91 protein-coding genes and 2 pseudogenes are annotated in these 93,229 nt (G+C 44.0%); 40 read left to right on the forward strand and 53 right to left on the reverse strand.

Annotated features, from left to right (window positions below; genetic code table 11):
- The coding region (locus RH89_RS27215; protein ID WP_004408957.1) for an ATP-dependent nuclease at positions 1–762 on the forward strand (762 nt) is incomplete at its 5' end.
- Here RH89_RS27215 and RH89_RS27220 read toward each other — a convergent pair.
- Together RH89_RS27220 and RH89_RS27225 are read right to left on the reverse strand one after the other, a co-directional pair.
- Positions 759–1,229 (reverse strand): DUF1097 domain-containing protein, encoded by a 471-nt coding sequence (locus tag RH89_RS27220; RefSeq protein WP_004408960.1) that lies wholly within the window; start codon positions 1,227–1,229, stop codon positions 759–761. The genes RH89_RS27215 and RH89_RS27220 overlap by 4 nt on opposite strands.
- Positions 1,230–1,426: 197 nt before the next feature.
- A complete protein-coding gene (locus tag RH89_RS27225) occupies positions 1,427–2,332 on the reverse strand; it encodes a LysR substrate-binding domain-containing protein (protein ID WP_004408961.1) in 906 nt (301 codons plus the stop codon).
- 471 nt (positions 2,333–2,803) lie between these two features.
- Between RH89_RS27225 and focA the strand changes: the two genes are divergently transcribed.
- Complete coding sequence (focA, locus tag RH89_RS27230; protein ID WP_004408962.1) at positions 2,804–4,252, forward strand: formate transporter FocA; 1,449 nt, start codon at positions 2,804–2,806, stop codon at positions 4,250–4,252.
- A 66-nt stretch (positions 4,253–4,318) separates the two neighbouring features.
- Here the strand turns inward: focA and RH89_RS27235 are convergent, their stop codons facing one another.
- From RH89_RS27235 to RH89_RS27245, 3 genes are all read right to left on the reverse strand, one after another.
- Positions 4,319–4,888 (reverse strand): YceI family protein, encoded by a 570-nt coding sequence (locus RH89_RS27235; protein ID WP_004408965.1) that lies wholly within the window; start codon positions 4,886–4,888, stop codon positions 4,319–4,321.
- A complete protein-coding gene (locus tag RH89_RS27240) occupies positions 4,885–5,424 on the reverse strand; it encodes a cytochrome b (protein ID WP_004408967.1) in 540 nt (179 codons plus the stop codon). The genes RH89_RS27235 and RH89_RS27240 overlap by 4 nt, the downstream gene beginning before the upstream one ends.
- 210 nt (positions 5,425–5,634) lie before the next feature.
- Positions 5,635–5,871 carry a DUF2164 domain-containing protein gene (locus tag RH89_RS27245; protein WP_004408969.1) on the reverse strand — a complete coding sequence of 79 codons (237 nt, stop codon included), beginning with the start codon at positions 5,869–5,871 and terminating at the stop codon, positions 5,635–5,637.
- A 105-nt stretch (positions 5,872–5,976) separates the two neighbouring features.
- Between RH89_RS27245 and msrP the strand changes: the two genes are divergently transcribed.
- From msrP to RH89_RS27280, 7 genes are all read left to right on the forward strand, one after another.
- Positions 5,977–6,993 carry a protein-methionine-sulfoxide reductase catalytic subunit MsrP gene (msrP, locus tag RH89_RS27250; RefSeq protein ID WP_004408971.1) on the forward strand — a complete coding sequence of 339 codons (1,017 nt, stop codon included), beginning with the start codon at positions 5,977–5,979 and terminating at the stop codon, positions 6,991–6,993.
- Positions 6,993–7,592 (forward strand): protein-methionine-sulfoxide reductase heme-binding subunit MsrQ, encoded by a 600-nt coding sequence (msrQ, locus tag RH89_RS27255; protein ID WP_004408972.1) that lies wholly within the window; start codon positions 6,993–6,995, stop codon positions 7,590–7,592. Before msrP ends, msrQ begins: the two co-directional genes overlap by 1 nt.
- A 38-nt stretch (positions 7,593–7,630) precedes the next feature.
- A complete protein-coding gene (locus RH89_RS27260; RefSeq protein ID WP_004408974.1) occupies positions 7,631–8,269 on the forward strand; it encodes a hypothetical protein in 639 nt (212 codons plus the stop codon).
- Between the two features lie 60 nt (positions 8,270–8,329).
- A complete protein-coding gene (locus tag RH89_RS27265) occupies positions 8,330–9,121 on the forward strand; it encodes a lipase family protein (protein WP_004408976.1) in 792 nt (263 codons plus the stop codon).
- 458 nt (positions 9,122–9,579) lie between these two features.
- The gene (locus tag RH89_RS27270) at positions 9,580–10,356 is read left to right on the forward strand and encodes an EAL domain-containing protein (RefSeq protein ID WP_004408977.1); all 777 of its coding nucleotides are present in this window, start codon (positions 9,580–9,582) and stop codon (positions 10,354–10,356) included.
- Positions 10,357–10,442: 86 nt separating this feature from the next.
- Complete coding sequence (ylqF, locus tag RH89_RS27275) at positions 10,443–11,378, forward strand: ribosome biogenesis GTPase YlqF (RefSeq protein WP_004408979.1); 936 nt, start codon at positions 10,443–10,445, stop codon at positions 11,376–11,378.
- A 399-nt stretch (positions 11,379–11,777) separates the two neighbouring features.
- Positions 11,778–12,569 (forward strand): EAL domain-containing protein, encoded by a 792-nt coding sequence (locus RH89_RS27280; RefSeq protein WP_004408980.1) that lies wholly within the window; start codon positions 11,778–11,780, stop codon positions 12,567–12,569.
- Positions 12,570–12,595: 26 nt separating this feature from the next.
- Here RH89_RS27280 and RH89_RS27285 read toward each other — a convergent pair whose 3' ends face one another.
- Positions 12,596–13,588, reverse strand: a complete 993-nt coding sequence (locus tag RH89_RS27285) for a CobW family GTP-binding protein (RefSeq protein WP_004408982.1) — start codon at positions 13,586–13,588, stop codon at positions 12,596–12,598.
- A gap of 443 nt (positions 13,589–14,031) precedes the next feature.
- Between RH89_RS27285 and RH89_RS27290 the strand changes: the two genes are divergently transcribed.
- Together RH89_RS27290 and cqsA are read left to right on the forward strand one after the other, a co-directional pair.
- Positions 14,032–15,003, forward strand: a complete 972-nt coding sequence (locus tag RH89_RS27290; protein WP_080564084.1) for a TDT family transporter — start codon at positions 14,032–14,034, stop codon at positions 15,001–15,003.
- Positions 15,004–15,225: 222 nt separating this feature from the next.
- Positions 15,226–16,398, forward strand: a complete 1,173-nt coding sequence (cqsA, locus tag RH89_RS27295) for an alpha-hydroxyketone-type quorum-sensing autoinducer synthase (RefSeq protein WP_004408985.1) — start codon at positions 15,226–15,228, stop codon at positions 16,396–16,398.
- Positions 16,399–16,571: 173 nt separating this feature from the next.
- Here the strand turns inward: cqsA and RH89_RS27300 are convergent, their stop codons facing one another.
- The gene (locus RH89_RS27300; RefSeq protein WP_004408986.1) at positions 16,572–18,623 is read right to left on the reverse strand and encodes an ATP-binding response regulator; all 2,052 of its coding nucleotides are present in this window, start codon (positions 18,621–18,623) and stop codon (positions 16,572–16,574) included.
- Positions 18,624–19,115: 492 nt separating this feature from the next.
- On the reverse strand, positions 19,116–19,886 hold the full coding sequence (locus tag RH89_RS27305; RefSeq protein ID WP_004408987.1) for a helix-turn-helix domain-containing protein: 771 nt from the start codon (positions 19,884–19,886) through the stop codon (positions 19,116–19,118).
- A 133-nt stretch (positions 19,887–20,019) separates the two neighbouring features.
- On the opposite strand from RH89_RS27305, the gene RH89_RS27310 reads away from it, so the two are divergent.
- Entirely contained in the window at positions 20,020–21,267 is a 1,248-nt protein-coding gene (locus tag RH89_RS27310; RefSeq protein ID WP_004408988.1) for an MFS transporter, read from the forward strand.
- Between the two features lie 85 nt (positions 21,268–21,352).
- Here RH89_RS27310 and RH89_RS27315 read toward each other — a convergent pair whose 3' ends face one another.
- Positions 21,353–22,510 carry an alpha/beta hydrolase gene (locus RH89_RS27315; RefSeq protein ID WP_004408993.1) on the reverse strand — a complete coding sequence of 386 codons (1,158 nt, stop codon included), beginning with the start codon at positions 22,508–22,510 and terminating at the stop codon, positions 21,353–21,355.
- Positions 22,511–22,806: 296 nt separating this feature from the next.
- Here RH89_RS27315 and RH89_RS27320 point away from each other — a divergent pair, with 296 nt between their 5' ends.
- Together RH89_RS27320 and RH89_RS27325 are read left to right on the forward strand one after the other, a co-directional pair.
- Positions 22,807–23,736 (forward strand): alpha/beta hydrolase, encoded by a 930-nt coding sequence (locus tag RH89_RS27320; protein ID WP_004408995.1) that lies wholly within the window; start codon positions 22,807–22,809, stop codon positions 23,734–23,736.
- 61 nt (positions 23,737–23,797) lie between these two features.
- Positions 23,798–24,715: a helix-turn-helix domain-containing protein gene (locus RH89_RS27325; RefSeq protein WP_004409000.1), complete on the forward strand. Its 918-nt coding sequence runs from the start codon at positions 23,798–23,800 to the stop codon at positions 24,713–24,715.
- Between the two features lie 65 nt (positions 24,716–24,780).
- Here the strand turns inward: RH89_RS27325 and RH89_RS27330 are convergent, their stop codons facing one another.
- The gene (locus RH89_RS27330) at positions 24,781–25,974 is read right to left on the reverse strand and encodes an acetate/propionate family kinase (protein WP_004409006.1); all 1,194 of its coding nucleotides are present in this window, start codon (positions 25,972–25,974) and stop codon (positions 24,781–24,783) included.
- A gap of 357 nt (positions 25,975–26,331) precedes the next feature.
- Here RH89_RS27330 and RH89_RS27335 point away from each other — a divergent pair, with 357 nt between their 5' ends.
- Positions 26,332–27,921 carry a putative bifunctional diguanylate cyclase/phosphodiesterase gene (locus RH89_RS27335; protein WP_022561490.1) on the forward strand — a complete coding sequence of 530 codons (1,590 nt, stop codon included), beginning with the start codon at positions 26,332–26,334 and terminating at the stop codon, positions 27,919–27,921.
- A 37-nt stretch (positions 27,922–27,958) separates the two neighbouring features.
- Here RH89_RS27335 and RH89_RS27340 read toward each other — a convergent pair whose 3' ends face one another.
- Complete coding sequence (locus RH89_RS27340; RefSeq protein WP_004409012.1) at positions 27,959–28,585, reverse strand: outer membrane beta-barrel protein; 627 nt, start codon at positions 28,583–28,585, stop codon at positions 27,959–27,961.
- Between the two features lie 363 nt (positions 28,586–28,948).
- On the opposite strand from RH89_RS27340, the gene phhA reads away from it, so the two are divergent.
- The 5 genes from phhA to RH89_RS27365 all read left to right on the forward strand — a co-directional run bounded on the left by phhA (position 28,949) and on the right by RH89_RS27365 (position 32,620).
- A complete protein-coding gene (gene phhA, locus RH89_RS27345; protein ID WP_004409014.1) occupies positions 28,949–29,734 on the forward strand; it encodes a phenylalanine 4-monooxygenase in 786 nt (261 codons plus the stop codon).
- Positions 29,735–29,745: 11 nt separating this feature from the next.
- A complete protein-coding gene (locus tag RH89_RS27350; protein WP_004409016.1) occupies positions 29,746–30,084 on the forward strand; it encodes a 4a-hydroxytetrahydrobiopterin dehydratase in 339 nt (112 codons plus the stop codon).
- Between the two features lie 313 nt (positions 30,085–30,397).
- Positions 30,398–30,937: a diaminobutyrate acetyltransferase gene (gene ectA / locus RH89_RS27355; RefSeq protein ID WP_004409017.1), complete on the forward strand. Its 540-nt coding sequence runs from the start codon at positions 30,398–30,400 to the stop codon at positions 30,935–30,937.
- A gap of 23 nt (positions 30,938–30,960) precedes the next feature.
- Complete coding sequence (ectB, locus tag RH89_RS27360; protein ID WP_004409018.1) at positions 30,961–32,223, forward strand: diaminobutyrate--2-oxoglutarate transaminase; 1,263 nt, start codon at positions 30,961–30,963, stop codon at positions 32,221–32,223.
- 10 nt (positions 32,224–32,233) lie between these two features.
- Positions 32,234–32,620, forward strand: coding sequence for an ectoine synthase (locus tag RH89_RS27365; RefSeq protein WP_004409019.1), 387 nt, complete (start codon positions 32,234–32,236; stop codon positions 32,618–32,620).
- Positions 32,621–32,711: 91 nt separating this feature from the next.
- On the opposite strand, the gene RH89_RS27370 is transcribed toward RH89_RS27365, so the two are convergent.
- Positions 32,712–33,284: a tetratricopeptide repeat protein gene (locus RH89_RS27370; protein ID WP_004409020.1), complete on the reverse strand. Its 573-nt coding sequence runs from the start codon at positions 33,282–33,284 to the stop codon at positions 32,712–32,714.
- 410 nt (positions 33,285–33,694) lie between these two features.
- Between RH89_RS27370 and RH89_RS27375 the strand changes: the two genes are divergently transcribed.
- Complete coding sequence (locus RH89_RS27375; RefSeq protein WP_004409022.1) at positions 33,695–33,955, forward strand: hypothetical protein; 261 nt, start codon at positions 33,695–33,697, stop codon at positions 33,953–33,955.
- Positions 33,956–34,012: 57 nt separating this feature from the next.
- On the opposite strand, the gene RH89_RS27380 is transcribed toward RH89_RS27375, so the two are convergent.
- The gene (locus tag RH89_RS27380) at positions 34,013–35,161 is read right to left on the reverse strand and encodes an Acg family FMN-binding oxidoreductase (protein ID WP_004409024.1); all 1,149 of its coding nucleotides are present in this window, start codon (positions 35,159–35,161) and stop codon (positions 34,013–34,015) included.
- Between the two features lie 126 nt (positions 35,162–35,287).
- Between RH89_RS27380 and RH89_RS27385 the strand changes: the two genes are divergently transcribed.
- The gene (locus tag RH89_RS27385; RefSeq protein ID WP_244410444.1) at positions 35,288–35,707 is read left to right on the forward strand and encodes a MarR family winged helix-turn-helix transcriptional regulator; all 420 of its coding nucleotides are present in this window, start codon (positions 35,288–35,290) and stop codon (positions 35,705–35,707) included.
- Positions 35,708–35,754: 47 nt separating this feature from the next.
- Here the strand turns inward: RH89_RS27385 and RH89_RS27390 are convergent, their stop codons facing one another.
- Entirely contained in the window at positions 35,755–36,243 is a 489-nt protein-coding gene (locus RH89_RS27390) for a GNAT family N-acetyltransferase (RefSeq protein ID WP_004409027.1), read from the reverse strand.
- Between the two features lie 54 nt (positions 36,244–36,297).
- Positions 36,298–37,101: a Cof-type HAD-IIB family hydrolase gene (locus tag RH89_RS27395; RefSeq protein WP_004409028.1), complete on the reverse strand. Its 804-nt coding sequence runs from the start codon at positions 37,099–37,101 to the stop codon at positions 36,298–36,300.
- Between the two features lie 397 nt (positions 37,102–37,498).
- Here RH89_RS27395 and RH89_RS27400 point away from each other — a divergent pair, with 397 nt between their 5' ends.
- Positions 37,499–37,951 (forward strand): hypothetical protein, encoded by a 453-nt coding sequence (locus RH89_RS27400; RefSeq protein ID WP_004409029.1) that lies wholly within the window; start codon positions 37,499–37,501, stop codon positions 37,949–37,951.
- A 111-nt stretch (positions 37,952–38,062) separates the two neighbouring features.
- Here RH89_RS27400 and RH89_RS27405 read toward each other — a convergent pair whose 3' ends face one another.
- The gene (locus tag RH89_RS27405) at positions 38,063–38,881 is read right to left on the reverse strand and encodes an alpha/beta fold hydrolase (RefSeq protein WP_038147593.1); all 819 of its coding nucleotides are present in this window, start codon (positions 38,879–38,881) and stop codon (positions 38,063–38,065) included.
- 248 nt (positions 38,882–39,129) lie between these two features.
- Between RH89_RS27405 and RH89_RS27410 the strand changes: the two genes are divergently transcribed.
- Entirely contained in the window at positions 39,130–40,002 is an 873-nt protein-coding gene (locus RH89_RS27410; protein ID WP_004409032.1) for an aspartoacylase, read from the forward strand.
- Between the two features lie 66 nt (positions 40,003–40,068).
- Here the strand turns inward: RH89_RS27410 and RH89_RS27415 are convergent, their stop codons facing one another.
- The 3 genes from RH89_RS27415 to RH89_RS27425 form a co-directional block, all read right to left on the reverse strand.
- Positions 40,069–41,070, reverse strand: a complete 1,002-nt coding sequence (locus RH89_RS27415) for a CobW family GTP-binding protein (protein WP_004409033.1) — start codon at positions 41,068–41,070, stop codon at positions 40,069–40,071.
- 102 nt (positions 41,071–41,172) lie between these two features.
- Positions 41,173–42,507 (reverse strand): dihydroorotase, encoded by a 1,335-nt coding sequence (locus tag RH89_RS27420; protein WP_004409035.1) that lies wholly within the window; start codon positions 42,505–42,507, stop codon positions 41,173–41,175.
- A 90-nt stretch (positions 42,508–42,597) separates the two neighbouring features.
- On the reverse strand, positions 42,598–43,056 hold the full coding sequence (locus tag RH89_RS27425) for a Fur family transcriptional regulator (RefSeq protein ID WP_004409037.1): 459 nt from the start codon (positions 43,054–43,056) through the stop codon (positions 42,598–42,600).
- Between the two features lie 319 nt (positions 43,057–43,375).
- On the opposite strand from RH89_RS27425, the gene RH89_RS27430 reads away from it, so the two are divergent.
- Positions 43,376–43,882, forward strand: a complete 507-nt coding sequence (locus RH89_RS27430; RefSeq protein WP_004409039.1) for a hypothetical protein — start codon at positions 43,376–43,378, stop codon at positions 43,880–43,882.
- Positions 43,883–43,952: 70 nt separating this feature from the next.
- Here RH89_RS27430 and RH89_RS27435 read toward each other — a convergent pair whose 3' ends face one another.
- Entirely contained in the window at positions 43,953–44,996 is a 1,044-nt protein-coding gene (locus RH89_RS27435; protein WP_004409040.1) for a GMP reductase, read from the reverse strand.
- 486 nt (positions 44,997–45,482) lie between these two features.
- On the opposite strand from RH89_RS27435, the gene RH89_RS27440 reads away from it, so the two are divergent.
- Positions 45,483–46,478 carry a 2-hydroxyacid dehydrogenase gene (locus RH89_RS27440; protein ID WP_004409042.1) on the forward strand — a complete coding sequence of 332 codons (996 nt, stop codon included), beginning with the start codon at positions 45,483–45,485 and terminating at the stop codon, positions 46,476–46,478.
- A gap of 62 nt (positions 46,479–46,540) precedes the next feature.
- On the opposite strand, the gene RH89_RS27445 is transcribed toward RH89_RS27440, so the two are convergent.
- The 3 genes from RH89_RS27445 to RH89_RS27455 form a co-directional block, all read right to left on the reverse strand.
- Positions 46,541–46,984 carry a PAS domain-containing protein gene (locus tag RH89_RS27445; protein ID WP_004409044.1) on the reverse strand — a complete coding sequence of 148 codons (444 nt, stop codon included), beginning with the start codon at positions 46,982–46,984 and terminating at the stop codon, positions 46,541–46,543.
- A complete protein-coding gene (locus RH89_RS27450) occupies positions 46,984–47,988 on the reverse strand; it encodes a response regulator (protein ID WP_004409046.1) in 1,005 nt (334 codons plus the stop codon). Before RH89_RS27450 ends, RH89_RS27445 begins: the two co-directional genes overlap by 1 nt.
- A 381-nt stretch (positions 47,989–48,369) precedes the next feature.
- Positions 48,370–48,732, reverse strand: coding sequence for a hypothetical protein (locus RH89_RS27455; protein ID WP_004409047.1), 363 nt, complete (start codon positions 48,730–48,732; stop codon positions 48,370–48,372).
- A 359-nt stretch (positions 48,733–49,091) separates the two neighbouring features.
- Here RH89_RS27455 and RH89_RS27460 point away from each other — a divergent pair, with 359 nt between their 5' ends.
- The 4 genes from RH89_RS27460 (at position 49,092) to RH89_RS27475 (ending at position 53,848) form a co-directional block, all read left to right on the forward strand.
- On the forward strand, positions 49,092–50,306 hold the full coding sequence (locus RH89_RS27460; protein WP_004409048.1) for a sensor domain-containing diguanylate cyclase: 1,215 nt from the start codon (positions 49,092–49,094) through the stop codon (positions 50,304–50,306).
- Between the two features lie 215 nt (positions 50,307–50,521).
- Complete coding sequence (locus RH89_RS27465) at positions 50,522–51,757, forward strand: L-lactate MFS transporter (RefSeq protein ID WP_004409049.1); 1,236 nt, start codon at positions 50,522–50,524, stop codon at positions 51,755–51,757.
- Positions 51,758–51,824: 67 nt separating this feature from the next.
- Positions 51,825–53,447, forward strand: coding sequence for a VRR-NUC domain-containing protein (locus tag RH89_RS27470; RefSeq protein ID WP_004409052.1), 1,623 nt, complete (start codon positions 51,825–51,827; stop codon positions 53,445–53,447).
- 221 nt (positions 53,448–53,668) lie between these two features.
- Positions 53,669–53,848, forward strand: coding sequence for a hypothetical protein (locus tag RH89_RS27475; protein WP_004409054.1), 180 nt, complete (start codon positions 53,669–53,671; stop codon positions 53,846–53,848).
- A gap of 111 nt (positions 53,849–53,959) precedes the next feature.
- On the opposite strand, the gene torS is transcribed toward RH89_RS27475, so the two are convergent.
- The gene (gene torS, locus RH89_RS27480) at positions 53,960–56,896 is read right to left on the reverse strand and encodes a TMAO reductase system sensor histidine kinase/response regulator TorS (RefSeq protein ID WP_004409055.1); all 2,937 of its coding nucleotides are present in this window, start codon (positions 56,894–56,896) and stop codon (positions 53,960–53,962) included.
- 119 nt (positions 56,897–57,015) lie between these two features.
- On the opposite strand from torS, the gene torT reads away from it, so the two are divergent.
- Both torT and RH89_RS27490 read left to right on the forward strand, forming a co-directional pair.
- Positions 57,016–58,044, forward strand: a complete 1,029-nt coding sequence (gene torT / locus RH89_RS27485) for a TMAO reductase system periplasmic protein TorT (RefSeq protein ID WP_004409056.1) — start codon at positions 57,016–57,018, stop codon at positions 58,042–58,044.
- A gap of 385 nt (positions 58,045–58,429) precedes the next feature.
- Entirely contained in the window at positions 58,430–58,885 is a 456-nt protein-coding gene (locus tag RH89_RS27490; protein WP_004409058.1) for a methylglyoxal synthase, read from the forward strand.
- 117 nt (positions 58,886–59,002) lie between these two features.
- Here RH89_RS27490 and RH89_RS27495 read toward each other — a convergent pair whose 3' ends face one another.
- The 4 genes from RH89_RS27495 to helD all read right to left on the reverse strand — a co-directional run bounded on the left by RH89_RS27495 (position 59,003) and on the right by helD (position 62,791).
- Positions 59,003–59,587 carry a YceI family protein gene (locus RH89_RS27495; protein ID WP_004409060.1) on the reverse strand — a complete coding sequence of 195 codons (585 nt, stop codon included), beginning with the start codon at positions 59,585–59,587 and terminating at the stop codon, positions 59,003–59,005.
- A 174-nt stretch (positions 59,588–59,761) separates the two neighbouring features.
- A complete protein-coding gene (locus RH89_RS27500) occupies positions 59,762–60,127 on the reverse strand; it encodes a VOC family protein (protein WP_004409061.1) in 366 nt (121 codons plus the stop codon).
- Positions 60,111–60,710, reverse strand: coding sequence for a DJ-1/PfpI family protein (locus RH89_RS27505; protein ID WP_004409063.1), 600 nt, complete (start codon positions 60,708–60,710; stop codon positions 60,111–60,113). Before RH89_RS27505 ends, RH89_RS27500 begins: the two co-directional genes overlap by 17 nt.
- A gap of 14 nt (positions 60,711–60,724) precedes the next feature.
- Entirely contained in the window at positions 60,725–62,791 is a 2,067-nt protein-coding gene (gene helD / locus RH89_RS27510) for a DNA helicase IV (RefSeq protein WP_004409064.1), read from the reverse strand.
- Positions 62,792–62,986: 195 nt separating this feature from the next.
- Between helD and yccS the strand changes: the two genes are divergently transcribed.
- The 3 genes from yccS (at position 62,987) to RH89_RS27520 (ending at position 66,048) form a co-directional block, all read left to right on the forward strand.
- On the forward strand, positions 62,987–65,143 hold the full coding sequence (gene yccS / locus RH89_RS27515) for a YccS family putative transporter (RefSeq protein WP_004409066.1): 2,157 nt from the start codon (positions 62,987–62,989) through the stop codon (positions 65,141–65,143).
- Between the two features lie 221 nt (positions 65,144–65,364).
- Complete coding sequence (locus RH89_RS30040; RefSeq protein WP_004409068.1) at positions 65,365–65,532, forward strand: hypothetical protein; 168 nt, start codon at positions 65,365–65,367, stop codon at positions 65,530–65,532.
- Between the two features lie 69 nt (positions 65,533–65,601).
- Positions 65,602–66,048, forward strand: coding sequence for a hypothetical protein (locus RH89_RS27520; protein WP_022591849.1), 447 nt, complete (start codon positions 65,602–65,604; stop codon positions 66,046–66,048).
- Here RH89_RS27520 and RH89_RS27525 read toward each other — a convergent pair.
- Both RH89_RS27525 and RH89_RS27530 read right to left on the reverse strand, forming a co-directional pair.
- The gene (locus RH89_RS27525; protein ID WP_004409070.1) at positions 66,045–67,004 is read right to left on the reverse strand and encodes a TerC/Alx family metal homeostasis membrane protein; all 960 of its coding nucleotides are present in this window, start codon (positions 67,002–67,004) and stop codon (positions 66,045–66,047) included. The genes RH89_RS27520 and RH89_RS27525 overlap by 4 nt on opposite strands.
- A 277-nt stretch (positions 67,005–67,281) precedes the next feature.
- Positions 67,282–67,845 (reverse strand): NnrU family protein, encoded by a 564-nt coding sequence (locus tag RH89_RS27530; RefSeq protein WP_004409071.1) that lies wholly within the window; start codon positions 67,843–67,845, stop codon positions 67,282–67,284.
- Positions 67,846–68,090: 245 nt separating this feature from the next.
- Between RH89_RS27530 and RH89_RS27535 the strand changes: the two genes are divergently transcribed.
- The 3 genes from RH89_RS27535 to RH89_RS27545 are packed head-to-tail and all read left to right on the forward strand — an operon-like array spanning position 68,091 to position 72,341.
- On the forward strand, positions 68,091–68,765 hold the full coding sequence (locus RH89_RS27535; protein WP_004409072.1) for an ABC transporter ATP-binding protein: 675 nt from the start codon (positions 68,091–68,093) through the stop codon (positions 68,763–68,765).
- On the forward strand, positions 68,752–71,256 hold the full coding sequence (locus RH89_RS27540) for an ABC transporter permease (protein WP_004409073.1): 2,505 nt from the start codon (positions 68,752–68,754) through the stop codon (positions 71,254–71,256). The genes RH89_RS27535 and RH89_RS27540 overlap by 14 nt, the downstream gene beginning before the upstream one ends.
- Positions 71,256–72,341 carry a lipocalin-like domain-containing protein gene (locus RH89_RS27545; RefSeq protein ID WP_004409076.1) on the forward strand — a complete coding sequence of 362 codons (1,086 nt, stop codon included), beginning with the start codon at positions 71,256–71,258 and terminating at the stop codon, positions 72,339–72,341. The genes RH89_RS27540 and RH89_RS27545 overlap by 1 nt, the downstream gene beginning before the upstream one ends.
- Here RH89_RS27545 and RH89_RS27550 read toward each other — a convergent pair.
- The 11 genes and pseudogenes from RH89_RS27550 to RH89_RS27600 form a co-directional block, all read right to left on the reverse strand.
- Positions 72,338–73,114, reverse strand: a complete 777-nt coding sequence (locus RH89_RS27550; protein WP_004409078.1) for a methyltransferase domain-containing protein — start codon at positions 73,112–73,114, stop codon at positions 72,338–72,340. The two genes, RH89_RS27545 and RH89_RS27550, sit on opposite strands and share 4 nt — an antisense overlap.
- Positions 73,115–73,156: 42 nt before the next feature.
- Positions 73,157–73,549 (reverse strand): GFA family protein, encoded by a 393-nt coding sequence (locus RH89_RS27555; protein ID WP_200873184.1) that lies wholly within the window; start codon positions 73,547–73,549, stop codon positions 73,157–73,159.
- 24 nt (positions 73,550–73,573) lie between these two features.
- Complete coding sequence (locus RH89_RS27560; RefSeq protein WP_004409081.1) at positions 73,574–74,311, reverse strand: SDR family NAD(P)-dependent oxidoreductase; 738 nt, start codon at positions 74,309–74,311, stop codon at positions 73,574–73,576.
- A 171-nt stretch (positions 74,312–74,482) separates the two neighbouring features.
- Positions 74,483–74,851, reverse strand: a complete 369-nt coding sequence (locus RH89_RS27565) for a DUF6559 family protein (protein ID WP_004409082.1) — start codon at positions 74,849–74,851, stop codon at positions 74,483–74,485.
- Between the two features lie 104 nt (positions 74,852–74,955).
- A pseudogene (locus RH89_RS27570) lies at positions 74,956–75,627 on the reverse strand (TSUP family transporter); the annotation flags it as partial.
- 58 nt (positions 75,628–75,685) lie between these two features.
- Positions 75,686–76,306 (reverse strand): HAD family hydrolase, encoded by a 621-nt coding sequence (locus RH89_RS27575; protein ID WP_004409086.1) that lies wholly within the window; start codon positions 76,304–76,306, stop codon positions 75,686–75,688.
- A gap of 158 nt (positions 76,307–76,464) precedes the next feature.
- Complete coding sequence (locus tag RH89_RS27580; protein WP_004409087.1) at positions 76,465–76,932, reverse strand: GNAT family N-acetyltransferase; 468 nt, start codon at positions 76,930–76,932, stop codon at positions 76,465–76,467.
- A gap of 123 nt (positions 76,933–77,055) precedes the next feature.
- Positions 77,056–77,397 carry a hypothetical protein gene (locus tag RH89_RS27585; protein ID WP_004409090.1) on the reverse strand — a complete coding sequence of 114 codons (342 nt, stop codon included), beginning with the start codon at positions 77,395–77,397 and terminating at the stop codon, positions 77,056–77,058.
- 35 nt (positions 77,398–77,432) lie between these two features.
- Positions 77,433–77,768, reverse strand: a complete 336-nt coding sequence (locus RH89_RS27590; RefSeq protein ID WP_004409092.1) for a zinc ribbon domain-containing protein YjdM — start codon at positions 77,766–77,768, stop codon at positions 77,433–77,435.
- A 136-nt stretch (positions 77,769–77,904) separates the two neighbouring features.
- Complete coding sequence (gene tdh, locus RH89_RS27595; RefSeq protein WP_004409093.1) at positions 77,905–78,936, reverse strand: L-threonine 3-dehydrogenase; 1,032 nt, start codon at positions 78,934–78,936, stop codon at positions 77,905–77,907.
- Positions 78,936–80,132 carry a glycine C-acetyltransferase gene (locus RH89_RS27600; RefSeq protein WP_004409094.1) on the reverse strand — a complete coding sequence of 399 codons (1,197 nt, stop codon included), beginning with the start codon at positions 80,130–80,132 and terminating at the stop codon, positions 78,936–78,938. The genes tdh and RH89_RS27600 overlap by 1 nt, the downstream gene beginning before the upstream one ends.
- Positions 80,133–80,272: 140 nt before the next feature.
- Between RH89_RS27600 and RH89_RS27605 the strand changes: the two genes are divergently transcribed.
- The gene (locus tag RH89_RS27605) at positions 80,273–81,181 is read left to right on the forward strand and encodes a LysR family transcriptional regulator (RefSeq protein WP_004409097.1); all 909 of its coding nucleotides are present in this window, start codon (positions 80,273–80,275) and stop codon (positions 81,179–81,181) included.
- Between the two features lie 3 nt (positions 81,182–81,184).
- Here RH89_RS27605 and RH89_RS27610 read toward each other — a convergent pair whose 3' ends face one another.
- Together RH89_RS27610 and RH89_RS27615 are read right to left on the reverse strand one after the other, a co-directional pair.
- A complete protein-coding gene (locus tag RH89_RS27610; RefSeq protein ID WP_004409099.1) occupies positions 81,185–82,582 on the reverse strand; it encodes an MATE family efflux transporter in 1,398 nt (465 codons plus the stop codon).
- Between the two features lie 54 nt (positions 82,583–82,636).
- Positions 82,637–83,164 (reverse strand): NADPH-dependent FMN reductase, encoded by a 528-nt coding sequence (locus RH89_RS27615; protein ID WP_004409100.1) that lies wholly within the window; start codon positions 83,162–83,164, stop codon positions 82,637–82,639.
- A 189-nt stretch (positions 83,165–83,353) separates the two neighbouring features.
- On the opposite strand from RH89_RS27615, the gene RH89_RS27620 reads away from it, so the two are divergent.
- The gene (locus RH89_RS27620) at positions 83,354–84,268 is read left to right on the forward strand and encodes a LysR family transcriptional regulator (protein ID WP_004409103.1); all 915 of its coding nucleotides are present in this window, start codon (positions 83,354–83,356) and stop codon (positions 84,266–84,268) included.
- A 52-nt stretch (positions 84,269–84,320) separates the two neighbouring features.
- On the opposite strand, the gene RH89_RS27625 is transcribed toward RH89_RS27620, so the two are convergent.
- The 10 genes and pseudogenes from RH89_RS27625 to RH89_RS30455 all read right to left on the reverse strand — a co-directional run.
- Entirely contained in the window at positions 84,321–84,755 is a 435-nt protein-coding gene (locus RH89_RS27625; RefSeq protein WP_004409104.1) for a GNAT family N-acetyltransferase, read from the reverse strand.
- A 109-nt stretch (positions 84,756–84,864) separates the two neighbouring features.
- Positions 84,865–85,209, reverse strand: coding sequence for a VOC family protein (locus RH89_RS27630; protein WP_004409105.1), 345 nt, complete (start codon positions 85,207–85,209; stop codon positions 84,865–84,867).
- A gap of 11 nt (positions 85,210–85,220) precedes the next feature.
- A complete protein-coding gene (locus tag RH89_RS27635; protein ID WP_004409106.1) occupies positions 85,221–85,547 on the reverse strand; it encodes a DUF5992 family protein in 327 nt (108 codons plus the stop codon).
- An 80-nt stretch (positions 85,548–85,627) separates the two neighbouring features.
- Positions 85,628–86,140 (reverse strand): hypothetical protein, encoded by a 513-nt coding sequence (locus tag RH89_RS27640; protein WP_004409108.1) that lies wholly within the window; start codon positions 86,138–86,140, stop codon positions 85,628–85,630.
- Positions 86,141–86,551: 411 nt separating this feature from the next.
- A complete protein-coding gene (locus RH89_RS27645; protein ID WP_004409110.1) occupies positions 86,552–87,583 on the reverse strand; it encodes a methionine synthase in 1,032 nt (343 codons plus the stop codon).
- Between the two features lie 22 nt (positions 87,584–87,605).
- A complete protein-coding gene (locus RH89_RS27650; RefSeq protein ID WP_004409113.1) occupies positions 87,606–88,580 on the reverse strand; it encodes a DUF1852 domain-containing protein in 975 nt (324 codons plus the stop codon).
- Between the two features lie 505 nt (positions 88,581–89,085).
- A complete protein-coding gene (locus RH89_RS27655) occupies positions 89,086–90,510 on the reverse strand; it encodes a PepSY-associated TM helix domain-containing protein (RefSeq protein ID WP_004409117.1) in 1,425 nt (474 codons plus the stop codon).
- 97 nt (positions 90,511–90,607) lie between these two features.
- Positions 90,608–90,964, reverse strand: a complete 357-nt coding sequence (locus RH89_RS27660) for a hypothetical protein (protein WP_004409119.1) — start codon at positions 90,962–90,964, stop codon at positions 90,608–90,610.
- A gap of 90 nt (positions 90,965–91,054) precedes the next feature.
- Entirely contained in the window at positions 91,055–92,998 is a 1,944-nt protein-coding gene (locus tag RH89_RS27665) for a putative bifunctional diguanylate cyclase/phosphodiesterase (protein ID WP_004409120.1), read from the reverse strand.
- Positions 92,999–93,091: 93 nt separating this feature from the next.
- Positions 93,092–93,229, reverse strand: a pseudogene (locus RH89_RS30455) (phosphatase); the annotation flags it as partial.

Below are 93,229 nucleotides of genomic sequence, written 5' to 3' on the forward strand. Positions count from 1 at the left end.
GGACGCCTGCACCCAACGCACTTAATACGTGCCTGGAGTATTTTTCAGCTTCTGCCGATGCAGAAAATCATTACAACAAACAGTGCCGAATTGCTTGGAGCCGTTCCGCTTTCCTCGATTCGTCGCTTGTCCCGACATTCTGACCGCACCGTTGCGCACGCTATTTCGCTAAAAAGACTTTCAGCTGACGAACTTCGAAAGATTGGATTCCACATTCGTTTTCATCGTTCAAGTGCACTCTTTGCGCGTTGCTGGCTACTGGTAGAAGGGGAAACGGAAGTATGGCTATTTAACGAGCTTGCCCGATTACTTGATTACAACTTGGCAGCCGAGGGGGTTCAGATTATTGAGTTTGCTCAGTCTGGGCTTAAATCACTCGTGAAGGTCGCGCAGTCGTTCAATATAGACTGGCATGTGATTACCGACGGTGATGCCGCTGGTAAAAAGTACGCGGCTTCGGTAAGGAGCTTGCTCGATCACGAACAGGAGCGACACCGGTTAACAGAGCTACCCGACAGAGACATAGAGCATTTTCTTTATGCCAACGGGTTTGAACCTTTCTTTAAAGAGTTGGTTAAAATCCCTTTGGATCACCCTATTCCTCCTAAAAAGGTCATCGCCCGGGCACTCAAAAAGTACGCCAAACCAGACCTGGCACTCGCGATTGTGAGTTACTGCGAAGATAACGGCACCGAGCTGGTGCCTATATTGATTCGCTGGACGCTTAAACGTGTCGTTAGCCTTGCTAATGGCAATCGTTAAGAAGTGGGTTGGGCTTCACGCTTAAGGTGAGTGTGAAGCCACTGTCCACTGGCTTTCATGGAATAACCAAACACTCCACCTAAAATCAGTGATGGGATAACGATGCCCCAATCCCCGTTTGCTGCAAACGTTGCGCAGCATCCAATAAAGGTTCCAGGTATATAACCCAGCCAGCTTTTCTTAGCCTGAATACACATGATGAATGCTACAATTGCAGTGACAACGTAACCTAAAATTTCGACACTCAGTAAATCAGAAAACGTGATGATAACCATTGCCCAGAAGACGCCAGAGAGATTGGTTAGAATTGAGGCTCCAAGCCCTTTCAATCCGTCTTGAGGAGAAGCGAAGTAGCTTGTACAACCCAGAAAGCCAGCCCAGCTGATTAAGCCGAGAGTAACCGATAACCAGCCCCAGATACCCGAGAGAATGCCTGTTGTGATAGCAATGGCAAAAAGTACGCTCATTGTAAAACCTGTATTGCAGTCAAAAAGCGATGTTATATAAACCAATCACCGCTTCAAACGACTTACATCACATTTATATATTACTCAGTTGGGGTTATTGCATCATTCTGTTAAGGCAATCGAATACATCAATTCTTTTGATACAAAAAAGAGCAGCAATTCAATGCTGCTCGGTTTTGTTACTTAAACATTCGAAACTACAAAAGCGCTGGTTTGTTTTTCATCATTCTCAAACCTTCGCGCTTGATGCAATCGATAAGTGGGTTATCAACCATGTCTGCTCGCCATATAAACGACAATGTACGCTCCATTTTAAGTTCTGGCACATTCAAAGCGACCAGCTGCCCCGATTCGATAAACCTTTCTACATCTAGGTATGGCAAACAGGTTAAGTAAGAACCATTGGCAACCATGCTCCGCAATACAGGGACGTGCTCATACTCGCGCCATACATCCAGATCGGCAATTAAATTATGAATGTTGCTATCAAAAACTTTGCGCGTACCGGACCCGTGTTCTCGAAGCACCCATTTCGCCTGCTCCAATTGAGCAAGGCTCACCTTTTCTCTTTTAGCAAATGGGTGATGCGCCGCCGCTACTACCGTCAGGTGATCGCGACACCAAACCTCTTGGTTGATTCGATTGTCGTCACAGCGCCCCTCTATGATTCCAAGGTCGAATTTATAGTCAAGCACACCCTCTATTACACTGCGTGTACTTTTCACTTTCAGCGAAATACGCATCTCTGGAAAGTCGTTATCAATAATACTGATAAGGTCGGGAACAAGGTGTTCTGCAGGCGTCTGACTTGCGCACAACCTCACTTCTCCACTCAGCAAATGCTGGTCGAAAAAGCCCAACTCTATCTGCTGCGCGTCTTGTAATAGCTTTTTAGCTTTAGGGCGAAGCCATGTACCCCAATGGGTGAGCATCATCCTTTTACCTTGCCTTTCGAACAAGGGGCGACCGAGCATTTTTTCGAGTTGAGCGAGAGACATGCTAGTGGCGGATTGGGTTAAGGCAAGGTTATCAGCAGCCTGGCTAACACTACCTGTGTCTGCCACCGCATCAAAAACAGCCAACTGTTTGAGTGAGTATCTCATAGGTTTCCTTTGAAGAACTTTGTTTTTCTTATACCCAAACCACCTCAAAATGCTGAGTTCAGAGCTTCATCTTCTTTTTCAGTTCAAGGAGAAGAACGCAGTGGAATGACCAGTCCTTTCCAAGTTCTTAGACGATGAAATGGAAGAGAAGATGAGCTCCCAAGGGCGAGTTTGCTTGGCTTTCATACTTCGGTATCGATTTTTGATTTAGACCCACTAGACCTTCAAATCGATTTCTTGTCTGAAAACCAAGCAATTCTCGCTGAACCAGTATCTTGAGGTGGTTTGGGTATATCTTTTTTTGGCTATTTTACATGCATCCAAACGCTTATCAATAAAACTGATGTGGATCCTGAAAATTATCAATTTTTATCGAGTTACGCTTCGCCCTATTCTGGTGTTGAGCCGTGCAGATAAGTGCACAGATTCATAAAGGAGAACACGTCATGAATACGAGTATAAGGAGCAAATATGTCTGCACCTGACTCTCATTTGAAGTTAATGAATACCCCACCTGAAATGATGGGGGAAGCAGAGAAATACGCAGTCAATAAGACAGCTAAGTCCACAAGTACCACTATTTACCTTGCCATGATGGCGGGCGCATTTATCGGTCTGGCTTTTCTCTTCTATATCACTGTGACAACAGGAAGTGAAAATTCGTCCTGGGGACTCAGTCGCCTGGCTGGCGGCATCGCATTCAGTTTGGGTCTTATTTTAATAGTTATTGGTGGCGGTGAGTTGTTTACCAGTTCTGTTTTGTCCGCGATAGCGCTGGCAAATCGCCAGATTTCAGCCAAAAAGATGCTGGCTACCTGGGGCAAGGTGTACATAGGCAACTTCTTCGGAGCAATGCTTCTTCTGGCGTTAGTTACCGCTGCTGGTTTGTACCAACTTGACCATGGGCAATGGGGACTGAACGCCCTGAACATCGCCCAGCACAAGGTACACCACACTCCGTTACAGGCTTTTGCCCTTGGTGTGCTTTGTAACCTGCTGGTTTGTCTGGCTATCTGGTTGTCTTTCTGCGCCACCAATGCAGCAACGAAAGCCGCCATGTTGATATTGCCTGTCGCCATGTTTGTCAGTAGCGGCTTTGAACACAGCGTTGCGAATATGTTCATGGTCCCGCTTGGAATGAGCATTCAGACTTTTGCTCCAGCGGAATTCTGGACACAGGTTGGAACGTCTCCCGCTCAGTATGCGGATTTGAACTGGGTACAGTTTGTTACCGCAAACCTCATCCCTGTGACGCTTGGCAACATTGTGGGCGGAGCAGTCCTGGTCGGGCTTGCAAACTGGTCTATTTACAGCCGTCCAAAACTCAAAGCCGCCCAGATTCACCCAATTACAACAACACTAACAACGTCTTCGCTTAAGGAAACCACTATGAACACTAACGTCACCATCAAGGAACTCATTACTCTTCCTGCTTTTTCTCTATCAGCAGAAACACCAACTGCACAAGCTATTGATACGTTGATTGAATCAGGGTTACAAGGTGCGGCAGTAACCGATAAAAACGATCGCCTTGTTGGTTTCTTCTCAATCCATGATGTACTGGTTGATCTTTGGTGTCAGGACTACATTCCACCAAAAGGGCAAAAAGTCGTCGACCTGATGAGCCGAGATGTGGTCGCGTTAGATGCTTCAGATTCTCTTCTCAACATTGCTGAGTATGTGTGTATAGACAAAAACCAGCTTTACCCAACAACCGATATGGGCATCGCGACCAGCTTTAGCACCCTATCACTGGAAGAAAGAGCAAAAAGCATGAAAACACATAAGCCGAAGTGCTACCCGGTTCTGGAGGGTGAAAAATACATTGGAATGGTGACAAGAATGGATGTTATCCAGGCACTACGCCCCATCTATGGTGAAAAGAAGGACGCCGAGAAAGCTAATTTAGAAATCGCTTAGCATTGTTAATTAAAAAAGCCCCCATTTCTGGGGGCTTCATTCATACACGAAGGGATGTGATATGAATTACTTACGGATGCCTTCTACATGCAGTTCCATGTCTACGTAGCTTGATGCACCCATGACAGCAATGTTGAAGTCTTTAAGCTCTAGACGAGTTGTTCCAACAAAACCAGCACGGTAACCACCCCACGGGTCTTTACCTTCACCGATGAAATCAGCGTCGATAGTGATTGGGCTTGTTACACCATGAAGAGTAAGATCACCTTCGATAGCTAGTTTGCCATTACCTTTATCAGTTACTTTCGTACTCTTGAAAGTCGCCTGAGAAAACTTACCTGTATTGATGAAGTCAGAGCTACGCAAGTGCTTATCACGCTCTGAGTGGTTTGAATCAAGGCTAGTTGTATCAATAACAACGTTAACTTTAGATGCCGCAACATTGTTTGCATCGTAAGAGAAGTCGCCGCTAAACGTGTTGAAACGACCTTTAATAAAGCTGTAACCAAGGTGCGGAACTTTAAAGTTCACTGATGCGTGTGCACCTTTAGTATCAATGGCGTAATCCGCTGCGCTTGCTCCGAATGGCAGTGCCATTGCCAAAGCTAATCCTGTTGCGAAAATCGATTTTTTCATTTTGAAACTCCTATCATTTTGCGTAGCGTGTCATCTTTATCGATGAAGTGATGTTTAAGTGCAGCAGCAGCGTGAATAACCACCAATCCGATTAAAGCGAAAGCCGCGTAATAATGGATTGCCCCTGCTATGTCTGGTTGATTGGCAAACAACTCGCCCATAGAAGGCACTACAAACCAATCAAATACTTCGATTCCACGACCATCGGCCGTTGAAATTAGATATCCTGATGCAAACAAGGTAAACAGTAACAAGTACATCGCTATATGAGCCAATTTAGCCGCAAGTACTTCAAACGCTTTCCCTTCAATAGAAGGCTGAGCGCTGACATGCTTCCATACCAAACGAAACAAGGTTACAACCGCGAGGATCAAACCGACAGATTTGTGCCAGTATGGGGCTGTCTTGTACCACTCGCTGTAGTAGGTCAGATCAACCATCCAGAGACCCACACCAAACAGCCCTATGACTGACAGTGCAGAGACCCAGTGTATGATCCTTGCAGTAAGCGAATAATTTTTTGGTTTGTTGCTCATTTTGCTACTCGTTATTATTTATGTTTGTCACATGTTAGCTAACCTGTGTCAGCTGCAACAAAGTATTTACCAAAATTTACTTACCAAAAAGTAGTACAAACTGATTGACTCATTCGAAAAATTTGAACGAAATTTGATGAACTATTGCAAATGATGAAGGTCGATACAGAATTTACAGTGTAAAAATTGGATGGGAATCAAACTTAATCTTCATTTTTCAATACCATACAGTTCATCATCAATGTCAACCACTTTTCGTTCAATTACAGCTCTTGCGTCCATTAAAGCCTGGTTATAGATTGCAGGACCTGCCTTTTCTACAAAAAAGTCTAGAAGAAATTCTGCTTCAAACTGACCTACTTCTGTATCCAGTTCATCGATCAGATACCGTTGAAGTTCTTCTACTAATTCATTTTTCTTGTCGCGTTCGATCTTAATATCGGTCATTGCCGTATTCTCCTATGAGTACTAGGGTCTGTTGACCTAATGAAAGTTTTTCTAATACCTTCAGGTCTATAATTGAAAGCATTGTATCAATACCAGGAGCCCACTATGCTAATCCGGATCGCAAAATCTTGGCAGCTGAGAGACAACGATATTACTTCCGAGTCAGTTTATAATGAACGCCGGAATATATTGAAAAAGATGGGTATTCTTGCTGCGACAGCTCCTATAGCAGGAACCGCAAACGCTGGGATTTTCGATGTATTTAAATCAAAAGAGCCGGAACCAACCATTGATCCTCGTAAGCCTCTTAAATCCGTTCCATCTAAGTACACCAATCGCACCCTGACTCTGACCCCAGAAGAAAAAATTCTTACCTATAACAACTTTTACGAGTTTGGCACCGCCAAACATCAGCCAGCAGAAAATGCGAAGGGGTTTAAAACAGACCCATGGCAAGTGGAAATAGGTGGTGAAGTGCATGAACCTTATACCATCGATTTTGCTGATATTCTGAATCAATTCGCGGTAGAGGACAGATACTACCGTTTCCGGTGCGTAGAAGCGTGGTCGATGAACGTACCTTGGTTGGGTTTCCCCATCAGTAAATTGATAGAAAAAGCAAAACCCAAGGGCAACGCCAAGTTTGTAGCGTTTCAAACCCTTTACGATCCTGAAAGAATGCCCGGTCAGAAATCCCGCAGTATTGGCGGAGGCATCGATTACCCATACGTTGAAGGGTTGACCATTCAAGAAGCAATGCACCCGTTAGCGATCATGTCTGTTGGGCTTTACGGGAAAACACTTGCTCCTCAAAACGGCGCTCCGCTAAGGCTTATGGTTCCTTGGAAGTATGGGTTTAAAAGCATCAAATCCATAGTCAAAATTGTCCTGACTGAACATCAACCGCCCACAACCTGGAGTCAGCTTGTGCCGCATGAATACGGATTTTACGCGAACGTTAACCCCAATGTGGATCACCCTAGATGGAGTCAGGCGTCGGAACGCTTTATCGGAGAAGGGAAAATATTCAGTTCAACAAGACAGGATACGCTGATGTTTAACGGCTACGAAGACGAAGTCGCGAACTTGTACACTGGACTTGATCTGAACAGGAACTATTAATGACGCTGAGTAATGCCCACATATTGATCGTCAAAACCCTGATTCATGCTGTTCAATGGTTTTCTCTAGTGTGGCTTTTCATGGCTGCGTTGAATGGTCACCTTGGTGCGGAACCCGTGGACGAACTCATTCATTTTACTGGGAAAGCGGCGTTAAACTCCTTGATTGCAACCATGCTGGTGACTCCTATTGTTCGCTGGCTTAAAGCTGGTCAGCTGATTCGAACACGTAGACTACTTGGCGTATTTACCTTTATGTGGGCTGCCCTCCACTTAATCACTTACATATCCCTTGATCTGGCTTATGAATGGGCGCTAATTTTTGATGAGATTATCAGCAGACCATATCTGATTGTCGGGGCGATTAGCTGGATTATTCTTTTAGTTCTTACAGTTACATCAACGCAACAAGCACAAAGAAAACTCAAAAAACGCTGGCAAGCTTTACATAATTGGGTCTATATCGCAGTCTTGTTGATTCCGATCCATTATCTTTGGTCTGTTAAATCAACAGGAATTGAACCTGTTTTGTATCTAACTTCTTCATTTTTACTACTATTATTTAGAAAAGATAAAGTAAAACGTTGGTTAGTTAAGTAAGGAGAGCGTCAATTCTCCTTACTCTGGGAGAATTTTGCTTGTTAAAAGACCTAGTCATTCAAGGACTGATTGATTTTCAGGAAGACTGCCTGAAACTGTGTGAGAGCCACTACCCTACTGTACATAACCGAGGCATGAGCGAGCATCATCTCGGTCTTGCATTCGCCCGTAGAATGGCGAGTAAGTTCACAGAATACGACCACCCAAATTACTTTGAATCCATAGAAAGCTTGCCAGTACCAGACCAACCTTTCCACTTCAGGGTGTCGTCAGACATTGGTACCGTTTGGGTACACAGCCACCATTTGATCAGTGCAAGTAAAAGCTGCCGTGAAAAACTGATGCGAGATATCCATCAATGGCAGGCAGAATACGGATACGCCATTCAACCGAACGATCTTCTGGTTGTGATCGCTGATCATTGGTTTACTAAAAGTAAGTGGAGCCGAGAAATATTCAGCTGGTGGAACACGGAATTGCCTGAAGATACAGACCGTTATAAACAGCAGGGTGTTATGCTCTGGGAATCGGAACAATCCATTTACAAAGAGCTGGAAAAACGTTTCTCCATTAGCCCCTGTTATATGAACTTTGCTCATCCACTACGAAGACCTAACAACCAAGACCCTATCCTCAAATACATCCATTTATACTCAATTCTCGAATGGCATAGGTAGACGATGTCATAAAGCTTTAATGAAACGCGTTCAAGCTAAAACAAAAACCTTGAAACGGTTGTGAAAAAACTTAAACGCTACCAGTACGAACGCTATGCCGTCCTATGCGAGCTTGCATATCCAAGGACATTCAAACAAACCCGCTACGGATTTGACCCTAACGGACAACGAGTCGTCAATAATCGATTTGGCAAAGTTCTGATGAGGATACTTTGGAGCCGGGAGCGAGATGAAGTCATTATCGTCATTAAAGGCTCTCATAATCTATGGGACTGGCTTCTCAACAGTGTCATGTGGCTAAAGTCTTGTAAAAACTGGGGGCTCAATTACTCCATTCACGCCGGTTTCCACTACCTACTTGAACAGGAAAGTACTCCCGCCCACAAAAAAGATACCCTTGGTCTCTCCGTTATGGAGAGAATTGAAGCCATAGTTAAACCCCTTATAGAAAACGACAAAAAGCGTATAACTATAACCGGACACTCATCTGGTGGTGCGATTGGAAATGTAATTGCGGATTACTTGGAACAGCGCTATCCACACTGTATAAAGCGGGTTGTGACATTTGGGCAACCTGCAGTTGGTAGCTTTAAGTTTCGAAAAAACTACCAACTTTCCAGGAGAACATATCGAATCTGTTGCGACCTGGATATTGTAACATTTATGCCTCCTCTCCCATTTGTTTACTGGCATGTTGGCAAGTTGCTCTGGCTTTACAACGGGAAAATCTATGAAAATACGCCTACAGGGATCCGATTTGTAAGATCTATCGTCAGCTGGTTGATCCGACCTTTCTCATACCATTTAATGAGGAAATACATAAGAAATAAAGATTTCTTCGATGAACGTTAATATTCGAAGATCTAAATAAAGATCCAGTATAGATCTTTCTAACAGATTATTTATTATTCTGGATCTAAATCGTAAATATGATCATTTAATAATATTAGAAAGGTAATGTTACAAATTTAATGCGACCAATATCTAATTATATGTGAGCTTCGTTTAATATTTAATACTTTTAAATATTTATAAATATTGTGATGAATACTGTATTTTCCACAAAAGCTTTAAACAAAACGGGGATATTTTATAATTATATTAGCAAATACTTTATGCATTAAAACTTATGTATAACAGTCAATTAGAAGGTTATCTAATGTGAATAACAGGTATCATTAATTAGGTTATACATACGAAATAAATAGGCTTGACAATATTTAGTTTAGGACCAGAATAGTGAATAGTATTTAGGTAAATCCAAAGTTTAACTGTTTGCTCGCCGTTATATCGTGAGCTTGTATGAAAGTATGATCTTATCCAATTCAGAGAATTTTACGCTGTGTCTTAAACAGGATGAGTCCGGCGAACATTACGCGGAATACGAGGATTTCGTATTAAAAAGCGTATTCCAGCCTATTTTCAATGCAGGTAAAGACATTATTGGATTTGAAGCTTTGGTTCGGATTTCAAACCAACAAGGCGAAACCATAAGACCGGATTTATTTTTCCATACGAACACATTCAGTATTGAAACGCGCATTGATGTTGAAGCTCTCAGCCGCGCCATCCACATATTGAATTTTGCACAGTCAAAACATCGCAAGAAACAACTCTTTCTCAACGCCCTACCCGATCCTGAACACAATATGTTCCATGATCTGAGCAGCGCTTTACTTGTTAGCCACCTAGACGAATTAAAAATTCGTACACGTCAAATAGTGATCGAGTTTGTGGAACTTAAGGTAAACGATAACAGCATGTTATCCAGAGTAACCTCTCTACTCACCCAAAGCGGTTTTGGTATTGCGGTCGACGACTACGGTCAACAAGCTTCAACTAAAGACAGAGTGAAGTTACTTAACCCTTCGATTGTTAAGATTGATAAGAGCCTGATGGATGACTTCATGCGTGGTATCGCCTCACCACTACTGTCAGCCCTAAGCGTTGCGACTGAAGTTGGTGCAAAAACGGTAATTGAAGGTATTGAGTCTAACGAGCAGTTTGAAAACATGGTCTCATTAAACATCGACATGTTTCAGGGTTATCACCTAGCTCACCCTCAGCCGCTCTACTCAGTACGTTAACCAAACACCTGAATCAATACTTCCTTTACTCTCGCGGTTTTGCCTTTACAATGACCGCAAATTCAATATTTCTCTAGGTTCTCACTATGTCTATCCAATGGTTTCCGGGTCACATGCACAAAGCCCGCAAAGAGATCGAAGAAGTCATTCCACAAGTTGACGTGATCATCGAGGTTTTGGATGCCCGAATTCCTTTCAGCTCTGAAAACCCTATGATCTCTGCTTTACGCAAAGACAAACCATGCGTGAAAGTGCTTAACAAACGTGACTTGTCAGACCCTGAAATGACGGAGAAATGGATAGAGCATTTTGAGCAGGAAAAAGGGGTGAAAGCCATGGCGATCACCACCACTAACCCTCAAGAAGTTCATAAGATCATGGAACTTTGCCGTAAGCTAGCGCCACACCGTGAACAGATGGGTAAGAACATTCGCACTATGATCATGGGGATTCCCAACGTAGGAAAATCCACCATCATTAACACCCTTGCAGGCAGAACCATTGCGGTAACAGGTAACCAGCCAGCAGTGACCCGTCGCCAGCAACGCATTAACTTGCAAAACGGTATCGTGCTTTCCGATACGCCGGGAATTTTGTGGCCAAAAGTGGAAAACCCTCACAGTGGATTCCGCCTCGCTGCGACCGGAGCAGTAAAAGATACCGCGATGGAATACGACGAAGTGGCGTTTTACACCGTCGAGTACCTTGCAGAGCAATACCCAAACCTTCTCAGAGAGCGCTACCAGTTAGACGAGTTACCTGAGTCAGACGTAGAGCTGATGGAAGAGATCGGTCGTAAACGTGGAGCACTGCGCTCTGGTGGTCGTGTCGATTTACACAAAGCTTCTGAAATCCTTCTTCATGAATTGCGCAGTGGAACCATTGGTAAAATTACTCTTGAGCGCCCAGAAATGATCACTCAAGAGCTGATTGAAGTAGAGAAAGAAGCAGAACGCAAAGCGGAAGAAAAAGCCAAGAAGAAAGAAGAAAGACGCAAGCGCTACCTCAAAAATAAGCGTTAAGGCGTTATTGGAACAAGCAAAAGGCAGCCACGAGCTGCCTTTTTTCGCACTTTTTATAGGTACGCCACACCATTAAAAACAAACTTAAGTGCCACATTCACCTCAAGTTTACTCCAACAAAACCTCGCAATTTACGCGAATAGTGCCATGCTTAACTAGAGTTACATTCACTAATGCAATCGGATATATGTAATCGATATCAATATTGAGACACCTCAGCGAGATACCGCTCAAACCTCAGTTAAGTATCAGTATCAAGTTGCTATTAATTTGATATAGTACTTAAGCTTATGGGAGAAAACTTTTCGCTGAGCTTTCGCTCCATGATGTAAAGCATGATCTACAAATGCAGGTCGCTTATTGGTTGTTGTTTAACCTTTAGTATTCGCCAGGTTGCCTATGATTTTAAATAGCCGGGAAGACTTTAACGCCCATTGTTTCATCGACAATGACGGCTTGCATTATGCCAAATATGACAACCTGCTTATAACCAGCGTTTACCAACCCATTATGAGTCCAGACCTGAAACCTTTCGCGTTTGAGGCGTTGGCGCGGTTTAAGTCGGAAGAAACTGGGGAAGCAATTCGCCCTGACTCCCTGTTCAATTCCGATCAGGTTTCTATCGCTAAGAAAATCAACATAGATCGCCTTAGCCGTGCCATACATGTACGTAATTTCGCACAGTCCAACGTTACCCACCTCAAACTCTTTCTGAACGTACTACCCGTCTCTGGTGAGTACAATGCCTTCATGGCGATTAAAGCCAGTTTGCTTGAAAAGCGAATCATTGAACTGGGAATGAAAACCGAACAGGTGGTTATGGAGATCGTCGAAAGTGCCGCTTTCGACAACCAATTGCTTGTCGACGCCACCGTTGCGATGCAACAGAGCGGATTTCAGGTAGCGATGGATGACTTTGGCGTGCAGTCTTCAGACTTTAATCGGCTAAAAATGTTGAAGCCTGAAATCGTGAAAATCGACCGCTCTCTTCTTCTGAACTATATGAAGGGCGAGCAGTCCGATTTGCTGGATATTGTTCGGGTTTCCAAGTTCATAGGTTCGAAAACCGTAATCGAAGGCGTGGAAGAGCCGGAACAGTACAACGCGATGAAAGCTCTGGGTCTCGATTTCTACCAAGGGTATCTGTTTGCGAAACCAGAGCCTTTACCTTGCGCCGTCAGGGTAAGATAACCCTATCGACAGGCTCTTTTAACAAGCTATTTGTAATTTTCCATTCCAGCAATTTTTAACAGAACCACTTCCAGTTGATCCCATGGCATTAACTGAGAATCGATCACTTCAATCCGCGTCTCAAATCCTTCCAGGCTCAGTTCGTTATAGGACATAACACCATTTGCATTGTTAACAGCAAAACAACCTTTACTGGTGTTGATTACGCCCTTTACGCGCTCAGCGGTCAGATCGCTTAGCATGCTCATCAGCATATCGAAGTCGAATAGGTGCTCGGCACCAAATATCCATCCACAGCTGTAGTAACCCTGTCCTTTGTTTTCTTTTCTTATAAACGCCTGCCCAGGTTCAAGAATGAACTCTGGTTCGTCTATAGCGTGGTGATGAGAATGTGAATGGGAGTTGGATTGCTTAGGTTCTACTGGCTGAGTTGGTTGCTTATCGGTATCCAGTGCAGACAGGTTAATCTTGCCCAGAGAAGTAACAATGTAGTCAGAAAGCGCTTCTCTTTCTTTAGCCCAAGCTTCAAAGTGCTTGATGACATCTTCACTGCACTCGTCTGCCTTGTTGGCAACTATGATATCTGCGCTGTCTAGCTGGTCGACAAAATTCTGATTGCTCGTGTATTTTTCATCAAGAAGATTTCTAGGATCAACCAACGCAATCGTGGCTTTAAGATCGATATGATCTTTGTATTGGTCAGAAGTCAGCGTAGACACCACCTGCTTTGGATGACCTAACCCAGTGGGTTCAATAATCAGTCGATCCGGCTTTTGTCTAAGTAAAGCAGTAATGCCCACAGACATAGGAACCCCCGCGGTGCAACACATACAGCCACCGGGTACTTCCTTAATCAATGCTCCCTGATCGGTCAGTAAAGCACCATCGATACCCACTTCACCAAATTCATTGACCAGTACGGCCCAGGATTCTCCTTCTGGCTTGTGTTTGAGCAGGTTCAAAATCGCGGTAGTTTTTCCTACACCAAGAAAACCTGTGATGATATTGGTAGGGACCATTGTTTCTCCTTGAGGGGCAATACAAAGCGGTAAGCAAACCCAAGATTATACCCAAATTGTTATATTGTTACACTTATCAAATTACCAACGTTCTGGCGCAACTCCACTTTGGCTCAAACTAAAAAGGCGCATCACTTACGTGATACGCCTCAGACCTCGTTCTCAATCGTGAGTTTGCGAATTAGCTACCAGTCGGGTACTAACAACTTACGAGGATTTCCTAATGTTTTTATGTTTCCTACCAAATTTTATGTAGGACTGAAGTTCTCCTTCATGGAATTGGTCACGCGAGCCCTACTCCTTAAGTATTAACCAAATTCACACTTTTGCAAACGATTTCCTGAAAAAGATTCTGGAAAGATGTTTTTTCGATTATTTCACTTCCCTCAAAAAGCCTGATTGGGTTTAATACGTCAGTCTTACAACATCTTGCAGTATAAGGAATGACTTCATTGGACTGGAAACGCTTTATCTACTTCCACCACGTCCCAACCGCTCAAGCTTCACTCGCACTTGGTTTTATTGGTCTCGGTCAGGCATGGGCTCTCTACCTGCCTTCCTTTGGTGAATTTATCCGCCCTTTCTGCTCTGTTGTTGGCTCTTTGCTTCTTGCCCCGGTTTTGATGAGATACATCAGTGCTCCCCGGATTTTCCTGCAAGATATCAAACACCCGCTCCGGGGAAGCCTAATGGCGCCCATGAGCATGGCTTTACTGGTGCTGTGTGATTACCTGGCCATACTGTTTCCCAAGATAGCTAACCCTCTGTGGTTTGCTGCTTTAACACTGCACATCACCATGATGGTGCTGTTCTTCGCCTTTCAAATCAGCAATTTCAAGTTCACCAACATTGTACCGAGCTGGTTTCTTTATCCGGTAGGCGTTATCAGCTCTACGCTGGCAGGTAGTGCGCTTGGGCATACGGTGTTTTCTCAGAACATGGCAATGGTGTGCATTGCAATCTACTTCGTCATGCTCCCTTTGGTGTTGTATCGACTGGTATTTGCAGGAAAGCTACCCAGAGTTGCACGACCAACACTGGCAATCATGGCAGCCCCGGTTAACCTGTCACTTGCCGCTTATCTGGTGAACTTTCCCAACCCTGACCCCATTCTGGCAGGCGCGCTGTCGGGTATCGCCATTACCATGACGTTGCTGATTTATTTGTGTTACATCAAGCTGATGAAGCTTAAATTCCAACCTTCCATCGCTGCCGTTACCTTTCCTTCCGTAATCAGTGCAATCGCTATGCAAAGATTAACCACCTGGTTTGCCGAAGAACACCCGAATTGGGTCTGGCTACATTGGTTTGGTTTTTTCGAAATCACGATCGCGACAATATTGGTTGTCTGGGTTTCCGCCAATTACCTCAAAATGTACTGGCCTGAGCTACCCTTTAAATTACGCAAATCTTAAAAGGCTTTTCTGAAACTAATGGAATAAGCTCATTAAATTTTTTCAATTTTATTAAGTATCTACCCCCGAAAGGGTATTTTAGAAAATAAATAGATAAATAAAGGATAGCTATTTTTGCCACAAGCACCAAAAACATAAATATTGCATAATGACGACTGAGTTTCTCCGGATATTAATAAAAGGGTCAGCTGACCTCACAAATATCCACATAAGAGAAATATCATGAGTAACTTAACAGCTAAACCGCTGCCGAATTTTATTGAGAATAAACTTGAGAACTACCTCGAGAAGAACATTTACTCACGAAATAACGGCAAACACATCGTCCAGGGCTTGCTGCCAAACGATGATTCGATAGTACTTCGTAGTAACGACTACTTGGCAATCTGTAATCACGATTATATTAAGGAGAGACAAATCAGTGCGCTTACCCATGCTAAGCGCGAGCCGATCATGTCGGCGGTATTTCAGGACCAAACCATCGAAGAAGGTTCTTTCGAGCAGAAATTTGCTGATTTTCTAGGTTTTGACCACTGCATTATCACTCAGTCAGGCTGGGCAGCAAACGTAGGGCTTCTTCAGACCATTGCCGATGAAAACACTCACATTTACATCGACTTTTTCGCTCATATGTCCTTGTGGCATGGTGCACAAAACGCGAACAGTAAGATCCACCCCTTCCTACACAATCGTCCTAAGAACTTACTGAAGCAGATAAAGAAATACGGGCCCGGTATTGTGGTTATAGACTCGGTATACAGTACTCACGGAACGGTCGCACCGTTGAAAGAATTTGTCGAAGTCGCAAATGAGCAAGGCTGCGCGATCATTGTCGACGAATCTCATTCTATTGGTACACACGGACCACATGGAGCCGGTTTGCTGGCTGAGCTAGGGTTAACGGATAAAGTTGATTTTGTTACCACCAGCCTGGCAAAAACGTTTTCTTATCGAGCTGGCGCTATTTTGTGCCATCACAAAGTGCACGAATGTCTGCCCTTTATCTCACTTCCTGCCATCTTCAGTTCGGGCATCATTCCTTACGAAATGGAGGCACTCAAAGCAACGCTGGAATTGATTAAGGGAAGCGACGAAAGACGCGAGGATTTATTCAATAAATCTCATAGACTGATTGCTGGTTTGAAGTCTTTAGATATTAGTACAGACAGCGACTCTCAGATTGTTGCTATAGAAACGGGAACAGAGGAAAACACAGAAAAGGTCAGAGACTTTTTCGAACTTAATGGCATTTTCGGTGCGGTTTTTTGTAGCCCGGCAACGCCAAAAAATAAGAGTGTTATTCGCCTGTCTGTAAATAGCGATGTCAGTGATTCTGAGTTAGACAAAGTGCTTACTGTGTGTAGCTTGGCGAAAGAAAAAGGACTCTTACAATAGACAGATTTTTAAATAACGAAATCCAAAAATAAGCGATTTGAATTTTAAAATTCAGGCAGTTTAAAAGAATTTAAATTGCAAAATATAGTAATCAGAGTGATATGCAAAAATATTTATATTGAAGTTTAAATATAATTAACACACGCATTCACTCTGATTTATTTTCAGGCTCACTACACCCAGGTCGACACCTTCTGGATCAGAACATCTTTGGACGCCGGCTTCAGAATGTAGTCGTTCATACCGCTTTCAGAGATGGACTTCAGGGTTTTTTCACATTTCTCACCAGTAAAGCAGATGATTGGAATGTCTTTCCCTTTGTACTGGTATTTTTTGTCTCTGATCGCAAGCGTTGTTTCAATGCCGTCCATTTCTGGCATTTCTAAGTCCATCAGAATCAAATGAACTTCGTTAGAGTTAAGCAGTTGCAGTGCCTCTCTGCCATTTTCAGCTTGCAGTACTTTATACCCCTGTCTTTCTAGCAACGTCGAGGAATAAAGCCTTAGGGACGCATTGTCGTCCACAATTAGCAATGTCGTGTTGCCCTTGTAATTGGATGATCTTGTGACCTCACCACTCTTCGAGACTTTTTCGAAAAACAGTTTATCCAGCTTCACAGCCAGCCCTTTCACAAAGGCATTCACTTCTAACGTTTCGTAAGACAAAATGCGATTAAGGGTCAGGTAATTTAAGATATTGCCTTCGTACAGGTAGACAATCTTTCCTTCAAAGCTACACAGCTTCTTCTCTAAAGAAATGAAGCGCTTTTGGTCTTCCCTGTAACTGGCCAGATCCACCAAAATCACGTCTTGTATCAACTTAGTATCCGTGATTTCCAGCGTTGCGGGTTCACTGTGAGTCAGCTCGTATCCCGTGAAGAACGCATGTGACTGGAGCGCATTCAATGTTTCACCAACACTACCGACATACAGAAGTGACTTCTCTTTGATGACACCGTCTTTCAGGTTAAACACACGTTCTGAATCGTACTTGGGAAAACGCAGCTCAAATTGCGTACCTTGGTTCACTTCACTTTCACATTGAATCGTACCGTTGAACGCTTTCATTACCTTACGGCAGAAAGGCAAACCTAGTCCAAAGCCACCTTTCTTCCCAGAGGTGTAAAAGTCGCTAAATATCTGATCGATGTTTTCGCTGTCGATTCCCGGACCGTTGTCCCCGACAAAAATGGAGTTGTACTCATCACCGATATGAAGCTGAATGTCTATTCGAAACCCTACTCGGTGCTTGTAGTAGAGTGCATTTTTCAGCAAGTTGAAAATAACGTAGCGAAGCAGGACGTCGCTACCGAAAAAGTCTTCCGACTTATCATAAGTCAGGCGAATCAAGCTTCGGTCGGATGCATTACTAAAATGAAAACCATCGATAGAGCTCTCCAGAGTTTCACCAAGCGAATGGCGACGGAAAGTTGAAGTAGACAAGCGATGCTCATCAATTGAAGTCAGCAGCAGATTGATTGTTTCATTGCCTCGGTCAATCACGTCCAGAGAATCATCAAGAATCCCGTTAATCTCATCAAGGCTCTTCGCATCTAAAGGGTAAAAATCCGAAAGCTGCTGCGCATTTCTTTCAGGGAGGAGGTGTTTCACTACTTCAATGGAACTGTAAACCGCACTGAGCGGATTACGCATTTCATGGGCAATCCCTGCACCAAACGATTTTGCCAGAGACACTCTAGATTCGTTTTCAGTGAAATTTCGGTAGTAGAAAAGAGTGCCAAATGCATAAGTGAAAAAGAACACTGGCATCAGCGTCCATTCAAAATACGTGACCTGGTCACCTCCGATAAAGATCGCAAGATAGGCTGCGGCGTAGCCACCCACGCTTTGGAGGAAAACTATTCGAGTATCGTAAATCAGTAATATCTGGAGGAATATGCCAGACATCAGAGACATGCTCCAAACCATTGACCAGTCATTTTTAAGGAGCATGTACATAAAAAAGAAAGGAATACATACACCTAGTGAAATAACGTAATAAATATGGAGATAACGTTTTAAATATATGGGGAGCTTATTTCTCAGTAAAATCGGGACTAACAACAAGCCGCAAATAACACGAAAGCCTAGGTTTTCATAACTGTCTGGAACAAGCCAAGTCCAGACAAAATAGTAAGCGGGAAAACCAATAATTCCCATTAAAGCGACAATTGTTAAGTTAGGCTCAGCATATTCATAAATCTTTTTTGCACGTTCAAACTGCATCAGTTTCCCTAGCCTACGCATATTTTTCTAATTGATTTTTGACCGTTAAGTTATAGCACAGAACAGACCTCGTTTCATTGAAACTGGATGATTTATGATCTATGCCATAGATTTGTTACAAATTCAGTAACTCACTGTTCAAGCTAAAGAAAATCTACTGTTCAAAAATGAAAAAGCAAAAGATCAAACCACAGATCTTCGGATTTTCTCAGCAATGTAACCGTTATCACGTTTCATGAATTCAAAGCTTAGAGCCTAAGAAAAACTGATTTATTGATATTTTTATAAAACTACAGAATAAAGCTCACATTTTGTTTAGATACTTATGAAGGAAACTCAAGATTTTCAAATAAAAAACACGCCATATGTGCTTTGTTGATTAATAAATTACGTTGACTCTTCAAATTTGAATCTGGTGTAAATTGTTATGTGTCTTATTTAATATTTAAGAAAAATGTTTTAGCGCAATAACCGATAAAACACCTCTGTAATTTAGGGTATAGAGGTAATATTTGGAATTTCGGGCAACTCTTCATGGTATTTCCCTTTAGCTGCCATAAAACCAAAGGTATAAGGTGTCACTTTCAGCCCTTCTCTGGCACTCAGTTCCTGACTTTCTCTTAGCTTGTTGAACATCCAGTCTTCTAACTTTTGATTGATCTCCTGAAACTCTTCGTTAGTGAGTTCTGCGCATAAGGAGATAAGAAACCCATCTTCTTCATCAGCTTTTAAGGCAAGAACCCTCTTTTGCAGGTTAGAGAGCCTTTGACCAGTAAAAAAGCTAGAAAAGCGCGACCCTTTCTCGAAAGCCGCATGTGCAGGCAGAGTCATTTTACAAGCGTTGTTAAGCCCAAGTTCGACCAGCTCAAGCTGCTCTAGTTTCCTTAAATAAAGGTGTATCGACGCATCAGTAAGTTGATATTTCTGACCAATATCTTCCACTGATAAGTTTGCTGCCAGTTCACTCCAGAAAGTAAACAATGGAGGATACTGTACAAACGCTTCATCCTGATCTTGAGAAAACAAAGGAATCTGGTGGATGTTTTCCTCTGCTTCTTTGAAAAGGTTAGAAAGAGAACGCCCCACTACCTGGCTTATTGCAACAAGCCTCTGCATAGAGAGCGGTTGTCCGTCATTCAGCAGGCGTTTCACACTGACCTCTGAAATATCTAATTCGGCAGCTAACTGCGCATAGGATACGTTAGACTTTTTTAAGTCTCGCTTCAGAATCGTGCAGATTTCTTTTGTTAGCCTGTCATTCATAATAATTTCTCAAGTCTCGTATCTTCTCACGCCCCCAAAAGTATCATATTTGCACCCAAGCCAAACAAACTTTGATACTTAAGGTCACTTTATGATTCTTTAGTGGTTTTTGAAGAACATATAACACCCTCTTATGGACAAAAAGCAACTAACAACGAGATTCGGCATACAACAAGCCTTACATTGGTTTGTCACAGGCATCACAATCCCAATTCTTACCTTGATGTTTCAGGTGAAAGGGTTGGATCTTTTCGATATTGGCATAGTAATGGCGATATGGATTGGGACTACAGCCTGCCTAGAGGTACCACTTGGCGGCGTGGCAGATGCTTACGGCAGAAAACGTACTTACTTTGCATCTCTTGTTGTAAGCGTTGTCGGAGTTTCGCTGTTGCTCATCGCCGATAACATCTGGCTTATTTCTCTGGCGGCATTTTTTCTGGGCAGTGGTCGCGCCATCTACTCGGGCACATTAGACGCGTGGTTTTACGACGCTTATCAGAGCGCTCAAGGCAAAGATCAATATCATGGTCATCTGGCTCAGGTTCAGGTGTTTGTGACGCTCGGCTTAGCCGCTGGTTCTTTGACCGGAGGTTATTTACCCCAAATCAGTAACTTGTTTATAGCTTCTTCCAATAACCCTTTTTCAGTCAACTTGGTGGTCGTCATCGCCCTGACCATTTTGCTGTTTGGAATCACTGCAATGCTGCTCAACATGGGAAGCAATAACCAACCAAAAGAAGAGCTCGAATCCGCGGCTAATGTTTTAACTTTAAGCCTCAAAACGCTAAAGCACTGCTTTCAGACACCGGTTATTTTTCGGGTTATTCAGGGGACAGTTGTATTGGGTATGGCACTGAGTGTCGTCGAGAATCATTGGCAGCCATTCCTTCGCATCGTAATGGATTCTGAAAACACGACATACATTCTATTTGGGGTTATCTCAGCACTTTATTTTCTGATGGAAGCGCTCGCATCTCTAGCATCAGTACGAGTCGCAAAGTGGCTGCGTGGCTCTCATCTCTCAGTATTATTTTACAGTCGAATGGCAGCAGGCATTGCCCTAGTCTTCCTTGCTCAGTCGCAAAACACCTTGATGTTTGCACTTGGCTACCTTGGGTTCTTTTTCTTATTTACATTGGGGTGTAATTCAGAAAACATTCTTCTGAACGAAAACACCGAGAGTTCTATGCGCTCTAGCATGCTTTCTGTCAGCTCTCTGGCAGTAACACTGGGCGGCATGGCAACGTCGCTAGGGTTTGGCTTGCTCTCGCACCGCTATGGCATTCAAGTAAGCTTCATATGTTGCGGAATACTGCTCATCGTCACATCGTTTGTTTACGTGCTAAAACTCAACCACCAGCCTCAAACGGTAACCTAAACTTACGACAAAGCGAGCATACTGCTCGCTTTCTTAACCCTACACAATGGCATTACGTTAGCTTATGTAATTCTCAGCTCCTGATTTACAGACTGCTGGTAATTCTGTATACGCTTTGTGCCAATTCCTCGTAATACGGGTTCCAGGTTAACCTAGCGTGTACCTTGCCTTTTTCTTCATATCCCCAGGCAGATAACCAGACATCTCCTCCCTGTTCGCAGTACTCTGTCGCGTCTTCATCCAAACTGTTCATGCACATCCTGTGTTCACCGTTTCGACCGTAATAAGGGTTTTCCGGGGCAAACAAAGGGCTCATATGAGAAGCGGTACTGATCTGGAACGAATCGAGCTTCATGGTCAATGAAGTAACCGATCCTGCTTCTTCAGAAGCCTCACCGTACCAAAGCAGCTGATTATCCGGGTGTGTGAAATTTTCCTTATAAAGTGCCTTAACCGCGTCAGGGTCAATAATGCTATCAGCTTCGCTAACCGCGATGAACGTTGGGATGGTCACTTTATTGTTTGAAAGCAAATCCCTCACCTTATTTGCACTGGAAGTGTAGGCAATAGCACCATTGATAGGGGCTGAACTATAACGAGCCAGATTATCTTCTTCAGTATTGAAACCATCAAAAAACAGAGACGCTAGCGGCGCAAGCTTCTCTATGAAAGGAGTGCGAGACTGAAACCCAGGAGAAAACAAAATCAGCCCGTCAATGTCCCCTTGCTCAAGGCTATGAATTGTCACCAGGTTTCCACCGGTCGAAAAGCCGCCTAACCAGACTTCGTCATACTCTGTTTTCAACATGTTCGCGTAATGGTCAACCAGCAATTGCCAGTCTGAGTAGTTTGGCAGCATCAAATCTGCTGGTTTGCTGCCGTGCCCAGGAAGTAACACAGTCTGAACATAGAACCCTTGTTCCTGAAGCGTTTTGCCAATGTCAGAAAAACTGTATGGCGAATCCCCCAAGCCATGAACCAGAAGAATGGCTCTTTCCGTTTCTTGTTCTGGTCTCAACTCAAACGGCATGTTCATGGCGAGTTCTTTCTCGCGATCGGAGCTTATGAATTCTCGATTCTTGACCAGAAACTCTTCGGTTGTTTGTAAGTAATCTGTAAAAGTTGGCTGAATGTAGTTGTAGTACTGCGAAGACTGGTTAAGTGATATTTGACTGCTTGAAGAACAGCCTGCAATCGCAAGAACAAGCGCGAAAATTACGGTCAGTTTGGTCAGAGTATGCATGGTTCTCAATGGTTCGTTCTATCTTGGTTAAGTGCATTTCATAGTAGACCGGGTTTTCTATGCAGTCAGTGCACAAAACCGCGCATCTTGTATACGAAAATACAATATCAACACATTTTTGAACCTAAGAAATTGGCAGTTGTTCTTTATTTATGTGCATTCCTTAATGGACACAGAACCGAGCGTTTTAGTTCAATCGGGATTTTGTATACACATTGCGGAGTTTTGTGCACTGACTAAAAATTCCTCACAAGTACGATAGTCACATCAACACAACAAGACAGAGAGATAACGTGATGAAAGTACAGAAAGTAGAATTCAAAAGCTTAGGATTAACACTTGCCGGCAATTTATATCTTCCAGAGGAATTCGCCCCTAATCAGCAATATAAAACTATTGTAGTTACACCACCTGCCCACCAGATAAAAGAACAGACCGCAGCCGTGTATGGTCCGATTTTCGCGAAACTCGGCTTCGTCTACCTTGCTTTTGATTACAACAGCAAAGGCGAATCTGAAAGCTATAAAGAAGGTTTTCGAAATGATGAAAATAGCTTCCGTAAGCATGAAGACCTGCGTAATGCCATTTCCTACCTGTGTTCCCTACCCTATGTAGACCAAAACAAGTTGTATGGCGTTGGGATTTGCGGCGGCGGCAACATTATGAGCAGCGTTCTGATTACAGATTTGCGCGTAAAAGCCTTCGCTTCAATCAGTGCAATGCTGGCAACCGACAACGTGTTCTACAGCGACAAAGCGGCTTATCAAGGTATGATCACAGCGGCAAACCAAGCACGACAACGCATGTTTGAATCCGAACAGTCTGAAACTTTCGACTTATTTGGATACGAAGATCCTGACTATCTTGAAAAGAACCCAAACCTTCCAGGTGCACAGTTAGAAGGCTATGAGTTTTATGGGACAAAACGTGCTGGTTCCGAAACTTATCCAAGGTTTTCTAACTACGTACTGAGCAACATCTATGAGTCCGCTCCCATTAACATTGGTGAGCAATACGCAGACCGCATGGTTCAACCATTCCTGGGTGTGGTGGGTGAAAAGGCTGATACCGCAATATCAACGGAGCTGTTTTATGAAAAAGTCACCTCAGAGAAAGCGCTTTTTAAGGTGCTAGGCGCAAGTCATGTAGACTTGTATGACGTAGAGGAATACGTAAACGTCGCTGCTGAGAAAATTGCCCAATTTTTTGATGGTCAGGCACAGTAAATCAACGCGACTACGATTACAGTGGTAGGTAAAACCTACCACTGACAACACAGGTTTTAGCATGAAAAAATACCACTTCGCGAGTATTACAGAACAAAACGAATTAATGAGGATTCGACCGCCCGAGCACCCTTTGCTGGACGTCATCAAAATTAATTCGAAGAAAGAAGACAATCCGTTGAGCTGCGAAGACGGCTTCACGATTTCAGCCAACTTCTATTCAATCTCGCTGAAACACATCACTTCGGGTGAACTGCTTTACGGACGAACAAAGTATGATTGCTCCAATGGCACCATGCTTTTCATTGCTCCTGAACAGCAGTTATCAGGAGTGGGCATAAAAGTGGATTCTGTCGCCAGAACCATTTGCTTTCACGAAGACTACATCCGAGGTCATAAACTGCAGGAGGAAATTAAGAAGTATCACTTCTTTAACTATTCAGTGAACGAAGCCCTTCACCTTTCCCCAAAAGAAGAAAAGCAAATGGCGGTGATCTTCGACGCCATCGAAGCGGAATATCACAATAATCTCGATGCGTTTACTAAAGAACTGATTCTGTCGCAGTTGAGCACTCTTCTTATGTATTCAAATCGCTATTATTATCGCCAGTTTTTGATGCGAAAAGAGCTGGATACCTCCGTTTACGATAGGTTTTCAAAACTACTTGAAGCCCGAATCCAGTCAGTGGTCGATGAATCATCAAGCATTCCAGAGGTGGAGGAACTGGCGCAAAGTATGAATATGACGAGCCGTTACTTAAGTGATGCGCTAAAAGCTGAAACGGGGAACACCACGAAAGACTGGATTCACAAAGCACTGATTGAACGATCGAAAGACCTTCTGCTATCCACTAAGGATTCCGTAGCAACAATCGCCTATTCTCTGGGTTTTGAGTATCCACAGTATTTTTCGAGGCTGTTTAAGAACAAGGTGGGTATGACGCCGTCTGAATATCGCACGGAAAACATCACACATTAGTGCGGTCAAGATCAAAAAAAGCGAGCTGTCTGAGCTCGCCTTTTTCATATCAATTTCAAGTCAATTTACAGCAGTTCAACCGACTGCTGAGCAATCACAAATTCTTCGTTAGTTGGAATCACCATTGCCACCGCATCAAGTGTATCCGATTTACCAATGATGCCTGACTCGCCAAAGCGTGCCGCTTCATTACCGTTCTCGTCTTCGACAAAACCAAGAAGCTTCAGGTTTTTCAAGATTTCACGGCGAATAGGCAGAGAGTTTTCACCAATACCGCCCGTGAAGATGATGGCATCCAGATCATTAAGTGGAATCAGGTAAGAACCAATGTACTTGGCAACGCGATAGGTGAACACTTCAAATGCCAGTTTCGCACCTTCATGCCCTTCTTCCATGGCGTCTAAAATGCCTCGTGCATCAGAAGTAAGCCCAGACACTCCCAAGAAGCCAGATTTCTTATTCAGAGTCTCGAATACTTTTTCCTGGCTCCAGCCTTTCTTCATCAGAAATTCAATGATGCCTGGGTCCAGGTCGCCAGAACGAGTTCCCATCATTAACCCAGCAAGAGGTGTAAAGCCCATAGAGGTGTCCACCGATTCCCCATTGCTGATTGCACAGACAGATGCACCGTTTCCTAGGTGAACCGAGATAAAGCTGGATTCGTTTACTGGCTTGTTTAGCATTTTTGCTGCTTCACGGCTCACGTAGTAGTGGCTGGTTCCGTGGAAACCGTATCGACGAATACCATATTCTTTGTACAACTCGTTAGAGATTGCGCCTGTGAAGGCTTTCTGAGGCATGGTTTGGTGGAATGCGGTGTCGAATACAGCGAATTGAGGCAACGCCGGAAAGGCATTCATTGCTGCACGAATACCGGTTGCGCCTGCTGGGTTATGCAGCGGGGCCAGATCAGCCAGAGCTTCAATTTCTTCCAGAACATCCTGATTAATTCGCACAGTTTGTGTAAAGCGCTCACCACCATGAACAATTCGGTGCCCAACAGCAACGATCTTGTCACTCAGTTGATACTCTTCAATCAAGGCTACAATGCGGTTGATGGCATGCTGATGGTGCTGTTCAGGAGCTGTGATGGCTTCTTCTGTTTTATTCCCTTGATATTTCCAACTGATTTCGGCTTCTGGCAACCCGAAACACTCCCCTAAACCACTTACGATTGCTTCTCCGGTTTCGGAATTGATCACAGCAAACTTAAGGGATGAACTGCCTGAATTGATAACCAGAACAAAGGAATTAGACATAAGGTACGTATCCTGTTTTTAGCTAAATATCTGAAGCATTATGCTTTCATCGAGACTTAAGCCATTATTCAATAATTTTTTAATCTTTCAACTTTCTTTTAGTCTCTTCCACATCTGATTTGAGGATTTGTTGATCTAGCGCAGAAATAAATTTAGTTAGAGTCACAAATTAAATATCACTATATGAATCACAACTAATATAAACAAAAAGCAACGCAACTCCTTGTTGACCATTTTATGAAATATGTTGGAACAGGTTGTCTATACTTGATCTGTAAACATTGCCTGAGACCAGAACAATTGCGCCTGCAGCCCAATTGAGTCATGCCTTCAGGCTGCTGTAATTAAGGGATGAGTGTGATTCTATTTGCGGATTTATTGGTCTTTCTGGGAATTGTGTTTTTGGGCTTAGGGCTCAAACCTGCTGTTCAGATTTGCCAAAAAACCCATGAAATCGGCTGGCAAATTCTTCTCACATTGATCATTGCTTTTATGATCGGTTATTCCCTGTTTCTCTTCTACCTCCTCAGTATTCGAACTATTACGTTTGTCGAACTTGGCATGTCTGCCATTTTGTTCGGCGGGAGCCTGTTCGTAGCTTTGGTGGTTAACTATTCGCTCAAAAGCATCGGAAAAATTGATGACATAGCTCAGCTTGAACGTTACAACGCCATGCACGATTCCCTTACCCAATTGCCCAACCGCCATTATTGCATGCAGCAACTGGACAAGCGCATAGAGCGCAGAACACCATTTTCTGTGCTGCTATTCGACGTGAATAACTTTAAGTACGTCAACGACGCCATGGGTCACCAGTTTGGTGACATGCTGCTACGGCAAATTTCCCAAAGACTCAGCATGATACTGCCCAAACAGGCTTTTTTTTCCCGCATCGGAGGGGACGAGTTTGTCGTTATTTTGAGAACCGGTGGGCGCAGACCGATTGAAGAACTTTATACAGTTATCACTGAAGAGTTGAGCCATCCGTTTAATCTTGGCGAATACAGCATCATCGCTTCTATCAGTACTGGGGTAAGTATCTATCCGGAATACAGTACCGAGAAAGACCAGATCCTAAAGCAGGCAGATGTCGCAATGTACGAAGCGAAAAACTCCGGTTGTGGTCTCTATTTCTATTCAAGCGATTTGGCGGACAAAGCCAAAGAGCAACTGGATATTTCTAGCCAACTGACTTCCGCTTTGCACAATCAGGAATTTGAATTGCATTACCAGCCAATCGTTAACACACGCTACAATTCCCTTTACGGGTATGAGGCATTAATACGTTGGCCCCAAGCCAATGGCACCTTTATCTCCCCGGAAGTGTTTATTCCGATTGCAGAGCAATCCCACATCATTAGGGACATTACCGACTGGGTTGTGAATCAGGTGATCCTTGATATGCAGCTTTTTCACGAATCGGGCATTGATGCCAGTATTCATCTCAACCTTTCCGCCAAGGATCTTAATAGCCGCGCCCTGTTTAACAACCTCGAACAGCTGGTAAAAAGTGACCAGCTCAATGCCAACCGTCTTGTGCTGGAAGTCACCGAAAGCAACATGCTCAAAGATTTGAAAAACACCAAGCAAGTGCTTCAGGCTCTGCGTGAAATTGGCTTTAAAATCAGTCTCGACGATTTTGGTACTGGGTATTCTTCTCTTACCTTGTTGAGAGAACTGCCCATAGATCAAATTAAAATCGATAAATCCTTTGTGTCTGGGATGCATCGAAGCGAAGCAGACCACGCGATTGTGAAATCATCTATCTCACTCGCTCATGGTTTAAATTGCACAGTCATTGCGGAAGGGGTTGAAGAAACTGAGTTGATGGTACTTTTGGATACCGCGAACTGCGACTATGTTCAGGGCTTTATCAACGGCAGAGCTCAGACTCTTGAAGACATTATATTCTGGACGAAGCAGCATCAACTAAAAAGCGCCATCTGATAGACGGCGCTTTCTTTAAAATTCTAAAAAGGGAAAGTTAGAACTGGTAACCCATGGTAACAAACATGCCGTACAGATCGGCATCGCCCTGCTTACCATCTTTCTTCAATGTTAAATGGTTGCCACGCAGCTCGGCACCGAATTCAAAGTCGTTATCCAGCTTGTAAGACGCCCCTACCGACCAAACGTAACCCGCACCTTTTGCACGAGGTTTTGAATCTTTATCAACCACGCTGGTCTTTTTATATTCCAGAGCTTCAACAAAACCGTATGAAAGACCTGCAATACCATAAATCTCAACGCACTCCGTCAGTGAATAGCTCACTTTTGGTGCCAGGTTTAGCGTTAGAGAACTGATCTCTTCGACTTCGTAAAGTTTTGAAGTATCAGATTTTTTCTTCGAGTTGTAGTGAATATCTCCCGAGAAAGAAACACCTAAATGCAGTTTCTGACTCTTCGTCCATGATGAAGTCATACGAGAATAATCGAGAGAAAGCGCTCTACCTGCTAACTCGTAATCCCCAACGGCTGCGACCTTAGACTGGAAACTGGATCCGCCAACTTTGGCAGTAAATAAGTGATATGTCTCTGGACGCTCTTTTGCGTTAACACCTGCAGACAAAGCTGCAACGCTGGCAAAAACTAAGGCAAACTGTTTTTTCAAAACGAAATCCAATTAATCTGATTGTGTTGCATGAGAATCAGTGCGAATGAGTTCAAGCCAAAACATTCACAATATCGGGATATTCTCACAATTGATTAAGCGCGCGAGATTCTACACAAATAACACACATATCAATAGAATTATTTCCCTTTAATCGTTAAACAAATTGCCTGAATTTTCATAGTGTGAAAGGGCGCACTTTCCTAGCCACAAATACCCATTACTTCTCGCCTTCGCATCAAGTTGTAAAAATATTGTTACAGGTTAATATTTTTACAAATCGTTTGTTTTGTAGACGATAAATCAGATTTCATTGATAGTTACCATAACAAATGCAACATATTTGCAACATCATGGTGACTTATGACTAAGCAAAGCCAATACCGTTCAAAGTCGGCAGATGAGAACGGAATCATTCAATGGACGGATGAAGAAAATAGCGTTTGGCATCAGCTTGTAGAGCGCCAGTTAGGCTGTATTCAGAACAAAGCCTGTGACGAGTATATGGACGGGCTTGATAAATTGAATCTCCCGTCTGATCGGCTGCCACAACTGGAAGAAATTAACGCTGTACTCAAACCAGCAACTGGCTGGCAATGCGAAGCAGTTCCCGCATTAATCAGTTTTGATCGTTTTTTTGAGCTCCTAGCCAACAAGCGTTTTCCCGTCGCTACCTTTATCCGAACAAAAGATGACATGGAATATCTTCAGGAACCGGACATTTTTCATGAAATTTTCGGTCACTGCGCAATGCTCACCCACCCCGCGTTCGCGACGTTTACAGAGAAGTACGGCAAACTTGGATTGAACGCATCGAAAGAAGATCGGGTGTTTCTTGCTCGGCTTTACTGGTTCACGGTGGAGTTTGGGCTGATAAAAAACCAGAACGGTCTGAGCATTTATGGCGGCGGTATTCTCTCAAGCCCCGGCGAAACCCAATACGTGTACAGTGGAAAACCCGTGATCGCTCCACTTGATCCTATTGAAGTACTGCGAACACCTTACCGAATCGATATTATGCAACCCAAATATTTTTATTTAGATGGCATCGAACAGCTCTTTGAACTGGCTGATCTCGATATCATGTCGTTGGTGAAACGTGCAAAATCACTTGGGTTGCACAAACCTATGTATGAACTTGAAAGCTAAAAGGAATAATGATGTCAGAAACACTTTCAGAATCGAGTTGCGAAGCCTGCCGAATGGATGCACCAAGAGTTGAAAAGCAAGAGGCAGAGCAGTTACTTCTACAAATTCCTGAATGGAACCTTATTGAAATCGATGGAATCAATCAGCTTGAGCGCATATACAAATTCAAAAACTTTAAACAGGCGCTCGCTTTCACCAATCTAGTCGGAGAAATGGCAGAAAGCGAAGGTCATCACCCCGCCCTTACGACAGAATGGGGCAAAGTAACCGTTCAATGGTGGAGTCACTCCATCAAAGGGCTGCACCGCAACGACTTTATCTGCGCGGCAAAAACCGACCTTCTTTTCTAACCCCACATTCGCAAAAACACCTGAACATAAGGGCATTGAGGAAAAACACAATGCCCTACAACCTCTCCTATTCCGACAGCGCTTTTAGCGCCTTTCCTAAGCCAAGAAATACCGATTAACACATCATAATGACAACTTCGTTAACTTTTTGTTTGAACACGAAACATTAATAGACATGCTTTATTTCATTAATTACTGGGCTTGAGATCATATTTTTGTGATCATTTTCTTATAAACTTGATTTGAGCTCTAATTAATGTACCCTTTTCTCGAGCAATAATGTTTAGACCTCTAAAGGATTATGTGGCATCAAATGACAGTTGCAGCACCTTGGGTAGCCTTCCCAGAGATATTAGAAAAAACTAAAGGCACATGGATCTTCCGTACACCAGATAAGACCGATGGCGACAATATCCACCAGCTTATTGCGAAGTGTCCGCCACTAGATACCAACTCTTCATATTGTAATTTTCTTCAGTCCTTTCATTTCAAAGAGACCTGTGTCTTAGCGGAATACAAAGGTGATCTTGCAGGATTTATTTCTGGCTACCGAAAACCTAACTCCCCTAATGAGCTATTTGTTTGGCAAGTCGCGGTTGCCCCTTCACACAGAGGTAAAGGACTCGCGTTTGCAATGCTAAGAAACCTGTTGGAAAGAGAGAGTTTAAAAGGCATCGAATACGTTGAAACCACAATAACTGAATCCAATCAGGCGTCATGGAGCCTGTTTAAAAAATTAGACAAAGAGAATGGCGACAACGGAAGCAAATCAATTTTTTTGGATGAAGCCGACCACTTTAACGGCAAGCATGATACTGAGTACTTGTATCGCATCCCTTTATTAAAAATTTAACCCAAGGAAAAATCAGTCCCACGATGGATATTTTTAAGAAAAAGGAATCTAGAGTTAGATCCTATTCAAATAATTTCCCAGTTGTCTTTAACAAAGCTTATGGTTGCTGGCTAGAAACTGAAAACGAGAAGTACCTGGATTTTCTAGCTGGCGCAGGCTCCCTTAATTACGGGCACAATCACCCAATTTTAAAAGACACTTTATTGAGTTACATAGCCGACGATGGTCTTGCACATGGTCTGGACATGCATTCAGAAGCCAAAGGGAATTTTTTGCGTGCTTTCGAACAATTCATCCTTACTCCCCGAAAGATGGATTACAAAATCCAGTTTACCGGACCAACCGGAACTAACGCGGTCGAAGCAGCCTTAAAGCTAGCCAGGAAAGTAACGGGGCGACATAACATCGTTGCCTTTACTAACGGATTCCACGGTTGTTCAATGGGCGCATTAGCTGCAACTGGTAATCAGCATCACCGCGGTGGAGCCGGGACCGTTTTACATGGTGTAACCCGCGTACCTTATGAGAACTACGCGGATATTGACGGCTTAGCACTTTTTGAAATGATGCTGTCAGACAACTCGAGTGGTATTGAAAAACCAGCTGCCGTTCTTCTCGAAGTTGTTCAGGGCGAAGGCGGTTTGAATGCGGCAAGTAATGAATGGCTTCAGCATCTGGAGCAAATTTGCCGTGCACACGGAATATTGATGATTGTGGATGATATTCAGGCAGGTTGTGGACGTACGGGCACATTCTTCAGTTTTGAACCTTCTGGGATCAAGCCGGATCTTGTCACTCTGTCAAAGTCTATCAGTGGCTTTGGTCTTCCGATGGCAATTGTACTTCTTAAGCCTGAACTCGATATCTGGAACCCGGGCGAACACAACGGCACTTTCCGTGGGAATAATCACGCATTCGTCACTGCGGCAAAAGCACTTGAACTATATTGGGCGGATGATCAGTTTCAGCATCAAATCACCTCTCGCTCTCTTCAAGTCAACTCTCATTTGGAGCGAGTTTTAATTCAATACTCTCATCTCTTTAAAAGAATTAAGGGAAGAGGAATGATGATCGGGATTGAATGTAAAGCACCTGAAATTGCCGCTCAAATCACTCAACAGTGTTTCGAAAGAGGCATGATCATAGAGACAGCGGGTCCAAACGACGAAGTCGTTAAGTTCTTCTGCCCTCTTACTATAACCGAGGAAGAACTTGACCAGGGTTTGCAAATTTTTGACGCAGCCGTGGAATTCATCGCTCATAACAACGTAAGAAAAGCATCGTAAGGAAACCAGAATGATTGTACGTACTTTGGAAGAATGTCAGAACAGCGAACGACGCGTGGTCTCAGAGAACTGGGAAAGCGTAAGAATGCTGCTTAAAGATGACAAAATGGGCTTTTCTTTCCATATCACAACCATCTACGAAAACACCGAAACTCATATTCACTACAAAAATCATCTTGAATCCGTGTATTGCATGAGCGGTGAGGGAGAAATTGAAGTGATTGGCGGTAAAACTTACCCAATAAAGCCAGGTACGCTATACATCCTGGATAAGCATGATGAGCATTACCTGAGAGCTTACAAAGACAAAGAGATGGTCATGGCTTGTGTCTTTAACCCACCGATCACTGGCAGTGAAGTTCATGATGAAAACGGCGTTTATCCCATCGTCGAATAGTCGCTTTGAGTGATTCCAATAACGACAAATTAAAAAGGGTCGCAAACGCGACCCTTTTGAATGATACGACTTAAAAGACTTTATACAGCTCTTAAAAAATTGTCAGTTCGTTTTCAGACAGAAAAACAATGGCATCTTTGTAGCCGTTTTTAGCAGCACGGTACATGTACTCAATTGCTGCATCTTCATCTTTATCACCACCTTCGCCTTCAATCAGCATTTGGGCGAAAACAAACAGAGCATTGGGCAAGCCAGAATCCGCAGCAATTTTGATGTATTTTCTTGCTTTTATCGGGTCAGGACGGACGCCTAAACCCTGAGAGTAAACAGTATGCAGTTTTAGTGCAGCATCGGCATTCTGACTGGATAAAGCTCGTTTAAGCCAGAAGATCGCCTCAGCGGTGCTTTTCTCTAATCCATTACCGTGAAGTTTTATCTCCCCTAACGCAACTTGTGCAACAGGAGAGCCCTTGTAGGCGTATTCTTCGGCAAGCCCGATGTATTCATCATCGGAAGCGCCTGAGAGCTTGTCCAGATAATCAGAGTCCAGTAGTTGAGCCTGCTTCTTACGCCTCTTCGCCTCTGACTGGGCAATCGACGACTCAGGAGACTTGTCCTGAGAATGAGGTGCAAACAAGTTTTTGGGGAAATCTGAATCGGACACGAGAAAACCACTCAAAGCCTAAAATTATCAGTAAGGGGTGGAGAGTATGTCACGAATAGATAAACACACTCTTAACGTTACACAAAATTGCCAAGCTTCTCGCAAGTTGAGTGATTTTTCATCGCAATTTAGAAAATTAACTGGCTAGAAATCGTTGTAAACCCATACCGAACAACATGTTCATTCTCACTTTGTGACTGGAACTCATATTCGAAATTCTGACAAATACACGTGAACGATGAAGCTCAAAAAATCTTCAAATTTTCTGATCGCCAAAAGTACAATCAAATCATCGCGATAATTGAGTTGTTTATAATTTAGTCATATTTGGTAACACACCAGAGTAGAGCTAGGGTGATCGTACAGGGTATGGTTAGAGTAAGAACCCAAAAATAGAACAAGGGCTCACCATGAACACAATGTCAGAACCGGCGAATCAAAACGAAAAATTTGATGAACTCATGAACCGTGCGGTAGCGCTACGACACGAAATTCGTTCGCTCGTCGACGCACCCCATAGTCCGACAAAGGCAGTCTGCCTGAGAGAAAGACAACGCGAGTTGGATTACGTTCATCAACAGGCAGAAATCATTATTTATGGCGAAGACAGTATTCCAGACCGATTGCCCACGCCGCCAGATAGAAACCACAGCCAAAGAATCACTTCCTGAACAAGATTGAATAGCGACCCTGCTCGGTCGCTATTTTTATCTCCATATGTACAAGCATTAAATCAAGATATCAGTGACTTCTCTTCGCGGTGATTCAGGAGTTCTTTTAGCTTTCCCCAAGCGAAAAAGCATTTGCACTGTATGAGCTTCTGGAATATTGAAATACGATTTGAAGTCACGCTGTAAAGGCAACATATCTTGATATTCTTGTAAGATCTGGCTCATGGGATGTTGTGCAATGCCCAGTGACTCGGTAAGCAAGTTGATTCGGTTGTAAAGTCGCCCTACTTCTAATTGAGTCAAACGTCGGTTGTCTTTACTCACCAGCATTGCAAAGTATCGGGTGCTCTTTGTCACCGATTTTGTCAACTTCACTCCCTCTTTCCCAAAAGCTGCTGGATCTTTTAACGCACTTTCTCGCGAAACAAAAAACTGCTCAGCCAACCAACGCTTGGCACCAGTAACACCGTTCTGCGGAAGACCAAATCCGTCGCGATAACGCTTTAACTCTTCGTCGTTAAATCGAAACATATTAATGGTCTCAAGGCTGCGTTGACTATTTTGCTCTTCAATGACCATAGCGTTGTTCAAAAAGTTTCGCATGGTTTCATTCTGTTCCGCACTTTGAATCAATTTGAGCAGGAACTCAGTCCCTTTGACTGAATCAAGTACCTGCTCAAGTTCGGTTTCAGAAAGTCTTTGTTCATCGTATACCGTTTTATTCGACTGACGGGTAACGAGCAGATTGAATAACGGATCAGGTTTAACATTAGAATCAGCAACTAATCGTATTCTAGCCACTGGCTTGTTCTCTAGTACCTGATTGTTGTATTCCCCGTCGGGAAAATAAGTGACGTTCGCTCGTGTAGCAAAGTGACTAGCTGCGACGACTAAGCTCTCAATAAATGTGCCATGCCCAATGTGAATCTGGCGGTGGATTGGATCAGTCTGAGGCAGCAAGCGTTCGCTGTCTACGTAAAGCAGAATGGTGTCTTCACCCTCCAGCGCTACTTTCCAAGGTTGAGTGTTGTGGGGGTTTGGGCAGAGCATTGCATAGCTGATAAGTGTCTTTCTCAAATCAGAATACGTCTGAGTAGGTCTGAGCAACGAGCCAGTGGTGCTGGAAAGCTGACCCACTACGACAGGACCTGCGGCCACAACAACTGCGCCTGCACCTAAGACTTTAATGAAGTTTCTTCTGTTCATTGCTATACCCTTTCTGACTAGTTTGCTAAAATACATTCCACGGAATAAATATATATTCCATGGAATATTAATCAAGAGATTTTAATCAAAATGTTGACAGAAAAGCAGAACTTATCATTTAAGATAATGATTTCGTTGGGAATAATTAATCAGCTAACAGACTCTTGGCTTGGAAAGGCTTTAGCACCACTTGGGCTAAACCAGTCTCAGTTCAATCTGCTCAACCACTTTTCTCATCAGCCAGAGCGAGAACAGACCATTAGTCAGCTTGCTCAGGTGATGCAGATGAACCAGCCAGGGATTACAAAGGTGGTCAATAAATTGTTCGACATGGGATTGGTCGACATTCAAAAAGATGAACAAGATGGCAGGAAAAAATGGGTCAGAATTAACGAGAAAGGTCTCGCAAAGGTTCAAAGTGCATTTAGCAGCTTTCTGCCCATGATGAACGAATGTTTTGATGATTGGACTGAGGACGACATGAGTCAAATGCTATCCCACAGTAACAAATTGAAAGTGTGGCTGGATAACAACAGAGATATATAAGATTGAATGTTAGACACCGCTGCCTGTAGCGACTGTAGTTGGAATAGTTAAAACTGAAACCGGATAAAGTGCATTTCGAGGTCGGTATCTACGTCTTTGGAAAGCGAATAAGCGTTGCCGACTAAGTTTTCCACCGCGGATTGCCAGAATTTAAGCGCGCCGTGATTACCGATTAGCACACGAATTTGCCAGTCCCCCGGGAAACGATTGACCACGGTATGCAAAGCCTTTTTGCCCACGCCCATACGCTTAAATTTACGCAATACAAAGAACTGAGCGACATCAAACACGGCTTGATTATTGGGGTATTTTCGAACCAATACAAAGCCTGCTAACTCATCCTCAACATAAATGAAGAAAGGCGTGTGATCTTCGCGCTCCCAATACACATCAAAATTTGAAGAAGGGTAAGTGAATAGCCCTTCTTCATTTGGGTTCCAGCCCATAAATTCAGACATATCGTAAATGTAATAGGGAAAAAGGTTCTCCAGAATATGGCGCGAACTTTCTTCAATCTGTTTAAGCGAAACTTCCATTACACCCCTGCTTTACTTCTGAGCCAAACCACACGTACGCGCTGCATCAAATATCTAGTTCTGGTTCAGAACTTTCTCTTTGATAACGGTTAGAACGCCTTGTTCATCTTGGTGAGGAGCGGTGAAACGGGCGAGACTTTTGATCTCAGGGTGGGCATTTTCCATCGCATAGCTGTGGTAAGTCTCTTTGAGCATTTCCACATCATTAAAGTAATCGCCGAAACTCATGCTTTGCTCAAAGTTAAAATCAAACAACCCTTGTAAGTGCCTGATCGCCGTTCCCTTAGACGCTTCTTTGTGCATAAAATCTAGCCAGATTTTCGCACTAACGACGACCTGATGAGTATCCCCAAACTTTTCAGCCACCACAGGGTAAACGTGCTCTTCTGTGCCTTCGTAGTTCAGGATCGCTATTTTGATGAACTCATCATCCACTTCAAGCAAGTCTTCGACGCATTCTACTCGATGGTAATAATTCTGAATCTCTTCGAATTTGCTAGACTCAGCGGTTTCGATATAGGCAGAATTTTTACCACAGAGAACAACATCGGAATTCGGAATATCACGAACCGTGCGAATAATACTGTGCACTTCGTCTTTGGGTATCACACAGCTGTATAGCTCTTTGCCCTGATGCATTACAAACGCGCCATTTTCAGCAATGAAAATCATGTCGTCGGCAACCGATTCAAACATACTCAGCAAACTGTAATACTGCCTGCCGGATGCCGCAGCAAACAAAACTTCGCTTTGCTTTAGCGAGTCAAAAACATCGTAAAATTCTTGGGGTAGCTGCTTAGCGCTATCTAGCAAAGTGCCATCCATATCACTGGCAATAAACTTAATTTTTTCTTCCAAAACGACTCCGAACCACTTACAAATTCGCCAGTTTTAGCGACAAAAAACAATTTAGGGAGAGCTAAAATGCCACAATTCGTTACCAACGTGAACTTTTAATACTTCTTTTAACATTGATATGAGAATCAGATAAACGGTTCAATAAAAAAGCTTGCCATTTTTCGAATCCAACCAATCCCTTGTTGTGTTTAATAAAAAACGACCTTTTTTTAAACACCTGACAACAACTAACCAAACATTAACTTGAACTTCCTGATTATGGTGTAGACTTAACTGTATAACGTGTTGTAGTCAGGAGCTTATGGAAGCAAGCTTCTCGCCTCACACATTTTGCCTGTAATTAACCAATTCTCGGATTGGACATAATAAATAGAGTGTTAAGAAAGAGACTCCATCGATGACGGTCATGCTTTACCCAACTAAAACTTCGCCGAAAGGCTACAGAGTTCAAGACAAAGTCCTTAACGTACAAAAATACTTCCCTTTTTCTAAATTCGACTCGCCCAAGAAGGCCGAGAAGTCTGCCTACGCATTTCAAGAACAGCTCAATGAAAAACGAAGGGTAAGAGATATTCGACTCTCGCTCGATGTGAACCAGATATTTCATGCCGACGGCTCTGTTAAGGGCTTAAGCAAACGAAAAAGACGCTACGGAGAGGAAGTCGTCGAAGCTCTTCGGGCGCAAGTCACGGTAGATGGCAAGCAAGTCTCAACCGACTGGCAACTCAAAAACCGCACCTTTCGTGAGGCTTATAAAGGCATTCAGGACTGGATCTTGGACAAACGCGGTATCGCCCGAACAAGAGAAATAACCAATATGTTTAAAGAGGCTGAGCACCTTTACAAATAGCCTTGAATTGGGTCTAGGTTGATAGCTTGTAAGAGTTGAAACAAAAACGCAGTGCGAAATGCACTGCGTTTTTCTTTGCGTGAATCGATAGAGCCGTACACCAGCTCGCGTTTAGTCTTCAAAGAATTCCAGAATGGCTTTTGCTAACGCTGAGGGGTTTTCCTCAATCACAAGGTGCCCAGCTTCAGGCACGGTCACAAGCTTTGCCCCCGGGATCTTGCTTTGCAGTGTGTATGCTTGATCACAGGGTATCCATTGATCCTCTTCACCCCACAAAACTAAAACGGGTGCCTTAGCGTCTGCAAACCTATCCTGAAACTCATCGGTAAACTTTGAATCCGCTTGCGCTATTTGTCGGTAAAATGCGGGTTTACCTTGTTCGCCTGTCCAGGGTGCCAGTATTCCTTCAATGGTCTCTTCACTCAGTTGTTGATAAGCCGCCGTCTTTATATAAGCTTCAACAATGGCGGTGTGAATATAGTCCGGGACGCCAGCAAACGCGCTTTCATGTTGCTCGATATGTTTAAAGAACGGTGAACCCCAGGGTGACAAGGCTACCGGGTCGATAACCGCTATTTTTCGATAGTCTCGGTTATCAAGAAGATGGTTGCGAAGAACCGTCGTGCCACCAAAGTCATGCCCTACTATATAGGGCGAGTCCAGTTGCCAGTATTCAATCAAAGCATCCAGAAGCTGATTCTGTATACCAAGTGAAACATCAGCATCGCTTTTATCGGATTCGCCGTACCCTAACAAATCGAAATAGTGCACTCGGTATTGAGTAGAAAGCTTTTGTATCAAGTGTCTGAGATTAAATGAAGACCAAGGCGTGCCGTGAACAAGTACCACAGGTTCACCTTCACCCTGAATGCCATACTTTACATCCCGACTTTGAAAACTAAAGGTGTCAGACAGACTCCAAATACTCATCTTCGCTCCTTGATTTTGCGTAACTGCACACATATAGACATCTTCCCAAATATGTGCAAAGTAGAATATTGACTAATGTTGCAACGGGTTACGTTTATCTAATCCAAGGCTTTGTGATTTCTGTGAATATCCACACACCAAATAAATGTTATGATATAACATCACCAAACTATACAATTTCACCAAACATCTCATTACAGCGAACAACACACCGCTTTTGACTCAATTCAGAATGGAATTTCTACCTCATGGACAAAGTTAACCAAGTACTTCTCGTTTCAGGTACTCATGGCAACGAACTTTCTGGCATATACCTTCATAAACTGATTAAGGATGGCTTGTATCCCGCAAGCCGGGATTCGTTTTCGTTCGAATCCATCATCGCAAACCCACTCTCAATGGAACAGAACTGTCGCTTTGTTGATCACGATTTAAACCGACTCTTTTCCTCAGCCACACCAGAAGAAGAACCAGACTCCCATGAGATAAACTTAGCCAAGCAGTTAAAAGACAAATACTCAGAGCAAAGCAATCAGTTGGTAATTGATTTGCACAATACCACCAGCAATATGGGTGCAACGCTTATTCTGCTTGCTGATTCTCCTTTCTATCAACAAATGGGAGCCTACGTTAAACAACGAATGCCCAATGCCTATATTCTTTTTGAATCTCAGCAATCGTGGGATGAACATCCTTACCTATGCACACTTGGGCAGCATGGCGTGATGATAGAAGTTGGTGCTCAGGCACATGGCTCACTGAAGTCAGACACTCTGGATTTGATGAAAACCATGTTAACGGCGGTGCTGGATTTTGTCGAAAATCACAACATCAACAGGCTTCCTGCCCTAAACAACTATGACGCTTTCTATCTATTTGAAGAAGTGAAAATTCCACTCGATGAAACCGGCATGCGCATTGCGACCGTTCACCCGACGATTTGCGGCAGAGATTTCGAAGCAGTAAAACCCGGAGAACCTATCTTATCGACATTCGCAGGGGGCGATTATTCTTGGGAAGGAAAACATGATGTATACCCGCATTTCATTAATGAAAGTGCTTATTGCAAGAGCAATATTGCCATGGCATTAGCGAAGAAAAAGCAGGTTAAGGTGAGCTAAAACAAGCTAAAACCCACATTAAAAAGCATCTGCGACCATTATCTAACTCGCAGATGCTTAATTTATCTATCCGTGAACACAACCTAAAAGCTGAGATTCAAAACTTTCATCAACCTTAGTTGAGATCAGCTCTATTCTGCTTTCATAACAGTCATCAAGCTCGGCTTCTGCCAGCCCATCCGACGTCATGTTGTATCCGAATATGCCGCTCTCTGTGATGAATACCGCTTTCATACGTTCTACATTAAGACCAGCAAGCAACGCTAAGAGCGTATTGCGATTAAAGATCTTCTCAGGAGAAAAGCGCCACCCCACACTGTGAAAACCCTCCCCTTGGTTTGTTGCTTTCAATACACCGCTTTCTGGTATAGGAAGCTCCGACGCCAGTGGTTTACTGTGACCATGATGGTGGTGATGCGGAGGTTGCGAGTGGACAGTCGTCTCCCCTTCAAATTCAGCGAAAGGAATGTCGCCATGCTGCGCAAAGATAACTCGGGTATTTGGTCGCCCAACCTTAGCGACATACTCTTCCAACGTTTCCATTTCATCGCCCTGATACAGGTCCAACTTATGACCCACCACGGTATCGGCAATCTCTATTTGTTGGTTGAAGGTATCGTGTTGGGTGTATATCGAATCTGACAGTTTCCGCGCATCCACCAGCGTGATGTTTTTTTGCAACGACAAAACTTTGCGGTAATGTTCAGACGAAAGCACTTGAAGCACTTCTTTTGGATGACCAAGCCCAGTCGGTTCAATCAAAAGGCGATCTGGTTTTGCTTCTGATAACAACTGATTCAGTGCGATCTGCATTGGCAATCCAGCTGCACAGCACATACAACCACCCGGTACTTCACGGATAAAAACCTGCTGTTTTTCATCGTGATTACCCTGAATCAAGCTTCCATCTACACCAATTTCTCCGAACTCATTAACCAGCACTGCCCAGCGCTCGTTACAGGGCTTATTTTTCATCATATGGAGAATCGCAGAGGTTTTACCTACGCCTAAAAATCCAGTAATGATATTGGTAGGCACACCCAAATTATCTATGTTGTCAGAGCTCACTTGCCACTCTCCTTCTTTTGACTCGCCAGGTAAATCACCTAGCGAGTCAGTCCTCTTTTGCAGTCCGTTTTTATACTAAACGGTACTGCCTGAATAGATCACTTACCTGTCAAATGACATACGCATCGCCGGCGATTGCACATCAATCAGAGAATCGTTGGCATAAACCAAACCGCCATTCACCCAGGTATTTTTGATCCGAGATGTGAATTCATGCCCTTTAAACGGAGACCACTCACAGTGATATAGGATGTTCTCGCTCGTTACCTTGGTTGAAGTTTGGGCATCAACCAGTACCAAATCAGCGAAGTAACCCTCTCGGATAAACCCACGATCCTGAATCGCGTAACGAATGGCTAGGTTGTGTGCGGTTTTCTCTACCACCTGTTCGATATTCATTCGACCGTGATGCACATGATCCAATAACGTAAGCAAAGCATGCTGAACCAGAGGTAATCCCGCTGGTGCCTGATTGTAGTCCACCTGCTTCTCTTCCCAGGTGTGAGGAGCATGATCGGTCGCAATAATATCGATTTGATTGGTATGAAGAGCCTGTATCAGCGCATCTCTATCACTCTGGTACTTAATGGCAGGGTTACATTTAATCTGGTTACCTAGCGTGGTGTAATCCTGATTACTGAACCACAAATGATGCACACATGCTTCAGCAGTAACGTGTTTGTTTTGAATTGGTCCCGATTCGAAAAGCGCCAGCTCTTTAGCAGTAGTGATGTGCAGAACGTGCAACTGGCTTTGGTATTTCTTCGCCAAATCTACGGCATAAGAAGAAGATGCAAAGCACGCTTCATCGTCTCGTAAAACAGGGTGATCTTCTATGGTGAAAATCGGCTTTTTACTAAGGAGGTGCTCTCGGTTTTTACTGATCACAGGTCCACTTTCACAATGAGTCACAATTAATACTGGTGCATCACGGAAAATAGCATCCAACGCTTGTGGATGTTCAACCAGCAAGTCGCCAGTCGACGCACCCATAAACACTTTTACGCCACAGTGATTTTTAGGATCTAAGCGTTTAATCTGTTCAAGATTGTCTTCAGTGGCTCCAAGGTAAAAAGAATAGTTCGCCACCGAGTTTTGAGCAGCAATCGCGTATTTCTTTTCTAATGCTTCAATGGTTGTGGTCGCCGGACTAACGTTGGGCATTTCCATATAACTGGTGATACCACCCGCCACTGCAGCGCGAGATTCTGTTGCGATCGAGCCTTTATGAGTTAACCCCGGCTCGCGAAAGTGAACCTGATCATCAATCATTCCCGGAAGCAGATATGCCCCCTTTGCGTCGACGATATTATCGGAAGGCTGCGCCGTTATGTCGGCTTCTATTTTTTCAATTCGCTGACCGACGATCCGCAAATCCGTTTCTGTGATGGTTCCTTCATTTACCACGCGGGCATTCTTGATTAGCGTTGCTGACATAGCGTTTCGACATCTCCTTTAATGGTGAGGCTTAAAATAAATTCAAATTGGTAGGTGGTGTGCATTACCACTGCTGCATAAACGAATTGATTAAGATTGCTTTGCGCACTCGTCGCACACACAGCTAATCTCTAGTTGGGGGCTGACTACTGTAAAACCCTCTTTGCGAGCAGTAGATTGAAGACCGACGATCACTTCAGGGTCTATGGTATGTTCGGTGATTTTTTCGCATTTAGAGCAAATGAAAAACTGAGAAACGCCGTGTTCGCAGTCGCGCAGAATATGAGAACACGCAACGTACTTGTTCGAGACCTGAATCTTATGAGCCAAGTGCTCACCTTCCAGAAATTCTAAGATACGGTAGACCGACATAGCCGGAATGATCTGGTTGAACTGTTCTTTGCAGTAATCCACTAACTCATAAGCAGACAACGCCCTATTAGAGTGAACCAGAGCGCGAAGCACCAATTCTCGCTTTGCTGTTAGCTGCTTTCCATTCGCCTTACAGCCCTGCTCTACGTGTTCGATAATTGCATTAATATTTTTCATTTTGTCGATTATCCATTGCTTTCGCGCATAATGTTATAACATAACATTTCAAACAAAAACCCATAATCGAAAACAAATGTAAAAGCGCAATTGCATAAGCCAGTTTATGAAAGGAATTTCTATAACCTGATATGCATTTTGTATCGATTCCCAAAATAGAAGGAGTTGAAAAAACAATATGCAACCAAGAATAAATCATGTTTTTCTGGCGAAAACTTGCCTACGTTGAATCAGAGTCAAGTTTCTTCGAGAAAGCCATCTTTTATAGATCGTTACCCTGCTAGCCTTTAACTTTAAATCTCATATGAACTATAAGAATATGAATTTTGGACATGTGTTTATAACGCTCTTTAAGTGGTTTACTGGTATCTCAGTCGTCCTGAGCTCATCAATCTCAGCTACCTCTTATGAGATGTACCTTAAAGAACTAGTTAAAGAAAATTATAGCGTGTTGAACAATAAAATTGCTCTTTGCAATAAAGATCGAAAGGAGTCATTTGATAAAGCCGAAATTACAAACAAGTGGTTTAACGGTTTATCGAAGAAAGATAGAGGTGAGGTCATCATCATGCTCGCTAAAATAGCGGACGAACGGTGTTATGCGCTGGAGTTGAAAAGCTATTCAGATTCTGTAGTTCAGTACACATCAAATACTGGAGATCAATCGGTTATGAAAGACTGGTTGATATTAAGACGCCTCTATGCTTCACACTCGGAGCTCGAAGCAGTAGCTCATATAGATTTTGATAAAGTGATTGCGCTTAGTAAAGAGGCTCCATTTGACCAACCATTTAATGGTATGAGTTTGCTTACTCTTTATCGATAAGCACATTACACCTCAACATAGAAATAAGGCAGGGTAGATTCCCTGCCTTAGCTATCGTATAAAAGCTTAGTTACTCTTTTCCGTATACGTTGTTTTCTTGTTCTTGCACTCGGATAAAGGTGGTGCGTTTGGTCAGTTCTTTAAGTTTAGCTGCGCCTACGTAAGTACAGGTTGAGCGCACGCCGCCAAGAATGTCTTGGATGGTGTTTTCAACTGGACCACGGAATGGAAGCAATACGGTTTTGCCTTCTGCTGCACGGTATTTTGCAACACCGCCGGAGTGTTTATCCATCGCAGATTGGGAAGACATGCCATAGAACTTCATAAACGTCTTGCCGTCTTTTTCAACCAGATCGCCGCCCGATTCCTCGTGACCCGCCAGCATGCCGCCTAGCATGACAAAATCGGCACCGCCACCGAAGGCTTTAGATACGTCGCCAGCACAGGTACAACCGCCGTCACCAATGATGGTGCCGCCTAAACCGTGCGCTGCATCGCCACATTCGATAATGGCGGAAAGCTGTGGGTAACCAACACCTGTTTTAACTCGTGTAGTGCACACACTACCCGGACCAATGCCTACTTTTACAATGTCGGCACCCGCTAGGATTAGCTCTTCGGTCATGTCGCCAGTCACGACGTTACCTGCGGAAATGACTTTATCAGGGAATGCGGCACGCACTTTAGATACGTATTCGCACAGGTGCTCCGAGTATCCGTTGGCAATGTCGATACAAATGAAGATAAGCTCATCGCTTAAGGCAAGAATGTCTTTCGTTTTCCGGAAGTCGGCGTCGGATGTGCCTGTGCTCACCATTAGGTTGTTGAGCACGCTTTTGTCGGCAGATTTAACAAACTCAGCCCAGTCTTCCACAGAGTAGTGTTTGTGAACAGCGGTCATGACTCCATTGGCAGCCAGGGCTTGCGCCATTTCAAAGGTGCCGACAGAATCCATATTGGCAGCGATCACAGGGACACCAGACCATTGACGACCACTGTGCTTGAAGGTAAACTCGCGGGTTAAATTTACTTGGGAACGGCTTTTTAGGGTTGAACGTTTCGGGCGAAACAGGACATCTTTAAAACCTAACTTGAGTTCATGTTCGATACGCATGGTATGCAATTTCCTTTAGCTATGTATTGCATGCCCGTAGAAAGTTGGCTGGCAGGCCACCTTTCAGACGCGAATCTCTTTGGCAGAAGAGTTTCACGTTTTTCGGACACAAAAAAACCGGAGCGTTGGCAGACGCTCCGGTTTTCAGCATTATAGGCACTAAAAGATTCCTGACAAGACTAATATTTGTAATTTTTTTGTGTTACCTTACCGAAGAATTCATATCTGAAACCTTTCCATTTTCTGGTTTATCTTCCTAATTTTATTTAGAAATCACCTCATTAATCTCTATTATTTTCTTTAATAACAAACAGTTAACGCTCAGTAAATTTGGGGTTTATTTTTGTTTTGAACGAGCGTATTAATAACGCAATCAGCATGTTCGCACCGTGTAAGTATACGTAAGTACCCCGCTTTTTGATGCATCACGCAAGTCTAGGGTACTCACTTATACTAATAACTAACTCTATAACGAGGAGTATAGTCATGCTTAAGATCGCATTTTTCAGTTCCAAGTCTTATGACGAACGCAGTTTTAACCAAGAAAACGAACGTTATTCGTATCAATTCGAGTTTCATGATTTTCGATTAACCGAGCAAACCGCACGTTTGGCTTCGGGCTGTGATGTTGTATGCGCATTTGTAAACGACGACTTGTCTGCCCCGGTTCTACAGCAACTCGCAGACACAGGCGTTAAAGTAGTAGCGATGCGCTGTGCGGGTTTCGACCGTGTAGATCTGCAAACTGCTGAAGCCCTTGGCTTAAAAGTCGTACGCGTACCTGCGTATTCACCAGAATCCATTGCCGAGCATGCCGTGGGCATGATGTTGTGCTTGAATCGCCGTTACCACAAAGCATACCAGCGCACTCGTGATGCTAACTTTTCCCTTGAAGGCTTGGTTGGCTTTAACTTCCACGGTAAAACCGCTGGTATTGTCGGCTCGGGCAAGATTGGTCTCGCCACCATGCGAATTCTGAAAGGTCTGGGCATGGAGATTCTGTGTTACGACCCGTATCAAAACCCTGCGGCTATTGATTTGGGTGTGAAATACACGGAATTAGAAGAAGTGTACAAGCACGCTGACGTGATCAGCCTGCATTGCCCTTCCACTCCTGAAAATCGCAACATGCTCAACGCCGATGCGTTCTCGAAGATGAAAGATGGTGTGATGATTGTAAACACCAGTCGTGGAGATCTTCTGGATTCTGCTGCTGCAATTGAAGCATTGAAATCTGGCAAGATTGGTTCTTTGGGTCTGGATGTGTACGACAACGAGAAAGAGTTGTTCTTCCAGGACAAATCAAACGATGTCATCGTCGACGACGTGTTCCGCCGCCTATCGGCATGCCACAATGTGATCTTTACGGGTCATCAGGCGTTCTTAACCGATGATGCACTAAGAAGTATCGCTTCCGTGACTCTGCAAAGTGTGTCGGATGTGCTCAATACTGGTAGCAGCCAGAATGAAGTAAAGGCTTAAGTCTTTGAAAAAGCAAAAAGCCCAGCCTAATTTAAATGGCTGGGCTTTTTAATGGTGGCTGATTAGCTTTCTGCTACGCCTGCGATAACGGCTTCGGCGGTCGCATCTTGTATGGACAGGAACATAGATTTCACCTGACCAGTCGGCGTACGCATCGGGTTTAAAGTGATGTTCTGATACATGAATTCGGCTTGCTGGGTAATCGGGCGCACATTGCGGCAGCGGAACAGGTATGGACGCTGACGCCAGGTAATAAAGCTGCGACAACCCAGGTTGTAAACAGGTTTGGCTTTCAACACAAACCACTCTTTTGGGATTTCCGGGAACACTTCAAACAGGGACTTGCCTATTGCTTCGTGTGCCTGTTTTCCACTGTGATGGGTCATAAAGCCGTTCCAGACTTGAATGTTGTAATTCTCATCCAACACCACCAAGCCCATTTCGACGTTCTGTACCATGTCCACCATCCAGTGGAACTGTTCAAATTCTGCAGGTAGATTCAGCATTACAACTCATCCTCCATCAAGTACGCCAGTTTGTTATCCAACAAAGGAAGAGATTCGTCTACAAACATAAACAGCAGGTCACACTTAATGTTAGTGCCGTCGATGTTGTAGCTTACTTCGAAGGTCATGGTTTTAGTAAACGCACCCGCTGTGCTCTGAATAATGGAATCAATAGGAATGTGTTGCCCTAAAAGAACGGGTGAACTCTGGAAAAAGCGCACTTCTGATTGCTCGCCCAATCCATTAAGGAAAGAGCCCACCAATATATTGGATACGTCCATCAGAAGTTCGAGCTCTTCGTGCTCGTTGTCGGCAGGCACCTGCATCAGTTTGTTAATGTCACTGACGGATGAATCACTCAGCAAAACCAATGCTTCACCTGCAATACCCTCTCCACTGAACCCCTGACAGACACCGGATACCTGATCGTTATCAGCAAGGTCCCTAAGCGCCATATGCAATTCGCTCACTTCAAAAATATTGACGTTAGGTAAAGGGAGATGAACGAATACATCAAAATGACGAGCAAGCGCATCCGCTGCCCGACCAATGGCAACGTTAGCCACTTCCATGTAAATATCACGCCTCTTGAGTACTGGTAACTCAACAGGCGAAGGCATATAGGTTTGAGGTTGTGTGGGCGGCTCAATAAGGCTTTTAAGCACATCTTTCAAAGCATCTTTATTGATGGGCTTTTGAATGAAGGCTTTCGCCCCCAAAGACATGACTTTCTCTTTAGCTTTTGGCTGAATATCCCCCGATACCACCACCACTTTAATATCGATTCCACGTTTCCCGATTTCTTCTAACGTGCCGTATCCATCCAGCTCAGGCATCGTCAGGTCTAGGAACATAAGTTTGAATTCACGCGTTTGAAGTTGTTCTAATGCGTCTAATCCATGGACAGCAAAGGTTATATCTGCTCCTAAAGAAGCAGGTAGTGAACGTGCCATCTGTTTACGGGCTAGCGCGGAGTCGTCACAGATCAATATAGGAAATGACATTAATTCACCATAGGTCGCGTATGAAAAGCATACTTAAAAATAATTGCTAATACCCAGAACATATTACGTTTTTCGATAAATTATCACTTGGGTATCTTTAAACAGAATGGTGAACTTTAACACATCTAAAGATTAAATCAGCGCAAGATTCCCACCACTTCTATATACAATATAGGATATAAATGGCGTAAGGAACGGCATATTGTGTAACTGATTAATTAATAAGCGTATTTTATGCTATTTGCACCGCTGGCTCGCTTTTTGAACAATTTCATCACATGTTGCATACCATCCACACAATGTGAGCCAAATAGTGAGCACAAAAAAGCCTTCCACTTGGGAAGGCTTCTTCAAAAAATTCTTTTTTACCGTTTTTGCAAATTAAGCTTCTGCTTCTGCAATCTGACCCGGCTTCTTGGTGATACTCTGGCGATAGCTGAACCACAGATAAGTGATGACTAAAGAGAAATAAAGGTAAGTTAATGCAAACACCAGTGGCGATGTCATTAAGCCTTTATTCACACCGACCATAACACCAACGACGGTGATCGTGAGCTTTGAAAGCATGCCGCACAATAACAGGAAAACAGCAAATGCCGGGAAGCGAGAGCTACGGAAAGAGAACCAGTAGCAGCTACCTACTGCTAGCGCTGATACCGCCAGACCCAACATGAAAGAATGAAAATGATCCGCAGAAGCAACACCTGCAGAAATCGAAGCGAGCATTATTAAAATCAGTTTCATATATTCACCTTCACTTAAATAAAGAGAATGCGTCCTTTCATATTCAAAATCTTAGTTTTCAGTCGCTATTTTGCGCATTTATTGCCCAATTTCAAGTAAAAAACACGATAAAACTGCATTGTTTTTCGTACATTAAGCACGCGTTTACAAACAGTTAACAGCAGAAACATTTAGTTACACCCTCAAGTATTGATATTGCTAGTTAAAAGTAATTATTTAATGCTTTTGTTACAGTTAATTAACATTTAAATTTCTCATCACTAATTTAAGGGAAATTCTATTTTCGGGAGCTCGATCATCACATGTACCCCAGCTTTGTGAGATACCATTAGTGTTTTATAAACCACCAGAGCTTCGTTTTGTTTGATAGTACTTATGGCGTGGTCATTCAGCGCAATTTTAAAGCGCTCTACGTTGACTTAGCATTCGCCAAAATTTATGGGTTCGATTCCCCAGAAGATATCTACCAGCTAGATAGCTTGCTTGATCTTATCGCTCCCTGTGATCATCAAGAAGCTCTGAATACCTACCAAAGAATCCTTGCGAATCAGCAGCGTCCAAGAATGCACTCCTCTATAAATGTGGATCGCTACGGCAGAGAGTTTTCGGTTCTGGCTATCGACCATGTCATTGAGTGGGAAGGTAAGCCTGCACTTCAAGTTACGATCATCGATATGTCGGCTCAGGAAGAAGCAATGCTTCAGTTGCAGGAAAACGAACGACGCTACCGAGAGCTGGTGGAAGGCTCCCTTCAGGGCATCTTGGTACACCGTGACTTCAAACCACTTCTGGTGAATCAGACTTATGCAAAAATGCTCGGTTATCCGAGCGTCGATGCTCTGATTTCGACAGGTACCATCTTTTCTCATATTCCTGAAAAGTATCAGGATGTAGCACGTTCCCGATACGACATGCTGCTGGCAGGCGAAAATACGAGCCAGAATGTCACCGTTCGAAACTTCCGACTCGACGGTTCTACCGCTTATTTCAAGCTCTCTGAACGAGTGATTGACTGGGACGGTCAGCCAGCCGTTCAGGTATCGGTATTAGACGTGACCGAGCAGCTTATTCTGGAAGAAAAACTGACGTACCAAGCGAATCATGACTCTTTAACGGGTCTGCATAACCGCCGTTTCATGACTTCGACATTAGAAAGCCGCTATAAGCTGGATCAGTCGATGAGCTGCATCCTCATTGATCTTGATGATTTTAAGTCCGTCAATGATAAGCACGGTCACGCTGGTGGCGATAAGACGCTACGTGCCTTTGCGGCAGTTTTAAATGAAGTATTAGGCAGCCACGCTTTTAGTGCTCGCTGGGGCGGTGAAGAGTTCATTATCTGTATGAGCGATTACAACTATGAACAAGCATTGTGTTATGCCCAAGCGATAAAATCGGAAATCAATAAGTGGAACTTTGAAGAAGCCACCACGGCTTCTTTTGGTGTCGCCTGTTCCTGTGATTCTGACTCTGATTACAGCCTTATGATCCAGCGGGCAGACCGCGCACTGTATGAAGCAAAACGTCTTGGAAAAAACTGCATCGTCACTACGGATAACGATTTTTACAGTTAGACCAACGTTAAGTTAACAGCCTCGCAACATTGTCAATACCTATATCCAGCCTACTCCACCCCGATCTCGAAATTTCTCCAACTTTATGTTGAAAAAGGGATTCCAATCACATTGAGATTGTTTATAATCCGCGCGCAGTTCTTGTGTCTTTTTTTGATAAAGACAAAAAATTTTTTAGTAACCAACTTCCCCTCGCGGGTGTATTGAGAAGAGAAATGAATAAAATCGATAAAGCGATGCGAATTCTTCTTGCCGGATTCTGTATCAATCTTTGTTTGGGTATCTTGTATGCGTGGAGCGTATTCAACAAAGCCTTGGTCAGTGACTTCGGTTGGAGTGCATCAGACGCCTCTCAGCCTTACGCAATCGCAACGATCACATTCTCTATCTGTCTTCTTGTTGCTGGTGTACTGCAAGACCGTATGGGTCCACGTAATATCCTGATTCTTGGTACCGCCCTGACTGGTCTTGGTATGATCGGTTCAAGCTTCGCGGATTCTGTACTAATGCTAAACATTACGTTTGGCGTTATCACAGGTGCGGGTATCGGTTTTGGCTACGCGTGTTTGTCTCCTTCTGCAATGAAGTGGTTCCATTCTTCTAAGAAAGGTCTGGTTAACGGTCTGATTGCAGCGGGCTTTGGCCTTGCCGCGGTTTACCTTGCTCCGGTAACTTCTGCGCTGATTTCTTCTTACGGCATCAACTCCAGCTTTATGATTCTGGGTATTGGTGTTTTGATCATTGCTGTTCCGCTTGCATGCACCATTAACAACCCACCAGCGGGTTACACGCCTGAAGAGCCAAAAGTAAAAGCAGGTAAAGCGCCAGTAGCTACGAAGAAGCCTGTTGATATTTCCTGGAAGAACATGCTGAAAACGCCTCAGTTCTACTCTTTGTGGATCATGTACGCTTTTGCAGCGTCAGCAGGTCTGATGATCATTGGTAACATCACCAACATAGCAAGCGTTCAGGCGAACCTGCCAAATGCAGTTTACCTGGCTTCTATCCTTGCGGTATTTAACTCAGGCGGTCGTGTTGCGGCGGGTATCCTTTCCGACAAAATCGGTGGTGTTCGCACTTTGCTTCTTGCGTTTGTTCTTCAGGGCATCAACATGGTTCTGTTTGCAACCTTTACTTCAGAATTCACGCTGATCATCGGTACTGCCATTGCAGCAGTCGGCTACGGCACGCTTCTGGCGGTATTCCCATCTATTACTGCGGAATACTACGGTTTGAAAAACTACGGCACCAACTATGGCGTGCTTTACACCTCATGGGGTATCGGTGGTGCTATCGGTGCAGCGGTTGTGGGTTACTCTATGACTAATGGCGGAGGCTTCGGTCTGGCGTACACGATTTCAGCCGTAATGATGGGTGTTTGTGTGGTACTGGCTCTTATCACTAAGCCAATCAGCGAAGCGAAAGCAGCAGAGCTTAAAACAGCCGCTTAATTAGATTTGAATCTCTACAGAGAAAGAGCTTACCCTTAACGGTAAGCTCTTTTTTTATGCGACGAATATGCTTTCACAACCACCTGAATTACCCGTTGATTACTATCACACCAATTTCCAGCTTTTGTTGAATAACGCTGTTCAGACTTATGATGATCTTCTTGCCGATGAAGAAAAGAGCTGGATTGAGTCGTACAACAAACTAGATAAAGCGTCTCAATGCCTGCTGATCCGTCTGCTTTCGCGCAAGGGAGAGTGGTTTCGAAGTGATAAACTGGTATACCGAGAAATTTGGGATATCACAGCGTGTCTGGCTCAGCTTAGTGAACACAAGCTTATCTTTCTTCCTGACGAACTGAATTGCAAACAACTGGCTCATTCGCTGCTCACAAAGCCTGAAATCTCAGCCCTCTACCCTGACCTGAATAAGCAGCTTCCCAAATCTGATTTAATCAACCTATTGCCCGATGAAGAAGTCGATATAGCGACATTGCCATTTACCTGTATTCAGTTACTTCATGCCGAGTTGATGCCGATCTTTACGGCGCTGTTTTTTACTAACACACATCAGGATTTCACCCAGTTTGTCTTGTCTGATTTAGGGCTGAATCGTTTTGAAAGCTACCCATTGAGTCGGAAGCTTCGCTACTTCAACCATAGGGATGAGCTGCTCTCACTGCTCCAAATTGGTGATATTGGTAATCAGTATTATGAATATCGAAAAGCCCCTCTTGAACATATTCAGCATTGGCTCAATGCATTACCATCCAAAAGTGGTCATCAGGATGTCGATAAAAAACGCTCTCACCTCATCAATAAACTGGCTAGAGACTTAGAACGCCACGAGCAATTTGACGAAGCGATTGCGCATTTCAGCGAAAACGCTTTGCCACCAAGTCGGGAACGACGTGTCCGCATGTGGGAAAAAATGGGGTTAGACAAACAAGCCCTAGCTCTCATCCAAGATATGCTGAGCTCACCTTACGATGTGGATGAATGGGAAGTTGCCCAACGAATTGAACGAAAGCTAGTGAAAAAGCTTGGTGATAAGCCTTCTCCAGCAACGAAGCCGAAGTTTGAAGAGGTATACATTGAACTGGATTTGTCTGAACAACGCGTCGAGGTAGCCACTCAAATCCACTACAACCAGTCTGGTTGGGAGACTTACTATTTAGAAAACTGTTTTCTGAATGGGTTGTTTGGACTGGTATTTTGGGATTCGATCTACGCGCCCGTTCAGGGGGCCTTTAACCACGCCTACCAGTACCGTCCTCTAGACCTCTATCGCCCGGAATTCAGTGAAAACCGGTCTGAGCTGATTGAGACCGATATTCAACGGTTTTTAACTTTGGGTTATGAGCCCCTCATAGAGCGCTACAACCAAAAGTATGGCATAGCGAACCCATATGTCATTTGGGACGTGTTTACCCCAGAGCACATCACACAGGCTAGCATTGCGCTACCTGAAGAACAGTTGGTTGAATTGTTTCGTGTGATGCTTTCAGACATGCGAAATTTCCGTGCGGGTCAGCCCGATCTGGTTGCCTTTAAAAATGGAGAGCTCAAATTTATCGAAGTCAAAGGACCTGGCGATAAACTTCAGCAAAACCAAATTCGCTGGCTACAGAAATTCCAGCAACTGGGTGTGAATGCCGAGGTCTGCTATGTGAACTATTCCAAGAAAAAATGATAAAAAAATTTGCGTAATTTTCATTTCTTGCTAAGTGATTGGATCTTCGAATGATTCGTCCACATGCCTTTTTGTAAGTTATTGGTTTGTGTTTTTGAGGTATTGTCGCCTGAACCGAATCCGCTGATCCACTTTAAAATCGTTGGCTATAATCTTTGTGAGATTTACTAACCGATGTTGGTAAATCACTCTGAAAAACATTCCTCACAGGAGGGTTTAAGATGAGTATTCAAGATAAAATTGAGGACTTGGAACAACAAATCTACATCGCTTGTTCCGAAGGTAATTTCGACCAAATGTATCAGCTAGAGAATGAACTGGAACAACTGCGGGGTCGAATCGCCTTTGGAATGGAGGATGACCCTTACGCCTTAAGTGGGCTGCTCGCAGGCGATAAATAGTTATGTTCCGAGCTGATTTAATCAGCATTGAAATCAAAACCCCGACAATGAACATCGGGGTTTTAATTTTTCTGGCACTGGCTCTAATGTCTGTTGAGCTTTGCTATCAGGCTACAGTTCCAGAGTCTGTAGCGCCTCAACTGAGTTATCCAGCAAAGACTTAATAGCGTCCCTCTCTCTTCTCAACAATGCCAATAGGTCTGAAGAACTCTCTATCTCGGCAAGGGCTTCTCGCAACGCTGTTAAACCTAAACTGGCGGCGGATCCTTTCAATTTATGCGCGTGGGATTTCACTTCAGTTTCATCTCCCGCTTCAAACGCCAGACAAATGTTTTCCCAATCCTGAGCTGATGATTGTTTGAAAATCTCAATCCAGCTCATTACCTTTTCTTTACCCAACACGCTGGCATCCTGCCTGATCACCGAAACATCCAGCAAATCAAATTCAGGGGTCGCATTTTCTGTCACCAACTTTGGTTCAGTTGAACTAAACTCAGACTCCCGGATTCCAACGGCGACATCAGGCACTTGACCTTCAAGTACTTGAGCGAGTGTATTCGCCAAAAACTCTTTCTCTATTGGTTTAGGAACAAAGGCATCAAAACCAGAAGCCAGATATTCTGCCACTTCCTCACTAAAAACATGAGCAGAGACGGCAATCATCGGCGTCAGTTCCCCTCCGGTTTCAGCTAAGTTCTTCTGTTCAATGCGTCGTAACTCAGCCAGAAGATCGACTCCGTTGCAGTCAGGCAAGTTAATGTCCAGTAATCCGATATCAAAACTGTGCTTCCTCATTAACAACTTGGCGTCTTCGCCCGTCGTCGCTGTCGTCACTGTATGACCTAAATGCTCCAGAAACCCTTCTGCCACTAAACAGTTCACTGGGTTATCTTCAACCAGAAGAACGTTTGCCTTTCGGCATGTGCTGAGTATTGCAGGTTCTTGTGAATCTTCAGGTTCTTCCCCAACCGGTAATGGCAGGCTGAACCAGAACCGACTTCCCTCTCCGGGTTCAGAATGCACGCCAATCACACCACACATAGCCTGTATTAACTTTTTGCAGATGGCTAAACCAAGCCCTGTCCCACCGACCTTGCCTTCACCACCACTGGCTTGGGTAAATGCTTCAAACAGAGTATCCAGAGCCGTCTCTTCAATACCGATACCAGTATCCGAAACTTCAAAGTAGATGTGATTAGGTCGATTGGTATCTCTCCCCACATACACATCCACTTCGCCTCGATCCGTAAATTTAATCGCATTACCGATAAGGTTGGTCAGAACCTGAGAGATTCGCACGGAATCCCCGAGAAAGTACCGCCCGATCTCAGGGTCAACTTCCTGATAGAGGTTTAGCCCCTTCTCGGTTGCGCGGCTGGAAAGCAATTGAGAGATGTCACCAACCATGCTCACCAAGTCAAAGTTATGTTGAGCAACTTTTAAGTGCCCGGCTTCAATTTTTGAATAATCCAGTACATCGTTAATAATACTTAACAGGCTACTGCCGCTGCGATTAATGATGTCGGTGTATTTGAGCTGCTCTTCTGAAAGCGAAGTTTCTTTTAGCAGGCTGGCTGTTCCCAGAACACCATTCAAAGGAGTGCGGATTTCGTGGCTTATGGTAGCCAGAAAAGCAGATTTTGCACGGTTCGCACGCTCTGCTTCGTTTCTGGCTTTAGCATGATTCAAGACTTCTACGTTCAGTTTCTGATTGGTGTGTTTGAGTTCCTGTGTACGCTGATCAACGATCTCTTCAAGATGCTCTTTGTGGCGTTCCAGCTCCTGTTTAGCTTCTGCCTCGCCTTCTGCCACTACCTTTAAGGTTTTCGCAGTATCTCGGGCGACAATGATCGCACGCCCCATGTCTGCCAGCTCATCTTTGCCTTTAACATCAATGTCGAGTTCCAGTTTGCCTTCGGCAACATTGAGCAAAGCACTGGAATACTGGTTCAGACGCACAACAACCGACTGATACACCACTTCCAGATAATAATTCCAACAATAGAAAGCCCGAGCATTGATAGACAAAATCAGCGTCCATTGCGCCATACTGAGCGTCTTCGACACATTCTCAATCGCCTCCGTTGAGCTCTGATTCGACTCATCCACCAGTCGCCCGACAATGTTGTTCAGTTCAGCAAACAAACCGTGCGTTCTCGCATTCAGGCTGCTTGCCAGCTCTTCATTCTGATAACGCTGCATCAACTTTTCAAAAATCTGGCTGTTTGCCTGAAGTTCATCAATTAACCCACTCATTTTCACTGAGCGAGTTGGATCTTCAACTGAACGAACCCGTCGTTCCATGATCGTCAGGTTAGAATCGAACTGATTTTTAAGCTCCTGAATCCGCGAAAACACCGTCACGCTTTTCACTTCTTCGATTTGAGTAAGCAGACGAAGCGCCAGCAAATGAAGCTCATGCAGGCGTTCAGTCAGATCCATATCCACTTCAACCAGCGTATCCAGGGCGTTGTATGCCGCTCCTGAATTATTACTTTCCAGCAAGTCATATACGTGAGCGACATTGGCTACTGCAACCGTGCTGGAGTTCAGTACCTGAGTGCGCGCCAGCCCTTCCAGTTCGTCGGCTTTCAGGCGCATATACTCAACTGAATCCCCAATGTCGTCATTCAGTTTGAGTCGCTTTTCCACAGCAAGACCGAGCTCAGCCAAATTGTCGATGATGTTCTGAACATTGGATTCTAGTCTATCCAGTAATGTTGAATCGAACGCGTCTGAACCGAGCAATTTAATGTGAGTAAGTAGCTGATTCAGTTCTGCAAACAGCGTCTGACCATACCTTTTCACTTCTGTCGGGCTTTCTGAATTGGCAAGGAGCTGCGCAGAATAGACGATTCGGGAACTGAGCTCTGAAACCTGACGGGCTTCTAACATGGCTGGAATAGCATTGTCGGCTAGCTGGCGCTCGGTTTTTGCTACCAGTGAGAACCCTGCAATACCAATAAGGGAAGCCATAACCATTAGCGATGCGATAGCGATGAATGAATATAAAAGCCTGCGACCTATACTCGACGGGGATAGCAGCATTTTTGCCTCATAGCGAAAGAAAATTGGGTATAACGAACCGGATTAACATTAGGTTTTTTATTGTTATTTGGTTATATTTTGCAGTGTTTGCACCCAGATTCCAAAAAGAAAGCGAAAAAATGCCAGATTGCTTTAAACACCTAAGCTGGAGATTCCGAACACCGTCCTTACGTTACCCTATCTTGGTAACCGGAAGTTTGATCTTATCAGCCTTTCCTTCGCACGCTGCAGAAAAAATATGTGCGATTTATCCTCACTTAAAAGATTCCTACTGGCTCTCGGTCAACTACGGCATGGTGGAAGAAGCCAAGAATCAAGGAGTAAATCTTAAGGTGCTGGAGTCTGGTGGCTACCCCAATCTGACGCGCCAGACTCAGCAAATTGATGAGTGCCGAAATTGGGGCGCAGATGCGATAGTGCTTGGCACAGTGGCTCCCGATGCTTACAAACATACTCTCGCAGATTTAGTGCGGCAGACTCCCGTGTTCGTCACTGTCAATCAGTTAAATACTGATAGCAACGCCTCAAAGTCGGTTCACGGTTATGTTGGGGTCGACTGGTATGACATGGGATTCAAAACGGGTAACTACCTGAAAAAGAAACATCCCAAAGGCAGTGGAAAAGTTCAGGTAGCCTGGCTTCCGGGACCAGAGCAAAGAGGTGGAACAAAGCCTGTAGAACGGGGGTTTCATGACGCAATAAAAAGTAGCGATGTTGAAGTGGTTGTTTCCCTATGGGAAGACAATGACAAGGAGTTACAGCGTAACCTAGTTCAACAAGTTTTAGAGTCCGAGCAAGTGGACTACATTGTAGGCAGCGCAGTTGCAATTGAAGCCGCAATCAGTGAGTTGAGAAACGCCAAAAGAACCGATATCGGATTAATCTCGACCTATCTGAGCCACGGTATTTACCGGGGTCTTCGCCGCGATCGTGTTCAGTTTGCACCCACAGATAAGATGGTTCAGCAAGGCAGAATCTCTATCCAGCAAGCAACTCATTACCTGAGAAATGAGCCTTTCAAATCCAATTTTGTCCCGGTTATCGAGCCTCTTACACCAGAGCAGATCAGCAAAACCGTTATTGCGGACTCGTTGTCTCCCGCCGAATACCGACCTATTTACATGGTTGAAGAAGAGAACCATTTATAGGCTTAAGAGCTCCTGAGCTAACATTCTCAGAATGCTTATTGTTAATTGTCACAAAATGTTGGCAGAATACTAATATACCCAAGTGACTTCAAGATGCAGGATTCAGAGCTTCATATACTGTTTCAGTTCAAGGAAAGGAACTCAGCGGAATGACCCGTCCTTTCCAAGTTCTTTGGCGATGAAATGGAACAGAATATGAGCTCCCAAGGGCGAGTTTAACTGGCTTTTGTACTGCGTTACCGATTCTTGATTTAGAACCACTAGATCTTCAAATCGGTGTCTTGTCCAAAAGCCACTTAACTCTCGCTGAACCTAGCATCTTGAGGTTACTTGGGTATATACCCAGTTGCTCTATTCGTTTTGGGTATGATTCAAGGAGTAAAGAATGCAAAAAACAACAAGAACAATGCCTGCACATAAAAATGTTGCTCTGGTCGCTCACGATAACTGCAAACCTGAATTGCTGCGCTGGGTTACAGAGAATAAAGACAAACTGCAAGGGCATTTTCTCTATGCGACGGGGACAACCGGGCACATGCTGAGTAAGGAAACCGGGCTAGCGATAAAAAGCCTAATCAGCGGTCCAATGGGGGGAGATCAACAGCTGGGTGCGCTGATTTCTGAAGGCAAAATTGATGTACTTATCTTTTTCTGGGATCCGCTTAACTCAGTTCCACACGACCCGGATGTGAAAGCCCTTCTGCGAATTGCGAGTGTCTGGAATATCCCAGTTGCGACAAACCGCGCGACGGCTAATTTCTTATTCGCTTCTAGCCTGTTAACAGAAGAAGTGGATATCGAGATTCCAGATTATGATGCCTACCTGGCGAAGCGAACTTAGACCAGTCTTCGAAAGCCTGAGCCAAAACTAAGTAATTAACAAAGAAAACGCCGAGTCTTTAAACTCGGCGTTCTGCTAATTCTTAACGTTTTAGAGGTTATTTAACCCGATTTCAGTTTATTTGCGTTTAAATACTAACGCAGCATTCACGGCGACTGCTGGAGAAATTGGAATTCCCCCTACTGTTTTCGCCAACTCTTCTACGTTGGTATTTGGGACACCAAAACTCACCGCATTCACAACAACAGGAGATACTGTACTTACTGCGATGTATTGCGGCGTGTTAACCACAAGCAAAGACATTTTCACGCTTTTGCTACTGCCATAAAACTCAAGCTTACCTTTCACTTTTTTGATTGTGGGCTCCGTCAGTGCCGACACCTCCGCCAAATCAATTGTTCCAGTCAGCATTGCCTTAGGGTATTCATCTGTTTTAAAGAACAGGTCGCTAACACGCTGGTTACGAATCTTTACTCCGGTATCAACAGACGATAAGTCGATATCGATTTTGAACTCACCATCTGCATTGATATTACCGCTGATCACCTCAAACTTTGCGGGTTCCAAAAAGTACTGCAGCTTAATAGTAGAGAAGTTAACGGATGAGACTTTTGGATCGAGCACATAGTGTTGATGCACCGCCTGAGCAGAGATTGGAGCGAGCGCCATAAAACTGAGAAGTAATCGGCTGAACAACGACATATTCCTTTCCTTTTTTATTTATTGATATATTCCTTTCACTTTTTCGTGCCAACACAACGAGAAAGGGCTGAGCTTAAACTAGTTAAGCACAGCCCATTGTCTCATAGATAATAAAGTTAGTGCATATCCGATTCGCGAATAAATCGTAACGAATTTCAATGCTTAAACGCTTTTTCATTCACCCCAAACGGCGAGCTCGTTACCACTTGGTTCTTTAAACTGAAAACGTCTTCCACCCGGAAAACTGAAAATGGGTTTGGTGATTTCGACACCTTTCGATTGCACTAAATCAAAAGAGTTCTCCAGATCTTTACTGAACAACACCAACAAAGGTGCACCATCGACTGAAGAGGAAACCAACTCCGACTTAAAGAAACCACCCATCAAACCTTTTGCACTAAACGCCGTGTACTCTTCTCCATAGTCGGTAAATACCCAATCGAGCGTCTCCTCAAAAAACGTTTTGGTCGCTTCCAGATCGGTCGCTGCGAATTCAATGTAGTTTATTGAGTGATGTTCAAAATCAATAGGCGACGACATGCTTGCTTCTCCATTTAAAGTCGAGCTGGTCTGCGGTTTTCTTTGCCAGTTCCAACTTAGAAAGCCGGGAAACCAGCTGTAAGCTCATATCGATCCCCGCAGACATACCAGCAGAAGTGATGATTTCTCCATCCTCTACCCAACGAGTATTTTTCACAAGCTTCACATCTGGGAATTGCTGAGCAAGATCGTCCAAATGCTGCTCATGCGCCGTGACTCTGCGATCAGACAGCAGTTTAGCCTGCGCCAGTAAAAAGACACCATTACAGACCGAAGCGACAATTTTCACTTTCGACGCCTGTTCCTGAATCCAGTTAATAGCCCTCATGTTTTTCATTTCATGAGCGTAAACCCCACCCGAAACGATGAGCACATCCAATTCCGGATGATTATGAATTGAACGATGGGGAACTACCTGATAACCGTGCCTAGCCGTTACAGCGTCACCGGACTCACTGATCAGATATGGTAGGAATTGAGCGTCATAGTTCGCTGCGTACTTGTTTGCCGTTGCAAACACTTCGTATGGACCGGTAAAGTCGATAGGTTCTGCGTATTCGTAGATGTAGATGCCAATGTTCATGATTACCCTAGCCTTTATTTTTTAACGACGGGGTAACCTCCTTCTCGCAACTCTTCTACAAAAGTAGACGGATGCACTCCGTACATTACCCACGCTTTCGATTTCGCCCGAGTCAGCGCAACATAAAACAGTCTGCGTTCTTCTGCATGGGCATAGGTGTCTTGGGTTTGTATTAGTGCACTATCGAGGTGGTGTTGACGTTCTGTTGCCGGAAACTGACCTTCATCGACACTTAAAATAAATACAAAGTCCGCTTCCTGACCTTTACTTGCATGACACGTCATAAACCGAATATCCAAATTAGAGCAGGACTTTTGCCAGTCCTTTAATTGCTCCGGACAGTGGTAGTGATTGCGTCCCAGTAGCAGTACTTCTTTCTTTGAAGTTTGTTTTTGGTCTAATTCAAGAAGCGATTTCTCAAGTATAGACATATGCAACAAAACCACCGACTTTTGTTTGATGGTCTTATGACTAGTCACAGTTTTTTGAATTTGATCCGGATTTTGCTGAACAAACTTGGAAGAAACTTCACCAATTATATTGTTGAACCGGTAAGTGGTGTCCAGATAGTGGATCGATGCACCCGGGAAACGTTTATCGAAATCAGTTGTAAGGCTAACGTCTGCCCCAGCAAAGCGGTAAATCGCTTGCCAGTCGTCCCCAACGGCGTACAAAGAGGCTTGTTCCTTAGTTTTGGGTTGATGACAAATGGCTTCCAACAGCTCAAGCCGAGCCGGAGAAATATCCTGATACTCATCGACCATAACGTATCGCCACTGCGGACGATATTTTCCAGACGCCACATACTTAGTCGCCTTAGTGATCATGGTGTGAAAATCAATTTGACTGTTATCTTTGAGCATTTGTTGCCATGCCTGATAACACGGCCAGACTAGTTGAAGTTCACTGTTTAGCCTTGGATACTCATCATGATCAACAATGCGTTGCTGGATTTGTTTCTTGCCGAAATTCATCGCACACAGTTGCTCTAACTGTTTTTCAAGCCACGCGATCAACTTAGGGTTTTCGGACTGAGACCCAAGTTCTTCATCCCCTTTCAGGTATGCAATTGGCCATTGCGAAAGGTGCTTCTGCCAGCGCTTAAACTGATTCTGTGTTGCCCAATGTTGTTTTAGCCACTGCACACACCACGCTTGTTTCATGTTGTCATTGGTTGCCAATGGCGTTATTTCGACACTTTCATTTTCTACATGGCGAATAATATCCAGCCCAAGCTGGTGGAAGGTTTTTACATTGATTGCTTGTCCGTCACTGCCCAGCTTTGTTTCCAGACGCTGACGCATTTCGCTGGCAGCATCACGACCAAATGCCACCATTAACATGTCTTCCGGTTTTGCCTGATGGCTTTGCAGTAAATAGGAGACTCGCGCGGTTAATACACTGGTTTTGCCTGTCCCTGCCCCGGCTAATACGAGATTATGATCATTGTTCATTAATACGGCTTGCTGCTGGGATAAGTTGAGCGGGCTGGATTCCACCTGAGCAAAAAGAACCTGCCAGTATTCTCTTTCTTTTTCCAACCATTCCAGATTTCTTGTTTTCTGATTCGATTCACCGTTGATTAGCCAGTCGGACACGCTTGTCATTGCATCGGGCATACGCTGCTGGGCTTCCTCAAGGTTCATATTGAGTAAAGCGAAATCTTCAGAAACGACATTTTTCCAGTTATTCAATTGGGAAGTAGGCAGGTAAGCAGGCTGGCTTCGCATAAGATCCAACGTTTCCTGCCAACTTGGGAGTTTTTCGTTCAGGCTCTTACATTGGTTGTAATGCCAACTGGAGTATTCATGCTGAGCTTGCTTTACGAAGCGATTGCAGTCCTCCCAGGGTAATCCCTGAACTAACCAGGCTTGTTGTTTATTATTTTTGGCATGAGCATGGAAGACCAGGCTCCCCCACATAAGACCTCGTTTGAGGGTAATGGAGCCGTCCCATACAGAAAAAGGAATGTGCTCTTCACTTTGCGCCGAGTTAAGTATCAGCTTATCGCCTTCAATACAGACTTCATTGTATTCGCTTTGTATTAAAAATTTGGCTGACCGCGACGCCGTGACTTGCATGTATTAAACCTATAATCGAATGGAGTAAGAATCTTAGATCACGTAGCGAATCAGAACAACGTAAAGTCAACTTAAATCGTTGCGCTATTGAGTATTTCTTCAACAACCGTGCTTTTTCTTGGTGCTGGGTCATATCCCTGCTAAGGTCGAATCATGTAACTTACGGATTCCTTTATAAGAAGAAAAACTTATCCCGTGCCATTAACAACGATTTTTCGCCACTATTGGGCAAACAAAACCATCAATTACAGCGTTCGTATTGCGATTGCACTTTTAGGGATTGTGATTCCCTGTTGGTTTTACGAGCAAAACACTGCCATTATCCCTCTTATTCTAGGCATTATTGCCGCCGCCCTTGCGGAAACAGACGACAGTTTCTGGGGGAGAATGCGTGCTCTTATTCTCACGTTTATCTGTTTTGCCATCGCCGCCTTTTCTATAGAGTTCCTGTTTGACCAACCAGTCCTGTTCGCTATTGGCCTGTTTGTTTCTACCTTTGCCTTTATCATGCTTGGTGCCATTGGTCCTCGATACGCCAGCATTGCTTTTGGCTCTTTGCTGATCGCGATTTACACCATGCTTGGTGCGCATGAAAGCCCAAACATCTGGTTCCAGCCTGTTATGTTGCTTGCCGGAGCAGCTTGGTATTACTTCATTTCGATGATCTGGCAGGTCTTCTGGCCAATGCAGCCCGTTCAGCAGAGCTTAGCCAACGTATTTGAACAATTAGCTAATTATCTGGACTCCAAAAGCGAGTTGTTTCACCCGGTGACCAACCTGACGCCTCAGCCACACCGAATCAAAGAAGCCAGCCTGAACGCTGCAACGGTAACCGCGCTTAATCAGTGCAAAGCAACCTTGCTCTCGCGTTCAAAACGGGGGCACATTGACGGACCGAGTGACCGTTTCCTGAACATCTATTTTCTCGCACAAGATATTCACGAGCGCGTCAGTTCAACTCACTACCGTTATCAGGATCTTGCTGAGCAATTTAACCACAGCGACGTACTGTTCCGCTTTAAACATCTATTGCAAACACAGGCAAAAGCGTGTCGCCATATCGCAAAATCACTGAACCTTGGCACACAATATCAGCACGACCCTCAAAACACGCAAGCGCTGAACGAACTCAACGACTCCATGCAATATCTTCAGGACCAGAAACGTCGCGACTGGTCGCTGTCACTCAGTCAGCTTTCTTATTTGTTCAGAAACCTCTCAACCGTTGAGAAGCAGTTAAGTAATGTCAGTAACCCTGATGTAAAACAGAACGAGAACGACGACGTGCTGGATGACACCACAGCGCACACACCGAAAGCGATGTGGTTGAGGATTAAGAGCAACCTGACACCAAATTCGATTCTGTTTCGCCACGCAGTGAGAATGTCGATAGCCCTTACCGCTGGATATGGGTTAATTCAGGCATTCAGTATTGATAAGGGGTACTGGATACTTCTAACCACTTTATTTGTCTGCCAACCCAACTACAGTGCGACCAGACAAAAACTGACAGCACGAGTTATTGGTACTATAGCTGGGTTGTTGGTAGGGGTGTTCCTGTTAACCTTCTTCCCGTCTCAGGAAAGCCAGTTGGTGTTTATTGTGCTTTCGGGCATTCTGTTTTTCGCTTTTCGCATCAACAATTACGGATTCGCGACCGCTTTTATTACCCTGTTGGTTCTGTTCTGCTTTAACCAGTTGGGCGAAGGGTTTGCTGTCGTTCTGCCAAGGCTAGCAGATACTCTGATAGGTTGCGCATTAGCCGTCGTTGCCGTCGCCTTTATTCTTCCGGACTGGCATTCAAAGCGATTGCACAAAGTTATGGCGGAATCGGTTCTCGCAAATCAAAGCTATCTGGCACAAATCATCGGGCAGTATCGCGTAGGAAAGAAAGACACCCTCGCCTATCGCATTGCCCGCCGAGACGCACACAACAAAGATGCAAACCTGAGTTCATCTATCAGTAATATGCTGATAGAGCCGGGGAAATACCAAGCCGCCGTTGATGAGAGTTTCCGTTTTCTGACTCTGAATCATGCCATGCTTAGCTATGTGTCCGCCTTGGGTGCGCACAGAACACGATTAGAAGACGAAACCATTCACCAATTGGTGTTGGATTCTCACCGAGCCATACACAAACATTTGGAAATACTGCACCAGCAGTTGAATGATCAGTGCGAAGACTGTGATTTTTCCACTATTGAAGAAACAGATATAGAAAAGCGTCTGAGTGAATGGCGCGAAGAAGACGAAAGCTCCGCCCGATTAGTTCTGCAACAACTTCATCTTGTCTATCGAATGCTACCTGAGCTCCATTCGTTAGCCTCAAAGTTCGCTGTAAGAGTCCAGTAACTCCTTAGCCGAGCAACGAATTTGCTCGGCTTTCTTCAATAGCCCCTTTTGATTTCTGGGTAAAGATCACATTACCCATATTATTCGAGCAATTCCTGACAAAAATTGAACAAATCAAGATTTCGATGCTCTTAATGTAGGTTGCGTTAATATTTGGCGCACAAAGTTTCAATATCGGTGCAAATGAGACATTGAAAACTATCAAAATCGGGAATAGAAAAATGCCACAGCATCAGTACGAACAGTTAAGGAGCAAGGTTCTTGAGTTGACGCCTGCGCAACTTAAAGACTTACAGATAGAGATTGAAGGGAAGCTAGACAAGAACAATCAACAAGTTGAGTTAACCGAAGAGGAACTAGATGCCATTCTCCGCCTTTTTAGAGATTAATCTCTAAACGAAAGTTGAACTTTTACTGGCTAAAGTTTAACCTTTAAGTAGATCTCGAGGTACCTACCCATGCCAGTCTCATCCATACATTCAGGTCATGTCATTCTCCAACAATCGAGAACCATGGCTAAGCAGGCGACAGAGGAGCTAAACGAAGAAGCTCGTCTTGAAAGAGCGCGCCTCGAAGAAGTGGCAGCAGAAGAACGCATTCGCGAATCCCAACCTAATGAAGAAGTCCAAGCCTCTGAGCGTGCTGAAGAAGCCCGTGAAACTGAACTAGCGAAAGAAGAACAAGCTGAAGTTTACGAAGAGTCTTTCAACAAACTCCCGACCGCAGATGAAGAGCGCGATATCAAACGCGAAGAAATTGCCAGCGAAAGGCAAGATCGCCAAGAATCCGACTACGTAGAAGCTGCCACCAAACTGAATCAGGCAAAAAGCTATAACAGTGTTGGAGCAAGTGTAGTAACACGCTCCAACGACATGATAGGCACAATGCTCGACATTTCTGTCTAGCTAATTGATTCCTCCTGGTTCCCTTCCCAGTTTCCTCTGTTTTTCATCACCGACGCCACAATTGCCGTTCCCATAACCGACACCAGTACTCCCAACGAAACGTACGTAGGAATTGCCCATGCTGTTTCTACTAGCAACATTTTGATGCCGATAAATATCATTATGAACGCCAGTGCAGGCTTAAGATAAACAAATTTGTCCATCATACCCTGCAATACGAAGTACAGAGATCGCAGCCCCAACAACGCAAACACATTTGCCGCCAGTACCAAAAATGGTTCGCGAGTTACCGCAAAAATCGCCGGAATCGAATCCAGCGCGAACATCACGTCCATCATTGCAATAACTGCAATCACAATCGCCATTGGCGTCAGCACTAAGCCTAGTTTGTTGCGACGAACCAATGCGTTACCATGAAATTCGTTTGAGACTCTTGCTACCTTTCGAATTACTCGCTCAGGAAGCGGGCTTAATCCTCCTTCCTCTTCAGGCTGAGTCAGTTTGTAACCCGTCCAGATTAGGAAGGCGGCAAACACATACAGTATCCAATGGAATTGCTCTAATAGCTGAGCGCCTACCGCGATCATGGCAGCTCTTAGCACCAAAGCCCCAATAACCCCCCACAACAGAGCTCTGGGTCTCAATTCTGCCGGAACCAGATACTGATGAAAAATGATCGCGAAAACAAACAAGTTGTCGACGCTCAGTGATTTTTCAAGCAGATAACCGGTGAAGAACGCCGTTGCCGCTTTCCCTGAACTGTAGTGACTTTCAGGCGCATACCATTCCCAGAAAAACAGAATAGAAACACCAAATGCCATTGCGACCAAAACCCAGATTACACTCCAGATCGCGGCTTTTTTTACCGTGACCTGACCGCCTCGGGTTTGCCAGATATCGACACACACCAACAATAAAGTCAGTGCACCAAATGCAAAATAAGTGATAGGACTCAAAACACACCTCATTCCACAAACAAACATGCGGAAGAGACAGATACGACTACCCCCGCAAACCTGCAAATGTTCAAACCGTTACAGGCTAGAACACTGCTCCTTGAATGCGTTGGTCTCGTCAGAGTGAAAGCTGGTTAAGGGCTTAAACCTTTATATGCCGGAAAAGCGAACGCTTAACGGGATGACGACATACAAACTAAGAGTTCTTAGTAGACTACTCCCCAATACAGGCGGATAGTATGCCTGTATTGAGAGTACGTCAATACGATTTTTTGCGTTATCGCAGTGGTATACCAGACAGATAAACATGCAGGAAAAATGCGGTAATAAAGTATAAAATCAGGCTGATAACATGCGTTTTCAGTTCCTGAGAAACAGGGGGAATATCTGGTTTCACCCACTCCCCATCTCTTTTGTTAATCACAATTATTTCGATAACTGCCCACAAAGCTAAACCACCAAATAACAACACCGAACGTTGCTCACCGTTACTGATCAAATGTGCCACCGCCCAGACAATCACACTCATCAATTGAGGGTGACGTATAAAGCGCTTAATTCTGGTTTTACCCTGCGCAGCGCCAAACAGAATAAAGCCCACCAGCATGAGCAACATGGTCAGCCCTCTAAATTCAGGACCTAACACGTAAAGATAGTTTGGAATGGTGCTTCGCCAACCAAATATGATCATCAACAAACCAGCGACAACTAAGAGAGAGAATATTCCTTTGTAGCCGTTTTCTCCGACCTGATTAATCATGTTTCTTTTTAACTGCGGCGCGAGAGTGGGAACAAAATGAATCGCACTCCACATCAGTAATCCTAATATCATCAGTAACATTGCTTACTTCCTTTTTTGTATTTTGATTCGATTATTGGTCAAATCACCCACTAATGATGTGGATTTCGTCTCATAGCTGGCCACCCAGCCAGAAATCCTGTTTGCTGGCTCGGGTTTGATACAAATAAGGTGATCTATCGCTCTTCTCTTTTTTTGTCTGGGTATAAATTCAAATCAATATCTGACACCATTGGCAGACAAACTTCGTATTGATATCAATGCCTTCAATTACAGGGAGCCACGGATTGGGACAACCACTTGTTGAACTTAAAAATGCGTCCAAACACTTTGTGGATGGTAAAGAAGCACACCATGTATTGAATGATGTTAACTATGCGCTTTCCTCAGCTTCAAGTGTTGCATTAACCGGAAGCAGCGGAAGTGGAAAAAGCACACTTCTTAATATCATGGCGGGGTTTGAACCGCTTTCTGCCGGAGAGCTATGGATTGATGGCGACAACACCTCTGAATGGAAGGAAGCTCAGTGGAGCCGTTTCCGCTATCAAAAACTCGGGGTGGTGTTTCAACAGTTTAATCTACTGACTCCCCTTAACGTTCAGCAGAACATCGCGTTTCCACTTCAACTAAACGGTAAACAGTGGAACGACTGGTGTGATTATCTGGTGGACAAGCTGTCGATCAGCGAGCTCCTCAATCGTCATGTGTCTGCACTTTCCGGTGGTCAGCAACAACGAGTTGCCATTGCCCGGGCTCTTGCCCACCAGCCTCAACTCCTTTTAGCAGACGAGCCAACTGGTAACTTAGATCAAAGCGTAGAACTGGAGGTAATGGGCTTACTGAAAAACATCGCCCAACAAGCGAATACTGCCATCGTTTTAGTCACTCATAGCGAGACGTGTGCCGAATTCATGCAGCACCGTTACCACCTTGTCAGCGGGTGTCTGCATGAGTCTAAATGAGAACAGGCATATTCGCTCCACACTTGCCATTTTCGTCGCACATTACCGGCAGGCGCCACTTCAAGCCGTTGCAATATTGATTGGCATTGTTCTAGCGGTAACTTTATTTGTCGCGGTGCAAGCCATTAATCTCAATGCCAAACGCAGTTATGCCGAATCAACAGAGCAGCTTAGCGGACAGGCGCAGAGCCTCATCCTCCCTCTTTCCGGTCAACATTATCTGCCCGAGTCAGTCTATTTTTCAGTGCGTCAGGCAGGGTTGAGCCAAGCCTTACCTGTTATTGAAGGACGCGTGAGAGACAATCAGGGACGTCGTTGGTCAATACAAGGCAGTGATTTAATCTCTGCCATAACTTCTCAGTTTAATAAGCAAGTTTCATCTCGCGAAAACACAGTAACTAAAAGCTCATCTGTCTCTCTGTTTGATTCAAAATTGCCTTTAGCAAGGCTTCTTACTGGTGAGCCAATGGTCCTTGTCAGCCAGTCGCATCACGAAAGCATGGGTGGAGTCAGTCAACTCATTCTGGAAGGAGTAGAAACGGATGTCATTGCGGTTCCCGACCAATGGCAACTGGGTAGCAGAATGCTAATGGATATAGGGTTCGCGCAGCAACTGATGAAAAAAGAAGGCAAGCTTAGTTATATCGCTGTTTTTGATAAGCAGGGAACCGAAGCATCAAATTGGGAAAGGTTCCTTGACCAAAAAGCGCAATGGGTCACTAACACACAAAGCACCGACCTCGGTTCACTTACCGATAGCTTTCACCTGAACCTAACAGCCATGAGTATGCTGGCGTTTCTGGTTGGGCTGTTTATCGCCTACAACGGGGTGAAATACAGTTTACTCAAGCGAAATCGCTTGCTGGTTCAGATACAGCAAGCGGGTATCACCCAGGAAACCGTTTTTGCAAGTCTGCTTATCGAACTGATCTTCCTGGTTACCTTAGGATCGTCACTCGGTTTCGTCATGGGCATTCAATTGAGCCACTGGCTTCACCCAATGATCGCTCTGACGTTAGAGCAACTTTACGGCGCGACTCTGCTTCCCGGAACCTGGTTCTGGCACTGGTGGTTACAAGCTTTGGGTTTAACGCTTGTAGCTACATTAGCGGCGTGCTGGCAGCACTTTAAACAGCGTGTGAATCAACCCCTTTCTTCTCACAGTGGATTGTATCAGACGCCAGAAAACTCGAATGAAAACCGACTGTTCTTCATTGCAGTCGTTTTGTCCGCTTCCGCACTGATTGGGCTATGGGCTAGCGATTATTTTCGCTTCACCATGGTCTGGCTGGGTGTGTTGATCGTCTCCATTCCACTGTTCCTACCTAAAGCGATGAGTACCCTTTCGCGTTGGGCTGTCAGGAAAACCACGTCTGGTCTCATGCTCTATCTTTTTGCGGAACTGAAAGAGCTGATTGCCCCGCTTTCACTCGCTATGATGGCGTTACTTTTGGCAGTCACCGCAAACATAGGGATGAATACCTTAGTCGGCAGCTTCGAGCTCACATTAAAACAATGGTTAGAGCAAAGACTGCATGCCGATATCTATGTCAGCCCATCTCAGAGCAAAATGGCTGAAGTTGAACAGGCGCTATATCAGTTTGAGGGCGTCGATAAAGTTTATAAACAGTATTATGTCGACGAAAAAATTCTGGGGTTACCAACTTTGCTAGGCACTAAAGATCCGTCCACGCTTGAGCAAACCATGGTTTTTAAATCTCATACACCTGATTTTTGGGATAACTTTTATGCAGGCAAAGTCGTTGCCATCAGCGAACCCACCGCCGTTAAACTCAACCTGGAGTTAGAAAGTGATTTTGTTGTCGATGCTTTGTCCAACAAGGCGTTTAAAGTGGGTGCAATTTTCCATGACTATGGTTCACCAAATGGTGAAGTTTTGATTTCTCCAGATCTATGGAATCAACTTGGGTTTTCACCTACCCCCACCAGCCTTGGAGTGAAAGTATCTGGCAATATCGAGCAGGTTCAGAAAGCACTAATCCAAAGGCTGGAACTTCATTCAAGCCAGCTCTATGATCAGGCAGAAATCAAATCCATCGCGCTAGAGATATTCTCACGTACCTTCTCTATAACCAGTGCTCTAAATGGAGTCACACTGCTGGTCGCGGTTATCGGGTTATTCAGTGCATGTTTTATGTTGCTCGAAGCTCGCAAAGCCGCCATTGCTCGGCTCCACGCAATTGGAGTTAGCCGAGCCAAACTAATGGGGTTAGTTCTGGGTCAGATAGCGGCGTTAGTCGCGTTCACCCTTATGGTCGCATTGCCTCTGGGTGCCATTGTGGGTTACGTACTTACCGACATCATTACGCTTCGCGCGTTTGGCTGGAGCCTTAATTACTTATGGAGCTGGAGTGACACCTTGGTCCTTGTACTTGTTACCCTTTCTTCGGCGCTCATCGCAACGGCATTACCCTTATGGCGCTTAGTGAGCCGCCCTCTTATCTCCAGCTTACAAAGCGAGGTGCTTTGATGAGTACTTGGTTTAAAACAGCCTCAATAAGCTTGATTTTACTTTTTCTGACGGGGTGTGAAGATAAACCCCAACAAGGAATGGGATTATGGCTGGGGGAACAAAACCATCAGTTCGCTGAGGTGACTGAAGGCGTTGAGATAAGGCTGCCTGATGATCACCGTGCGCACCCAGATTTTCGTCACGAATGGTGGTACTTCACCGCCAATTTAGAAGACAACCACGGGAACCGACTCGGCATTCAATGGACACAATTTCGTATTGCTGTTTCCCCTTTTGAACAAGCTGAAAAAAGTAGCTGGTCCGGTAACCAGATATATATGGCGCACAGCGCCGTTACCACATCAGATTCTCACCTTGCCGATGAAAAGTGGTCTCGTGCACATCCTCAGCTCTCTGGGGTTGAAACCGTTCCGCTGCGCGTATTTCTTGATGACTGGCAATGGAAGTCTTCTACCCGTGATCTTTTCCCCGCCTCGCTTAACGTTAAATCCGATCGGTTCGAATATTCGTTAACCTTAACCAGCAATTCGCCTTACCAAAAGCAAGGTAAAAATGGGTACAGCCAGAAAGACAAGAATGGCGAAGTGGCTTCCTATTATTACAGCCAGCCTTTTATCCAAGTTGATGGTGAAGTGCTTATTGATGGCGAGATCAGGAAAGTAACGGGTAAAGGTTGGATTGACCGTGAGTGGAGCTCTCAGTTTCTGCTTGGTTCTCAACAAGGCTGGGACTGGTTTGCGCTTAGATTAAGTGAAGACACCAGTCTGGTTGTTTTTCAGTTGAGAGATTCTGAATCAGGCGATACTAACTATGCTCATGCCAAACTGATGAACAAAGATGGCAGCGGTAAAACAATCGACCAAGAGCAGATAACCTTACGCGTGGCTTCGCAAACCGCGATTGATGGAAGATCTTATCCGACAGAATGGCAAATTCAGGTTCCAGATCACAAGATTAACCTGACGGTTTCAGCCCTAAACCCGAATGCCAAAATGCCTCTTACCATCCCTTATTGGGAAGGTCCTGTGCAATTTAGCGGGTCGCACTCTGGCTCGGGTTATATGGAATTGACAGGATATTAAGACTTTCGCTGATAAATCACAGTGTGGGAAAGGAACAGGTAGGAAAATCGTTCGTTTATTCGTATTTTGTATTCCAGTTCCTTCTCGTCAAGACATTGCCAGCCTTCATCAAAGTACCCGTTAATATCATCTACAGCTTCGCCTTCATTCTTAAGGTGCTTCTTATTCCATTGATAGGTGCACGAGAGAACAAGTGCGCCTCCCGGAGCGACTGCATCCTTCAATGCATTAACGATTTCGGCTGGTGATTCGCATTGGTCGAGCACATTTAAACAAACGACTAAATCATGTTGTGATTCCAGAGTTTCCACCCCAAAGGGAAGATTTAATAGTTCAAAATCTACGTGGGCGCACTGGTTTGCAATGGGCGTGGTATCTACAGTCAATTTCCCTCTATTCGCTCCTCCTTTAATAAGGGGAAATGAATATTCACCTCCGTTGAGGAGAAATTTCTCTAAGTGAGATAACAATAGTTCTGAAGGCTCTACCAAAGTAACCTGAGTAACAAATGGCATCCACTGAATAAGCTCGTAGCAGGTTCGCCCCATGGCAGGTCCTACTTCCAGCATAGAAATCGGTGAGATTCTCTCTTGTACTGCCTGGTGAATAAATTGAGTTACTTGCAAATGAAATTGGGATTCAGCAAACGTGACCGGGACATTTTTTGAGTCACTATCAAGCACTCCATTTGGAACATTCCCTGAAAACACATCTAGCCATTGTTTTTCAAAATATGAAGCCAGCAATTCGTTCTTCAGATAAAAGTCTGACACATTCTCTCCTGATTTAATGTGTAATTTTTAGCGCAGTCGAATTTAACGGTCCGCTGGGTGGTTCACGCCATCATTGGTTACCACCTCACCAAGATCAAATGGGTTGACGCCTTCTAAGCACCCAACATTGAATCCGTATTCGTGAGGATTAGAGCGCCTTTGATGGTGGGTATAAATTCCGCAATTTGAGCAAAAGTAGTGCTTAGCGGTTTGAGTGTTGAATTGATAAAGCTTGAGTACGTCCTCACCTTTGAGGATCTTTATTCCATCCAAGTCCACTGATGCCACAATCGCCCCTTTACGGCGGCAGATAGAACAGTCGCACCGCCTTGGGTTATCAATGCCATATGGTAGTGTAAGCTCCAGTACGACTGCTCCGCAGTGGCAGGTTGCTTTGTGTTTGGGAAGTATTTTGGTATTACCTACTTGCTTTATCATCTCATGACTCCTTCCTTTGAGTTATTTTAGCGAGATTCCTCCATCGACCACCAACGTATGACCAACGATATAGCTCGATTTATCAGATAGCAGGAAATCTATGGCGTCTGCGATTTCAGATATTCTGGCAAATCGTTGAATGGGCACTTGAGACAAAACATTGTCACGAAGTTGTTCATCTTTCTTGGCTCGCTCTTCCCATCTCGGTGTCCAGGTAACACCTGGAGCAACAGCATTGATTCGAATACCTTTTTCGATGTTTTCTAACGCCAGAGACTGTGTTAGCCCCTCAATCGCGTGTTTAGCTGCGCAGTACATAGTGGCATTTGGAGTAGGTCTTAGTCCATTTATTGAGCTTACATTAACCATGGTAGAGCCAGCAGACATCATTTTAATCTGATACCGAATATTCAGTGCTTGCGCCCAGAAATCGTTGTCTAGCGTAGACTTAAGATCTTCTATTTCTACCGAGCTGAACTCTCCAAGAGATGCAATTGCAGGAGATGCATTGTTCACCGCGATGTCTATTTTTCCGTAGGTTTGGGCGATGTATTGATACCAATGATCTAAACCGCGTTCGTCAGTGATGTCTAAGCTTTGGTAATCAACATCCTTCAATTCCGGATGTTTCGAAACGGCACTATCCCAACTTGAACTGCTTCTGGAACAAGTTACCACCTTGTAGCCCTTATTCACCCATCGGTTAACCATTTCCAGCCCAATGCCTTTGGAACCTCCTGTTATCAATGCAGTTTTCATAGGTGCGCCTATATTTTTTATAAACAACCATCAGCATATCAAGAACAAACGTATCGTCAATTTGCACCACTGGGTTGTGACTGTTCGATCTGTTTTTCTGGCTGTAAGGAATAGAAAAAGGTGGCATGAGCCACCTTCAGGGAGATTTAAAAAGCGAGAATATACGGCGACTTAGTATCGTGCGTGCATTCCAAAATGGTGGGATAGGTTGTCGTCCATGTTTCCGCCTTTCCACCCAGAGCCACCCAACAAGTTCAGGATATCTCTCGCGTTATAGTCCCGACCTTCAAAATAGTCATTCGCAATGTCTTGCCTGATTGCAGCGACAGCATGTTTTGCTTTATCCGAGTCGAACTTGAGCGACGAGTACTCACAAAACAATGCTAAAGCTATTTGTTTTTGGCGTTTACACAACTCGATACTGTTTGCTTCAACCTGACCAACGGTGTAGTAGTCGCGACTTCCATATCCTTTCATCAGTAACGGTGAAAGACGTTTTAACACCTTCTTGGTACGTCTTCTTTGTAAGTATCGAATCATAGCTAACCCTCAATCAAAATCAGGGTGATTTTAACTTAGCTTCAATCTGATTTGTTAGCAGAAACAAGTAAGCGAGAGTAAGTTTCAAATACACCACGAGTTGCTTACATTAGTACGGTTGCGATCATCTTTATCGCCATAATCGTAAGTAATACTTTAATCGCGTAAATCCATTTCTCATTGTTTGTCGTTCGTCTTAACTGGGTGCCAATAAACGAACCCAAAACGGAGCAGATAACCATAACGGTCAATAAAGCTAAGTTTCCAGTCAGCGAAAAACCAATGATCCCAAACACCAATATCTTGCTCAGATGACTGATGGTCATGAACAATGCGCTCGTCGCAATAATCTGGTTTTTATCTTCTAGATCTTTGGTAAGTACGCTCAATGCAAACGGTCCTGTTGCTCCAACAACCAATCCTAGACCTGACTGCAAAAAGCCAATAACGTAGTAGCTTTCGTATTGACCTATGAAGGTTGAAAATCGCTTACTCCAAATATTCAACAGGATATAAATTCCAATTGCCAAAGGAATGTATTCCGTTGGCATGCTAACGATCAGGAAGCCAAAAGCAATCACGCCCAGTAACGAGCCAGCAATAAATTTGGGGAGAAAATCCCAGCGCACACTGCTCCAGGAAAAATACATTCGGGAAACATTGCTAGCTAACTGGGTTACGCCGTGAACAGGAACAATAAGATGAGGCGCTAAAAATGCGGGAAGTATGGAAATCAGCAATAGCCCGCCGCCAAAACCGAAGACACCTGCAACTGCCGAGGTGAAAACGAAGCGATACCCAGTATGTAAGTAGTTTCCACTGTGACTCCCTGTTTTATTCTTTTGGGTTTGCTTTTGTCAGTTGCTGTTTAACAAACTGGAGAGCCTCTCTGGCATTTCTATAGTGGTGGGATTGAATGCCTAACTCTCTGGCAACAAGGGGGTTATTTTCACTGTCATCAATAAATATGACTTGTTGAGCGATACATTCACTCAACTTCATGGCTTCAATGAAGTATTCGGCATCAGGTTTCGATACTCCAATTTCAAACGAATTAACTATGTGAGCAAAATAGGAGTCTAAATTCGCAGCCTGTAATTCATCTCTTAAGATTGATGTCGCATTGGTGGTTAGTACCAACTGGCATTCTGGAGCCGCATTTTTTATGTCGCGTAAGAAGGTTAGGTCAATTGTAGATTGAGCTTCTTTCCACGCTTTTATAAGTTCTTGGGCAATAATTTCGGAGTGGTTAGATGATAGCTTTCTAAACACACTTTCTTGCCAATTGTCGTGTGTAGTTTTTCCGGTTATCGCTGGAAATAGAAAATCATTGGAAAACGCAGTACTAAACAAAGTCCCCTGCTTAAGCCCAAGCTTTGATTCACTCTGACTTATGCCGGAACTGTCCCAATGTCTGATTACTCCATCAAAATCCAAGAAAATTGTATTAATCATCTTCACCCAGCCGATTTATGTTATTGCCGCAAATAGGAAAAGCGCCTTGCACTCTTATACCCTATCCAAAGCGTTCAGAAAATCATCGGCTGGTATCGGTGTGCCCTCACTGACATTTCAATACATTCGCAACAATTCTCTGCCTTAGTAAATGCTGACTAAATGTCCCAACGGAAAAACGGTCGGTCGCCATCCATCCGTTCAATTTTAGCTCCCAAGTTGAGATAAAATTGGTGTGCTCTAGTGTTGATGGGGCTTGCCGTCCATGAAATGTGGGATACCCCTTGTTCTTGGGCTAGTCCTTTTAAGAAAGTCATTACTTTGCTGCCATGACCTTTTGAACGCTCTGTATTCAAAACCAATAAATCATCAAGCCAGACTGAAGGCAAACCACTAAATGAGGAGTATCGATAATGAAAAATCGCAAAACCGATCGGTTCATCACTCACTTCCAATATGATTGCATGAGCAAAAGGCTCTGAGTTAAAAAATGTTTTTTGAATTCTTTCAACTGAGGTGGTGATTTCTCCTTCAAACCCTCTCATAGAGCGATCAAAATCGGCTTTTTTGTTTATTAGATCCAGGAGAATGGGAGCATCTTCAAATATCGCCTTTCTTACTTTCAAATTTCCTTCCTTTGGATTATATGCAATCTGCAAAGTAACGCTTTCATTTCAATAATATAAATCAGAGAGTTATTTTAGAAAAAAGAGCGAAATAGCTCGCTCTCTAGTGGTAACTTCAAGATATCACTCGTTCAGAAGTATAGAAATTTGCGTTGCAGAACCTAAAACACGACTGCTATTTACATATACTCTAAGGCTTTGATTGTTTGCTTTCGCAGCAAGAGCAATGGACACCATTCCAGAATACGCTGGATGGTTGTTTTTTAAATAAAGATAAGAACGCCCATTGCAGGAATTGTCTTTCAGTTTGATAACTAGTGAATTTGCGTGAGCATTACCGTCATCACGATCTGCTTGAATCATAACTTGCTGTAGCTCTTGCAATCCACAATCTATGAATGCAGCATTTGCAACATTAGAAAAAATGGATGCCATAATCAGCGCAACTGAAAACAGGTATTTCATTTCTACTTTCCTTGTTTTTATAGATAGAAAAAGCTCTAAGCTTTCTTTACAAAGTGAGCCGTAATCATCATCTCACCAGCACCGTCGACTTTGCAGTCCAGTTGATGGTCCTTACCATCGACAATTCGGCGAACTAGCGCTTTGGTACCAATCTTGAGTACCTGAGAACTGCCTTTGACTTTCAGATCTTTGATCATCGTGACTTTATCGCCTTCTTGCAGCAAGGCTCCGTTTGCGTCTTTTACGGTGATGGATTCTTCAGCAAGAAGCTCGTCAGGATTCCACTCGTGGAAGCACTCTGGGCAAACCAAGTTACTTTGATCTTGGTAGACATATTCGGACGTGCAGCTAGGGCAAGGAGGAAAAGACATGGGGTATTACTTCCTAAAATTAACTTTGATTGTATGGTATTAAACATGGCGCAAGGTTGCGAGTACTATTGCGAATATAAAATCACAGGCATAAAAAATGGCAGCCGAAGCTGCCATTTTTTACGAATCTAACCAGTTATTCCCAATCAAGAATGACCTTACCAGATTGCCCGCTTCGCATGATATCGAAGCCTTTCTGGAAGTCATCAATATTGTAGTGGTGGGTAATGATTGGTGTGAGGTCTAAACCAGATTGAATCAGGCTCGCCATCTTGTACCAGGTTTCGAACATTTCACGTCCGTAAATGCCTTTAATCACCAAACCTTTGAAGATAACCTGATTCCAGTCGATCGCCATATTGGACGGTGGAATACCCAGAAGTGCAATTCGACCGCCGTGGTTCATGGTTTCTAGCATGGTACTGAATGCGACTTGAACGCCAGACATTTCAAGACCAACATCGAAGCCTTCAGTCATGCCAAGCTCAGCCATCACGTCTTCCAGCTTTTCTTCCGCGACATTCACTGCACGAGTCACGCCCATTTTACGTGCCAAATCCAAACGGTATTCGTTGATGTCTGTAATCACAACGTGACGCGCACCAACGTGTTTTGCAACCGCTGCCGCCATAATGCCGATAGGGCCAGCACCTGTGATCAATACATCTTCACCGACCAAGTCGAAGGACAAAGCGGTATGAACCGCGTTACCAAACGGGTCGAAGACTGCAGCCAGATCATCAGAAATTTCATCAGGAATCTTAAACGCATTAAACGCAGGCAGAACAAGGTATTCAGCAAAACTACCCGTACGGTTAACCCCAACACCTTCTGTGTTGCGGCACAAATGGGTACGCCCACCACGACAGTTTCGACAATGCCCACAGGTAATATGACCTTCACCAGACACTCGGTCTCCAATCTCGAAGCCACGTACTTCCTGACCGATCTCAACAACTTCACCTACGTATTCGTGCCCCACAACCATAGGTACTGGAATCGTTTTTTGCGACCACTCATCCCAGTTGTAGATGTGTACGTCAGTACCACAAATCGAGGATTTCTTGATTTTGATTAGAATGTCATTGTGACCGATTTCAGGCTTTTCTACCTCGGTCATCCAAATACCTTCTTCTGGCTTTAGCTTCGCTAGTGCTTTAATTTTCATTATTTGATGATCCCCATATCACGACCTACTTCGATAAACGCATCAATAGCTTTGTCTAGCTGCTCTTTAGAGTGTGCTGCCGACATTTGAGTACGGATTCGAGCTTGCCCTTTTGGAACCACAGGGAATGAGAAGCCAACAACATAGATGCCTTTGGCAAGCGCACGTTCAGCGAACTCTGCCGCCACTTTTGCGTCACCTAGCATAATTGGGATAATCGCGTGATCAGCTCCGGCTAAGGTAAATCCAGCTTCGGTCATGCGTGCGCGGAAGTGTTCTGCATTTTCCCAAAGGCGAGTACGTAGATCACCACTTTCGGCTAATAGGTCAAGAACACGGATAGATGCTGACACAATGGCAGGTGCAACGGAGTTCGAGAACAAGTAAGGACGAGAACGCTGACGTAGCCAGTCGATCACTTCTTTCTTACCGGACGTATAGCCACCAGACGCACCACCCATGGCTTTGCCAAGCGTACCAGTGATGATATCGATACGGTCGATCACGTTGTGATATTCATGCGTACCGGCACCGTTTTCACCCATGAATCCTACTGCGTGAGAATCGTCTACCATCACTAGCGCATCGTACTTTTCAGCCAGGTCACAGATTGCAGGTAGGTTTGCAACAACGCCATCCATTGAGAACACACCGTCTGTCACAATAAGTGTATGACGAGCACCCGCTTCTTTCGCAGCGATCAGTTGTTGCTCTAGCTCTTCCATATTGTTGTTCGCATAACGGAAGCGCATAGCTTTACATAAACGAACACCGTCGATGATAGAGGCGTGGTTTAGTGCATCGGAAATGATCGCATCTTCTTTGCCAAGAATGGTTTCAAATAAACCGGCGTTTGCGTCGAAACAAGAGGTGTAAAGAATCGTATCTTCTTTGCCTAGAAACGTGGAAAGCTTCTGCTCCAGTACTTTGTGGGAATCTTGGGTACCACAAATAAAGCGAACCGACGCCATACCGAAACCATGCTGATCCATTCCTTCTTTCGCTGATTCAATCAGGTCAGGATGGTTAGCTAAGCCAAGGTAGTTATTCGCGCAGAAGTTTAATACTTCTTCGCCTGTAGAGATGGATACTGCTGCTTTTTGAGCAGAAGTGATGATGCGTTCAGACTTGTACAACCCTTCGTTTTTTACTTCTTCGATTTGGGTTTGTATGTGCTGGTAAAATGCAGAAGACATGTTCTCATTCCTTCTTCGTTATTGTTGTTCCGCTTTGCTGCGGATTCTTTTTATTTTAAATGAACTCATTAACGACTATTATCCCTCACAATGGAAAACCATTCGTGAATCACAGGCACAAATAAAGGAACACTTGCTTAATGCTTAACCAAAAGCTTATTGCCCTGCTCCCCGATCTCGCTGCTTTTATTTTAGTTGTAGATGAAGGCAGTTTTACCGCGGCGGCGAAAAAATTGAATGTGACGCCTTCAGCACTCAGTAAGTTGATCACTCGCCTGGAACATGCGCTTTCGGTGAAGCTTTTTGAAAGAACGACGCGCTCTCTGGCTATTACCGAATCAGGAAAGAAGGTGTACGAGCAAAGCGTTGCCATGGTAAACGCTGCGCAGCAAGCTATCGCCATATCAGAAGCAGACCACACCGAACTTGCAGGGAGCATTACAGTTGCAGCACCGGAAGCGTATTTGAATTCGGTTTTACAACCCCATATCCTACCGTTTCTGGAACATTACCCCGACATCCAGCTTAAACTTCGCGCCGTGGATGGCGACATCGATTTGAATCAAAACATTGATATCGCATTTCGACTAACGGACAAACCTCATGAAAATCAGGTTCTGAAAGAGATTCGAAAAACCAACCTCGTCTTGTGTGCGAGCCCTGCCTACCTGACCGAGAAAGGGACACCCAATCATCCAACTCAGCTTGAAAAACACGATTGCCTGTATTTAGCCGAAACCCCGAACGATCACATTTGGGATTTTCTAAAAGACGATGAGTTTTTTACGGTGGCTGTGTCTGGTCGGTATGCAGTCAACCATTCGCAAATGCGACTGGCCGGGGTGAAAAGTGGTTTGGGGATAGGGATCTTCCATGACTTTGTGGTAAAAGAAGCCTTACGTGATGGCAGTGTGGTAGAGGTGCTTTCAGACTGGACGCTTAAAAGTAACTACCACGGAGCCGTTGCCATGCAATACGCGCAAACTAAGTACATGCCCGCAAGGCTCCGCGTGTTTATCGATTACATCGTAGAAAAGCTTGCCGAGTAATAGCTATCGCTTTCCGAGCAACACCTGAAAATCTCTTTTGTAATCAGAAAGTGGGTTGTGCCCTATCAGCGATGAATCTTGAGTCTTTAGCCACAAATTAAGCTTTCTTCCCGCATACCAGGCGGCGATGAGATTGGCGGTGGCAATTCCTGCCCATACGTAAGAAACACCGAAATAAGATCCAATCCATGCCAAAGGAATCGTCAGAATAATCGAACGCATCAAGGTAATTCTGAGTGAAGACAGTGGCTGCTCTACCCCATTAAAGAATGAAGTAGTAATCAGCGCCAGACCGTACGCTGGAAACGTCAGACCGACAAAGTAGAAGTAGCTAGACCCAAACGCCAATACTTCTGGTTGATCGCTGAATATGGAGAGGATTGGCGCCGAAGCCAGTGCCACAATAGCAAAGAATAGTAATCCCCAATAAACGGTCATTCTTCCTGATATTGCGATCACTTTATCCAGCCTGTCCTGCTTTTTTGCACCATAGTTTTGCGCGACAAAAGGTGTCATCACCACACTGAGCGCCAGTATCCCGGTAAGAACCAAAGACTCTATGCGCGTGACAATGCCATAAGCCGCAACAGCAGCCTCTCCATGGGTAGATAAAGCACGAGTGATGATTGCCACCGCAAATGGTGTAAGCACCTGTGCAGCAATCGCTGGGATACCGATTCGAAAAACTGGTTTTAGCTCTTTTAAGGATTGAACAAAGGTAAACAAAACACGAAAACTAAAAAGGGACTCTTTAAACGCCAGACTTACCATTAAAACAAGAATCACTAACCACGAAATCACCGTGGCAAGTGCCGCCCCCTCCAAATGCATTTCTGGAAACGGTCCTACTCCAAAAATGAGCAGGTAGTCAAAAACGAGGTTCGTTAGACCACCAATCGCCATGATGATCGTGGATGAAACCATCACACCTTTTGCCATTAAAGCGGCATTCGCTACTAGCGTCCCTACCAACGCCCACATCCCTATAAACAGAGGGATCATATATTCCTTAACCAGTGGCAAGGTATCTGGTGGCGTACCAAGTAAAGTGAATACCTGATCTGCACTCAACAAACCTAAAGCCCCTAACCCCATGGCTGTCAGTAGAAAAAAGAGGATAGATATAGAAGCGATGATCCTCGCTTTTTCGCTATTTTGCTCGCCAAGCGCTTTTCCTACGGCAGCAGAAACGCCCGCTGCCGTTCCCATAAACAGGCTGATAACCAGAAAATAGACAGGATAAGCAAAACTCATGGCGGCGAGAGGTTGTGTGCCCAACTGACCAACAAAGTAGGTATCCACAAGTTGAAACATGAATGTCATTAACATGCCAAAAGCGGCAGGTGCCGCCATTGCAACCAGCGCAGGTCTGACAGGTTTGGATAAGATTGGTGATTCCATACGAACCTCCCTGTGTATTTGAAACGCAAGTTCCTTCTTACGTTTTAACCAACTCTAAGCGGACAGTTTGTTCATCAGCTCTACCAATTCCGCATTAGTCGATTCATCTTTTACTTCACCCTTCTCCATATCGAAGGTGTCGTAAAAACTTGGAAGCGAGAATTGCCCAACCACATTCCCAGCAAAGTGAGGAGCACCACTCACTGCGGTTGCTAACACATTGCGTGCACCACCTGGACCAGGAGACGTCGCCAGAAGCACCATAGGTTTGTTTTGGAACAACTTCATGTCGATGCGAGATGTCCAGTCAAACAGGTTTTTGTATGCTGCCGTGTAGGATCCGTTGTGTTCAGCAAAAGAAATCACGATGGCGTCGGCTTCACCCAATTTGTTAAAGAATGCTTTGGCAAGATCAGGCTGACCCAGCTCTTTTTCTCTGTCCGTGCTGAACAACGGAAGTTCAAAATCATTGATGTCTAGAATTTCAACATCGGCACCTGACACCAAGCCTGATGCGTAAGTAACTAGCTGCTTGTTGATAGAATCACGGCTGCTGGTAGCTGCAAATGCGACAATTTTCATAATCTTTCCTTCCTATTCACTTGAAGCCTTAAAGGAGAATACTTTACGTATTGTTAACTCCGCCGACTTCTTAGATTCTGTTTCGTTTTGATTTAGGTAAACTATAGATTAATTCTATTTAATGATTAATACTTCATTTGAAAATTCATTATTTCCATATGACACTTAATACTTTCTTGAGCATAGGCAATGGCATCAGATACACAACTTCTTGATGGAATGGTTATTTTTTCCGAGGTGGTTTCTAGAGGAAGCTTTACTAAAGCTGCAGAAAGCACCGGGCATTCCACTTCTTACATCAGCAAAGAAATCAATAAACTGGAAGAAAGACTAAAAGCTCGGTTATTACATCGAACAACTCGCACGTTAAGCCTGACACCAGAAGGAGAAATGTATTTCGAACGCTGCCAACAACTAATACAGGATGTTGAAGAACTTGAAGAAACATTGAGCGGAAAAAACGCTGAGCCCAGAGGAACGTTGAAAATCAGTTGCCCAATCACTTTTGGCTTGTCGCGCATTCGCCCTATTTTGGCAAAGTATTCAGCACAGTACCCCGAGGTAAACCTAGACGTAGACCTAAGTGATCACAAAGTCGATATGATTGCCGAGGGTATTGATGTGTCGATTCGAGGGACTTCTAGTCAATTGGAAGATTCGACTCTGATTAGTCAAAAAATTCTGACCAGTGATAGCGCCACTTTTGCCTCTCCTGATTATTTAAAATCCTATGGTACGCCTAAACATCCTTCTGAACTCAAAGATCATATGGCGATCTGCTATCGCTTGATAAAGAACCCATCTCTGTGGACATATTGGGAAAAGGACGGCACTAAGAAGTCGGTGAAAGTAAAGAGTAAACTTCTGACAAACAGTCCTCAGCTTGAATTGGAAATGTGCAAAGAAGGGCTGGGAATAACACGGATGCCGAAGTTTAATCTTGGCGACGAGTTTGAAACGGGGGAATTGGTAGAACTGTTCGCGGATTACCCGAAGGTTCAGATCAATATGTACTTAATCTACCCCAGCCGAAAACACATGTCGGCAAAGGTCTCTAGCTTCATTGAATTTGTAAAACAGGAGTTGGAATCAGAGGCGCTTTAGCTTTCAGGGAACCGGACATCACTCACGAATAAGCTTTAGTGTATTTTGAAGTTCATTCGTACTGCATCAGGTACTCAAAATCGGTTTCACCTACATCGACAAAGCCTAATCTCACGTACAATTCTTTTGCAGGGTTAGTTTTTAATACACTAAGTCCAACCACAGCATTAGTGGACTTGGCTTTATCAATAAGGTTTGAAATCAGGCGACTTGCAATGCTCTGATTCTGAAAATTCGGATGGATTTGAATTTGAACCAAGTACCACTCATTCTCTTCCTTTTTGAATTTCGCTTTGATCAAACCTGCAGAAACCCCATTTACCAATATGATCCTTGCGTGCTCGAAGTCATAACGTATACGGTTGATGTAGGCTTCACGAGTCACGGGCATTCCAGCTTCTCGCAAGTATTTGCCCATGGTGATCTCACGTAGGTCGAGCAGAAACCCAACATCTCCATCGTTTGCTTTTCTTAATGAGTATTGCATTCTCGGCTCCCGCCGCAGGTGAATGTTCAATCTATCGTATATTTGATGGGCTTAACTACGTCTACATCGAATGACTCTGCCCAGTAATAACAGGTAACCAAAAGGTCTATTAAAGTTGCCACAAACCTTGCTCTATCGATCCCAAAATGTATATTGCAAACGTCCCTTTACCAGGAATCTCTAATGGCGGAACCGCAATTTCCGCACCTTGCTCCTTAACATCGATAGCTGCCTGTTCAATATCTTCAACCAACCAGTACGGGCGAGTCACCGGTGTTTCTGTTTCCCGCAGTGGTGCTCTGACTCCGACAATACAGCCATCAGATAAAACACCTGTTCTCGCGCCACCGAGTAGCTCATCTGCTCCACCAAAACTGATCTTTTGAGCGAGTTCATACGCTTTACACACCGAATCAACATCAGGAGTGACTATTTCTAAATAGTGAATTTTCATAATTTCCCTCGTTATTTGATCACGCGAATGTAAGCAGCATTAGTACAGCTTGCACCTGCATAATCGTGTATCCAAACCTTATGCCCTGATGCAAATGCAGTAAGTGCTGTCGAATAAGCCCGAGAAAAAATCTCATTTGAACTTGTGGCAGTCCTTGGAAAATTTATGCTTTTATTAGCACATACACCCGTACCGCCCTCTACCCAAACAGTAAAGTTGTCTCCGTTACCACTTGTGTTTGCCACTGACGTGATGGTTGCGTCTTTAACTATGTAAGTTCCAGCACCATTTGCGGAGCTTGCAAATACAAAAAGAGCAATGGTAATTAACTTTTTCATTTAATCTTCCTTTGATTTTTAAAGTAAAAAAGCACTGGTACATTTTGCTGTATACCAGTGCTTTTTGAAAGAGGGATAGATTACTTAGGGCTAAATGGCAGAGAAGAGTGATGAAGATTTATCTTAACGTTGCCTTCTTCATCTTTGATATAGCCAAATGAGTACTCAACTTTTACTTCTTCACCATTTGTTTTGGTGAAGAAGTAATTGCCCATTGCCATTGCAGAATCACCATCAGTAATAATTCCTTCGTTTTCCCAACGAACCTTAATATAAGGTGCCAAAGCGAAGCCTTTATCTTCTGCAAGATCCTGACCGATAAAATAGGACAAAGCTTCTTTCTGTGTTCCACGGAACTGGTCTACAGACGCCAAAGTAGGTTTAAACAGAACCTGTCCTTCACCAAAAGCATAGAATTCTTCAAGATGCTTTATCGCAGCTTCTCTTGGATCACTTGCTTTTCCTATTTTAACGATCCCCTCTCCCCAACCTATTTGTGCGGCTTCAACTTCTGCAGTGGATATTGATCCCGCATAGGCATTAAAAGCACCAAATGAAGCAACCGCCAATGTAATTACAGATAACTTTCTCATTAGTTTCATCCTTGTGAATTTATAGAAATATTTATTTTAGATAAAAATATCATTAGATAAAGCAAACAAAGATTTCGAAAATTGTAATTGAACCAGGTATTAGTTCAGCTTTCCTTACCTATGTTGTGCAATGATTTCGTTGAGCTTTTTACCAAAAAGGCAGACTACTAAATAGGACTTTTTACTCAAGGCTATTTTAGTGAATTTGGATCCAAGAGCTAATTTGGCGCAAAAGGTTTGCAATAGTTTCAGAAGGGTAGAATTTCAAGAAAAGATAAGATGATTAGATAAAAGGAGGGAGTAAATCTTATTAACAAATTTATATTTAAAATGGGTGCGTGATATTTTTGTTTCTAATGCATTTAAATAGAAAAGGGCTGCTAAAAAACAGCCCTTTTTATGTTTAATACCTTAGGAGGTCAGTTCTTTACGAAGAATTTCTGCACCTGCGCTTAGAGCATTGAGTTTGCCTCTCGCAACCTCACGGGATAGAGGAGCCATACCGCAGTTGGTTGAAGGATAAAGCTTGTCAGCATCGACAAACTGGAGGGCTTTTCGAAGCGTGTCCGCAACTTCTTCCGGTGTTTCAATGGCATTAGTTGCCACATCAATCGCCCCAACCATCACTTTCTTACCACGAATAAGTTCAATAAGATCCATAGGCACTCGCGAGTTTTGACACTCTAAAGAAATGATATCGATGTCGGATGTTTGCAGCTTAGGAAACACTTCTTCATATTGGCGCCACTCAGAGCCGAGTGTTTTCTTCCAATCTGTGTTGGCTTTGATGCCATAGCCGTAACAAATATGGACAGCGGTTTCACATTTAAGCCCTTCGATTGCTCTTTCCAGGGTTGCGATCCCCCAGTCATTAACTTCATCAAAAAATACGTTAAATGCAGGTTCGTCAAACTGGATAATATCTACACCAGCCGCCTCAAGTTCTTTGGCTTCCTGATTTAGAATTTTGGCAAATTCCCAAGCCAGCTTTTCGCGACTCTTGTAATGAGCATCGTAAAGCGTGTCGATCATCGTCATAGGACCTGGCAAAGCCCATTTGATCGGTTTATCTGTTTGCTCACGCAGAAACTTTGCATCTTCAACAAAGACTGGTTTCTGACGGCTAACAGCGCCAACAACGGTTGGTACACTCGCATCATAGCGGTCACGGATTTTCACCGTCTCGCGCTTCTCGAAGTCAACTCCATCGAGATGCTCAATAAATGTGGTCACGAAGTGCTGACGTGTTTGCTCGCCATCACTGACAATGTCTATGCCTGTTTGTACTTGTTCTTGCAGAGATACGCGCAACGCGTCCTGCTTTCCATCAATCAGTTCCTGATCTTCTAGCTTCCAGGGAGACCAAAGTTTCTCAGGTTGTGCCAGCCAAGAAGGCTTAGGTAAGCTACCAGCCGTTGAAGTAGGTAATAGAATTTTCGTCATACTTTTGTTTTTCCCTTAACTATTAAGCGTAGTTTGCAGACCATTGCTCAAGAACATTTTGATAAGGCTTGATGAAGTTCTCTTCCGCAAATTTCCCTTGCTCGATAGCCAGTCTGCTGCGCTCCTCTCTGTCATAAACAATCTGAGTCAGAGAGTGATCCAGGTTTTTCAGGTTTGGCTGATAATGCTTGCCTGCCGCTGCATTCGCATTGTAAATCTCTGGTCGGTAGATTTTCTGGAAAGTTTCCATGGTGCTGATAGTACTGATCAGCTCAAGGTTGGTGTAATCATTAAGCAGATCACCAAAGAAGTAGAAAGCCAACGGTGCAACACTGTTAGGCGGCATGAAGTAACGTACTTGCAGACCCATTTTTTTGAAGTATTGCTCGGTCAAAGACGATTCGTTTGGCTCGTATTCAAAACCTAATACCGGGTGTTGATTTTCAGTACGGTGATACGTTTTGTTGTCAGATACACTTAGGCAGATAACCGGTGGCTTATTGAAATGTTGCTTGTAAGTGTCGGATTTAATGAAGCTCTTGAATAGCTTACCGTGCAGTTCACCAAAGTTAGCCGGTACGCTGAACTGATCTTGGTTCTTGTTATGATCCAGTAGCAATACGCTGAAATCATAATCGCGAACGTAAGATGAGAAGTTGTTTCCAACGATACCTTCAATACGTTCATTCGTTTTATGGTCAACAATGTTTGTCTTCAGAATTTCTATTGATGGGAAAGCCTGCCCACTGCCTTCAATATCCATATCTACGGATACGATTTCAAGCTCAACAGAATAACGATCACCTTTCGGGTTATCCCAACTTGCCAGAGCATTAAAGCTGTTGTCGATCATCTTCAACGCGTTACGTAGGTTAGCTTGACGGCTATCGCCTCTTGCTAGGTTAGCAAAATTAGTTGTGATACGCGTACTGTCTGAAGGATGGTAATTCTCATCAAAACAAATGCTTTTGATTGTGAATGCAAAGTCTTTATTCATGGTGATCTGATTTCCAATTCTTGAGGAAAGACCTGAGAGTTTTCACGGGTTTCAGGTCTTCCCAATATTCTTTCTTATTTTCCCAGCCTGAACTTTTCACAGATTCTTGATTTGCGTCAAACGAAGCAAATAGCTTCAACTGTATTATCCACTATGCTCGGGAGTAGAATGTGTTTTATACCCAGATACCAAATTGAGTAAAAATGGTTTTCTTTCACATTTAACATGAGAAATATTCATGTTCTTTTTCGACTAGGTTGTTTCTCCTATTAATTAGTGTGCTTTTTCTCCTGCCTTTCCTCTCTAAAAGCCTCAATAATAATCCAGTCCAAACTTTCCATTGGTCACCTGAGCTATTCATTAAAACTCAACATCAAATACTTCTCTCAATTTAAATTGGGTAGAAAATTTAGTGTCTAAAACACAAGATCAAAAAAGCCCCAAAAGTTTGGGGCTTAAAAATGTAATTACTGTGTGGTTTAAAACTTAATTCTGTACATGAAGATTAAGCAAACCAGTGGTGCAGTTTTGGCATCGCTTTTAGCAATAAGGCATCAACAATCAAAACAGTCACTATCGTCGCGCCTGCAAGTGGAAAGGCAAAGCCTACCAAAACAACGGTTGCGGCTCCTAGCTTCCAGATTCCCCCTTTTTGAAAGGAAGGTGGTGCTCCCAGTTTTTTCTTACCTGCTGGTCGACGTTTCCACCACATTAGCGCACCTGTTACGCTAACCGCGACGAACGCAAGACAGAAGAACACATTCAAAAGCTTGTTAATGATACTGACTTCACCTGTATGGAGTGCAATGCCAGACGCCATAAACTTAGCCATCCAGTTGTAGTCTTCCCATGTCACATCTGCGAGGATTTCACCTGAGTACTGGTCGATGTGTGTCGTGCGATCCTGTGTTGGATCGGTTATATCACCACTCATGGTGTTCGCACCAAGCGTAAACACGCCAGTTTCACTCTTCGGCAGATTCAATTTGTATTGAGTCATGCCAAGTTTACTCGCAGTATCCACGACCTTATCGATAGATACAGTTGCCGTGTTGATGTGATGGGCATGGTCACCGTGACCACCATGATGCTCATGACCTTTCGATTCGGGTAACGGCGTTTGCTCTAACCCCCATGGTACTTCTTCTTCGGTTCCATGATTTAAGCTGGCGTGCGTTTTATCCGATAAAGGAACATCCGACCATTTTTGAGCGGGAAAACTGCTCCATGGTTGCACAAATTTCCCACCCCAAATACCTGCCCACGCAAGCCCGGAAACCAGAAAGAACAATAGAACTAATGAAAGCACACCACCTAAGTTTGCATGCAGATCTCGCATGAAAATGCGGGTTCCACTTTGCATACGAATTTTCAGAAAGCCCGCTTTAGAAGCGTTGTCCGACGGCAACCAAAGGTAAATACCAGTCACCAATAGAATAATGGACAGACTGGCAGAAATTTCGATCAGGTAGCCGCCAGTGTCTCCGACGAGTAAAGTGCTGTGAATGTCATTTGCTAACGCGTACCAGCTTTCACCACGATCAATTTCGCCTTTGATGTCGCCAGTATATGGATCAACAAGAACAAAACGGTTTGACCCGTCTTCAAACCTTACTGAGAATCGGTTTGGTGCTGTCTCGCTATGTGCTGGTACAAATTGAGTAACTGTGCCCTCTGCATAGCTCTCAACAATACTAAGCTGCTGTGATACCGGAATAGAATTCGATTTAGGTTCAACAATCAGCATGTCGCCGTAGCGAGCGCTTTCAAGCTCGTCATCGAACAACATCACAATGCCTGTAAGAGACAGTATCAACATAAACGGGATGACAAATAACCCTGCATAAAAGTGCCATCTCCAAGTGAGAAAATAGAGGTTCTTCGAACGTGCGAAGTCCTTTTGTTGAGCTGTTTGAGTGCTTCCCAACATAATAATTTTTCCTTTTAACGCTAAAACACTCTGCTTACCTAAAGCCGAGTAACTTCAGATACATGCGAGTGCGTATATTATTGTAATAATTGTGTGTTCAGGAAAAATATGCAGGTGGTGCTCGTGGGGTATGCAATTGATAACGCACGTTTAGAGCCAAATAAACGTATTGGTTTTCAATTGCAAAACTCAGTAGTTGGAAGATGGGTGTAGTTGGAAGATTGTTATGATGAAAGGTGGAATAATGGCTAAATGGACAAGGCTTCCCACTGTGGGTTTTCACCTCCTGTCCTTCTTCGATCTGAACTAACTCAAATCCGTTAACGGTACATAGCATCGCCCACACACCAGCATTGCTGCCGTGCGCATTTATGACAGGCATTAATGTCACCAGTACCCAACTTAGGGCACAAGCAAATAACATTCCTGTTTTAAATGGGGTGCGATGGATCATAACCCTTCCTTATTTTACGGTATGAAGGGTATCTCCTATTAACAAAAGATTCAAAAGAAAGGAGAACTTACACAACCACGATCACAGTGCTTATGGTAAGAATTTGTAATCGGATGTGAGCAAATCTTCGATCTCTTCTAATAGCAGCGGTTTAGAGAACAAGAACCCCTGAATTGACTGGCAACCAAGCTCTCTTACCAAAGCGAGTTCCAGCGTATTCTCTACCCCTTCTGCAACCACATCCATGCCTAAGTTTCGCGCAAGTTCAATGATTGTCCGAGTGATGATTTGTTTGTCTTTGTGCATTTGAATTTGGTGAACGAAGGAACGATCCACTTTTAGTTTTCCGATGGGATAACGGGAAAGATAAGCAAGGTTTGAATAGCCGGTTCCAAAGTCATCAACACTCAGGTTAAGTCCTAGCTCCCGGAATTTATTGAGAGTGCCAATCAGCCTCTCTTCATCTTTCATCAGTATGGATTCCGTCAGTTCAAGCTCGAGAAGATGAGCCGGAACCTGGGTTTCTTTCAGAAGTTTTTCCACTTCGACCAAAAGATTGTGATGGTAAAACTGAATGCCGGATACGTTGACAGATACGGGTTTACAGTCGATTCCTTTCGCCAGCCATTCAGCCAGTTGATTCAGAACCATTTTAATAACGTACAGACCAATTTCTGAAATCAGACCGGACTGTTCGGCAAACGGTATAAATTCACCTGGACCAATTTCACCTTTTTCCGGATCCTGCCAGCGAATCAGAGCTTCCATTCCAACAATCGAACCCGTATCGCTATTCACCATAGGCTGATAACGAACAAACAGCTGGTTCTGATCAATGGCATTTCTCAGGCGTTTTTCCATGTTCCACTGGTTCAGAGCCAGTCCCTCAAAACGAGAAGAAAAGACCTGAGCACTTTGCTTACCCGCGATCTTAGCCTGATACATAGCAATGTCTGCGTTTCTCAGCAGTTCGGTATGTGTCTCCCCGTGCAAAGGAAACACAGACATACCAATAGATGCCGAAAAATCGAATTCATAGCTGTCTTTCTTAAACGTCATACTAATTTGCTTTAGCAAGTAGCTAGACCAACGCTCTACACTGGCTTCCTGGGTGTCATCTTGAATCACCACAACAAACTCATCGCCGCTGTGGCGATATACATCACCTTTTTTACCTACTGCCAGACGCAGTTTCTCAGCCGCCGCTTTTAGTGCCGCATCTCCTGCCGCATGACCGATAGAGTCGTTTACGATCTTAAAGTTATCCAGATCCACAAAAGCGACGATAAACGGAGCTTTTGCGGCGATTAATGCATCCAAATCCTGTTCAAGCGAGTAGCGGTTTTTAAGGTGGGTCAGCATGTCGTGGTGGGCAAGAAAAGCCAGCTTATCCTCTGCGGCTTTTCGTTCGCTGATATCGCGTGCAGTTCCCGCTGTGCCAACAACGACACCTTCTCTTACGACAGGCACTTTGATCAGCTCTATCCACGAACGATTCCCATCCACTGCTGTGGCAAGAAACTCGTGCCTGATGGGGGTGAGCGTTTTCATGACCTCTTCGTCATCTTCACGGTATTGCACCGCGTCTTCATATCGGGAAAGATCAAAGTCTGTCTTTCCGATCAGCGCTTCATAATTTACACCAAATGCTCGTTGAAACTCAGCATTAACGGCAAGGAACCGTCCATCAGTATCTTTTATCCAGGCCAGGTCAGGAATGCTGTTGAGTAAGGTCTGATATTTATCTGATCGTTCTTTAAGAGCCAGAATTTCATCGCTCTGATATGTATTCTCTTCCTGCGCTATTTCTAGTTGCTCTTCCAGCTTTGCCACCTTTTTACTGGTGCTGATGACATGAAAATGAACCAGCTGCAAAAAGGCAAATAAAGTAAGAAACAGCGCCAGACTGGTCGTGACTACGGCCTCCGGAAACGTGAATATCACAGCAAGGCAGATAACCAAGATCAGAGTGGTGCTAAGAAGCCAGAAAAGTTTTCGATGTTGTACAGCTCGAGCAATAGGCGAACGACTCATTTTCACCCTCAACGAAATTAACAGATGAGCGTACAGTATAAATTAATTTGCGCGAAAAAAGTTCACTTTTTGATAATTTTATGAACAAAAGCGTTACTTTGAACGATAATACATTGAATATTCTTCAATATTTTTTCTTCCTCTTAATAAAAGGAAGTTTAAAAACTGTTCAGGAGAGTGTGTGATAACTTTTTCAGCTGAAATCCCGGTGTTATCGATGAGCTGTGCAGC

The sequence above is a fragment of the Vibrio nigripulchritudo ATCC 27043 genome (assembly GCF_000222685.1).
GTDB classification, from domain to species: Bacteria; Pseudomonadota; Gammaproteobacteria; order Enterobacterales; family Vibrionaceae; genus Vibrio; species Vibrio nigripulchritudo.

Coding starts and splice junctions, on each gene's coding strand:
- RH89_RS27220 (WP_004408960.1), bottom strand. CDS start 1,229: ATGAGCGTACTTTTTGCCATTGCTATCACAACAGGCATTCTCTCGGGT.
- RH89_RS27225 (WP_004408961.1), bottom strand. CDS start 2,332: ATGAGATACTCACTCAAACAGTTGGCTGTTTTTGATGCGGTGGCAGAC.
- focA (WP_004408962.1), top strand. CDS start 2,804: ATGTCTGCACCTGACTCTCATTTGAAGTTAATGAATACCCCACCTGAA.
- RH89_RS27235 (WP_004408965.1), bottom strand. CDS start 4,888: ATGAAAAAATCGATTTTCGCAACAGGATTAGCTTTGGCAATGGCACTG.
- RH89_RS27240 (WP_004408967.1), bottom strand. CDS start 5,424: ATGAGCAACAAACCAAAAAATTATTCGCTTACTGCAAGGATCATACAC.
- RH89_RS27245 (WP_004408969.1), bottom strand. CDS start 5,871: ATGACCGATATTAAGATCGAACGCGACAAGAAAAATGAATTAGTAGAA.
- msrP (WP_004408971.1), top strand. CDS start 5,977: ATGCTAATCCGGATCGCAAAATCTTGGCAGCTGAGAGACAACGATATT.
- msrQ (WP_004408972.1), top strand. CDS start 6,993: ATGACGCTGAGTAATGCCCACATATTGATCGTCAAAACCCTGATTCAT.
- RH89_RS27270 (WP_004408977.1), top strand. CDS start 9,580: ATGATCTTATCCAATTCAGAGAATTTTACGCTGTGTCTTAAACAGGAT.
- ylqF (WP_004408979.1), top strand. CDS start 10,443: ATGTCTATCCAATGGTTTCCGGGTCACATGCACAAAGCCCGCAAAGAG.
- RH89_RS27280 (WP_004408980.1), top strand. CDS start 11,778: ATGATTTTAAATAGCCGGGAAGACTTTAACGCCCATTGTTTCATCGAC.
- RH89_RS27285 (WP_004408982.1), bottom strand. CDS start 13,588: ATGGTCCCTACCAATATCATCACAGGTTTTCTTGGTGTAGGAAAAACT.
- RH89_RS27290 (WP_080564084.1), top strand. CDS start 14,032: ATGACTTCATTGGACTGGAAACGCTTTATCTACTTCCACCACGTCCCA.
- cqsA (WP_004408985.1), top strand. CDS start 15,226: ATGAGTAACTTAACAGCTAAACCGCTGCCGAATTTTATTGAGAATAAA.
- RH89_RS27300 (WP_004408986.1), bottom strand. CDS start 18,623: ATGCAGTTTGAACGTGCAAAAAAGATTTATGAATATGCTGAGCCTAAC.
- RH89_RS27305 (WP_004408987.1), bottom strand. CDS start 19,886: ATGAATGACAGGCTAACAAAAGAAATCTGCACGATTCTGAAGCGAGAC.
- RH89_RS27310 (WP_004408988.1), top strand. CDS start 20,020: ATGGACAAAAAGCAACTAACAACGAGATTCGGCATACAACAAGCCTTA.
- RH89_RS27315 (WP_004408993.1), bottom strand. CDS start 22,510: ATGCATACTCTGACCAAACTGACCGTAATTTTCGCGCTTGTTCTTGCG.
- RH89_RS27320 (WP_004408995.1), top strand. CDS start 22,807: ATGAAAGTACAGAAAGTAGAATTCAAAAGCTTAGGATTAACACTTGCC.
- RH89_RS27325 (WP_004409000.1), top strand. CDS start 23,798: ATGAAAAAATACCACTTCGCGAGTATTACAGAACAAAACGAATTAATG.
- RH89_RS27330 (WP_004409006.1), bottom strand. CDS start 25,974: ATGTCTAATTCCTTTGTTCTGGTTATCAATTCAGGCAGTTCATCCCTT.
- phhA (WP_004409014.1), top strand. CDS start 28,949: ATGACTAAGCAAAGCCAATACCGTTCAAAGTCGGCAGATGAGAACGGA.
- RH89_RS27350 (WP_004409016.1), top strand. CDS start 29,746: ATGTCAGAAACACTTTCAGAATCGAGTTGCGAAGCCTGCCGAATGGAT.
- ectA (WP_004409017.1), top strand. CDS start 30,398: ATGACAGTTGCAGCACCTTGGGTAGCCTTCCCAGAGATATTAGAAAAA.
- ectB (WP_004409018.1), top strand. CDS start 30,961: ATGGATATTTTTAAGAAAAAGGAATCTAGAGTTAGATCCTATTCAAAT.
- RH89_RS27365 (WP_004409019.1), top strand. CDS start 32,234: ATGATTGTACGTACTTTGGAAGAATGTCAGAACAGCGAACGACGCGTG.
- RH89_RS27375 (WP_004409022.1), top strand. CDS start 33,695: ATGAACACAATGTCAGAACCGGCGAATCAAAACGAAAAATTTGATGAA.
- RH89_RS27380 (WP_004409024.1), bottom strand. CDS start 35,161: ATGAACAGAAGAAACTTCATTAAAGTCTTAGGTGCAGGCGCAGTTGTT.
- RH89_RS27385 (WP_244410444.1), top strand. CDS start 35,288: ATGATTTCGTTGGGAATAATTAATCAGCTAACAGACTCTTGGCTTGGA.
- RH89_RS27390 (WP_004409027.1), bottom strand. CDS start 36,243: ATGGAAGTTTCGCTTAAACAGATTGAAGAAAGTTCGCGCCATATTCTG.
- RH89_RS27400 (WP_004409029.1), top strand. CDS start 37,499: ATGACGGTCATGCTTTACCCAACTAAAACTTCGCCGAAAGGCTACAGA.
- RH89_RS27405 (WP_038147593.1), bottom strand. CDS start 38,881: ATGAGTATTTGGAGTCTGTCTGACACCTTTAGTTTTCAAAGTCGGGAT.
- RH89_RS27410 (WP_004409032.1), top strand. CDS start 39,130: ATGGACAAAGTTAACCAAGTACTTCTCGTTTCAGGTACTCATGGCAAC.
- RH89_RS27420 (WP_004409035.1), bottom strand. CDS start 42,507: ATGTCAGCAACGCTAATCAAGAATGCCCGCGTGGTAAATGAAGGAACC.
- RH89_RS27425 (WP_004409037.1), bottom strand. CDS start 43,056: ATGAAAAATATTAATGCAATTATCGAACACGTAGAGCAGGGCTGTAAG.
- RH89_RS27430 (WP_004409039.1), top strand. CDS start 43,376: ATGAATTTTGGACATGTGTTTATAACGCTCTTTAAGTGGTTTACTGGT.
- RH89_RS27435 (WP_004409040.1), bottom strand. CDS start 44,996: ATGCGTATCGAACATGAACTCAAGTTAGGTTTTAAAGATGTCCTGTTT.
- RH89_RS27440 (WP_004409042.1), top strand. CDS start 45,483: ATGCTTAAGATCGCATTTTTCAGTTCCAAGTCTTATGACGAACGCAGT.
- RH89_RS27445 (WP_004409044.1), bottom strand. CDS start 46,984: ATGCTGAATCTACCTGCAGAATTTGAACAGTTCCACTGGATGGTGGAC.
- RH89_RS27450 (WP_004409046.1), bottom strand. CDS start 47,988: ATGTCATTTCCTATATTGATCTGTGACGACTCCGCGCTAGCCCGTAAA.
- RH89_RS27455 (WP_004409047.1), bottom strand. CDS start 48,732: ATGAAACTGATTTTAATAATGCTCGCTTCGATTTCTGCAGGTGTTGCT.
- RH89_RS27465 (WP_004409049.1), top strand. CDS start 50,522: ATGAATAAAATCGATAAAGCGATGCGAATTCTTCTTGCCGGATTCTGT.
- RH89_RS27470 (WP_004409052.1), top strand. CDS start 51,825: ATGCTTTCACAACCACCTGAATTACCCGTTGATTACTATCACACCAAT.
- RH89_RS27475 (WP_004409054.1), top strand. CDS start 53,669: ATGAGTATTCAAGATAAAATTGAGGACTTGGAACAACAAATCTACATC.
- torS (WP_004409055.1), bottom strand. CDS start 56,896: ATGCTGCTATCCCCGTCGAGTATAGGTCGCAGGCTTTTATATTCATTC.
- torT (WP_004409056.1), top strand. CDS start 57,016: ATGCCAGATTGCTTTAAACACCTAAGCTGGAGATTCCGAACACCGTCC.
- RH89_RS27490 (WP_004409058.1), top strand. CDS start 58,430: ATGCAAAAAACAACAAGAACAATGCCTGCACATAAAAATGTTGCTCTG.
- RH89_RS27495 (WP_004409060.1), bottom strand. CDS start 59,587: ATGTCGTTGTTCAGCCGATTACTTCTCAGTTTTATGGCGCTCGCTCCA.
- RH89_RS27500 (WP_004409061.1), bottom strand. CDS start 60,127: ATGTCGTCGCCTATTGATTTTGAACATCACTCAATAAACTACATTGAA.
- RH89_RS27505 (WP_004409063.1), bottom strand. CDS start 60,710: ATGAACATTGGCATCTACATCTACGAATACGCAGAACCTATCGACTTT.
- helD (WP_004409064.1), bottom strand. CDS start 62,791: ATGCAAGTCACGGCGTCGCGGTCAGCCAAATTTTTAATACAAAGCGAA.
- RH89_RS30040 (WP_004409068.1), top strand. CDS start 65,365: ATGCCACAGCATCAGTACGAACAGTTAAGGAGCAAGGTTCTTGAGTTG.
- RH89_RS27520 (WP_022591849.1), top strand. CDS start 65,602: ATGCCAGTCTCATCCATACATTCAGGTCATGTCATTCTCCAACAATCG.
- RH89_RS27530 (WP_004409071.1), bottom strand. CDS start 67,845: ATGTTACTGATGATATTAGGATTACTGATGTGGAGTGCGATTCATTTT.
- RH89_RS27540 (WP_004409073.1), top strand. CDS start 68,752: ATGAGTCTAAATGAGAACAGGCATATTCGCTCCACACTTGCCATTTTC.
- RH89_RS27545 (WP_004409076.1), top strand. CDS start 71,256: ATGAGTACTTGGTTTAAAACAGCCTCAATAAGCTTGATTTTACTTTTT.
- RH89_RS27560 (WP_004409081.1), bottom strand. CDS start 74,311: ATGAAAACTGCATTGATAACAGGAGGTTCCAAAGGCATTGGGCTGGAA.
- RH89_RS27565 (WP_004409082.1), bottom strand. CDS start 74,851: ATGATTCGATACTTACAAAGAAGACGTACCAAGAAGGTGTTAAAACGT.
- RH89_RS27575 (WP_004409086.1), bottom strand. CDS start 76,306: ATGATTAATACAATTTTCTTGGATTTTGATGGAGTAATCAGACATTGG.
- RH89_RS27585 (WP_004409090.1), bottom strand. CDS start 77,397: ATGAAATACCTGTTTTCAGTTGCGCTGATTATGGCATCCATTTTTTCT.
- RH89_RS27590 (WP_004409092.1), bottom strand. CDS start 77,768: ATGTCTTTTCCTCCTTGCCCTAGCTGCACGTCCGAATATGTCTACCAA.
- tdh (WP_004409093.1), bottom strand. CDS start 78,936: ATGAAAATTAAAGCACTAGCGAAGCTAAAGCCAGAAGAAGGTATTTGG.
- RH89_RS27600 (WP_004409094.1), bottom strand. CDS start 80,132: ATGTCTTCTGCATTTTACCAGCACATACAAACCCAAATCGAAGAAGTA.
- RH89_RS27605 (WP_004409097.1), top strand. CDS start 80,273: ATGCTTAACCAAAAGCTTATTGCCCTGCTCCCCGATCTCGCTGCTTTT.
- RH89_RS27610 (WP_004409099.1), bottom strand. CDS start 82,582: ATGGAATCACCAATCTTATCCAAACCTGTCAGACCTGCGCTGGTTGCA.
- RH89_RS27615 (WP_004409100.1), bottom strand. CDS start 83,164: ATGAAAATTGTCGCATTTGCAGCTACCAGCAGCCGTGATTCTATCAAC.
- RH89_RS27620 (WP_004409103.1), top strand. CDS start 83,354: ATGGCATCAGATACACAACTTCTTGATGGAATGGTTATTTTTTCCGAG.
- RH89_RS27625 (WP_004409104.1), bottom strand. CDS start 84,755: ATGCAATACTCATTAAGAAAAGCAAACGATGGAGATGTTGGGTTTCTG.
- RH89_RS27630 (WP_004409105.1), bottom strand. CDS start 85,209: ATGAAAATTCACTATTTAGAAATAGTCACTCCTGATGTTGATTCGGTG.
- RH89_RS27635 (WP_004409106.1), bottom strand. CDS start 85,547: ATGAAAAAGTTAATTACCATTGCTCTTTTTGTATTTGCAAGCTCCGCA.
- RH89_RS27640 (WP_004409108.1), bottom strand. CDS start 86,140: ATGAGAAAGTTATCTGTAATTACATTGGCGGTTGCTTCATTTGGTGCT.
- RH89_RS27645 (WP_004409110.1), bottom strand. CDS start 87,583: ATGACGAAAATTCTATTACCTACTTCAACGGCTGGTAGCTTACCTAAG.
- RH89_RS27650 (WP_004409113.1), bottom strand. CDS start 88,580: ATGAATAAAGACTTTGCATTCACAATCAAAAGCATTTGTTTTGATGAG.
- RH89_RS27655 (WP_004409117.1), bottom strand. CDS start 90,510: ATGTTGGGAAGCACTCAAACAGCTCAACAAAAGGACTTCGCACGTTCG.
- RH89_RS27660 (WP_004409119.1), bottom strand. CDS start 90,964: ATGATCCATCGCACCCCATTTAAAACAGGAATGTTATTTGCTTGTGCC.
- RH89_RS27665 (WP_004409120.1), bottom strand. CDS start 92,998: ATGAGTCGTTCGCCTATTGCTCGAGCTGTACAACATCGAAAACTTTTC.